Origin of the sequence: Providencia sp. PROV189 (assembly GCF_028480065.1) — a bacterium.
GTDB classification, from domain to species: domain Bacteria; phylum Pseudomonadota; class Gammaproteobacteria; order Enterobacterales; family Enterobacteriaceae; genus Providencia; species Providencia stuartii.
The window spans coordinates 1-115,343 of record NZ_JAMPOG010000009.1; the positions used below are offsets into that span (position 1 = coordinate 1).

At 40.3% G+C, this 115,343-nt stretch carries 105 protein-coding genes, 3 tRNA genes and 4 pseudogenes (1 of these 112 running past the window's edge); 55 read left to right on the forward strand and 57 right to left on the reverse strand.

Annotated features, from left to right (window positions below; all coding sequences use genetic code 11):
* From PR833_RS06880 to PR833_RS06895, 4 genes and pseudogenes are all read right to left on the reverse strand, one after another.
* Positions 1 to 608, reverse strand: a pseudogene (locus tag PR833_RS06880) (hypothetical protein); the annotation flags it as partial.
* A 42-nt stretch (positions 609 to 650) separates the two neighbouring features.
* Complete coding sequence (locus tag PR833_RS06885) at positions 651 to 1,433, reverse strand: hypothetical protein (protein ID WP_080739764.1); 783 nt, start codon at positions 1,431 to 1,433, stop codon at positions 651 to 653.
* Positions 1,414 to 3,138 (reverse strand): lipase family protein, encoded by a 1,725-nt coding sequence (locus PR833_RS06890; protein WP_230089712.1) that lies wholly within the window; start codon positions 3,136 to 3,138, stop codon positions 1,414 to 1,416. Before PR833_RS06890 ends, PR833_RS06885 begins: the two co-directional genes overlap by 20 nt.
* Positions 3,080 to 3,226: pseudogene (locus tag PR833_RS06895) on the reverse strand (DDE-type integrase/transposase/recombinase); the annotation flags it as partial. The pseudogene PR833_RS06895 and the gene PR833_RS06890, both read right to left, overlap by 59 nt.
* Before the next feature lie 158 nt (positions 3,227 to 3,384).
* Here PR833_RS06895 and PR833_RS06900 point away from each other — a divergent pair.
* Positions 3,385 to 4,266 (forward strand): hypothetical protein, encoded by an 882-nt coding sequence (locus tag PR833_RS06900; RefSeq protein ID WP_014658263.1) that lies wholly within the window; start codon positions 3,385 to 3,387, stop codon positions 4,264 to 4,266.
* Positions 4,267 to 4,366: 100 nt separating this feature from the next.
* A complete protein-coding gene (locus PR833_RS06905; protein ID WP_071599664.1) occupies positions 4,367 to 4,660 on the forward strand; it encodes a DUF1240 domain-containing protein in 294 nt (97 codons plus the stop codon).
* Between the two features lie 23 nt (positions 4,661 to 4,683).
* Here the strand turns inward: PR833_RS06905 and PR833_RS06910 are convergent, their stop codons facing one another.
* The 3 genes and pseudogenes from PR833_RS06910 to PR833_RS06920 all read right to left on the reverse strand — a co-directional run bounded on the left by PR833_RS06910 (position 4,684) and on the right by PR833_RS06920 (position 7,123).
* Positions 4,684 to 5,163: an Hcp family type VI secretion system effector gene (locus tag PR833_RS06910; RefSeq protein ID WP_014658261.1), complete on the reverse strand. Its 480-nt coding sequence runs from the start codon at positions 5,161 to 5,163 to the stop codon at positions 4,684 to 4,686.
* Positions 5,164 to 5,480: 317 nt separating this feature from the next.
* Positions 5,481 to 6,148: pseudogene (locus PR833_RS06915) on the reverse strand (IS3 family transposase); the annotation flags it as partial.
* Between the two features lie 88 nt (positions 6,149 to 6,236).
* Positions 6,237 to 7,123: pseudogene (locus PR833_RS06920) on the reverse strand (LysR family transcriptional regulator).
* 125 nt (positions 7,124 to 7,248) lie between these two features.
* On the opposite strand from PR833_RS06920, the gene PR833_RS06925 reads away from it, so the two are divergent.
* Entirely contained in the window at positions 7,249 to 8,898 is a 1,650-nt protein-coding gene (locus PR833_RS06925; protein WP_061064098.1) for an alpha-keto acid decarboxylase family protein, read from the forward strand.
* 68 nt (positions 8,899 to 8,966) lie between these two features.
* Here the strand turns inward: PR833_RS06925 and dbpA are convergent, their stop codons facing one another.
* Positions 8,967 to 10,340 (reverse strand): ATP-dependent RNA helicase DbpA, encoded by a 1,374-nt coding sequence (gene dbpA, locus PR833_RS06930; RefSeq protein ID WP_014658258.1) that lies wholly within the window; start codon positions 10,338 to 10,340, stop codon positions 8,967 to 8,969.
* Between the two features lie 1,247 nt (positions 10,341 to 11,587).
* Here dbpA and PR833_RS06935 point away from each other — a divergent pair.
* From PR833_RS06935 to PR833_RS06950, 4 genes are all read left to right on the forward strand, one after another.
* Entirely contained in the window at positions 11,588 to 12,145 is a 558-nt protein-coding gene (locus PR833_RS06935; RefSeq protein ID WP_004919334.1) for a hypothetical protein, read from the forward strand.
* Between the two features lie 269 nt (positions 12,146 to 12,414).
* Complete coding sequence (locus tag PR833_RS06940; protein WP_060561293.1) at positions 12,415 to 12,831, forward strand: structural protein; 417 nt, start codon at positions 12,415 to 12,417, stop codon at positions 12,829 to 12,831.
* Positions 12,832 to 13,342: 511 nt separating this feature from the next.
* Complete coding sequence (locus PR833_RS06945; protein WP_050979655.1) at positions 13,343 to 13,906, forward strand: lytic polysaccharide monooxygenase; 564 nt, start codon at positions 13,343 to 13,345, stop codon at positions 13,904 to 13,906.
* 384 nt (positions 13,907 to 14,290) lie between these two features.
* The gene (locus PR833_RS06950; protein ID WP_004919327.1) at positions 14,291 to 14,902 is read left to right on the forward strand and encodes a LysE family translocator; all 612 of its coding nucleotides are present in this window, start codon (positions 14,291 to 14,293) and stop codon (positions 14,900 to 14,902) included.
* On the opposite strand, the gene PR833_RS06955 is transcribed toward PR833_RS06950, so the two are convergent.
* Both PR833_RS06955 and PR833_RS06960 read right to left on the reverse strand, forming a co-directional pair.
* The gene (locus tag PR833_RS06955; protein ID WP_272525987.1) at positions 14,899 to 15,465 is read right to left on the reverse strand and encodes a HutD/Ves family protein; all 567 of its coding nucleotides are present in this window, start codon (positions 15,463 to 15,465) and stop codon (positions 14,899 to 14,901) included. The two genes, PR833_RS06950 and PR833_RS06955, sit on opposite strands and share 4 nt — an antisense overlap.
* A gap of 90 nt (positions 15,466 to 15,555) precedes the next feature.
* Positions 15,556 to 16,980: an aminotransferase-like domain-containing protein gene (locus PR833_RS06960; protein ID WP_004919324.1), complete on the reverse strand. Its 1,425-nt coding sequence runs from the start codon at positions 16,978 to 16,980 to the stop codon at positions 15,556 to 15,558.
* 252 nt (positions 16,981 to 17,232) lie between these two features.
* Here PR833_RS06960 and PR833_RS06965 point away from each other — a divergent pair, with 252 nt between their 5' ends.
* The 6 genes from PR833_RS06965 to zinT all read left to right on the forward strand — a co-directional run bounded on the left by PR833_RS06965 (position 17,233) and on the right by zinT (position 21,916).
* A complete protein-coding gene (locus tag PR833_RS06965) occupies positions 17,233 to 18,570 on the forward strand; it encodes a cytochrome ubiquinol oxidase subunit I (protein ID WP_004919322.1) in 1,338 nt (445 codons plus the stop codon).
* Positions 18,560 to 19,570 carry a cytochrome d ubiquinol oxidase subunit II gene (cydB, locus tag PR833_RS06970; RefSeq protein WP_004919319.1) on the forward strand — a complete coding sequence of 337 codons (1,011 nt, stop codon included), beginning with the start codon at positions 18,560 to 18,562 and terminating at the stop codon, positions 19,568 to 19,570. Before PR833_RS06965 ends, cydB begins: the two co-directional genes overlap by 11 nt.
* Positions 19,527 to 19,706 carry a DUF2474 domain-containing protein gene (locus PR833_RS06975; protein ID WP_036940052.1) on the forward strand — a complete coding sequence of 60 codons (180 nt, stop codon included), beginning with the start codon at positions 19,527 to 19,529 and terminating at the stop codon, positions 19,704 to 19,706. The genes cydB and PR833_RS06975 overlap by 44 nt, the downstream gene beginning before the upstream one ends.
* 166 nt (positions 19,707 to 19,872) lie before the next feature.
* The gene (locus PR833_RS06980) at positions 19,873 to 20,712 is read left to right on the forward strand and encodes a siderophore-interacting protein (RefSeq protein WP_121875080.1); all 840 of its coding nucleotides are present in this window, start codon (positions 19,873 to 19,875) and stop codon (positions 20,710 to 20,712) included.
* Positions 20,713 to 20,918: 206 nt separating this feature from the next.
* Positions 20,919 to 21,098, forward strand: coding sequence for a hypothetical protein (locus PR833_RS06985; protein WP_004919309.1), 180 nt, complete (start codon positions 20,919 to 20,921; stop codon positions 21,096 to 21,098).
* Between the two features lie 173 nt (positions 21,099 to 21,271).
* A complete protein-coding gene (zinT, locus tag PR833_RS06990) occupies positions 21,272 to 21,916 on the forward strand; it encodes a metal-binding protein ZinT (protein WP_004919308.1) in 645 nt (214 codons plus the stop codon).
* 62 nt (positions 21,917 to 21,978) lie between these two features.
* On the opposite strand, the gene phoH is transcribed toward zinT, so the two are convergent.
* Positions 21,979 to 22,764: a phosphate starvation-inducible protein PhoH gene (gene phoH / locus PR833_RS06995; RefSeq protein ID WP_036940049.1), complete on the reverse strand. Its 786-nt coding sequence runs from the start codon at positions 22,762 to 22,764 to the stop codon at positions 21,979 to 21,981.
* Positions 22,765 to 23,272: 508 nt separating this feature from the next.
* On the opposite strand from phoH, the gene PR833_RS07000 reads away from it, so the two are divergent.
* Positions 23,273 to 23,818, forward strand: coding sequence for a toxin-antitoxin system YwqK family antitoxin (locus tag PR833_RS07000; protein WP_004919304.1), 546 nt, complete (start codon positions 23,273 to 23,275; stop codon positions 23,816 to 23,818).
* An 87-nt stretch (positions 23,819 to 23,905) separates the two neighbouring features.
* On the opposite strand, the gene PR833_RS07005 is transcribed toward PR833_RS07000, so the two are convergent.
* The 3 genes from PR833_RS07005 to PR833_RS07015 form a co-directional block, all read right to left on the reverse strand.
* A complete protein-coding gene (locus PR833_RS07005) occupies positions 23,906 to 24,964 on the reverse strand; it encodes an endonuclease (protein WP_076914619.1) in 1,059 nt (352 codons plus the stop codon).
* Between the two features lie 298 nt (positions 24,965 to 25,262).
* On the reverse strand, positions 25,263 to 25,727 hold the full coding sequence (locus PR833_RS07010; RefSeq protein WP_272525988.1) for a threonine/serine exporter: 465 nt from the start codon (positions 25,725 to 25,727) through the stop codon (positions 25,263 to 25,265).
* Complete coding sequence (locus PR833_RS07015) at positions 25,724 to 26,533, reverse strand: threonine/serine ThrE exporter family protein (protein ID WP_042116536.1); 810 nt, start codon at positions 26,531 to 26,533, stop codon at positions 25,724 to 25,726. The genes PR833_RS07010 and PR833_RS07015 overlap by 4 nt, the downstream gene beginning before the upstream one ends.
* Before the next feature lie 187 nt (positions 26,534 to 26,720).
* Between PR833_RS07015 and PR833_RS07020 the strand changes: the two genes are divergently transcribed.
* Entirely contained in the window at positions 26,721 to 27,353 is a 633-nt protein-coding gene (locus tag PR833_RS07020; RefSeq protein ID WP_036940046.1) for a TetR/AcrR family transcriptional regulator, read from the forward strand.
* 12 nt (positions 27,354 to 27,365) lie between these two features.
* Here the strand turns inward: PR833_RS07020 and PR833_RS07025 are convergent, their stop codons facing one another.
* Positions 27,366 to 27,770: a hypothetical protein gene (locus tag PR833_RS07025; protein WP_014658252.1), complete on the reverse strand. Its 405-nt coding sequence runs from the start codon at positions 27,768 to 27,770 to the stop codon at positions 27,366 to 27,368.
* Positions 27,771 to 28,010: 240 nt separating this feature from the next.
* Here PR833_RS07025 and PR833_RS07030 point away from each other — a divergent pair, with 240 nt between their 5' ends.
* Complete coding sequence (locus tag PR833_RS07030; protein ID WP_104873426.1) at positions 28,011 to 28,304, forward strand: DUF5339 family protein; 294 nt, start codon at positions 28,011 to 28,013, stop codon at positions 28,302 to 28,304.
* Between the two features lie 161 nt (positions 28,305 to 28,465).
* Here PR833_RS07030 and PR833_RS07035 read toward each other — a convergent pair whose 3' ends face one another.
* The 10 genes from PR833_RS07035 to PR833_RS07080 form a co-directional block, all read right to left on the reverse strand.
* Positions 28,466 to 28,903: a universal stress protein gene (locus PR833_RS07035; RefSeq protein ID WP_004919296.1), complete on the reverse strand. Its 438-nt coding sequence runs from the start codon at positions 28,901 to 28,903 to the stop codon at positions 28,466 to 28,468.
* A gap of 187 nt (positions 28,904 to 29,090) precedes the next feature.
* The gene (locus tag PR833_RS07040) at positions 29,091 to 29,429 is read right to left on the reverse strand and encodes a hypothetical protein (protein ID WP_004919295.1); all 339 of its coding nucleotides are present in this window, start codon (positions 29,427 to 29,429) and stop codon (positions 29,091 to 29,093) included.
* Positions 29,430 to 29,616: 187 nt separating this feature from the next.
* Positions 29,617 to 30,045: a universal stress protein gene (locus tag PR833_RS07045; protein ID WP_004919294.1), complete on the reverse strand. Its 429-nt coding sequence runs from the start codon at positions 30,043 to 30,045 to the stop codon at positions 29,617 to 29,619.
* A gap of 115 nt (positions 30,046 to 30,160) precedes the next feature.
* Positions 30,161 to 30,598 (reverse strand): glyoxalase/bleomycin resistance/dioxygenase family protein, encoded by a 438-nt coding sequence (locus PR833_RS07050; RefSeq protein WP_060561299.1) that lies wholly within the window; start codon positions 30,596 to 30,598, stop codon positions 30,161 to 30,163.
* 60 nt (positions 30,599 to 30,658) lie between these two features.
* Positions 30,659 to 31,573: a Gfo/Idh/MocA family protein gene (locus PR833_RS07055; RefSeq protein WP_053110867.1), complete on the reverse strand. Its 915-nt coding sequence runs from the start codon at positions 31,571 to 31,573 to the stop codon at positions 30,659 to 30,661.
* A gap of 375 nt (positions 31,574 to 31,948) precedes the next feature.
* Positions 31,949 to 32,731, reverse strand: coding sequence for a YaeF family permuted papain-like enzyme (locus PR833_RS07060; protein ID WP_014658248.1), 783 nt, complete (start codon positions 32,729 to 32,731; stop codon positions 31,949 to 31,951).
* 258 nt (positions 32,732 to 32,989) lie between these two features.
* Complete coding sequence (sra, locus tag PR833_RS07065; RefSeq protein ID WP_004919289.1) at positions 32,990 to 33,214, reverse strand: stationary-phase-induced ribosome-associated protein; 225 nt, start codon at positions 33,212 to 33,214, stop codon at positions 32,990 to 32,992.
* A gap of 339 nt (positions 33,215 to 33,553) precedes the next feature.
* Positions 33,554 to 34,573, reverse strand: coding sequence for an ABC transporter permease (locus tag PR833_RS07070; protein ID WP_151207416.1), 1,020 nt, complete (start codon positions 34,571 to 34,573; stop codon positions 33,554 to 33,556).
* A gap of 9 nt (positions 34,574 to 34,582) precedes the next feature.
* Positions 34,583 to 36,139 (reverse strand): sugar ABC transporter ATP-binding protein, encoded by a 1,557-nt coding sequence (locus PR833_RS07075; RefSeq protein WP_272525989.1) that lies wholly within the window; start codon positions 36,137 to 36,139, stop codon positions 34,583 to 34,585.
* A 57-nt stretch (positions 36,140 to 36,196) separates the two neighbouring features.
* Positions 36,197 to 37,120 (reverse strand): substrate-binding domain-containing protein, encoded by a 924-nt coding sequence (locus PR833_RS07080; protein WP_014658246.1) that lies wholly within the window; start codon positions 37,118 to 37,120, stop codon positions 36,197 to 36,199.
* 514 nt (positions 37,121 to 37,634) lie between these two features.
* Between PR833_RS07080 and PR833_RS07085 the strand changes: the two genes are divergently transcribed.
* Both PR833_RS07085 and PR833_RS07090 read left to right on the forward strand, forming a co-directional pair.
* The gene (locus tag PR833_RS07085) at positions 37,635 to 40,937 is read left to right on the forward strand and encodes a M66 family metalloprotease (protein ID WP_272525990.1); all 3,303 of its coding nucleotides are present in this window, start codon (positions 37,635 to 37,637) and stop codon (positions 40,935 to 40,937) included.
* 155 nt (positions 40,938 to 41,092) lie between these two features.
* Entirely contained in the window at positions 41,093 to 41,719 is a 627-nt protein-coding gene (locus PR833_RS07090) for a glutathione S-transferase family protein (protein WP_036943877.1), read from the forward strand.
* 60 nt (positions 41,720 to 41,779) lie between these two features.
* Here PR833_RS07090 and PR833_RS07095 read toward each other — a convergent pair whose 3' ends face one another.
* Positions 41,780 to 42,112, reverse strand: a complete 333-nt coding sequence (locus PR833_RS07095) for an MliC family protein (protein WP_004919278.1) — start codon at positions 42,110 to 42,112, stop codon at positions 41,780 to 41,782.
* A gap of 238 nt (positions 42,113 to 42,350) precedes the next feature.
* Here PR833_RS07095 and PR833_RS07100 point away from each other — a divergent pair, with 238 nt between their 5' ends.
* From PR833_RS07100 to ttcA, 3 genes are all read left to right on the forward strand, one after another.
* On the forward strand, positions 42,351 to 43,046 hold the full coding sequence (locus PR833_RS07100) for an aspartate/glutamate racemase family protein (protein ID WP_014658241.1): 696 nt from the start codon (positions 42,351 to 42,353) through the stop codon (positions 43,044 to 43,046).
* Between the two features lie 443 nt (positions 43,047 to 43,489).
* Complete coding sequence (locus PR833_RS07105) at positions 43,490 to 43,738, forward strand: helix-turn-helix domain-containing protein (RefSeq protein ID WP_004919272.1); 249 nt, start codon at positions 43,490 to 43,492, stop codon at positions 43,736 to 43,738.
* 1,440 nt (positions 43,739 to 45,178) lie between these two features.
* A complete protein-coding gene (gene ttcA / locus PR833_RS07110) occupies positions 45,179 to 46,093 on the forward strand; it encodes a tRNA 2-thiocytidine(32) synthetase TtcA (protein ID WP_014658240.1) in 915 nt (304 codons plus the stop codon).
* Between the two features lie 343 nt (positions 46,094 to 46,436).
* On the opposite strand, the gene zntB is transcribed toward ttcA, so the two are convergent.
* Entirely contained in the window at positions 46,437 to 47,420 is a 984-nt protein-coding gene (gene zntB / locus PR833_RS07115; RefSeq protein WP_004919264.1) for a zinc transporter ZntB, read from the reverse strand.
* 709 nt (positions 47,421 to 48,129) lie between these two features.
* Entirely contained in the window at positions 48,130 to 49,752 is a 1,623-nt protein-coding gene (locus tag PR833_RS07120) for a peptide ABC transporter substrate-binding protein (protein WP_004919261.1), read from the reverse strand.
* A gap of 445 nt (positions 49,753 to 50,197) precedes the next feature.
* On the opposite strand from PR833_RS07120, the gene tpx reads away from it, so the two are divergent.
* Positions 50,198 to 50,701: a thiol peroxidase gene (tpx, locus tag PR833_RS07125; RefSeq protein ID WP_272525991.1), complete on the forward strand. Its 504-nt coding sequence runs from the start codon at positions 50,198 to 50,200 to the stop codon at positions 50,699 to 50,701.
* A 46-nt stretch (positions 50,702 to 50,747) separates the two neighbouring features.
* Here the strand turns inward: tpx and PR833_RS07130 are convergent, their stop codons facing one another.
* The 8 genes from PR833_RS07130 to pspA form a co-directional block, all read right to left on the reverse strand.
* Positions 50,748 to 51,122 (reverse strand): hypothetical protein, encoded by a 375-nt coding sequence (locus PR833_RS07130; protein WP_014658238.1) that lies wholly within the window; start codon positions 51,120 to 51,122, stop codon positions 50,748 to 50,750.
* Between the two features lie 178 nt (positions 51,123 to 51,300).
* Complete coding sequence (gene tyrR, locus PR833_RS07135) at positions 51,301 to 52,860, reverse strand: transcriptional regulator TyrR (RefSeq protein ID WP_004919254.1); 1,560 nt, start codon at positions 52,858 to 52,860, stop codon at positions 51,301 to 51,303.
* A 237-nt stretch (positions 52,861 to 53,097) separates the two neighbouring features.
* Entirely contained in the window at positions 53,098 to 54,153 is a 1,056-nt protein-coding gene (locus tag PR833_RS07140) for a YcjF family protein (protein WP_004919253.1), read from the reverse strand.
* Positions 54,150 to 55,547 (reverse strand): YcjX family protein, encoded by a 1,398-nt coding sequence (locus tag PR833_RS07145; protein WP_272525992.1) that lies wholly within the window; start codon positions 55,545 to 55,547, stop codon positions 54,150 to 54,152. The genes PR833_RS07140 and PR833_RS07145 overlap by 4 nt, the downstream gene beginning before the upstream one ends.
* Positions 55,548 to 55,667: 120 nt before the next feature.
* Positions 55,668 to 55,850 (reverse strand): hypothetical protein, encoded by a 183-nt coding sequence (locus tag PR833_RS07150; RefSeq protein WP_004919249.1) that lies wholly within the window; start codon positions 55,848 to 55,850, stop codon positions 55,668 to 55,670.
* Between the two features lie 89 nt (positions 55,851 to 55,939).
* Positions 55,940 to 56,293, reverse strand: coding sequence for an envelope stress response membrane protein PspC (pspC, locus tag PR833_RS07155; protein WP_014658236.1), 354 nt, complete (start codon positions 56,291 to 56,293; stop codon positions 55,940 to 55,942).
* Positions 56,293 to 56,523, reverse strand: coding sequence for an envelope stress response membrane protein PspB (pspB, locus tag PR833_RS07160; protein ID WP_004919244.1), 231 nt, complete (start codon positions 56,521 to 56,523; stop codon positions 56,293 to 56,295). The genes pspC and pspB overlap by 1 nt, the downstream gene beginning before the upstream one ends.
* Before the next feature lie 80 nt (positions 56,524 to 56,603).
* Positions 56,604 to 57,275 (reverse strand): phage shock protein PspA, encoded by a 672-nt coding sequence (gene pspA, locus PR833_RS07165; protein WP_004919242.1) that lies wholly within the window; start codon positions 57,273 to 57,275, stop codon positions 56,604 to 56,606.
* A 284-nt stretch (positions 57,276 to 57,559) separates the two neighbouring features.
* Between pspA and pspF the strand changes: the two genes are divergently transcribed.
* The 8 genes from pspF (at position 57,560) to fabI (ending at position 66,354) form a co-directional block, all read left to right on the forward strand.
* Entirely contained in the window at positions 57,560 to 58,573 is a 1,014-nt protein-coding gene (gene pspF / locus PR833_RS07170) for a phage shock protein operon transcriptional activator (protein ID WP_004919240.1), read from the forward strand.
* Between the two features lie 550 nt (positions 58,574 to 59,123).
* Positions 59,124 to 59,732 carry a hypothetical protein gene (locus PR833_RS07175; protein ID WP_004919238.1) on the forward strand — a complete coding sequence of 203 codons (609 nt, stop codon included), beginning with the start codon at positions 59,124 to 59,126 and terminating at the stop codon, positions 59,730 to 59,732.
* Positions 59,733 to 60,098: 366 nt separating this feature from the next.
* Positions 60,099 to 61,772, forward strand: coding sequence for an ABC transporter substrate-binding protein SapA (gene sapA, locus PR833_RS07180; RefSeq protein WP_004919235.1), 1,674 nt, complete (start codon positions 60,099 to 60,101; stop codon positions 61,770 to 61,772).
* 2 nt (positions 61,773 to 61,774) lie between these two features.
* On the forward strand, positions 61,775 to 62,740 hold the full coding sequence (gene sapB, locus PR833_RS07185) for a putrescine export ABC transporter permease SapB (protein ID WP_272525993.1): 966 nt from the start codon (positions 61,775 to 61,777) through the stop codon (positions 62,738 to 62,740).
* Positions 62,727 to 63,617, forward strand: a complete 891-nt coding sequence (gene sapC / locus PR833_RS07190) for a putrescine export ABC transporter permease SapC (RefSeq protein WP_004919231.1) — start codon at positions 62,727 to 62,729, stop codon at positions 63,615 to 63,617. Before sapB ends, sapC begins: the two co-directional genes overlap by 14 nt.
* Positions 63,617 to 64,612 (forward strand): putrescine export ABC transporter ATP-binding protein SapD, encoded by a 996-nt coding sequence (gene sapD / locus PR833_RS07195; RefSeq protein ID WP_004919228.1) that lies wholly within the window; start codon positions 63,617 to 63,619, stop codon positions 64,610 to 64,612. The genes sapC and sapD overlap by 1 nt, the downstream gene beginning before the upstream one ends.
* Complete coding sequence (sapF, locus tag PR833_RS07200) at positions 64,612 to 65,415, forward strand: putrescine export ABC transporter ATP-binding protein SapF (RefSeq protein ID WP_272525994.1); 804 nt, start codon at positions 64,612 to 64,614, stop codon at positions 65,413 to 65,415. Before sapD ends, sapF begins: the two co-directional genes overlap by 1 nt.
* A 150-nt stretch (positions 65,416 to 65,565) precedes the next feature.
* The gene (gene fabI, locus PR833_RS07205) at positions 65,566 to 66,354 is read left to right on the forward strand and encodes an enoyl-ACP reductase FabI (RefSeq protein WP_004919224.1); all 789 of its coding nucleotides are present in this window, start codon (positions 65,566 to 65,568) and stop codon (positions 66,352 to 66,354) included.
* A 64-nt stretch (positions 66,355 to 66,418) separates the two neighbouring features.
* Here the strand turns inward: fabI and PR833_RS07210 are convergent, their stop codons facing one another.
* Positions 66,419 to 67,285, reverse strand: a complete 867-nt coding sequence (locus PR833_RS07210) for a DUF817 domain-containing protein (RefSeq protein WP_004919221.1) — start codon at positions 67,283 to 67,285, stop codon at positions 66,419 to 66,421.
* Between the two features lie 249 nt (positions 67,286 to 67,534).
* On the opposite strand from PR833_RS07210, the gene gstA reads away from it, so the two are divergent.
* A complete protein-coding gene (gstA, locus tag PR833_RS07215; protein ID WP_014658232.1) occupies positions 67,535 to 68,140 on the forward strand; it encodes a glutathione transferase GstA in 606 nt (201 codons plus the stop codon).
* Between the two features lie 54 nt (positions 68,141 to 68,194).
* Here gstA and pdxY read toward each other — a convergent pair whose 3' ends face one another.
* The 4 genes from pdxY to anmK all read right to left on the reverse strand — a co-directional run bounded on the left by pdxY (position 68,195) and on the right by anmK (position 72,528).
* Positions 68,195 to 69,058: a pyridoxal kinase PdxY gene (pdxY, locus tag PR833_RS07220; protein WP_014658231.1), complete on the reverse strand. Its 864-nt coding sequence runs from the start codon at positions 69,056 to 69,058 to the stop codon at positions 68,195 to 68,197.
* Positions 69,059 to 69,296: 238 nt separating this feature from the next.
* The gene (tyrS, locus tag PR833_RS07225) at positions 69,297 to 70,571 is read right to left on the reverse strand and encodes a tyrosine--tRNA ligase (protein ID WP_004919214.1); all 1,275 of its coding nucleotides are present in this window, start codon (positions 70,569 to 70,571) and stop codon (positions 69,297 to 69,299) included.
* Positions 70,572 to 70,731: 160 nt separating this feature from the next.
* Complete coding sequence (gene pdxH, locus PR833_RS07230; protein WP_004919212.1) at positions 70,732 to 71,385, reverse strand: pyridoxamine 5'-phosphate oxidase; 654 nt, start codon at positions 71,383 to 71,385, stop codon at positions 70,732 to 70,734.
* A 24-nt stretch (positions 71,386 to 71,409) separates the two neighbouring features.
* Positions 71,410 to 72,528 (reverse strand): anhydro-N-acetylmuramic acid kinase, encoded by a 1,119-nt coding sequence (gene anmK, locus PR833_RS07235; protein ID WP_041705626.1) that lies wholly within the window; start codon positions 72,526 to 72,528, stop codon positions 71,410 to 71,412.
* A gap of 542 nt (positions 72,529 to 73,070) precedes the next feature.
* Here anmK and PR833_RS07240 point away from each other — a divergent pair.
* On the forward strand, positions 73,071 to 73,538 hold the full coding sequence (locus PR833_RS07240) for a glycine zipper 2TM domain-containing protein (protein WP_014658229.1): 468 nt from the start codon (positions 73,071 to 73,073) through the stop codon (positions 73,536 to 73,538).
* 495 nt (positions 73,539 to 74,033) lie between these two features.
* Here PR833_RS07240 and slyA read toward each other — a convergent pair whose 3' ends face one another.
* Both slyA and PR833_RS07250 read right to left on the reverse strand, forming a co-directional pair.
* Positions 74,034 to 74,468: a transcriptional regulator SlyA gene (slyA, locus tag PR833_RS07245; RefSeq protein ID WP_036940025.1), complete on the reverse strand. Its 435-nt coding sequence runs from the start codon at positions 74,466 to 74,468 to the stop codon at positions 74,034 to 74,036.
* A 555-nt stretch (positions 74,469 to 75,023) separates the two neighbouring features.
* Positions 75,024 to 75,263 carry a DUF1289 domain-containing protein gene (locus tag PR833_RS07250; protein WP_004919204.1) on the reverse strand — a complete coding sequence of 80 codons (240 nt, stop codon included), beginning with the start codon at positions 75,261 to 75,263 and terminating at the stop codon, positions 75,024 to 75,026.
* 171 nt (positions 75,264 to 75,434) lie between these two features.
* On the opposite strand from PR833_RS07250, the gene gloA reads away from it, so the two are divergent.
* Both gloA and rnt read left to right on the forward strand, forming a co-directional pair.
* A complete protein-coding gene (gloA, locus tag PR833_RS07255) occupies positions 75,435 to 75,842 on the forward strand; it encodes a lactoylglutathione lyase (protein ID WP_014658227.1) in 408 nt (135 codons plus the stop codon).
* A 118-nt stretch (positions 75,843 to 75,960) separates the two neighbouring features.
* The gene (rnt, locus tag PR833_RS07260; RefSeq protein ID WP_004919199.1) at positions 75,961 to 76,602 is read left to right on the forward strand and encodes a ribonuclease T; all 642 of its coding nucleotides are present in this window, start codon (positions 75,961 to 75,963) and stop codon (positions 76,600 to 76,602) included.
* A gap of 80 nt (positions 76,603 to 76,682) precedes the next feature.
* On the opposite strand, the gene PR833_RS07265 is transcribed toward rnt, so the two are convergent.
* A complete protein-coding gene (locus PR833_RS07265; protein WP_014658226.1) occupies positions 76,683 to 77,030 on the reverse strand; it encodes a Grx4 family monothiol glutaredoxin in 348 nt (115 codons plus the stop codon).
* Between the two features lie 701 nt (positions 77,031 to 77,731).
* On the opposite strand from PR833_RS07265, the gene sodB reads away from it, so the two are divergent.
* Positions 77,732 to 78,310 (forward strand): superoxide dismutase [Fe], encoded by a 579-nt coding sequence (gene sodB, locus PR833_RS07270; protein ID WP_014658225.1) that lies wholly within the window; start codon positions 77,732 to 77,734, stop codon positions 78,308 to 78,310.
* 75 nt (positions 78,311 to 78,385) lie between these two features.
* Here the strand turns inward: sodB and cydH are convergent, their stop codons facing one another.
* Positions 78,386 to 78,469, reverse strand: coding sequence for a cytochrome bd-I oxidase subunit CydH (gene cydH / locus PR833_RS20405; RefSeq protein ID WP_101495216.1), 84 nt, complete (start codon positions 78,467 to 78,469; stop codon positions 78,386 to 78,388).
* Between the two features lie 269 nt (positions 78,470 to 78,738).
* Between cydH and purR the strand changes: the two genes are divergently transcribed.
* The gene (gene purR / locus PR833_RS07275) at positions 78,739 to 79,764 is read left to right on the forward strand and encodes an HTH-type transcriptional repressor PurR (RefSeq protein ID WP_014658224.1); all 1,026 of its coding nucleotides are present in this window, start codon (positions 78,739 to 78,741) and stop codon (positions 79,762 to 79,764) included.
* Here the strand turns inward: purR and punR are convergent, their stop codons facing one another.
* A complete protein-coding gene (gene punR, locus PR833_RS07280) occupies positions 79,765 to 80,670 on the reverse strand; it encodes a DNA-binding transcriptional activator PunR (protein WP_014658223.1) in 906 nt (301 codons plus the stop codon). It lies immediately after the preceding gene.
* A gap of 123 nt (positions 80,671 to 80,793) precedes the next feature.
* Between punR and punC the strand changes: the two genes are divergently transcribed.
* From punC to PR833_RS07300, 4 genes are all read left to right on the forward strand, one after another.
* Entirely contained in the window at positions 80,794 to 82,017 is a 1,224-nt protein-coding gene (gene punC / locus PR833_RS07285; protein WP_004919190.1) for a purine nucleoside transporter PunC, read from the forward strand.
* A 359-nt stretch (positions 82,018 to 82,376) separates the two neighbouring features.
* A complete protein-coding gene (gene cfa, locus PR833_RS07290) occupies positions 82,377 to 83,525 on the forward strand; it encodes a cyclopropane fatty acyl phospholipid synthase (RefSeq protein WP_014658221.1) in 1,149 nt (382 codons plus the stop codon).
* A 152-nt stretch (positions 83,526 to 83,677) separates the two neighbouring features.
* Complete coding sequence (locus PR833_RS07295; RefSeq protein WP_004919186.1) at positions 83,678 to 84,433, forward strand: helix-turn-helix transcriptional regulator; 756 nt, start codon at positions 83,678 to 83,680, stop codon at positions 84,431 to 84,433.
* Between the two features lie 26 nt (positions 84,434 to 84,459).
* Positions 84,460 to 84,735 carry a putative quinol monooxygenase gene (locus PR833_RS07300; protein WP_004919184.1) on the forward strand — a complete coding sequence of 92 codons (276 nt, stop codon included), beginning with the start codon at positions 84,460 to 84,462 and terminating at the stop codon, positions 84,733 to 84,735.
* 168 nt (positions 84,736 to 84,903) lie between these two features.
* Here the strand turns inward: PR833_RS07300 and PR833_RS07305 are convergent, their stop codons facing one another.
* Entirely contained in the window at positions 84,904 to 85,560 is a 657-nt protein-coding gene (locus PR833_RS07305; protein ID WP_004919182.1) for a riboflavin synthase, read from the reverse strand.
* A 284-nt stretch (positions 85,561 to 85,844) separates the two neighbouring features.
* Between PR833_RS07305 and PR833_RS07310 the strand changes: the two genes are divergently transcribed.
* From PR833_RS07310 to PR833_RS07335, 6 genes are all read left to right on the forward strand, one after another.
* Entirely contained in the window at positions 85,845 to 87,218 is a 1,374-nt protein-coding gene (locus PR833_RS07310) for an MATE family efflux transporter (RefSeq protein WP_004919178.1), read from the forward strand.
* Between the two features lie 158 nt (positions 87,219 to 87,376).
* A tRNA-Val gene (locus PR833_RS07315) sits at positions 87,377 to 87,453 on the forward strand.
* Between the two features lie 27 nt (positions 87,454 to 87,480).
* Positions 87,481 to 87,557 (forward strand) — tRNA-Val (locus tag PR833_RS07320).
* 26 nt (positions 87,558 to 87,583) lie between these two features.
* A tRNA-Val gene (locus tag PR833_RS07325) sits at positions 87,584 to 87,660 on the forward strand.
* A gap of 403 nt (positions 87,661 to 88,063) precedes the next feature.
* Positions 88,064 to 89,476 (forward strand): pyruvate kinase PykF, encoded by a 1,413-nt coding sequence (gene pykF, locus PR833_RS07330; RefSeq protein ID WP_014658218.1) that lies wholly within the window; start codon positions 88,064 to 88,066, stop codon positions 89,474 to 89,476.
* A 549-nt stretch (positions 89,477 to 90,025) separates the two neighbouring features.
* The gene (locus PR833_RS07335; protein ID WP_004919171.1) at positions 90,026 to 90,262 is read left to right on the forward strand and encodes a major outer membrane lipoprotein; all 237 of its coding nucleotides are present in this window, start codon (positions 90,026 to 90,028) and stop codon (positions 90,260 to 90,262) included.
* 93 nt (positions 90,263 to 90,355) lie between these two features.
* Here the strand turns inward: PR833_RS07335 and PR833_RS07340 are convergent, their stop codons facing one another.
* The 9 genes from PR833_RS07340 to ydiJ all read right to left on the reverse strand — a co-directional run bounded on the left by PR833_RS07340 (position 90,356) and on the right by ydiJ (position 101,395).
* A complete protein-coding gene (locus tag PR833_RS07340) occupies positions 90,356 to 91,429 on the reverse strand; it encodes a L,D-transpeptidase family protein (RefSeq protein ID WP_014658217.1) in 1,074 nt (357 codons plus the stop codon).
* Positions 91,430 to 91,755: 326 nt separating this feature from the next.
* Positions 91,756 to 92,172, reverse strand: coding sequence for a cysteine desulfuration protein SufE (gene sufE / locus PR833_RS07345; protein ID WP_004919167.1), 417 nt, complete (start codon positions 92,170 to 92,172; stop codon positions 91,756 to 91,758).
* 170 nt (positions 92,173 to 92,342) lie between these two features.
* A complete protein-coding gene (gene sufS, locus PR833_RS07350; protein ID WP_040133066.1) occupies positions 92,343 to 93,581 on the reverse strand; it encodes a cysteine desulfurase SufS in 1,239 nt (412 codons plus the stop codon).
* 7 nt (positions 93,582 to 93,588) lie between these two features.
* Positions 93,589 to 94,893 carry a Fe-S cluster assembly protein SufD gene (gene sufD / locus PR833_RS07355; RefSeq protein ID WP_004919163.1) on the reverse strand — a complete coding sequence of 435 codons (1,305 nt, stop codon included), beginning with the start codon at positions 94,891 to 94,893 and terminating at the stop codon, positions 93,589 to 93,591.
* Complete coding sequence (gene sufC, locus PR833_RS07360; RefSeq protein ID WP_272525995.1) at positions 94,868 to 95,614, reverse strand: Fe-S cluster assembly ATPase SufC; 747 nt, start codon at positions 95,612 to 95,614, stop codon at positions 94,868 to 94,870. Before sufC ends, sufD begins: the two co-directional genes overlap by 26 nt.
* A gap of 45 nt (positions 95,615 to 95,659) precedes the next feature.
* Positions 95,660 to 97,159, reverse strand: coding sequence for a Fe-S cluster assembly protein SufB (gene sufB / locus PR833_RS07365; protein WP_004919158.1), 1,500 nt, complete (start codon positions 97,157 to 97,159; stop codon positions 95,660 to 95,662).
* Between the two features lie 16 nt (positions 97,160 to 97,175).
* The gene (gene sufA / locus PR833_RS07370; RefSeq protein WP_004919156.1) at positions 97,176 to 97,556 is read right to left on the reverse strand and encodes a Fe-S cluster assembly scaffold SufA; all 381 of its coding nucleotides are present in this window, start codon (positions 97,554 to 97,556) and stop codon (positions 97,176 to 97,178) included.
* Positions 97,557 to 97,925: 369 nt separating this feature from the next.
* On the reverse strand, positions 97,926 to 98,342 hold the full coding sequence (menI, locus tag PR833_RS07375) for a 1,4-dihydroxy-2-naphthoyl-CoA hydrolase (protein WP_004919152.1): 417 nt from the start codon (positions 98,340 to 98,342) through the stop codon (positions 97,926 to 97,928).
* A complete protein-coding gene (gene ydiJ / locus PR833_RS07380; protein WP_088499343.1) occupies positions 98,339 to 101,395 on the reverse strand; it encodes a D-2-hydroxyglutarate dehydrogenase YdiJ in 3,057 nt (1,018 codons plus the stop codon). Before ydiJ ends, menI begins: the two co-directional genes overlap by 4 nt.
* A 269-nt stretch (positions 101,396 to 101,664) precedes the next feature.
* On the opposite strand from ydiJ, the gene ydiK reads away from it, so the two are divergent.
* Positions 101,665 to 102,780 carry an AI-2E family transporter YdiK gene (gene ydiK / locus PR833_RS07385; RefSeq protein WP_014658214.1) on the forward strand — a complete coding sequence of 372 codons (1,116 nt, stop codon included), beginning with the start codon at positions 101,665 to 101,667 and terminating at the stop codon, positions 102,778 to 102,780.
* Between the two features lie 746 nt (positions 102,781 to 103,526).
* Here the strand turns inward: ydiK and ppsA are convergent.
* Positions 103,527 to 105,902, reverse strand: a complete 2,376-nt coding sequence (ppsA, locus tag PR833_RS07390) for a phosphoenolpyruvate synthase (protein ID WP_272525996.1) — start codon at positions 105,900 to 105,902, stop codon at positions 103,527 to 103,529.
* Between the two features lie 271 nt (positions 105,903 to 106,173).
* On the opposite strand from ppsA, the gene ppsR reads away from it, so the two are divergent.
* From ppsR to PR833_RS07430, 8 genes are all read left to right on the forward strand, one after another.
* Complete coding sequence (gene ppsR / locus PR833_RS07395; RefSeq protein ID WP_004919142.1) at positions 106,174 to 107,034, forward strand: posphoenolpyruvate synthetase regulatory kinase/phosphorylase PpsR; 861 nt, start codon at positions 106,174 to 106,176, stop codon at positions 107,032 to 107,034.
* 127 nt (positions 107,035 to 107,161) lie between these two features.
* Positions 107,162 to 108,211: a 3-deoxy-7-phosphoheptulonate synthase gene (locus PR833_RS07400; protein WP_014658212.1), complete on the forward strand. Its 1,050-nt coding sequence runs from the start codon at positions 107,162 to 107,164 to the stop codon at positions 108,209 to 108,211.
* Positions 108,212 to 108,428: 217 nt separating this feature from the next.
* Positions 108,429 to 108,614: a hemin uptake protein HemP gene (gene hemP, locus PR833_RS07405; protein ID WP_004919137.1), complete on the forward strand. Its 186-nt coding sequence runs from the start codon at positions 108,429 to 108,431 to the stop codon at positions 108,612 to 108,614.
* Positions 108,615 to 108,702: 88 nt separating this feature from the next.
* Positions 108,703 to 110,856 (forward strand): TonB-dependent receptor domain-containing protein, encoded by a 2,154-nt coding sequence (locus tag PR833_RS07410; RefSeq protein ID WP_141173109.1) that lies wholly within the window; start codon positions 108,703 to 108,705, stop codon positions 110,854 to 110,856.
* 114 nt (positions 110,857 to 110,970) lie between these two features.
* Complete coding sequence (locus tag PR833_RS07415) at positions 110,971 to 112,971, forward strand: TonB-dependent hemoglobin/transferrin/lactoferrin family receptor (RefSeq protein WP_014658210.1); 2,001 nt, start codon at positions 110,971 to 110,973, stop codon at positions 112,969 to 112,971.
* Positions 112,972 to 112,997: 26 nt separating this feature from the next.
* On the forward strand, positions 112,998 to 114,047 hold the full coding sequence (locus PR833_RS07420) for a hemin-degrading factor (protein ID WP_004919129.1): 1,050 nt from the start codon (positions 112,998 to 113,000) through the stop codon (positions 114,045 to 114,047).
* Between the two features lie 17 nt (positions 114,048 to 114,064).
* The gene (locus tag PR833_RS07425) at positions 114,065 to 114,886 is read left to right on the forward strand and encodes a heme/hemin ABC transporter substrate-binding protein (protein WP_004919127.1); all 822 of its coding nucleotides are present in this window, start codon (positions 114,065 to 114,067) and stop codon (positions 114,884 to 114,886) included.
* On the forward strand, positions 114,883 to 115,343 hold the beginning of the coding sequence (locus PR833_RS07430) for a FecCD family ABC transporter permease (RefSeq protein WP_004919125.1). The gene runs 541 nt beyond the window's last position; only the first 461 of its 1,002 coding nucleotides appear in the window; it begins with the start codon at positions 114,883 to 114,885; the stop codon falls past the right edge of the window. The genes PR833_RS07425 and PR833_RS07430 overlap by 4 nt, the downstream gene beginning before the upstream one ends.

The window sequence follows — 115,343 nt, forward strand, 5'->3', positions numbered from 1 at the left end:
ATTATTTTAGGGGGAGTGGACACAACCCTGTTATTAATAAGTCCATTATTCCAGTTAATAACTGAAACAGAAAAAGTATCGTCTGAATTTTCTGACAATTCACGGCGTTTATTTTCTTCATCGGCATCAGAAAAGACTCTGTTTTTAGTCAGAACTATTTCCTCATTTTTGATAATCCGCCCATTGCTATCAGTGTAATAAAATAAGCTGGCATTGGTATAGCTGGAGTTACTGGAGGCACTGAAGTCAGAGACAGCTTTAACATGGTAAGGATTACTGCCAATTAATTCCCCGTCTGAAACAAAGGTTACAGAATCCGACGGTGATATGACTCTTTGAGATTTCCAGCTGAATTCAGTCAGCTCATTACAATCTGAGAATTGATATACTCTTGTTCCATTATCGGTTTTACCGTATTTATTTTCAGGTCTCGTGTGTATGGCTTTTACAGATTTTACGGGACCATAAAAAATATCACTGGTAATTATATAAGCGTTCTGTTTGTTAATATTTCTCTGCTCATTTGAGCACGTTTTTAAAGCAAGTGCATCAGACATAAACAACAAAGAAAGCAAAGAGGTAATAATGGGGAGTGTTTTACATTTCATATAAAAATATTACACCCATATAATGTGTATAAGTTAGTGTTTTTATTTTTGGATCATGGATTCTGATATTTCAAGTAGTTTTTTATACTCAGGTTCAACTTCAGAATTAAGAATAACATCGCCATTTGGATACTTTAAAAAAGAATCTTCGCCTTTCTTTTTTGCCCCAACCCAGTAACTTTTTATGTTAGATCTATAATCAATATTTATATTGATATTTTGAGTGTTTATTACTTTATAGGTCATAGTTTCATATTTAGCTATTAACCAAAATTGTTTGACATACCCCCCTATAAATCGCTCGCTAATCAACGGAAATAATATTAACTGCTCATTTATATCTCCTGATTTTTTTTCATAGCCGCCATCAAAAGTCGCTGGTGCATTGTTATCAAGCACAAAGGTGGCTTCCATACCAAAGTTTTTTGATATTAACGGATCTATTTTTGATGGATCTTTGAGTTTCACTTCAAATTTAATATTACTGAGTTTCCAATCACATTTTCCTCCCCCAGATTTCGGAATATCCGCCTCTACTTGATTCGAGGCATTCGTCGCTAATGGATATTCTTCTCGATGAAACCCAGGGATAGTATACGTCTCCCTATTGGAGTTTCGGCGTTCTTTACGGCAAATTTCAGAGCGATAGGTCGCTGAAATGGGTAAGGCCTCTAATTCGTTAGGCACAGTGGCGGTAAAATGAATATTTTCTCCGTCTAATGGGGGTGAAAACATACTGTTATTAGCTGCACAGCCGTGTAAAAAAAACAGGCCGAACAGCATAGCCAATACCGTTTTATTCGCTTTAAATTTCATGTATTTCATCCTTGTAGCGTTCAAGTGCCTGTTTCAATATATCATTTTTTTCTGTACTTCGTTTGACCTCATTCTTAAGCGCGTTTTCAAGCGCGATAAACGTCGTATTACGCTGCGCGTTTAACGGATAAGCATCTTTGTGATGAATGAGTTCTTCAAATCGCTGTTTTGAAGCGCTTAACTTAGGCGCTTTCGTGGGCTCTAACATACTCAATAACCGATTATTCATAATCACTTGGTATTTACTGGCCATAGAGTGGTCGGTTGCCATGGTCATAATCGTGTCTAACGATGGGTTATTTCCTTTAGGAAATATTTCATCGATAAGAGTCCGGTCTGCTTTGATGGCATGAATATAATTTTTTTGCTCTTGTTCTAACTGACCATTTAATTTATTGGCAATGTCAGGGACTAAGTAAAATTTATAGTTGCCATTCATACGCCAGCGTTCTTTCCCGACAAAATCATTTTCTCTGCCGCCCTTAGACGGAATTTTTCGTTCACCAATTTGTCTGGCTTCAAAGAAACTGACGGTATTGCCGTGATGATAATAAACTTCCCCAATATCAGGGAGTGCTTTTTGCAGTGGAATAGTTGGCAATGTTGCCTGTGTCCAGCCAAACCCAAAAACTGTGCCCAATGGACCATAGACATTAAATAGCCAGTTATCCATATTGGTATCGAATGGCACACTGGTGACGGTATCCGCATCATTGACATGCCTAAAATGGTTGACGGATGCTAAGGCGTTAACGCCACTGCCCGTAAAAACACGCGGGCTACCATAGGTGTATAAGAGCGGATTATTATCCCTTAATTCAGACGAATGCAATAAAGCAAGTGCCCCACCTAAGCTGTGACCACAGATATATAGATTCTTATTTTTATTACCTGCGCTACTTTTCAATTTTTCAATTTTTTGAACAAAATATTTTTCGACACATTGATAAGCTTCTAAAAAACCTTTATGCACTTTGGCATTTTGGGTTGAAAGAATGCTTTTCGGGCAAGGGATAGGACGATACGTTGCATCCGTAAGCGCGTCTCTTACACTGGCAGTACCTCGCCAGGCGGCAATAATTTGCGTGTCGTTTTCCACATAAAACATTTGGGTGTCATGCTCAAATTTTGGCGCATTTTCCACTTGTTGAAGGTCTAAGTAAATTGCAGGGCGATAGCGCTCTTTAAAAGGTACATCCGTCACAATAGCTGGGTAATCGTAACCGTCCGTCATGACAGGCACTTTGGATAAATCAAAACACTGTTGATAGAAAAAAGACGTGGTGGTATCTGGTGTGTTGATAAATTCGCGCATATCTTCGATTTCATCGGGGTCAACCATGGTTTCATCTTTATACACAAGCAATGACATTAACCCTAAATTATAAGCATTGACCATGTCATAGTCTGGGGTGTGGTTGAGAATTAGCGACCATGCTCTAAATGGACAGACTTCTATCACATGACGTTGATTAAAATCTTCGCCCATGAACTTCAATCCGTTGAATTCATCTTCTTTGGGAAAATGATAATGGGGTAATCCAAATCGTGCTTGCTCCCACTTTTCGATATTAGGCGCTTTATCACACAGTTCGCCAATGACGGCATGGCGATAACCATAACCGTTTGATTGAAAATTAGTTTTAACGGTTGAGTTAGCCTCCCCTCGAAGCGTTCTTAGAGGGCTGTTTACGTAACATCGAGACGATTTCAATGCCAGTGAGTCGTGTCTGTGCCTGACGAAAAGATTTAAAGCCGAGCATCGGGCGTATCCGTCGTTTAATATTACGATGATCTTGTTGGTTCTGTCGCTTCGCTCCGTTTTGATTAGTACCACATTGGGGTTTTAGGGGTTTTAGGGGTTTTAGGGGTTTTAGGGGTTTTAGGGGTTTTATTGTCGAATAAACAGCGTCATTAATGCTATACTTCTCCCCATAACCTAAATTAAAGGAAGAACCATATGGCGTATAAATACGACCCTATATCAAAAACGCTCATTGATGCGGACGCAAAATTTAGTTTCGAAGAAGCACCTAATTATGATGAACTTTACTATAAAACTAGCTTACTAAAAATTAAATCCATTCTTAATGATGAAAAAGATGATGATAATGTCGCAGCAGTTATCACCATTGAAGAAGCTGATTATCTTTTAAAGAATCTATCGACTCCAACCCCTTTCAAAGATCCGAAAGAAACACTATTTGGCATTGGAGATATAATATCTTCATTTTCAGGAAATATTTATGAAGCCTACAGAATAGACAGAATTGTTAACGAGTTTGGGAATCTCAATATCAGAGCAACTCAATATACAGGACCAAACGGTAATGTTTATATTCGCCTATCAGGCCATGCTGGAATAAGAGCATACTTAAATGGAACTCGTTATTTAGTCAACAACCCTCGTATTTTATACATGGGAGTAGGCACTCAAGGCATGAATAATATTTCTGTAGGCGCAGCTCGCTTTGCGATAGTTTTCTCAGCGGCTTATAGAACTGTTGAATTAATATTCAAGAATGAATATACCTTGGTTGATTTTTTTGTGAATATAACCATGGACATGGCAAAGCTAGCTATCAGCACTCAAATAACGACAGCCATAACTGGAGGTTTAACTACTGCTGCTTTAACGACTGGAACAAGTGTCATACTTGTAGCTTTAGGGGTGTTTGCTGTAGGTGTATCCGTAGGGGTACTATTGTACTGGTTAGATGATGAATTCCAAATTAGTGCAACTATCATTAAAGGCTTAAAAACTCACAGAGCAAGAAAACCAGAAACACCTTACCATCCAGACCAATTTTTTACTCTGTGGGGGAGATTTAGTCGTGGTTAAATTAGAGCCCACAAAGTTAATCTTATCATCTATAGCGCTTTTACTTTTAGCAATCTTCGGGATCTATCTATCAACAACATATTATATTGATTACTTTCAAATGAAGCCTAGAATTCTATTCTCATTTCAAACAGGGTTCCTGTGTTTTTCAGCTCCTTTGATACTATATTTTTCATATTATAGTTTTATATTGGGATATAAAAAAGAACTACAAAAAATGAATAATAGGATAGCTGGATTTTTCGCTGTTATCTTTATAATAGGCATGGTGTTTAGCTTTTTCTTTTCGACCTATGTCAGTATTGATTTAACCTCAAAAGGCTACTACACATGCTACAAATCATCTATTTTCTCACCAAATGAATACGTTATATCAAAAGATATGTGTAAGTAGTACATATCTTTTGATGCTAAAAACTACTTAACCATCTCACTATTAATACTGTAGCTTGATGTATTTGCCATTAAATGACTTCTAGATATAGATTCATATTTCATCTGAATCCGCTGAAAAGGCATTGATTCATTATCTTTTATTGAATCAGGAAATATGTCAGAGATTTCAATCAATGAAACCCCTGTTAGCTTGACTTCATAATATTTTTCAAGTTGTCCGCTTTGACTCGTTCGATAAAAAATAAAACTAGCCTCTAGAACTTCATTATTATCAAGCGCAACAGACAGCAAGGGAGAAGATTTATCAATAGGTTTAGTGAACACAATGGGTTTATATGAGGCATTCTGTTCACGAAAAGAACCATAGTGAACCCCAATAACTTGAATTTCATCTTCATGACCAATTTGGTAACGATTACCAATTGAATCCTGAGATGAACATCCCGCCGAAATCAAACCTTGATTTTTACCTTTCAACATTAAATATATCGGATATGCCATAACACTCCCTTTTAATGATAATTGAGATGCATAACAACCACATCAATTTAAGTTAAGAGTATTATCTTATCCCAGTTTTTGGTGTAGCACCAATTTAGTAATGTCACTTTTTAGCAATTTAGAAATGTCACTTTTTGCGGCATAAAGGATAAAACCTTTTGCCACGATAAGTACATTCAAAATGTTGGTAACTATGTCGGATAAAGAATTAAGTCGGATCAATGTTATTCAAGCTATTAGTGAAAAACGATTACGGCAGCGTGACGCTGTATCTCAACTCAATTTGACCGAGCGGCAGGTATGTAAGTACACCCGTTTCAGTTCCACACACTTTTTGAGATTTCGTTATTTTCAGCTAATAACCAGTATTCTTCCGGTGTCAGATCATTCAGGGATTCATGTGGTCGCTCTCGGTTATATTCCCTCAGCCAGCGTTCCGTGATTTCCCGTACTTCATTCAGTGTCCGAAACAGATAAAATCCAGTATTTCAGTCCGGTATGTCCGGTAAAAACGCTCGATAAAGGCATTCTGAGTCGGTTTACCCGGTTTAATAAATTTCAGTATCACACCATGCTCTTCCGCCCAGTGCGCCAGTGTCAATGATATAAGCTCCGGACCATTATCCATCCGCATTTTTACCGGATATCCGCGTGTTGCAACTATTCTGTCCAATACCCGGACAACGCGTTGTGCCGGGATATCCAGAGCAATTTCTATCGCCAGGGCTTCACGATTAAAATCATCCACGGTATTGAACGTCCGGAAACGCCTGCCGCAGATCAGCGCATCATGCATAAAATCAACCGACCAGCTCTGATTCAGTGCCTCCGGCGTTGCCAGTGGTGCTGGATTACGCACAGGCAGATGTTGTTTGCCTTTACGGCGAAAGCTCAGCTTCAACGGACAATAGATCCGGTGAACCCGCATATGATCCCACTCATTGCCCTGCCTGCGCAAAACCTGAAATAGCTTTTTAAACCCGAATAAGTCTTCTTGTTCCTTATCCTTAAGAGAAAGTGGCTATACAATCATTTTTCTTTCTATAAAAAACATTTTTGCCATCAATGCCTCATTATTGGATGTTTAACATTTCTTTTGCCAGCGCATTCCAAGCTTTTGCCCTGCGGCTTTGATGACTATTTTTCAATGTTGCTAAAGCGACTTCATAAGAGAGTACAGGCTCTATTACAGGAATAATTGACAAACCATCTGCACGTGTTTTATTCCACATACTATCTGGTAATAATGTTACACCAACCCCTGCCCTTACCATCGCTGTTACAAGATCTAAATGGCTACTGCGCCCAGCAATAACCGGTTTTTTTCCATAGATCCCACAAGCGCTCATGACTAACTCATTTATGCGAAAGTCCTCAGAGAAGAAAATAAACGGCTCATCAATAAGCTCTGCAAACTTCACCGAGTTACGCATAGCTAGCGGATGCTGTTCACTCACTAACAGCATCAATCGATCTGACGAAAAAACGTGTAAGTCAAACAATTCATTGTCGAAAGGCAGCATCACTGCCGCGGTCTCCACCTCGCCGTTTAACATCGCCTCCATCATCTTATGCGTGCCTAGCTCCAAAATTTTTAATTCACCTGTGGGTAACGTCGACTAAATGCCATGATGATATCCGCAAAATAAGTTGACGCGATGACAGGTGGTAATCCTACATTCAAAATACCGGACAGAGGCCCTTCTTTCTCTTTTAACGCCTTATTCATGCTATTAAATTGTTTGAGTATTTGTTTTGCATGACTCAATAAAATTTCGCCTTCATCCGTCAGTCTCACTCCATCGTTTTCTCTCACTAATAATGTATAACCAAGCTCTTGCTCTAACTTTTGAATGCTACGGCTAATCGCAGGTTGGGTCACAAATAAACGTTCTGCTGCTCGGCTAAACCCATTTAGCTGTACCACTTCAACAAAATAACGCAATGAACGTATATCCATGTCTGCTCCTATGAGTTTTTGTTATAGATGGAATAATTATAAATAATTTCCACTAAAGAAAGATCTACGTTAGAACTAATAAAAAGCAGAATTATCGGCTAACGTGATCATTAGGAGATAATATAATGAATAAAACCGTCATCGAACATGTTTTAGCACGCTTAAATGAGATCGGCATCAATGATATTTTTGGCGTCGCAGGTGATTACGCATTCCCCATAGAAGATGCGGTCTGTGAAAGTAACAATATGCGTTGGATTGGTAATTGTAATGAACTCAATGCCTCATATGCAGCTGATGGATATGCTCGTATTAAAGGTGCCGCTGCACTTTCAACCACATTTGGTGTAGGAGAATTAAGCGCACTCAACGGCATTGCAGGCTCCTATGCAGAACATCTTCCTATCTTTCATTTAGTTGGTATGCCTGCCAGTGGTGTACAAAAAAACCATAAACTCGTTCACCATACGCTCGGCAATGGTGATTTCGATGTTTTTTATCAAATGAGTCAACACCTAAGCTGCGCTCACGCAATTTTAACCCCTGAAAACTGTATTGCCGAAACCGAACGCTTAATTATAACGGCCCTACGTGAACGCCGTCCTGTTTATATTGGTTTACCCGCAGATTATGCGGTCATGCCAGTCGTTACAGATAAAAATACTGATACCCCTGTTATTCATAAAAGTAATAATGAGTCATTATCAGCCGCCGTTACGGCTATTTTAGAAAAGCTAAATTCAAGCCAAAAAGCCTGCATAATTCCTGGTATTTTAAGTGCTCGATTAGGCTATGCTAATGAAGTGCAAGCAATTATTGATAAGACTGGGTTACCTTACGCCACCATGTTTATGGATAAAAGCATTGTCAGTGAATCCAATCCAACTTATATGGGGATCTATAACGGCAAATTAATGAATACACAAGTAGGTGAATTTGTCGAAAGTTGTGATTGCGTGCTGGGAATTGGAGCTGTCCTTACCGATTTTAACTCTGGTAGCTTTACCGCTACTATTCTCCCTGAGCATCGAATTAATATCCTTGCCGACCATGTGAAAGTGGGCTCTGCTATCTATCCTCAAGTCTATATGCAAGATGTACTGGTTAAGCTCAAAGAGCTTGCTCCTTCATTGCATCACCAAGGGATAAAAGCTCAAGGTCTCGGTACGCCAGTTCAGGGGGAAAATGGGCAAATTACTGCAAACTATCTTTATCCGCGACTTGAGCAGATGTTCAAAAAAGACGATATTATTATCGCGGAAACAGGTACAGCATCGATGGGATTAGGTTTTGCTCTGCTTCCACAAAATGCACAATTCCATAACCAAACACTCTGGGGCTCTATTGGTTGGGCAACACCTGCGGCTTTTGGTGCTGCAATAGCTGAACCTAATCGCCGTATTATCTTAATTACTGGTGAAGGTTCTCATCAGTTAACCGCCCAAGAGATTAGCCAATTCGCTCGCTTTGGCTTAAAACCCATTATTTTTGTCCTTAATAATGATGGTTATCTTATTGAACGCTTACTCTGTAAAGATCCTGAAGCCTACTATAATGACTTACCGCAATGGCACTATGCCCAATTACCTGCTGCACTTGGTTGCCAAGATTGGTATTGCCAAAAGGTCACCCGTTGCGATGAGTTAGATGCCGCAATTAATATGGCTGAATCGCAAAATCGTGCGGCATATATTGAGGTTGTGATGGATAGATATGCATCTTCTGAGCTGGCAGAAAAACTCGGTCAATCCATTGAATCTCTGTATTCATTTTAAGTAATGATTACCTACCATTAGCCATGTCATACAAACCACACGGCTAATGGTTGCCTATATTGCTAGTTTTATTTTAACAATCTTACTTTAACGGATTTACCTTTAATTTTTCCTTGCTGCAATTGTTTCCAAGCATGGCGTGCAGCAGACTGTTTGATTGCGACATATGCATGCATTGGATGAATAGTAATTTTACCAATATCATCCCCTGCCAAGCCAATATCTCCTGTTAACGCCCCAAGAATATCGCCAGGTCGCATCTTCGCTTTTTTACCACCATCAATACATAGTGTTACCATTGAAGCTTCAAGTGGTGTGATAGTTAAGCCGGTTGGTACTGACTTCCAGTTAAGCTTTATATTTAACATTTCTTCTAACACATTAGCGCGTTGAGCTTCTTCAGGAGCACAAAGGCTAATCGCTAACCCACTTTCACCTGCACGCGCTGTACGACCAATGCGATGAACATGCACCTCTGGATCCCATGACAATTCATAGTTAATTACCATTTCCAATGATTTGATATCCAACCCACGAGCCGCCACATCGGTTGCAACTAATACACGACTACTGCCATTAGCAAAACGAACAAGCGTTTGATCTCGCTCACGTTGTTCCATATCACCATGCAATACTAAAACACTTTGATGGCACTCATTTAGTGCATCATACACCGCTTGGCAATCTTTTTTTGTGTTACAAAATACCACACAAGATGCGGGTTGCTGTTGGCTTAACAGTTTTTGTAATAAATCTATTTTTTCATGACGAGCGACTTCATAAAACCGTTGTTCAATAGCAGGTAATTCATCAACTGAATTGATTTCAATCGTTATTGCATTACGTTGGATACGCTGGCTCATTGCTGTAATTGTTTCTGGCCACGTAGCTGAAAATAATAGTGTTTGACGGCTAATGGGCGCATAGCTGATCACTTCATCAATATCATCAGCAAATCCCATATCCAGCATGCGATCTGCTTCATCTAATACCAATGTTTGTAATGTATCCAGTTTTACGGTTTCTTTGTTCAAGTGGTCAAGAAGTCGCCCCGGCGTGGCAACAATGATATGAGCCGCGTGGATTAAGGAATCTCGTTGCACACTAAATGGCACACCACCACAAAGTGTTAAGATCTTAATATTTGCCATATAACGTGCTAAGCGGCGCAGTTCGCTCGCGACTTGATCTGCTAATTCTCGAGTCGGGCACAATACCAGTGATTGTGTACTGAACTGTTTCGCATCGATGTGTTGTAACAGACCCAGTCCAAAAGCAGCGGTTTTACCACTTCCCGTTTTTGCCTGAGCACGGACGTCTTTGCCTGCAAGGATCGCTGGTAACGCAGCCTCTTGAATTGGCGTCATTGTTACGTAACCTAGCTCAGTAAGGTTAGCAAGTTGTTCTTCAGGTAGCGTGTTAAGTTCAGCAAATGAGGTCACAATGAAAATTCCGAATAAAATGTAAAAAAGCTAATGGCTGGTCATGATACTATCCCTTCTCTGACGTGTCGTGAGGAATTTACATCAATCACTGCCAGCCAAGTTCGCAACATGGACATAATCTATCCATCAAGAAGAAGGTCGCACTGGTTTCATTCGTAGTTCTATTTTGCGACTAAGCGCCTATCTTAAGTTTTACGGAGAGTAAGCCGAATCGTCGACTATCATTTTTATGTTTGCTGTTAAATGATACGCTATGATTTTAGTCATTGTTAACACTAAAATGACCTAGTATAAATTTCAGGAAATATTCATTGAAGCATATTATGAGTAATATTGTGGCTATCTACCTTTATCGCTATAAATCGAAGTAGTCATTTCGATATTAAAATAATGGTGCTTTATGTTTGAGATTATTAATGGTACATGGCGATATTTTTATATCATACAATTGATTTGATTTGTTCTCTTTGACGTAATCAAAAAGCACCTATTGGTAAGCAAGCTTTCAATTGAAAAACCCACAATAATGACTAAGCATGATAAATACAGCAATTCCCCTAAGGTTTGAGGCTCCCCAAATACTCAATACGGTATCTGAATCTTGTTCAGGAGAAACAAGTCTCTCATTTGCTAGCATTAATAGTGATAAAAATTATTACCCTCTATTTATAACATAATGATAAAACACACCTTCCCATTAATCTTCAATTAAAAGAAGGATCACCAAAATTAATACCAAATAATTATAATTTTTTAAAAAAACTATATAGTGACGTTAGCAAAGTCATTCGCCATGGTTTTGACACCATCTGCCATCATTCCCATATTTAAAAGCATAATATCTCGAAATCGCACGCTACCTCGCTCTATAAACATCAAGCTAAGAAACGATACAGCCATATTTTATCAGATAAAACAACAAGTAGAACACTCAACTAAATTAGTTATTTTTCAAAAAATTACAAGACTATCCGCAAATATCGCTGACAGTGAAAATAAATCCTTCAAGTAAAAATACTTAGCTATAAGTATTTTGATCTAAATACTCAAAAAAAACAATAATTTGAATATTTATCTCAATTAGAAACAATATAACAACACAAAAATCCGTTATCGATCACATTATCAATACAATATATCAAATAGTATTATTGCCATTAGATAGTGTGTGGTTTTATAGCATAAACCACTAATCTATTTAATAGCACCACAACATCACTTTATTTAAAACTAAGGGTATTAAAATGACTACAACATTCTCCGAAATAAACGATATTGCAATTGGAGCAGTAAAGACAAACAATAGTAATGTGAGTTCTTGGCAGGTTTCAAAAAAGAAAGGAATGATGAGAGGTATTTCTGCGACTGTCTCAGGCCAAGGCGCTGTTGTTCGATTACAAGGTGACATGGATTTTAGTATTATTAGCCTTGAATCGTCGGCTAAGTATCAACAGCTGCTTAATGAATATAAATTTGGCGCAGGTCTTACTGCTTTCTTTGCGTGGGTTTCAGCTAACTTTAGTGTCGAAACTCATAGACAAGAAATACACGCAACCTTAGATGAGCTATCAACTACTCAACAAATTAACGGAAAGGTTCATATTGATATGAATGTAACTGGCATATATCCTAATGTGGAAGTTACTGCAATGGCCTATGTTAATATTCTTAAGGTAACCAATAGTGAAGGAAATGAATTTAGCCTTGCTAGCGCAGCAACCCCTAATATTGACACAGGTGCAGCTGATCATGATGGTAATTCACTGCCAACATCAGATAATAATTCGGTAATTTATTTATAGTAATAAAAATCAATTTTACTTATTTGATTTAATCGTAAATATGATTTTATCTATAATTTAATTTATCTCATTTTCTCTTTGTATTACTCAATGAGCAGTATTCTTCTGCTCATTGAGTCTTATGACTTAATTTTAATAATTTGCGCCAACACTTTTTTAATATAATTAAAATCATTACATAAATATAAATCCTATTACTTAGGACTGATAGATTAATTAAAAATGTTCGTATCATTTTTATTTAAACATTAGAATTGGAGAATTTATCCATGATTAAAATCTCTCGAGGCATCAGAAACAATAACCCCGGTAACATTGAATACAATGAAGCCAATCATTGGAAGGGGCAACTACCACACGATAAATCTATTGAAAAACGATTTTGTCGATTTGAATCTTCAGAATATGGTATCAGAGCACTATTCGCGTTACTGCGTACCTATCAACGTAGATACTCATTGCAAACCGTATCTCAATTAATTAGTCGATGGGCACCTAGCAATGAAAATCAAACAAGCGATTATATTAATGATATTGCTAAAGCGCTAAATGTATCCCCCAATACATTTATTAATCTTGAAAACAAATCAATTTTAATAAAACTCGCTAAATCGATTATTAAGCATGAAAATGGAACACAACCTTATGATGATGAAACATTTGAAAGAGCGTGGAACTTGCTATGATGGTATCGGCACTGTTGGTTAACTGATCAATAAGCTGACGAAATAAGACTATATGGCATATTTAAAGCCACTTTCTCATCAGTATGTTTTATGAAAATTTCACCATTCTGTATAATTTAGGAGGCCATAGACAAAAACAATACATATATTGACTGAGCAAACTGTATGTGAGAGTTATTTGCCCTCATAATGCATTTTAATACTTTTATTTATCTTTGATAAATATTAACTACTCTTTTCCTAAAAAGAGGGGATGGTAATAGAGAAAAAACAATAGCCAACATTTTAGTATCTACTAGTGATAATTTATGTTTTTAGTTGGGCTATTTTCAATATTTTTCATTAGCTTTTGATAAACACATAATAAAAAGTATACGCATCTAGATAACCGAATTAGTTTAATAAAATAACAACAGAGAGTTCATTCTTTATAGGTTATACATCATTTAAATATGGTTGTTAATTTTTACATGAGGATACTTCTATGAGAACAACATTTATTGCTATATCAATGCTTTTCCTTTCAATGTCAGCATTAGCTGATAATAACGTACTTCGCCATGGTTATATCGATAATCCACCAAGCCGCGCTTTTCTTTGTTCATCCATGGGTGGCAATTTAAATAAAATGTGTGGTGCCGTTCAATATGAGCCTCAATCGGTTGAAGGCCCTAAAGGTTTCCCAGAAAGGGGGCCAAAGGATGGTCAAATCGCAAGTGGAGGTAATGCCAATTTTTCTCAGTTAAATGAACAGTCGAACAGTCGTTGGCATAAAGTGAATGTATCTAGTGGTAAAAATGTATTTTCTTGGACATTAACTGCATCACACAGAACGACATCATGGCAATTTTTTATCACTAAACAAAATTGGGATCCAAATAAACCATTAACACGTAATGATTTTGATTTAAAACCGTTTTGTGAACAACAAGATAGAGGAAATGTACCCAAAAATAACGTAAGAATAGAGTGTAATATTCCAAAACGTACAGGATACCAAATTATTCTTGGTGTCTGGACGATTGCGGATACAGCCAACGCTTTTTATCAAGTAATCGATGCTAATATGAAATAGTTTGGCTAAAAATAGCTTACCCTAATTGATGAAATAACCTATTAATAAAAAATAAGTACTTTTTATATTTTAACCTATCATACATTTAATAGTTAATGACTTAGTTCATTGAATATTAAGTGTATTTTTTTGCCTTGTGATTTAGCCAGTAATTTAACCCTCTTGCATCTTCCTTAATAAAGTTTGAGCAAGCCAACTTACCCGTATCTATTTGATTGGCATTATTTTCCTATGGTTTAACGATTTTTGATATTCAATGCTAAATTTAAAATCCATTATTACCCATAAAATGACCAAATATTACAATGAAATCATTATAATTTCCCTCAAGCTAACTTGCTAAACTCAACAACAATAATCAAATGATATCTATGAGGCATACAGATGGAGCTACAATCAATTATTCTGTTTAGTGCGACGGTGATCCCGCTTATTTGTACACCGGGTCCTGATATTCTTTTTATCTCTTCGCAAGGGCTATCGGGAGGCGTATCTGCTGTATGGAAAGCTAATATTGGCATTATCTCGGGCTATATTATGCATGCTATCCTAGCCGCTTTAGGTCTCGCTGCGATAGTGGCTGCGTCACCACGCTTATTTAATACTATTAAATGGGTCGGTGTCGCTTATGTCGCATATTTAGCCATAAAAATGATCTTATCTGCCATGAAACCAAGCCAGATAACGCTAAAATCAGCGTCATCTAAAGGTGTCATTCTGAAAGGTTTTCTAACTAGCTTTCTTAACCCCAAAGGACTCTTAGTCTACTTTGCCATTTTACCTAATTTTATTCACTCTTCGGACAGTGTTGCTATTCAGTCTATTATTTTATCAACGTCCTTTATTGCCTCATGTATCGTGATTTATGGCATGATTGGTATGGTATTTGCCACCGTACATAAAAAAGGAAATTACAGCGATAAGCGTCGCCGTCTAACGGAAGGCGTTGCTGGAGGCATGTTGTCACTCGCGGCGATTGGCTTAGCCAATAGCTAACAGACTGTAATATCAACCCAAATTAATTTGCTACCTGCCACACGAGGCGTAATATGCCCTTCCCCAATGTCAGGTAGCCACCAGCCCCCTTGATTAACGGCCATAATTTTACAGTTCGCCCCAGAGACATCCCATTCTCCAGCTAAGACATACACTATCCCTGCCTGCCCTATTGGCAAACGTTGTTCTTGTGCAATCACATGGCTTTTAACTCGCCAACGCTCAGGGTTAACCGATACGTTAAGTAAACGGACTGGGGAGCCTCTTAATTCAAGTTCAATCAATTGTTCCCCCTCGGAATGAAAAGCGTCACCAATTTTTGCCATGGAATGCTTAGTCTTTTGTTGATCTCGAATAGACAGTTGACCATTATCCAAAGAAATACAAAATTGTTCACTTTCAGCGTGCTGTTTTAAAACACTCGATTGATTGATTTGTGTAATGCTTACTCGAAGCGAAAAGTCAGATGCGACAGGCCAACAAAAAACTTCAGCGCTGTTCCCACACTTATCTTGCCATTCTTCAATGGGTAACTCTGCCGCATCAAAACATTTAATTTTCATACATTCCCCCGAGCAATCAATTATCCGTTATGATAATTAAGAGTGGCAAACTTAGTGACTTAGGGCAATGTTTCGACACTTAAAATGTGACTAACCACGTTTCTCGGTAATCAATGAATAACATAAACGCCCTAATGTTTTCATCGCCTGTTCTAACTGTTCATTCCAAGTAAATGAAGTATTAAGTCTAAACGCATGGTTAAACTGATCACTGGTTGAAAACATACTGCCAGGCGCAATGCTTATCCCTTCCTTAAGGGCTAATTGGTAGAGACGTACCGCATTAAAAGGTGGTTCGAATTCTAACCATAAAAAATAGCCCCCTTTTGGCGTATTCACTTTAACGGAAGGCGGCATATATTGTGCGATTGCGCCTAACATTTGGTGTTGCCGCTGCTCCATTGTCTGACGTAGTTTCCGCAAGTGGTTGTCATATCCCCCCTGAGTAAGGTACTCCGCGATCGCCAGCTGTGTTGGAACGCTGGCAGAAACAGTACTCATCATCTGTAAATGCTGAATTTTTGTCGCGTGTTGTCCTGCTGCCACCCAACCGACCCGATACCCCGGTGCTAAACATTTCGAAAATGACGAACAATGGAAAAAGTTACCCTTAGTATCTAAAGCTTTGGCAGGGATCGGCTGTTGATTACCAAAGTACAATTCGCCATACACATCATCTTCAATCAAAACAATTTGATTTTTATTCAAGATCTCCACCAGCCGTTTTTTATTTGCTGGCGGCATCGTGCCCCCAAGTGGGTTCTGGTAATGCGTCATTAACCAACAGGCTTTTATGGGGTATTTTGCGGCAATATCTTCCAATGCGTCCAAATCAATCCCAAATAACGGATCTGTTTTAATGGCGATCGCTTTTAATTTTAGGCGTTCAATAGCCTGTAATGAACCATAAAAGGCAGGTGATTCGATAACCACCCAATCTCCCGGTTGGGTTACCGATTGTAGGCTTAATACTAGTGATTCCATCGCACCAGCCGTGATCACAATTTCATCGGGGGCAACATGGATCCCTTGGCTGGCATAGCGCTGAGCGATATTACGGCGTAATTGCTCGTTACCCGGCGGTAAATTCGCTGTCGTATTAAACCTCGCTAAACGCCGAGCCACTGACGCGAGAGTTTTCCCTAATTTCGGTTCATCAAGCAGTGCCGGTTCAGGGAATGCTGAGCCAAATGGAATAATGTCAGGATCTTTACAAGCTTGCAAAACACCAAAAATAGAGGCGTTGATCTCAACATTTTCATTAAGATGCAGGCCTTTTCCTCCCTTTGCTGCCGCAAAATTCGTATTTCGACGAGCAACATAGTACCCTGATTGTGGCCTTGCAGCGATCCAACCTTGGCTTTCGAGCAATTGGTAAGCCTGTACAACTGTCATTAAACTCAAACCTGATTGTTTTACACTTTCCCTAAGTGACGGTAATCTATCGCCAACTTGCCAGATATTATCTTCAATCTGTTGGCGTATTTGTGCAGCCAGTTGTTCGTATCGCGTCATATCCGCCTCAACTGTTATAGTTAATAACTCAAAAATTGTTACTATTATAGTTTATCGTCTCATGTTCTACTTATCCATACATTCACCTGACTTTTTTTTAACTATAAGCACAAAACTTTTTCGTTAGGTTTGTGGTTTTTTTCACAAGCCTGTCGTTTCAATGATTATTTTTGCTACGGAACAGCACCAACATTGCTAACGGAAAAAACGAAACTGTGATGTGCGCATTATCAATTCCAATCAGGGGTCAATATGTTTGGACTAACTGCGCTGGAACTGGCTCGTATACAATTTGCGTTTACAGTCTCGTTCCATATTATTTTCCCAGCGATCACCATCGGGCTGGCGAGTTTCCTCGCGGTACTCGAAGGCTTGTGGCTGAAAACTCGGGATAGTGATTATATAAAATTGTTCCATTTTTGGTCGAAAGTCTTTGCGGTCAATTTCGGTATGGGGGTTGTTTCTGGCTTGGTGATGGCTTACCAGTTCGGAACTAACTGGAGCTTTTTTTCCGACTTTGCCGGTGGTATCACAGGGCCATTGCTAACTTATGAAGTCCTCACTGCTTTTTTCCTAGAGGCGGGCTTCCTTGGTGTCATGCTATTCGGTATGAACCGTGTTGGTGAAAAATTGCACTTCTTTGCAACCTGCATGGTTGCTCTCGGTACTATCATCTCAACGTTTTGGATCCTTGCATCAAACAGCTTTATGCAAACACCGCAAGGGTTTGAAATTATCGATAACCGCATCGTTCCCGTTGATTGGTTAGCCGTTATTTTCAATCCTTCATTCCCTTATCGGTTATTGCATATGACCACAGCGGCATTCCTTGCAGCCGCATTTTTCATTGGTGCTTCAGCAGCTTGGCACTTGCTTAAAGGCAATAAATCTTCTGCCATGAAGAAAATGTTTTCCATGTCATTATGGCTGATTTTAATTTTAGCGCCTCTGCAAGCCCTTATTGGCGATGCTCATGGGTTAAATACCCTAAAACATCAACCCGTCAAAGTCGCGGCTATGGAAGGTCATTGGGAGAATAAACCAGGTGAAGCCACCCCATTGATCCTTTTCGGTATTCCTAATATGGAAAAAGAGAAAACCGAATACGCACTCGAAATTCCCTATCTTGCGAGCATCATTTTGACCCATAGTCTTGATAAGCAAGTTCCTGCGTTGAAAGATTATCCACCCGAAGATAGACCAAATGTCTTCATGGTGTTCTGGTCATTCCGTGTCATGGTAGGGCTAGGTTTGTTAATGATTGCGGCTGGTGTTTGGGGGTTATGGCTGCGTTATCGCAAAAACCTTTATGAATCGAAAGTTTTCTTGCGTTTTATGTTCGTCATGGCGCCATCAGGGCTAATCGCTATCTTAGCTGGTTGGTTTACCACTGAAATAGGTCGTCAGCCTTGGGTCGTCTATGGGCTACAAAGAACTGCGGACGCTGTCAGTGCGCATGGTGAAATGCATATGAGTATTAGTCTACTGGCTTTCTTTGCTGTTTACGGCAGTGTGTTCGGTATCGGCTATATGTACATGATGAAATTAATTCGTAAAGGGATTCAGGAGGATACAGCTCATGGGCATTGATTTACCACTCATTTGGTTTGTCATCATTGTCTTTAGTATTTTGATGTATATCGTGATGGATGGCTTCGATTTAGGAATCGGTATCTTGTACCCAGCCCTTAAAGATAGCCAAGATCGCGACTTGATGATGAACAGTGTCGCCCCGGTTTGGGATGGCAACGAAACTTGGCTAGTATTAGGCGGTGCGGGGCTATTTGGCGCTTTCCCGCTCGCTTATGCCATTGTGCTTGATGCCTTATCGATTCCTCTAACTTTTATGTTATTAGCCTTGATTTTCCGAGGCGTGGCATTTGAGTTCCGCTTTAGAGCGGATGAGTCGCATCGTAAACATTGGGATCACGCCTTTATTTGGGGTTCGATTTTCGCCACTTTTGTTCAAGGCGTCGTTGTGGGTGCCTTTATTCAAGGCTTCCATGTTGAAAACCGTGTGTATATGGGCGGCTATTTCGATTGGTTCTCACCGTTCCCACTATTTTGTGGTTTTGGTTTAGTGGTTGCTTATGCACTACTGGCCTGCGGTTGGCTGATCATGAAAACTGAAGGTCATTTGCGCCAAACCATGTACCGTTTATTGCGACCATTAACACTCGTGATGTTGGCTGTGATTGTTATCATCAGTGCATGGACACCTGTTCTCAATGAGGCGATTTATAGCCGTTGGTTTAGCTTACCAAATCTCTTTTTCTTCCTGCCAGTTCCATTATTAGTCGTGTGGTGTGTTTGGGTCATGCTAAAAAGCGCCAAACGACAAAAATGGGATAGCATTCCTTTCTTAGCTGCGTTGCTATTAATTTTCCTTGGTTTTACGGGGTTAGGGATCAGTATTTGGCCAAATCTCATTCCACCCGCCATCAGTTTCCGTGATGCGGCTGGGCCAATGGAAAGTTTAGGTTTTATGCTTGTTGGCGCTCTATTTATTATCCCTATTATTTTGGTTTATACCTATTGGAGTTACTATGTCTTCAGAGGAAAAATTACCCCAGACCAAGGTTACCACTGATCAGGCTATTTCATCACCTTGGTGGAAAAAGATAGGTTGGATGGCGATTATTTGGTTAGGAAGTGTACTGGCGCTATTTGCATTCTCTTCCGTATTTAGGTTGTTAATGACTGCCGCGGGGATGAAAGTCAAGTAATCCCCCTCACACAAATGCCACACTCGTTTCTGACGAATGTGGCATTTTTTTGGATATAAAAATGTTTGGTTTCCGGTTATTTATATTCAATAAAACCATGATATGATAATGATAACAATTACCAAATAATAATTTTATCATTATCATAACTAAAAGGAGACCGCCTGTGGCTAGTGACAAACCCGTCGAAAAGAATATTTACCGCCCGGCGCCACCGCAGCTTGTTCAGGTCAAATCCATTACAGATATCAGCCCTTCTATTCGCAGCATTACCTTTACGGGAGAAAGACTGGGTGACTATCCAACGCAATGTGAAGGTGGTCATATCAAAATTTTTCTCGCCCCTGATTTAAAAAGCGAGCCTGCATTACCAATACTCAGTGAACAAGGGCGCCGCTGGCCAGAAGATAAGCCACGCCCCTTTGTGCGTACATATACCGTTCGAGCAATCCGCCCAGAGGTTAAAGAAATAGACGTTGAATTTGCCATGCATGATGGCGCTTCAGGACCAGCATATTTATTCGCTCGCGATGCGGAACAAGGTCACTGGATGGGGATAACCAATCCAGGAGGGCCTGATCCATTATTACCTCATACGCAACACTATTTCATGGCAGGAGACTCAAGCTCATTACCAGCGATTGCAGCATTACTCGAAAAAATGCCTGAAAATGCGACAGGTAAAGTCGTTTTACGTTTAGATCACCAAGGCGATATTCGCGAATTAACTAAACCTGCTGGTATCGAGGTAATATGGATTTGTGGTGATATTAGTAAAAATAATGAGCTAATTAATACGTTCAAATCTTGGGATATCCCGACCGAAGATACATCATTTTGGATTGCCGGGGAAGACCAAATTATTCGCGATTTACGCCGTTTTATTCGCCGCGAAAAAGGGGTTAGTCGTGAAAGTATTTATGCGATACCTTATTGGCGTTATGGTTACGATGAAGAAGGTTATCATCAAGAAAGACATCATGTGATGGATAATCCTGATGATTAATATTTAATCTCTACTGATGAAAAGTGATGGCATTCACCATCACTTTATTATTGTGTAAAGATTCCACATAAACAATCCATTGAATAAAAACTTCAAAGTATGCTATCTGGCTATTTATCCATAAATTAAATATATTGATTAGCCAGCTGGTTTTTAAAAATTGATATTTTGAATTATGTTAGTCCTTTTCATTTTAGGAGGTTTATATGCGTTTAGGGTTATTAGTTATTATTGCTGTCCTCGTGTCTGGATGCGCCACTTCCCCCAATTCTGCTCACAAGGATAGTCAACCGAAAAATGATCCATATGAAGATAGCGTATTAAATACAATCAAGAAAAACCAAGAGATTTATAAAGAGCAGCAGATTAGAAAACCCAACTATTAAAGCCCTCTCTTCGAGTACTTTTCCCTAAAAACAGCCATTAACGTGGCCTGTTTTTAGTTTCCAATAGCTCAATCTTACCCACCCCCCCCTATTCAACCCAAAAATATTTTTGCATTCATCAAGTGTTATGTTATAACATAACTTTAATTTATTATGGACTATAGGAACCTTCAATGAATAAGCAACCCCTTATTGCCGCTGCATTAAGTCTCAGTGCACTTTTTGTTAGCTTTAATACACAAGCTCATAGTCATGCTCACCCGCAATCCGAAAAAGCGATACAAGCAAGTAAAGGTATTTTTAATGATGTTGATGTAAAAGATAGAAAGCTCAGTGATTGGGATGGCATCTGGGAGTCAATTTACCCATTATTAATAACTGGCAAACTCGATCCCGTATTGGAGCATAAAGCAAAAAACAATAAAGACAAAACCGTCGATGAGTATCGCGCTTATTATAAAAAAGGTTATCAAACGGACGTTGAGAATATCAGTATTGAGAATAACATTATTGAATTTACCCAGAATGGTCAAATCAGCCGTTGTGAATACCACTATTCCGGTTTTAAAATCCTCCATTATACTTCCGGTAAAAAAGGGGTTCGTTATTTATTCGAATGCCAAGACAAACACTCAAAAGCACCGAAATATATCCAATTTAGTGACCATATTATTGAACCGCAGGCCTCAGGGCATTTTCACCTCTATATGGGGAATGAATCCCACGAAAAACTATTACAACAAATGGATAATTGGCCAACTTATTACCCCTATTCGCTTAATGATGAACAAATTGTCCATGAAATGCTGCATCATTAATCATCATTAGATTTGCAAATAGCCCCAGTTTTATTGGCTAACAACTGGGGCTATCACATCACTTAATGGCTATAAGCTAATAATGCTCGATGACAAAGCGTTGAACGCACACAATCATCTACCGTGAAATTAACCATTGAGACCATTTCATCACTGCTAAAACGTTGTAAGGCATCTGCCAAACCAGATATAACGCCATCAGGTAAATCACATTGCGTCACATCACCATTCACTATAACAGTGACATTTTCCCCTAACCGCGTTAAAAACATTTTCATCTGACTAACAGTAACGTTTTGAGCTTCATCCAGAATGACAATCGCATTTTCAAATGTGCGACCACGCATGTAAGCAAAAGGTGAAATTTCAACTTTGGCAATTTCAGGCCGTAAACAGTATTGCAAAAAGGAGTTACCAAGCCTTTTCACTAACACGTCATAAACGGGTCGGAAATATGGCGCAAATTTTTCAGCCATATCACCCGGAAGAAAACCGAGATCTTCTTCTGCCTGCAAAACAGGCCTTGTCACGATGATTTTGTTGATATCTTTATTGATTAACGCATCTGCTGCCAGTGCAGTACTAATATAGGTTTTGCCACAACCCGCCTCACCGTTCGCAAAAATTAATTGCTTGTGTTTAATCGAATTAATATAGAGCTTTTGCGCATCATTGCGTGGAGTAATCGGCGATGTATCACGCCGCTCTTTCGCCATACCAATAGGTTCAATCCCCGTAAAATCAGCAAAAGAGGCCACACTTGCCATTTCGTAACGACCTGAGCGCTCTTTACGTAATGACCGTTTCATTTCACGACGCGTCTTTGTTGCAGCTTTCTGTCTACTCATAGTATTAACCCTTCCAGGTATCGTTAAAGTCAATTCAAATGACGGACTATTCAGAACAGAGAGGAGCTCCCTTCAAGCTCATGTTGGTTGAACATGCAATAAAAAAACCGGTTACTAATCTCACCATGACAATTTCATGATGGAGTAGTAACCGGCCTTGTAAAAGCATTAACAAAGACTTAGTTCCCATTAGTTCCTCCCTGCTGGATCACACCCGTAAACTAATGAATTTATATGACACTATTATGACGAACCGTAAAAATATTACACACCCGACTTTTTATCATGTTGCATTTATTCCTTATAAACAGACTATACCCCCGTCTATATTTTGTTTGCAACAATAAATTAACATTTATTCTCTGCAATTATTCCGTATTTATCATAGCTTAAGAAGATTCTGACTGATATTTAACTAAATATGACTATATTTTATTGATAGGTATAGGAAAAATATTATTTTCCAGTGCCTAACTGAAATTTTCATATTTACCTCAATAGGGACATCATGATAAAAAAACACTTATTAAAACCAACTTTACTTTTCTCCTTTGCTCTACTTATCTCTGGTTGTCAACTACTCACACCAACATCTTCAAAATCTGATCTAGATGCACTTCGTGAACTCAAAGGTATTGAATTTCCTTCAACTAAAACGCCAGAAGGCACACCTGAAGGCGCTTATGAATTTCATTACGATAATGGCCAATTGGAAACCAGAAGTTGGGTTAAAAAGGGGTGTTTAGATCGTTACATTGAGTCATTCTATGAGAATGGTAACGTTAAAATGTATACGCCAGTTAAAAACTGTAAAGTGAATGGATTAGTACGGATTTACCATGAAAATGGTCGTAAGGATATCGAAATGACCGCTACTGACGGAAAACTTACAGGTCCATTTAAAGTTTATCACGACACCCCAAGCAACAACGTTTATGCTTCCGGTGTTTTCAAAGATGGTGAACCGCAAGGTTTTATCTCTGAATTTGATGAAAATGGGCAGTTCGTTCAAAAATCCGCCGTTATTAATGGCAAAATTGTCAGCGAAAAATAATATAAAAAAACCAAAAGTGATGAGCAGCACCCCAAACGTTGTAGTACAACTTTGGGGTGTTTTTTTACTTTACCTTAAAAACACCTTTTAAGGCTTACAGTTACCTGCCAATTCATAGCCTGCGGCTTGTGCGGCTAACTCATCGCTGAACATCACTGCATTTTTATCGGATGTTGTTTTAAAACCAGAGCAATGTGCTAAATGGTATTTATGTGAGTTACGATTACCTTTTACTTGAGTACTGGTTTCAGATGCTTGAGGTTTTGGTGTCTCTTTTGTAGGTGCAGGCGATAAATTATCAACTTGCTTAATCCCTTGAGCACTATTTTTATGCCCAAGCTCCCATTTCATTTCCCCCGTGACAAAGGGGTTATGGTGCCCCATGATTGCAGCAATGCGTTCGTCACGTTGTTTTTCCCACTGACTCGGCGGATATTGTCTATCCCATGCCATCAATAGTTGTTGCTGTTGACGTGACATCGACAAGTTATAACGGTCATGCATGTAAAAATAGACACGAGCCACTTGCCCCTTCACTTCATCTCTAGGTTCAAAAACGCGTTGCTTAAAATCAACTCGGCTACGACATTGACCATAAGGATATTGCGCATTAGAGGGAAGTTGAGCATAGCTAAAATTACTACGGTCACCATTTACTTCACCAATTGATGGTGCAAGGTTATGCATATCGGCTTCCATCTTACGAAAGATAGGATCTGTTGAAACACAGTTTTTACGTCCACCGTTCTGCCAACATTGTCTCTGATGACCAAATACCCATGCCGGAACAATATGTTCCCACTCAATACGCGTTGCCCTATTTTGCTGTTTACGGACTTGGTAACCACACGAGTTTAAATCGACTACCCCACCACTTTTACCGGCCCACTCCCATTTACAACCACAGTAAAGTGTTCCCTCACCTTGATTGTTTTGATCCAGATATACTTTAGTTTTACTTAATAATTTCGCTTCATCAAACTGTCCTGGCGCAGCGATAAGCGGGAAAGTAAATATTAATAAAAAGAATGACAATACCCATTTTGGGTACAATGAAGCGAATATTTTATTCAAAATAACACCACTGATGTTTTGATAATAAACAATTAACTTAAATGCGTTAGTGCATCCTGTAATATACTGCATATTTTCTTATGCCAGTACCACACAACCGAATATAAGCTTTTTTGCAGCTAATGAATATTAGAAACAACCGACTTACCACGATAAAATTGCACAACTACTCCATATTAGAGCAATTCAGTTATGTTAATAATTCTAATTAATAACAGGAATTGTTTATTAATCAATCTAACAACTTATAGTAAAAGCTATTGAAAGAGATATCAGATTAATTTTGAATAAAGGCTAGGTTGCCATAGTAAATAAAGTCAATCAAACGCCTTCTTGAATATCACATTTACCGAAGGCGTTTCTTGTTTTTTTATACACTTGGGCGTTTACGATATAACCACAAACCAGGAAGGGATAGACCAATTGATAAGGCCCCAACAATAAATGATGCTCGTAAAAAGTTGGTCACAAGGGTTTCAAATAACTCAGGGGTATAACCTAAATGAGAAATTTTGACGACGGAGATCATTGCGGTATAAGCACTGATCCCCGGAAACATCGGTATTACTGCTGCAACCGTAAAAACTTTAGGATGTGCTAACCATGTTCGAGACCATTGAATACCAATCGCGCCAATAAGAATAGCGGCAATAAAACTTGCCCATTCAATATTTAAGCCAAGTGTCATCATAGTCATACGTGAGCCATGACCAATAACCCCTAACAAAGCACAATATTTCAATGCTTTGATCGGCACATTAAATACCATCGCAAAGCCAACAGCAGGGATAGCCGCTAGTAACATATCCTCTAAAAGTGCCAGTAAAAAACTCATGCCCACTCCCTTAGTCCCCAAATTGCCATTGCAATCACAACACCAATACATGTCGCCAGCGTCAGTAAGCTCGCCATCATCCACCGCGCTAACCCTGTATTAACATGGCCTTTAAACATATCGGCCACCGCATTAATTAATGGAAAACCCGGCACGAGTAGCAATACACTTGCTGCCATCGAAATACTTGCTGTCGGAGCAAAAAATGGCAATTTTAATAATAATCCGGAAACAGACGTTGCCACAAAAGCAGTAATACAAAAGTTAATCAAAGGATTCATTTGCCGAGAAGTCAGCACCTGACGAATATACATTGCACAACCACTCGCAATCAATGTCACTAAGGAGCCATCCCATCCTCCCCCATTTAATTTACTAAAGCAGGCACAAGATAGAGCAACCATCAGCACCATTATCCAGCGTGGATAACGTAATGGTTTTATTGAGGACAATTTCTTCTCAAGTTGTTTGCGATCCAAAAGGTGATGCTCAACTAAAATGACAGCATGCTGTACCTCTGTCACCACATGCATATTAATACCACGGTCAATAATACGACGCGTTGACGTTAAGCAGTGACCTTCAATTATGGTTGTCAGTACTAATGAATTCGAGGAAATAGCACTATCAACTTGATCTGCCCCGAGTGCAATCCCTAAGCGGCAGGTAAGCTGCTCCACCAGCATACTCTCCGCACCATGTTGTAATAATAAGAGGCCACACTGTATACATAATCGAGTGATCTCCCTTTGTGTTTCGGTAATCGCATGAATACCTTGCAACTCATCGATAGCCTCCCCTTTCATTTTTCCTCCAATCCACTGCGATGATTTAGATAACGATTTAAACGTGATAACCTTTAGCAACATCATAAAGTGAAATAATAGCCTGAATTATGATCTCTTTCAGGTTAAAGCATGATTAGTCATCACGAACTTTGCCTTTTCATGATAAGAATAGTTAGATAAATCATAATGCTAGGATGAGTATTGCATGAGTAGCCCATTTTTCGCTAAAACCCCTAAGGGGCAGCGTCGTAATAAAGCATTAATTAGTGCGGCTTCTGAAATTTTTATTCAATATGGATTTGAAGGAACAACACTTGATATGATCATTGAGCGTGCAGGAGGCTCTCGTTCCACGCTGTATAAAAACTTCGGTGATAAAGAAGGATTATTCGCTGCGGTCGTTGCATCAATGATTGACGATATTTTCGCCGATGATGAAAGTCATAATCCCCCTTCTCTCCATAGCATTGAATCTGTATTGTCTTTTTACGGCGCACGGTTTTTACTGAATGTGATTAAACCACAGTCTATTGGTTTATATCGTTTGATCCTTGGTGAATATAACCGCTTTCCTGAAATTAGCCATGCTTTCTTTGAACAAGGGCCAGTACGTAGTTATCGGCTATTAACTGAGAAACTCCTTGAATTACCTGAAGTGAAAGTTAACGAACAAACGCTATTAAGTATTTCATCTCGATTTTTAGAAATGTTAAAAGCAGATGTTTTTATTAAAACCTTCTGTGTCACTGATTTTAAACCTAGCGATGAATTTATCACGCAACAAATTGCGCTCTCAGTGGACATCATCGCCAGTTATATTCGTAAAATTAGCCAATAGCGGTCATCGTCATTAAGAAATCAATGCCGTAGCATATTTTTTCGCTGCGGCGATGTTATGTTCAATAAACACTTCAGGCCCATAAAATGCAGAAAGTAACGGCGCCATTTGTTCCATATCTTCTTTATCACTCCCATCTGGTTGTAACGTCACCACCATTGCACGGCAGTGTTCAACCATCGGCTCTTTAGCATGTTTTAACCAACGGCGAACATATTTCATGGCATTCATATGTTCCTCAGACGGTTTTTCTTTGCTCTGTTTGACCGGCGGATAAACTAATACAAATTGCGCCCTTCTTGCCAATAACATATCCATTTCTTCTAACCATAAACGCGTTTCATCTAAGGTTTTTGGAAATGAATGGATTACACAAACTGGCCACTCAGCCGTATCAATAATCGTCTTATTTTGCATACCTAGCTCCCCCACAAAAAAGTGTACTTAACTGTACACTTTCAATTGCAACAGAGTCAAGAATGATTCTCATTTATCTTTTTGCAAATTATGCTATTCACGCGGTGCTGTTATTACAGATAATTCCTAATATGCAGCAAAATTACCTACAGTAGAAAATATTGATTAAGAGAGGTGATGTCTTTTTGAATATGGAATGCTATTCTCGTTTTATTGTTACATCAAAAAAGCGAATAAATTATGAAAAAAAGATTTTCAGTTGCTTTCGGGGTTGCTGCACTATTAGCTGCATTTGGTGCGAATGCAGGAAAAAATTGCGATACTTATTTCCAAGAAATGAATGTGCTGGTTAAACAAGCTGAAGAGCAGTACAAAAATGACCCTAATGTTAAAGAAAGGATCACTGAGATGAAACATCAATTGGATGAAGCGAAAAAAGCACTCGCTGATTATCCAGAAGATGCTCAAGAACAAGCATGTGAACAAGGCATTCAAGCTATTAAAGCAGCTAAAGAGGCAGTGGAAGGTAAATAATTTTTATCTCTATTATATTGATTTAATAGGGATGAATAAGCACCATCTGCTTTTTCGATGCGAATTTTAGCCTTGCTTTGGGCTAAGATGGTAATAGATTTGCGTTAAAGATTAGAGCGTTAATAAGGCCAGTATAATACTGGCCTTATTGTATTGGCGGGTTATCTGACTACCAGTACAGATATTTTCGCATAAGAAACAATGCCTGATGCGTTTGACCCTAGTAAGTGCGTTGTGATACTCGGGTTACGTGAACCAATCACAATCAGATCCGCACCTATTTCTTCTGCCTCAGCTAACACTTTATCTCTCGGTGAACCAAAAGCGACTTTGTAAGAAATATCTTCTTGTGGGTAATCGATCTTAGCAATAATCTCTTTTAACTGCTCTTCTGAACGTTCAACGGCTTTTTTAGCAAATGAAGATAAAAGATCATAATGATAGCTATAGCTCATTGAGAACCTTGAAACATCAGGAACTGAGTGGAAAAGATGTATTTTTGCCCCCGACATTTTTGCTAAATAAATTGCGTGTTTTAATGCTTTATCCGTCAGAATATCTTCAGAAATGTCTACGGGAACCAAAATTTTATTGTACATGCGATACCCCTATTAATTAGTCATCATTCTATTATCCACCTGTGATCCCTTAGTGCGATGTGATAACTAGGATACACTTTGTGAATGTTTATCTTTTTTGTTCACCAAAAGTATAGTCTTAATAAAAACAAACTGCCGTGAGCTACCAGACGATTTGTTAAAGCAAGTTCACAATTTTATCAATATGCTAACTATCTTCTAAGTGCCATTTATGTAAGATGCGGTGCAAAAAAGGTGTGACAATTAAGCCAATACTAATAATGAATACGCTCTGTAAAAACAGCCCATATATTGCGATAAAAAAACGCCCACCTTGCGTGATTGGTGCAGGCTCTATTGCTTGCCCACTTAGCATGGATAATGCATTAAGCATTGACTCCATCAAAGAATGACCTTCAATAAAATAAAAGCCAATAATACCGGGTAACAGCCCAAGGAAAAAAACCAATAGCGACAAAAAATAAAAACGTAATACCCTGAATAAGAAATGTTCAATGCGGATAACTTCTTGCGAAAACTTTTCCATAAATAAGCTCACCATTCCCAATAAAAATAGGGCCTATTCGGCTGAACTGTTACACTCAATACCTGATACCCAACAAGATAAAAGAAAAAGGTTTAATCACTCATCGCTTTATGACGATCATGTAAAATAAAAAATAATGGGTTCAATAAAACCTATGCTAAATATCAGCATAGGTTTATTTAAAAAATTAACGAACTACCAATACAGAGGTTTCTGCGTAACGAACAATGCCCGCTGCGGTAGAGCCTAGGAGGTGTGTAGAAATATTCGGACGGCGTGAACCGATAACAATAATATCGGCGTTAATGTCTTTTGCAGTATTAATCACTTCATCACGAGGTGAGCCAAACGTTATGGTATAATTGACATCAGATAGTGGTAAATCAATCGTATCCATCAACATTTTCATGTCTTCTTCTGCTTTAACGGTTGCACGGTCTTTTATTTCCATATAACCAAGTGCATACGCATTAATAATAGCAGAAGAGATTGGTAGCACATGGATCAAATGAATTTTCGCACCAGACTGTTTAGCTAAATTAACTGCATGGCGAACAGCTTTACTTGTCAGTTCATCCTCAGTTAAATCTATAGGAACCAGAATCGTTTTATACATAACCCCTCCTGATAGAAAAAAGAATTTAAGTTAACAACAAAATTATAATCAAATACGCAAGAATGTCTCTTAAACAACAAGATAAATGAGATCTCTCGCTACAAATTATTAACTATTATTCTCTTAACCATGGTGTAACGGTTAAACCAACCAACATTCCTTCGGGGCTAAGTAAGCGTGTAACCATTTGTCCCCAAGGTTCCATTCGCTCATTAACTAAAATGGAATAACCTTCATTAATAAAACATTGAGTGGCTTTTGATAAATTAGCGACTTCAAATTCTATCCAGCTTTGAGGAACAAGGTGCGTTTCCGGCCAATGATCGACACCAAAACAAGATTGTGCAGCTTGAGATAATGGCCATAACGCAAAATGTTTAACGCCACTAAGCTGTTCTTCTTCGCTGGTGAAATAATCCTGATTACCTTCCATTGCCTTTAAAGGTAAACCTAAAGTTTTAACATAGAAAGCATAACTTACATTAGGCTCACGTGTTATCGGACCAAAACCTGCAACAAATAAAATTTCTGAAGCTTGATGCGAACTTAACATATTAATCCTATATAAGACTGGTATGGAATGGTTTATGAGCTGAGAAACAATGAACAGTATTTACGCAATGCTTAACATTTTCTCTACCATTTGTTGAGCATAAATCGCCTGCTCACCACTGACGTCAGGCTCGCTACCATGGCTCACCGCATCAATAAAATGGCGAATAGCCCCATCGAATCCACGTTGAACCAATATCGACTCCCAACTAGAAGGTTGTTTTTGTTTTATCCCCTCGTGACTTTCACTCATCCAATGATTCATGTTTGTCACTTGGTAGACCCCACCATCACAAATTGCTGCAACTTGCTCGCGTTGACTACCCGCTCGGCGATGCATTGATGTCGTCACTAAACATTCATTCACTTTCAGATGATGCTCTGCATAGCATAACGCTTGCTCCTCAGTTGCAATAATATTGCCTCCCAATAATTTTGCTTCACTACCCACGAGCCAGATAGCGGTATCTACAACGTGTAAATAATCATCTAGCATAGTAAAACGGACATTTTGAGGGCCTAGACTGTCACTACGATGTTTTTCCATACGTAATGAAGCAACTTGACTGAGGTGTTGTTTGAGTTCTTGATAAAAAGGTGAAAAGCGCCGATTAAACCCAACCATAAGCGAACGTTTCTGTTTATGTGCAAAGTCCACTAATTGCTCTGATTGGGAAAGTGTCTCAGCAAGCGGTTTATCAACATACACATGTACGCCGTATGATAACAAACTGTAAATAACTGAAAAATGGCTGGCGGTACTACTGTGTACAAAAACCGCATCACACTGCTGGGCCAGCTGTTTTATATCTGAATACAGTGGAATACGATAGTTATCACAGACGATTTTTGCTTTCCTTTGATTTGGTGAAAATGCCCCTATCAGTTGCCAATTATCTGTTTTACTCAGTATCGGTAAATAGGCTTTTTGCGCAATAGAGCCTAACCCTACGATACCAATGCGTAATGTTCTCATCAAAGATTGACCTTTGTGCTGACGGTGTAGGAAGGATACTGACAAGTATAACGAACAACTTATTTCGAGTACTAACTTGTTTTATAAAAATTTATTCAAATTATCCTTAAAAGAGCCAAAAATAACGCATTGAATTTTAATTATTTTTTATAAAAACGAATTTATAGGGGGTAAAATTCGCATAATAAGACATAAAAAAGGGTTGATTTATCAAATGAGAATGGTTATCTTTTACCTAACGAATACTTGAGTAAATTACTCAAGCTTTCGTAAACGACATTGCTCACATTGCTTCCAGTTTTAGCAGGCCAACTTCTCTGAGTTGGCCTTTTTTTTCATTAACACGTCGCCACAAACCCACTTTATTGACGATATTTATCTCAGGTGAAGCGCACTCGATAAACTCCAAGATTTCAAGTGCCCTACATAGCTTAAACGATGGGTCGGAACAAAGGTCGGCACATCCCCTGTTCGCATATGAAGGATATCCGCTGGCGTTATCCACGCTGAATTCCCTTCAAATAACGGAAGTCCTGCATATTTATAGGCATCAAGGACAAACTGCGAACAAAAGAAGCCGTTAGCTTGGTCTACATCGCTACCTAACTGTACCGTCGCTAACGTTCTCAAACAAAAATTACGGATCGTTTGACCAATAAAAGGTAATTCACAAACGCGCTTTGTCACCATCCAAGGCGCTATCATCACTATCCCTTTAAAGTTATATTTGCCCCCTTCATTTTGCATAGAAAATTCACGTAATTTATGGGCGTGAATAGAGGTTAACCCCTCTTGCCGCAACACCACCATATTATTTGAGTCCGAGATAGCTTGATCGAGCGTAATGATCCTCACGCCACTGCCGACAGATTCCGCTACTTCACCAGCCCCCAAATATATTGAGGCATGGCTCACCCCGCTAATACTAAAAAGACGGATACCCCATGAATTAATTCCCGTTGCGGAAGACAATAAAATATCGCCAGGTAACATATCAGCAGCGGAGAGCGCCTCTACAGATTCTTTAATCGGTATCGTATTGGCTTGTTGAATGCTAAATTTTAATCGGTTACTTTCTTCATCCGTTCTAAAGCCTGTCGAACATCCTGCCACTGAAATAACACAAAAACAAAAAATTAAATATTTAAAATAAGCCAACGGGAATACCTACCCTATTTCTATTTATACGCCAATTCAATGTAACCAAGTTCCATGACTTTTTCATCGGAAACGTCTCAATATTTTGTTTATTTGTAATTTTAGATAGTGACAATAATCACATATTGACCATTCTAATATGAAGATGAGGTAGCGGTCGTACTGGTTACAAGAAAAAGAGTAAGAAATGAGGTAGGAATATCATTTGGTGTTTTTAACCCTCTAGCAATGCCAGAGGGTCAACATTCACTCAATTAATTAGCTAATAACATATTCAGGATAGAATACCGTTGTTGAGTGGTAGGTTTTTTTCTCTGTCGCTTTATTATTTAATGCCGCAACTACAGGTTGATTTTGTAATTCAGCGGGCAGCTGTTCCGTCACATTTTCTTTTGCTACGACAGAAACTCGAATATTTTTCTTAGAACGACTTAACTTATAAGGCATTCCTAATAAGCGACGTGCTGCATTATTACTTACCATTATATCGACTCCTTAACTACAACATTTAAATTCAGCAATAAGCTGAATATCAAAAACATAGCCAGTGTTGACTGCATGGGTTATTTTAAATTTTACTCAAAATTCAAAAATAACCCTAATAGTATAGCATCGATAAAATATAAGTGAATGAAATTAAACTAATTAGTTTCACAAGGGAACTATCTGAGGTGGAATTTTTATAAGATATCAATATTATTAGCACTAAAAGTTAAAAAGTATCAACCTGTATTTTCTTAGCGTTAAATCCTTATTTTCTTATGATAAACGCCTTCTTATTAAAATAAAAAGGCGTTTATCTTTTATAAATAGTGAAAATATTTAACTGGCACCACGTCTATTTTTGGCGTAAGTATCAAAAGCAACAGCTAAAATAATGATCAGTCCAGTAATAATTTGCTGATAATACGCTGAAACATTCATTAAAACTAAACCATTAATTAATATTCCCATAATGATTGAGCCAATAATGGTTCCTCCGATACGACCATATCCCCCCATTAATGATGTACCACCAATCACAACAGAGGCGATCACGCGCAGTTCAAATGTCATCCCCGCTACCGCTTCAGCACTCCCTAAACGTGCACTCAGCACAAACCCAGCCAGCCCAGCTAAACAGCCAATCACCACATACACACTGACAAGAACACGTTTAACGTTCACCCCTGCTAACCGAGCTGCTTCTTGATTACTGCCAACTGCGTAAACAAAACGCCCCCAGCGGCTTTTATGCAGCGCTAAATAGCCTATCAATGCCACAATCGCAAAGATCCAAATAGGCACCGAGATCCCCAGTAGCTCCCCACGCCCCCACCAACGATAGCCAGCATCAAAACCTGAGATTGGTGCACCATCATTAATCACTAATGTCAGCCCACGCCAAATTGTCATGCCACCTAATGTGACGATAAATGGTGGAATATTCAGCCGCGTGATCCCAAGACCATGTAAAAACCCGATCCCTGTGCCTACCGCTAAGCAGATAGCTAATCCAACTAACCAGCTCATCCCTCCCCAAGCATTAAGATCTAAGCCGACTAAATTATCACCTTTAATCACAAACGCCGCTGTCATCGCGCAAACCGCCAGTATTGAGCCAACAGACAAATCAATACCAGCGGTTAAAATCACCAACGTCATCCCCACGGCCATAATTCCATAGATAGACACTTCGGTTAAAATATTAGTGATATTGCGTTCAGTCAGAAAATTACTGTTTTGGGTTTGAAAAAATAGCACCAACAGCACCATAAAAATCAAGACACCAAAGCGCTCAAAAAAAGCGATGAAATCTATTTTTTTACGGCCGACCGCCGTAGAAGATTGTTGTTGTAACATGTAAACCTCTCATACGACCATTTCTGCTGGTGAGTTTTGATGGCAAATAGCCATCATCATCATTAACTTCTCTTCTGTTGCATCATCACCTTTAATCTCCCCCGTTAAACGGCCCTCGCTCAACGTGATGATCCGGTCTGAAATCGCCATGACTTCAGGTAAATCAGAAGAAATAACAATAACCGCAACGCCTTTTTTCGCCATCTCAAAAATAACCTGATGAACTTCCGATTTGGTTCCAACATCAATACCCCGGGTTGGCTCATCAACAATTAATACTTTTGGCGACATGGCCATACACCGTGCAAGAATGACTTTTTGTTGGTTACCACCAGACAATTTACGCACTTCTTGTTCACTGCTGGCCATTTTGATTTGTAGTGCTTGTTTGTAGCTTTCTATCAAGGCGTTTTCTTTATTGCTATCCACCATCCACCCCATTTTAAGTAGATGTGATAACGCTGAAAGTGATAGGTTGTAACGAATGGATAATCCCAGCGCGGCGCCTTCTTTTTTACGATCTTCTGGAACGAGTGCAATCCCCTTATCCAGTGCATTCATTGGGGTCGTTGGCTGATAAGGCTCACCATCAAGGATAAACTCACCCGTGGTATATTTATCTGCGCCGAATAAACAGCGTGCCACCTCAGTCCTTCCTGCCCCCATAAGGCCCGCAATACCCAGTATTTCGCCTTCATGAACATCAAAACTAATATCGTGAAGCGCGATACCATGAGGATCTAAAGGTGGCTTAGCTTTCGATAAATGTTTCACCGATAGGCGAATCGGTTTGTCTCGATGATATGTTTCGCTGGCCGGCCTACGTTCAAAAATCACATTCCGCCCAACCATCATACGTATGGTCTCTTGTACTGAGGTCTCAGCCACATTCCCCGATCCGGTGTATCTGCCGTCTTGAAATACCGTGAACTTGTCACATATCTGAAAAACTTCATGTAAGCGATGTGTCACGTAAATGACGCTCACCCCACGGTTTTTCAATTCCCTAACAACACGATGCAGACTTTCTACTTCGGTATCGCTTAGAGCCGCTGAAGGCTCATCCATCACAATTAATTTAGCATTGAGCGTCAGTGCACGTGCAATTTCAATCATTTGCTGCTGGGCAACACTTAACCGTGCCACTTGGGTCGTTGGCAAAATTGCCAATTGAAGATAATCAAGGATCGCTTTGGCTTCCTGATTAAGGACTTTTTCATTAACCATCCAACGCATTTTTAGCGCTTCACGCCCTAAAAACATGTTTTCCGCTACCGTCATATTCGGTAGCAAATTAAATTCTTGATAGATAGTAATAATCCCTTTTTGTTGGCGAACAATCGGGGTATCTGTTATGGAAAGCAATTCACCGTTAAACCAAATATCACCACTGGTTTGCGGTTGAGCGCCTGCAAGTGCCTTTAAGAAAGTGGATTTACCCGCACCATTTTCCCCCAATAACGCATGCACTTCCCCTGGCATCACTGTCATTTGGGCTTGACTTAGCGCCCAGATCCCTGAAAAGCTTTTGGCAAGATTTGTAATTTTAAGTAGTGGCTCTGACATAAAAACTCCTTTTCAGGAAAACAGGGCTCACCGAGCCCTGAATAGCACTGTAAATGACTATTTCAATTCACCAATACGTTCCGCTTGATCAAGGTTATCTTTGCTAATAATTGTGGGAGGGTAATCCGCGCCTGTGATCGCTTTTTTGTCACGAATATTATCGACCAATTGCCCCATCGCCATTTTTACTGCGTAGCCTGCGCGCTGATCTGCCGTTACAGCCATCCAACCTTCCTTAATACGACTAAGTGCTTCAGGACTTGCATCAAAACCTGTCACTAAAATGTCGCCCGGTTTATAACCTTGCGCGCTCAGCGCCTCAATCGCACCAAGGGCCATATCATCGTTAGCAGATAAGATCACATCCGGTTTTTTCGCGAGTGAAGGCAATAAACTTTCGGTGATGCGCATCCCTTCCGCTCGCATCCAGTTACCATTTTGGTCAGCGACTAAGCGGTATTTACTCCCCCCTTCTTTTAAGCTATCGCGGATCCCTTTCGTACGTTCAATATTTGATGAGGAGCCAGGTTGTCCTGTAATTAAGATCAGATCGGCGCCATTTGGAAACTGCTTTTTGACATATTCCGCAATGGCGTAACCGCCTTTGTAATTATTAGCCCCAAAATGCGGCACCGGTTGTTGTGCATTAATGGTTCTATCAAGAGTCACCACCGGTAAGCCAGCGCTTTGAATTTCAACCACCGCATCGGCAATGGCATTGACATCATTAGGTGACACAATAAAGCCCTGTGCACCTCGTGTGATCGCATTTTCAATATCAGCAACCTGCTTAGGTGAGCTACCTTGCCCATCTAAGACTTGAATATTGACTCCTAACTCTTTAGCGGTTTTCACCGCCGATTTCTGCATATGCACTTCAAACGGGCTGGCCAATGTTGGCGGACTAAAGACAATTTGTTCATTTTCAGCCATCACACTCGGTGTTAAACCCAATACAGCAACCAGCGCGGTTAATTTCATGATATTTTTCATTTTGCCCTTCCCACTGATTATGAATACATGTTGTGTTTTGATGTCACCAATATTTAACATGGCGATAACATAGATATACATTAATGAAACATATATTCCAATTTTTATTATATGAAAATTTTGTTTTTGTTGTGTTGATAACGAAATTAAGTGGAAAGTCAGAAAATTGTGTTACAAAGATCACAGATTTCTCTCATTCTATCCCCTGATTAAGGGGACTTCGGCGCCTTTTTTACCCCTTGAGATCTTGGTGATTTCTTTCGTAAAGAAATGAAATATTCATTCTATTTTATTAACCGATGGGATTATCTCTAAGCGAATTGCTATTAATGAATAAATCAAGAAATTCAAGTGTTCAGAATGAACAACTGACTGATTATTTGGCTAAATTAAGATTAACTATAAAATAATTTGCTTATCATTTTTATTTTTTTCTTTATTATCTAATACTGCTAATAAAATGAAGATATTAGCAATAAACTAATCAATTAAAAGGATTTATATGCTAGCTTTGACAATTTGCATTTGCCAAAATCGTCATGAAGTGATGATACCGACAACACAATTAAATAAAGAAAATGATACTCATTCATCTCATTTATTAGGTCTTAATGACCTTAATAATAACCCAAATACACTGTTTGATTTTTGGCAATCGTTGATAGATAACCTTGTTATCTCACGGTTATTTGATACACAGATTAATAATCATGCGCTGATTAAAAAAATGACCGATGAACAAGGGGTGTATAATAAGTTATTGTCTGAATACAAAGAAAAACTAGGGAAAGTTTTTTACTATAATACAAATAATTATCCAAGTGATATCCAAGGGGATCTTAAGGGGAATGTATTTTATGCTCAACATAGCATTATCCCAGCCATTAATCGAATTGATGATGATATACAACCTCATCTCGTTTCAGGCCGTAAAACATTGGTGATATTTAAGCCTCATGAAAAAATCAAAGAAAATGAGCAATTAAATATTAAGGTCTATAATGAGGATAATGAAAAGATATATTCAACCTACCTACTTCCCCCATCAAAACTGCCTAAAATTGCAGGCACTGAGCAACGGTTTACCCGCTTAACACCTGACGATTTTACTATTCCTAAATCGTTTGATTTTACTATCAATGCATCAAAAAAGATTAAAGAATTGACTGAGAGCACAAACTACCTCAATCAACTTATGACCGAAAATGACATTATTAGAGTCGATATTGACGCTGAAAATTTATCTATTAACTTAGATAGTTTAAAAAAACGCCCGAATAAAAAACTCATATTGAATTTAGCGGATAATATCGATGCAAATATTAAATATAGAAATAATTCAATACCTCTCTCTGCACAGCAATCTTTTGTTATGATAAGCGATGAAACAGGTCGTTGGTTTACTCGTGACGAATCTAGATTGTCTTTTCACTATCAACAAGCCTTAAATATTGATAAATACAAAACCCCCGAAACCTTTGATGTGGAATTTACGACAAATGATGATATTAATCATATCTCTAAGAACCCCAAATTATTCCAAGATATTATTAAAAAAAATGACACTATTAAAATAGCAACCAGAGATTACCATTGGGCGAAAGATTTTATTATCCCCAATAGTAAACAATATTCCAATAAAAAAATACTTTTCACTTCTCAAGCTTATTTTAATAGTGATGTTACCTATGGCGATAATGAAGTTAGAATTACTACGGGTGAAACTAAGCTTTTTATTAGTGATGATGAAGGTGTATGGTCAATTTACTCTCCGGATACCCAAAGTACGGTTAACTATGCCTTGCCTCAATCATTTGATATCAAGATAAATAAAAACAAGGAATTGCAAAAAATATCAAAAGATATTTGCTATTTTAACGAAGTTATCAATAACAATGATAACATCCATATCGCAACGCGTAATGCTAATTGGGCCCGTCATTTTACATTAGAAACTCATCCCAATTTTAAAAATAAAAAAATTTATTTTTCATCAGAGGCTGACTATGACAGTCATGTTTTCTATGGTGACCAAAAAATAACGATAAAAAAAGGTGATAGCCAATTATTTGTTTGTGATGAATTTGGTTTTTGGCGTACATATGAAGGTGAGCCTTTAATTAATGATGACAGTGATGAAATCAGGTATATCGAAAATGGCTGGTCTGTTGCTATTCCTGCTGAATACATTAAGCCCAAAATAAGGTTGGAATTCGATTATCATGGAAAACAAGGTACGCTATCTGATATTTATGTCGGAGCCCCAACAGAACTTCTGCTCCATACTATCGATATCGGCATGTTGACTCCCTATAGAGGAGAATTAGCATTTCAAAAAAATGCTGAATTACAACGCCAATATTTCCAACAAATCCCTATTAATCGTTTAATCGTCTCTCACTACGCTCCAATCCACTTAAAAGAGATTGTTCTTCCTTCAGGAAAACATTTAACTCATCGTTCAGATGATGATGGAGGTGGGCATAATGGGGATATGCGAGAGCAAATTTCTAAAGATCTTATTTCAGATGGCATTAATTTAGCCAATTACGGCGTTCATTCATCGGCGACAAAAGAAAATAACTACTTACCTACCGCACAAATTACGATACATAATTCCCGTGGTATATATAAAAATGGTTTACAAGAGCACGGTTGGTCAGGAGGAGCGGGAAAAGCCACATTATACAACACCGTAGATAATGAATTTAGTCATGAACTGGGTCATAATTATAAGATTGGTCATTACTTTAAGGGATTTAAAGGCGGTGTTCATGCAACCCCCGATAAACCTAATTCGACATGGGGATGGGATGCCGACAACAACTTTTTTATTCCTAACTTTGAAAAAAAGAAAACAAATAAGTACACGGTTTTAGATGCGCGTGATCCTAATGCAGAAAAAGCAGAACCCTATATGCAACATGCAATGCTAAAAGATGCTATGTCTGGTGGTGAGCTATACGATAAAGCGTACAATGCGTACACATTACATACCCCAACAACGGCTCAAGCTATTCAACATTTTTTCGAGAACTCTGCAATATTTAGCAAAACATCGTCAACAGGTTATCAAAAGTGGGATCCCAATACACAAACAATGCAAGAGTACCTACCCCCTCATGCAAAAAATATTTCTTTTGTGGATGTACCAATAGTAGATAATCAAGATGTTACGGAAACAACTTTATCAGCGCTACTTAATAAAAATGACCATATAAAAATAGAGAGTTATAATTCTCACTACCCACCCAATATTTATCTACCTCAAGCGGATCACAGCAATAAAAATAAAGTGATTGAGATAGATTGCACTTCTCAATGGAGTATTAAACTACATGTTAATGGTAATAAGCAGATAATCAGCCATAATACAAAAGTGTATTATATTTCAAATGGAGATTCATGGGAGCCGTCCTCTGAATTAACCTTCATTCAAAAACCCGTAAAACAAGGCGTTCCGGTTGTCACTTTAGTCGGTTTTTATGACCCACAAAATCAATTAAAAAGCTATATCTACCCTGCGTTAGAAGGCTCTTATGGGATGGTATACAACAACGATACTATCGATACGACTAAACCATATCTTGCAGTGACGCTACGTAATGGTGAGGTAAAACAATATCAACTTGATCAACACCGATTTATTAGCCAGTTAATGAATAAGTTCCACATTAATATTGAACGTTGCTTAGAGCCAGTAAAAGCAGAGTTATATGTTAAAGGGCAACGAGTCTCATCACAGCATATTGAACTAACTGATCAACCTCTTCCTACCACCATCAATGGTATTATTCAAAGTTAACTCTTGTGTACGCCTACTACAATACGTATAGGCGTCGTTTCATCGTCGCCATTAGCAATAATGGCGCTTTTAACTGATATCACCACATTTAAATTGCGCTTCCTATAGAGCTATGTTATTCCCATTATTTCTTATTGATGCTTTTCGAGGCCGTTATGCTAAAGATCCTAGGTCGTACCACATCAATCAATGTTCGCAAAGTCCTGTGGGCTGCACAAGAAGCTCAACTTCCCTTCATTCATGAGCCACAATGGGGAGATGAGTTAAGCCTAAAATCTGCTGATTATCTTAAGCTTAATCCTAATGGGCTCGTCCCCGTATTAATCCACGAAAATGGTATTTTGTGGGAAAGTAATACAATTTGCCGCTATATTGCCACCAAGGCACAACGCTTTGATCTGCTGCCTGAAAGCCCAGAAGAAAAAGCAGACGTTGAAAAATGGATGGATTGGCAAGCAACTGAACTAAACAGCGCATGGCGTGCTGCTTTTATGGCACTTGTTCGGAAAAGTGATAGTTTTATCCAGTACCCTGAATTGATAGCTAAAAGTACTGATGAGTGGAACAGTAAAATGCTGCTGCTTGAAGCAGAGCTTGAAAAAAATGGTAATTTTATTAATGGAAAACAATTTACGGTAGCCGATATTACTCTAGCACTCTCTATACATCGCTGGTTGCTTACACCGATTATTAGGCCAAACACCCCTGCTATTTCACAATATTATCAGCAAGTATTAACGCGTCCTGCCGCTAAATTATATTTAGACCCCAATATCCCTTAATTTCAATAACCGATAATTAGTAAAGTAGAGTGTGCTAAATAAATTAGCACACTCCATTAATTATTTGACTAATTTACAAGTACGGCCTTTATCATCAGTAATGCGATTGTTAACAACATCATCTTCAGAAATTGTGGCTAAATTAAACTCATTCTTCCCATGAGACCACAACTGCATGTTTTCGCCAACATAACGAGCGCCATTTGCTGCTGGAGCGCTTTTTAACACGATAAGTTCATCGCTATAAAGCATCACAGCGGTATTTTCATCAGGGAATGAAACTCTAATTTTCTGATCTTCACACTTATAAGTGTCCGTTTTTGCCGCAAAAGCAGATGACGCTGTTAATGCAGAAACAAGTGCTATAGCCGAAACTGAAATAACTTTACGCATTTTTTCTCCTTAAATCGCTTTGAGAGGTTCTTACCTCTCGGCGATATCATGACAAATCTCATTTTTTGATACATAAGATTCATCCGTAATTATTCTTTTTTCGTCATTTCATTTTATTTTTTTAATTTATCTAAGAGTTTCTACTTGTTATTTTAATAGCTTAAATAATCTATTGCCCTAAAAAAATAGTTGTTATAGAAGTATTCTTAGTTATAAAAAATATAATGGAGAAACGGATATGAAAACAATTGGTTTAATCGGGGGAATGAGTTGGGAATCAACTTTGCTTTACTACCGGCAGATTAATGAAGGCATCAAGCAACAGCTTGGCGGTCTTCATTCAGCAAAAATCGCTTTATATAGTGTCGATTTCGCTGAAATAGAACATATGCAATCGGCAGGGCAATGGGAGCTTGCGGGTCAATACCTTGCGCAGGCAGGAAAAAACGTAGAGCAAGCAGGTGCTGACTTTGTTGTACTTTGTACTAATACAATGCACAAAGTTGCCGAGCAAATTGAGAATAACATTAATATTCCTTTACTGCATATTGCTGATGCGACTGGCGAACGCATTATCAATTCAGGCATTAGAAAAATCGGTTTATTAGGTACGGCTTTTACGATGGAGCAACCTTTTTATAAAGATCGTCTTCATGAAAAATACAATTTATCTGTGCTCACACCTAACGACCAAGATAGAAAAATTGTTCATGACATCATTTATCAAGAGCTGTGCCTAGGAAAAATCACTAACGGATCTAAAAAGCAATATCAACGAATTATGGCATCACTGGTTGAAAATGGCGCGGAAGGGATCATTTTGGGTTGCACAGAGATCACGCTATTGGTAGATCAAAATGATACATCGGTACCTATTTTTGATACAACGGCTTTACATGCTCAAAAAGCTGTTGATTTTGCTTTAAGCGAATAATAAATATTTATTTCCTTGAAAATAGCACCTTACTATTATTAGCTCAAAATAGAGTAAGGTGATTTTATGATGTTAAATACTTTATTGATAATAGACCTTCTATTTTTGAAACAGATAAAGTGGGATAGATTTATCGTTTTTACTTTTAATTGTATTTACCTCATTTTTCGTCATTTCTTACCATGCACTAAGTGAATTTACTTAACTTTTCTTATGTTAAGAAAAATTATTTATCCAGTGATATTAGTTTTAATATCTATAACTGTACAAATCTGACATTTTTTAGATTCATTTATCGCCAAATTCACTATTAGATAAATATAAAATTTCCATATGATTATTTTGACTTTATGAAATACACTTTTTTAGCAGAATAATACTATTGAATTAATCATATTATTTCTGATAATAGCCTTACATTTTACGCTATGGATAATTGACTCATGAAGCAACCAAACTTTAGAGGAATCGCTTTAGGCAACTATATTAGAAAACTACGTACATCCCGAGGTATCTCTACAGAAGCCATGGCTGCTGCATTAAAAATATCAGAACGAAACTATATTCAATATGAAGAAGGAAGCGTCTCTATTTATGTGGAACACCTAATGATTGTTTCTAGTATACTGGATGTGGATATTAAACATTTGCTTGAAGTTTTTGAAAAACCAGGAAAACCAACTTGGATATAGATATTGACTGTCCTTCCTTCCCCCCTGAATATACAGCAGGGCTAAACGCCCTACTGTTTCCAATGTTATTTAATTTTTTGTTATTCTTAGTATTATTCTAATGATCATTTTATGATAAAGACTAGCTAGTAAATTTAATAATTAATAGTTTTAGATGAATAATAAAATTTAACAATATGAGTTAAATAAGTTAACAAGCATGCGCTTTACAAAAAAAACAGTAATAATCGCTCAATATTAATGTGTTATTGCTACTTTTATTAGCAACTATACCATCGTATTTTTTAATATCTAATTGATAAAGCAATGCATTATCAAAATATCAACGAGATATACTGTGAATTTCTAGCTGTTTTTTAATGCGTTAATAATTTTTCACTGCCCTAAAATTTATTCTAATCCAATCGCAACATCAAAGCTAAACCACTTTATGATGGCAGCCAATATTTTTGATTTCTTACCGACACACGATGTCAAAAACCCTATGCTTGACTGATTAAACGCCATAGCAGCATCAGCCAATGAAAAATCTACTTTTTATTCACTAATCACCATTGAATACACTTTTGATGACATTTAATCTTTATTTATTTAATATATAACTTAAGTTAATTTTTTATCTGGGGTATTGGGTGAGTAAATTACATAAATACTGCACAAGTCGGTATTCATTAGCCATTGTATTTTTCCTGATTTGGATGTTGATCCTTCCTAGTATGACGTTTGCCTCGATACTTGTGTTTAAATATCGAGTGCTAGATGTAAATCATGCCTATTCACTTATGTTAGTCGTTTTATTTGTCAGGATTTTTTTATCCATTATTGTGATTCTATTTTTATCTTGCATGACATGGATAAAACCATCGATATGGCGGGTTATCGCTTTATCTGTTGTGTTAATGCAATTTGTTTTATGGCTAGATTCATACATACCTTGGCTAACTAATCTCCGGCACTAATGCCGCCATTATCGCATGCCAACCGATATAATTTATTGATATATAAGTACCTCTATCACTATGGAAACCACGCTTTTTAGAGGTTGTAATGCGCGTTGCTACGATACCTAAAGATTCTAGGATTTAACAGATTTGAGTTTGATCTTTTGACTATAACTTATGATTTTTCATTATGTTATGAACACCACAATAATTGAATTATCTTCCATTACTAAAGCTCCTCATTTATTAAAATGGATCAATTTTGACTTACCTGTATCGAAAGACCTCGTCCATCTGCTATTATGGCTGGCTTAGCAATTTCCTTACCGAGGATTGCCTTAAGTTTTTTGTTAGTGAGTTTATTGCCCGCATCCATAAAGCGCCTTATTTCTTATACAAAAGATACAGCAAGATGATAGGCCATGAGGACAATTAAAAACAAAAAACTTAAAAATCATTGAATTAAACAATAATCAGCAACGATACAGAACAGTAGAAAATGAACGCACAGAAAGAACAATATAACTTTAACAAGCTACAAAAAAAATTGCGCCGCGATGTAGGGCAAGCCATTGCCGACTTCAACATGATTGAAGATGGCGATCGGATTATGGTCTGCCTATCTGGTGGTAAAGACAGTTATACCCTACTTTCTATTTTGCAAAGCTTGCAAAAAAGTGCACCGATCTCTTTCTCGTTGGTTGCTGTCAACTTAGATCAAAAACAACCCGGTTTCCCCGAGCATATTCTCCCCGAATACCTTGAAAACCTCGGAGTCGAGTACAAGATTGTTGAAGAGAATACCTATGGGATTGTAAAAGAGAAAATCCCAGAAGGGAAAACAACATGCTCACTATGCTCCCGTTTACGTAGAGGCATTTTATATCGTACCGCAACAGAATTAGGCGCAACTAAAATCGCACTAGGCCACCATCGCGACGATATCTTACAAACTCTTTTTCTAAATATGTTTTACGGTGGAAAACTAAAAGGTATGCCACCTAAATTAATGAGCGATGACGGTAAACATATTGTGATCCGCCCTTTAGCTTATTGCCGAGAAAAAGATATTGAGCGTTACGCCCAAGCAAAAGAATTTCCAATTATTCCGTGTAATCTTTGTGGCTCACAACCTAATTTACAGCGTCAAGTAATTAAAGATCTGCTACGTGATTGGGATAAACGCTACCCAGGTCGTATTGAAACGATGTTCAGAGCCACTCAAAATGTCGTTCCCTCTCACTTATGTGATACTGAGTTGTTTGATTTTAAAAATGTCGCTCATGGCGATACCGTCATCAATGGTGGCGATTTAGCATTTGATCGAGAAGAAATCCCCACACAACACCAAGTTGATGATGACGATAGGCCTGAATTTACTGCGGAACGCCTGAATGTTATTGAGGTGAAATAACGCCATTGCCACCATCACTTTGTATGAAGGTGGCAAGATACTTATTTGTATCATGTTGCGCACCTGAATGTCGCTCCCCCAACAAATATCCGTTTTGCATTCTCTACAATGTGAATGGATTGAAGGTAAATTTAGAATAAAAAAAAGCCGATGCAATATACATCGGCATTACAGTGGTCAATTATTCTGTACAAGAACTCAATATGAGAAAAACTACAATTATGGAGCACAACGTTCATCGCTCAACGTTGCATTCACCTGCGGAATTAATAGTGCACCAAATCAACGTACCTTTTATTGATTTATCTCAAACAAGGGTGGGTTAACACAGATAACTTTCTTTTTAAAGCCAACGGCTTTTTCTCAACCACCAAAAAACAGTACCAATTAATACCGCCAATAAGAGACAAAATACGCTGAATGCAAACCTAAATTCACTGCCAGGAATACCTGCTAAATTGACCCCAAATAACCCTGTTAAAAAAGTTGTTGGTAAAAAAATCATCGCAAGTAGTGACATCGTATAAATACGACGGTTCATCATTTCGGTCATCATATTGGTGATTTCATCAGACATAATTGCTGTACGCGAAACAAAACCATCCAAATCCTCAATACAACGCCCTAAACGATCGGAAATTTCCTGCAACCGCCGCCTATCGGTATCATCAATCCATAATAGCTTTTCTGTCGCCAAACGCGCCAACATATCCCGCTGTGGTGCCATATAGCGACGTATCACAATAATTTGTTTGCGTAATAACGCAAGTTCACCGCGCTCAGGGATTTCACCATTCAAAATGGTATCTTCCATCCCAATTAAACGTTCATGTAAAGTATCGGTAAAGTCGCTGATTTCATCAGTAATCGCATCCGCAACTTCCACCAGCCAATCTCCGGTACTTTGCGCGCCAACCCCTTCTTGTAAGTCAATAATAACTGAATCGAGCGAATTTACTTTTCTATGGCGACTTGAAATAATCAATCGACTGTTAATAAAGACACGGAAAGCGACTAGCTGTTCAGGGCGCTGGCCTGCATTAGTGTTCAACGTTTGCAATGTTAATAAAATGCCATCGCCAACTCTCAAAATTCGCCAACGACCTGCATGGCCACAAAGCGCGGCTTTAACTTGTTCGCTAAACAGCTCTGAGTTTTGGATCCATTGCTCACTTTCTCGATTTTTATAATCATAATGTAGCCAAAAAGGAGATTGTTGAGTGGCACTCGCGTTAACATCAAGGGGAATAAATCCACCCTCTCCATTTAATTGGAATGCATGTACAGGGTTTGAACTCTGAAATAATGAGCCATAAATCAACGCCATGCCGTTATCTCCTTCCTTTTAAGCCAGTTATCGTTATAGCATAGAGGGAATATGCCGGAAATATCAAGGTGAAAAATAGCGTTGGCCCAATTCACGGTTTTATCGTATCGATAATATAAGAAATATCTTAGATTAGATTGAATATATAGGTAACATAAAATATAGGTTGAATAACGCCTATTTTTGCTTATTAGCTTATCTCAAATAAGCCCTACCAAAGCTTGAAATATCAGTATGGTACTGTTAAATCTCATTTAGAATATTTATTATTCTCCATATTTTCACCATGCCTGCTTATTATCTATTCATCATGGTAGTCATAACAAAATTCGCAAGCCCCCACTATCCAGCCTAACGCCTATATTAATATGACACATCAAAGCGAGTATATTCTCTTCGCTTATTCGACGTAATATATAAAATTTTGTTTAATTAACAGACAGCTATCAGATAATACGTAAGAATAATGCGTTAAAATGAAAGTATAGTCAGTAGAAGCGAACGATTTGTTTTGCAACCGCCATTTTTGCTAAATACCAACATTACTTTGCCACAAAAGAACAATAAATTAACATCGGACTACATTAGTATTCACTTTGTAGTGTTTATTCCTTTTTTGGTCCTCCTTCTGTCTCTCCAGCGGAAGGAGCTTTTTCTTTTTTACACCAAAAAAACAGCCCATATAAAAATATATAGGCTGCGTATGGCGTTAGTGTTCAATAATATAAAAACTATGGCTGTATGCCACATCTTCAGGGTTTTCTATTGGATACCCTTTTAACCATGGCTTAATCAAACGCCCATTCGTATACTGATATATTGGGGCAATCGGTGCTTCTTGAGCGATTATTTCTTCCGCTTGATTATAATAACGGTTACGCAACTCTTCGTTTGTCTCAATACTCGCCGAAGCCATCACCTCATCATATCTTTTGCTATTAAATTTGGGGATATTGCCACTGTGTTGAGCGGTTAATAACGATAAGAAGGTAGAGGGTTCATTAAAATCCCCTATCCAAGATGCCCTAATGACGTCAAAGTTCCCCGTATTGCGGCTATCAATATAGGTTTTCCATTCTTGGTTGACTAGCTTAACTTCAGCCCCCAATTTTTTCTTCCACATTGAAGCCACAGCAATGGCAATTTTTTGGTGATTTTCCGAACTATTATACAGAAGAACCAATCTTAACGGGTTATTAGGCCCATAGCCTGCTGAATGCAATAGCGCTTTTGCCTTTTCATCTAACTCTTTTTGGGAAGCATTATCATACATCCCTTTTTGCGGTTTGAATCCGGCTGTCACGTCTGGCGTAAAACGATTTGCTGGCTTTTCCCCTGTACCTAATACTTTTTTAGCAATCAAATTACGATCAATCGTCATTGATAAGGCTTTACGCACACGAGCATCGTTAGTTGGCGCTCTTTGTGTATTAAATGCATAGTAATAAGTGCCTAATTGGTCAGGTGTGAAAACCTCATTAGGAATATCTGCCAGTAATTTTTGATAACGTTGTTTAGGGAAAGATTCTGTAATATCCAAATCCCCCGCTAAATAGCGATTTGTTGCATTTGACTCTTGGTTGATAGGAACAAAAGTCACTTTTGTGATCACAGTATTTGCATGATCCCAGTAGAATGGATTTGGTGTTAACACAATTTTTTCATTAACCATTCTATCCGATAATATAAATGCACCATTACCCACTAAATTACCAACTTTAATCCAATCCGCCCCATATTTTTCGACCGTCTTAGCATGAACAGGGAATAAGCTAAAGTTAGCCGTTAAGGATGGGAAATAAGGAATTGGCTTATCAAGCGTAATTTTAAGGGTTCGTTTGTCAATGGCTTCTACCCCCAGTTGGTCGGCAGGTAATTTCCCATCAATAATTTGTTGTGCATTATTAATACCAGCAAGGGCACCAAACCACGCAAACGGTGAGGTATTTTCAGGCATAACTAACCGACGCCAGCTATATACAAAATCGTCGGCTGTCACAGGGTCACCATTTGACCAACGCGCATCAGGACGTAGCTTAAACATCCACGTTTTATTATCCGTCGTGCTCCAACTTTGCGCAACGCCGGGGATAGGTTTCCCATGACTATCTTGATTAACCAACCCTTCGAATAAATCACGCATAACCTGAGCTTCAGTCAGCCCAACAGACTTTATTGGATCTAAGGATGCCGGTTCATCTTTTAGATGACGGGTCACCTCTTGCTTTTCTGCCAGTACTGTACCAGCAGGAATAACAGCCGAAACAGCAGGAGCAGCGGTAAACATCGCTGTAAAAATAATAGCTAAAGATGAAAGTGAGCGTTTATGCATTTTGGGATTCTGTCGTATTAGCAAATAAGGTTAACTGACAACTTCGTGCTACGAGACCGAAAAATCAGCTAAGCAAATATAAAAGATATTCTACATATTATGACTAATAAAATATCTTAGCTAGAGGTTGATGGCTTCACAAAACGACCAAGAACCCTTTAGGCATCATATTCTTTCATTGTTTAAAAATCTATATACTCTGCTCTAATCTGTTTCCGATGACAGACTCTTTTCTCACCACTTTAACCCTTTCTAGGTATTGTGCTTTCCCCATGGAAAATCACTTGATTTAAAATAATGAGATAAGCACTTAATTAGCAATCAAAGCAAATTGGTTGTGTTATGTTGCTATTGAATTCATCTAGTGCTAGCTTGGTCGCTAGCAAGCTCATCAATAATAATATTCGTAGTTTCACAAACTTGCTCATATATGGGAGAAAATAATATGTCACAGTCCGTCAAGTTAAAAGGTAATGAAGTCTCCGTTGATGGTGTATTTTTACAACCTGGCCATCAAGCAAAAGCATTTACCTTAGTGACTAAAGACCTTTCTGAAGCAACATTGGAAAGTTACAAAGGTAAACGTAAAGTTCTGAACATTTTCCCAAGTGTTGATACTGGCGTTTGCGCTGCATCTGTACGCAAATTTAACCAACTCGCCAATGACCTCAACAATACTGTTGTCCTGTGTATTTCTGCTGACTTGCCTTTTGCACAAGCACGTTTTTGTGGCGCAGAAGGTTTAGACAACGTTGTCACTCTTTCTACTTTCCGTCACCCTGAGTTTGCCAAAAACTATGGCGTTGCGATGACGAGTGGCCCACTAAAAGGGTTAACAGCACGTTCTGTTGTCGTATTAGACGAGAATGATAAAGTGATTTATAGCCAGTTAGTTCCAGAGATCACTGAAGAACCTGATTATGACAAAGCACTTGCTGCATTGAAGTAATCCTCAATAGCAGCCAGCCTAAAAACTGGCTGCTTATTCCCATCAACTATTCCACATAGAGCCAATTCAGTGGCTTGCCCTGTTTAGCATTCACTAAACTCGCAAACAGTTTATTTTCGCTCATCATATTGACTAACGAGTGAGAACAACAACTGAGGATTTTCATTGCCTGCTCTTTATTTGCGGGGCATGAGGATGTGAGGATATCAATAATAAGATCACGGGGTTTATTGCCATTTTTAACAAGGGCTTCCCATGTGAAACGATGGCGTTTTTCTAAATAGCGGGCTGCCGCTCTATTCATCAAATATAACTCAGCAGCCGAGGCCGCTGACTCAAACATATCATTTTTATAATGACGTTGATTGAGATACTCACGTAGTTTTGTATTCACAATAAAGTTAAGAGCGAATTGATCCATAGCAACTCCTTGCAGGCACACGGGCGGCCTTGCGATATCGGTTATCATCAATCAAAATACAGCTTTAACGTTTTTCAAATGAATATCCAGTTATTCTCAGTATAGTTTGCTTTTTGTGCTAAAAGATACCCGCAGTGATGAAATCATCGCCAACGATCACATTTCTCATCAAAAAAAGTTATTCTTGCTCTTTTTTCTGGCTCAATCCATATTCGCGTAACTTATTCGCAATCGCGGTATGGGAAACGTCAAGGCGTTTTGCCAACTTCCGTGTACTTGGATAATCACGATATAAACGTGCGAGTACCGATGCCTCATAACGTTTTGTTATTTCATCTAACGAACCATTTAAAGAGTCAACAGCCACCGTTGGTAAATTATCTATTTCTGGCAAATCAATATCATGTGAATTGAGGACATCCCCTTCTAATTGAGTTAAGCCTTGATAAATGGCATTTCGTAACTGCCTTACATTACCAGGCCAATAATAGCGGCTTAGATAATCAACTAAGGAAGGTGCTAATCGAGGTTTAGGGATATTTAGCTCTTTAGAAAAATTCGCGACAAAAACTTCGGTTAGCGGCAGGATATCTTCTTGTCTTTCACGTAAAGGAGGAATAGTTAAGCTCAAAACATTTAAGCGATAATATAAATCTTCCCTAAATTTTTTCTGTGCAACGAGCTCTGGCAGGTTCTTTTGTGTGGCACAAATGACCCGCACATCCACTTTCACTTCTCGCTCTTCACCGACGCGCCTAAATGTTCCATCATTCAGAAAACGCAATAGTTTTATCTGCATTTGCGGTGACATTTCCGCAATTTCATCCAATAATACCGTGCCACCGTTTGCCTGTTCAAAGAACCCTTTTTTCCCATCTAAGGCATTCGGATATGCCCCTGCTGCATAACCAAACAATTCACTTTCGACCACATCATCAGGCATTGAAGCACAATTCAGCCCTAAAAATGGCGCACTACCGCGTGCACTATGCAAATGACACGCTTTGGCTAGCATATCTTTACCTGTTCCCGTTTCCCCAACTAACAATAAAGGCTCATCTAACATTGCGATACGTTTAGCACGTTCGACAACATGTGACATGGCGGGGCTACTGGCAACGATAAGGTCAAAACCATCCACATCTGCACCCACAATTTGCTTGCGCTGTTTTTCTAATATCGCTATTGATTTTAGTAATAAAACAGCACCAGTACAGTGTGACTTGCCATTTTCATCCGCTAAGATGATTGGCGTGACTTGCATTAAATAGTCATTTCCTTTTACGGTTACTCTTTCCGTATAAGCTTCAGGCTCTTCTCGCTCAAACCAACGTTGTAAACCATGGTTACTAACCAGTTGCGAGAAAGTCTTTTGTTTTATCTTGGTTTCATCCACGCCAAAAATTTGTAATGACATTGGGTTAACCAATTCAATGTTTAGTTTATTATCGATGGATAAAACTGGTTCAGGGAATGAGTTTAATAGCGCCCACACCGCCTTATGCTCCCGCTCAGACGGCATGAAAAAGATACGACGTACATCAATTACGCCATTAATACGACGAATTTCTGCCATTAACGTGCTGAACACCTGAAAATCAACAGGCGTAAAATTGAGGTATATCCGTCTCTGCGCCGATATTTCAATGCCTTTAAGATCAATATTCTGTAGGACCAATAAATCAAGCAATTCACGAGTTAGACCGATACGGTCTTGGCAAGTCACTTCGAGGCGCATGGATAAAAACCTTTAGCAGAAACAATATAGATCTAATATTTTAGCTTGATTTACGGTAAGAATACAGCACATGTGTCACATATTGTTGACACTAATAATTTACAACGTGGGAAAATGGCAAAAATTGCTATTACGACAACAAGTAATAATCAGGGATGGTAGTAAAGATAACCACTTTCTGTTTTTAGGCTGGCAAGTGTACTTTACTGTCAATCACACCTGCCAGCGATGAGACTTTTATTTAGCGTCTTTTTTGCTCGGAACCGCATTTTTTATTTGGCTCAGCAGTTGCCCTCGGAAATCAGCTAAACGCGGTTTATCATCAATCCACGGCAATGGGCGACACAACTCCATCGCTTTAATCCCTAATCTGGCGGTTAATAGCCCTGCACCAATGCCTTGTGCGGCACGAGTAGATAAACGAGCCGTAATATCTTGCGATAACCAGTCCATACCCACTTCACGGATCAGCTCTGACGCTCCGGCAAAAGCAATGTTAATTAATACCATTCGAAAGAGTCGAATGCGGCTGTAATACCCTAATTCAATGCCATAAATTGCAGCAATTCTATTAATTAAGCGAATATTTCTCCATGCAATAAATGCCATATCAACAATGGCAAGTGGGCTAACCGCAATCATCAGAGCAGACTCGGCCGACGAGCGGCTGATCTCTTTACGTGCTTGTTCATCAAGAATCGGCTGAACTAATTTGCTATACAACTCAACCACTTCACGGTCATTGTGTGTTTCCTGTATCGTAGCCTGCCAACGTTGCACTGCGGGATGCTGCTCCGAAAGTGCCGACTGTTTTGCCAGTTTTTCACAAAAGACTTTCCCTTGCCCCATGCCATGGCTGTGTAGCAATTCCCTTGCAATATCACGCTCTTGAGCCCGCTCTTTTAAGCGATATAGACGCCGCCATTCTGTGGCAATTGATCCGACACCTGCAACGACAATTAGTCCTCCTGCGGCTGCTGTACCCAATGCAGTCCAATCTTGCGTGACCCATGACGTGTGGATCCAGATACCTAACTGAGCCATCACACTCACAGCAAAAATCCCAACTGCCGTTCCGACTAGCCTACGCCAGAAACTCCTTTTAGGCTTAAGCGCTTCGTTAATTAAACTTTCAACCTCACCTTCTTGCTCATCTTGCTCGGCCTCAATTTCTACGGGCGTAAATTTATGTTGCTCTTGCGGATCAAAGTGGCGTGCTTTTCTGAGTTTTTCAGCCTCTGCTGCTATATCTTCTTCGGAAAAATCAACTCGTTGTTTGATTGGTTCATTCATTTCAATTTATCTCCCAACAAGAACTCCAGTGCACTGTCCATCCGAATATGAGGTAACGGCTGATCTAACGGTGTTTGCCGAGGACGGAAGTTTTCAAACTCAAACCGCTGCTTTTGCCAAAAGACTTCACTCGGAAGCCTTTTTGGAACCTCCCCTGGATAGAATGTCATCAATTGACCATCGCTCAAACGTTCCCCTTTTAATGCTGGCAGCTTTTCACCTTGATAATCAACAATACCACTCTCTGTGGCTTGGATAGACGCAAGACCAATACAATCAATGCTAATTCCTTCGAATGCTGCGTTTTGCCAAGCCTCTTGGACCAACTGCTGTAATAACGACACTAGGTTGGCATGTTGATCTGGCGTGACATGGTCAGACTTACTTGCAGCAAATAGCAACTTATCTATGCAGGGGGAAAACATACGTCTTAGTAGCGTTCGTTTACCATAATGGAAGCTACGCATTAGCTGTGTCAGAGCCATGCGCATATCGTTAAATGCGTCCGGACCACTGTTTAAAGGTTGTAAACAGTCCACCAGAACAATTTGCCGATCAAACCGTTGAAAATGGTCTTTATAAAAGCCTTTTACAACATTCTCACAGTAATATTGATAGCGACGCTGTAGCATACCAATGTTGGTATGCTTATCGGCTTGCGCCAGTTTTTTCTCACCATATTTTTCGATATTCGGCCATGGAAAAAACTGTAATGCTGGCGCTCCAGCAAGCTCCCCTGGAAGTACAAAACGTCCGGGTTGAATAAAATGTTGGCCTTGCGCTTTACACTCTTCTAAATACGTGGTGTAGGCCGTGGAAATTGCCGCGAGTAAATTTTCATCGGCGGGTGCGAGTGGGTCACATGACTCACATAATGTTAACCATGCTTGCGCAAGCTTACCTCGCTCCCCTTTTTGTAAGGTCTTCATTTGAGAAGACCATTCTAAGTAGCTTTGATCAAGCATAGGAAGGTCGAGTAACCATTCCCCTGGATAATCGATAATTTCCAGATATAAAGAAGAGTTATCAACAAAATGACGAAAAAATGAGTCTTCTGAGCGATAATGTAATTTCAAGCGTATTTCACTGACACCGCGTGTCGGCGTTGGCCATTGAGGGGGATGACCATATAATTGTGCGATCCCTTCATCATACGTAAAGCGCTGGATCGAAAAGTCACGCTGCGGTATCCGTTTTACACCCAGTAAACGGTTATCTCGTGCGGCTGAAAATAGCGGTAAACGCGCACCACTATTTACATTTAATAGCTGATTTACAAGAGAAGTAATAAATGCTGTCTTTCCACTACGACTCAGCCCAGTTACGGCGAGCCTAACATGGCGATCGACACTACGATTCACCAAATCCGTCAATTCATTTTGCAGCCGTTTCATATTTCTCCCACTCGCTCAAATATTATTGATGCCTAATTTAGCATAAATTCAGCATCACTAATTTGTTGAGTGCAATTTGTTTTTATACGGTTCAGTCAATAACCACTGTATTTTATACGATTATTTTACTATCCGTTTTGTTAAATAACCGATGACCCACTTACTGCCTACTATTTTGAGTATTTTGCCAAGAATACCTCCTGGCCCATAAGTTATGGCAAGTGTTGCAACTATCTTCAACCCTTTACTGAGTGCTTGTTTTTTGGCTTGTTGTTTGAGTTTACGTTTAATATTCGTTTGCATAGTGCCACCGCATGAATTTAAGCGTTGGATAGACATTTTAGGGAATAAAACAAAAGTCTTATTCCCCGAAATGTGAGGGCGCACATTAATTATAAATGACGAAACTTACTATTAACGGTATAGGTATCTGAGGTGACATAGCGCTCTATTTGGCGTAAGCGTAGTTCACCTGATTTTAACTGTGCATCAATCTCATTAAATAGTTTTGAAACTTCAACACTAACATCTTGACCTTGATAACCACTTGGAGCTTTAGGTAGCACAAAACACATGACGATATATAAGACCAGTGTTAATCCAAAGCTCATAAAGAGTGCCAATATGGCAATCACCCTGACTAAGGCAACCGGTAAATCAAAAAATTGTGCGATACCGGCACACACTCCGCCAAAAACACGACGGTCAGTTAATCGATATAATTGGCGATTGCGAAAATCGGTCATTATTTTTGCCTCCAATTAGGATGTTCCGCATCCAGAATATCTTCCAACGTTTTAATGCGCTGTTGCATACGTTGTGTCTGCTCTGCAAGCTGAGTTAAACGTTGGATTTCATTTTCTGTTAGCTGGCTCCCCTGCCTGTTATTCTGTTTGTTGTAGTGTAACCACAACCAAAACGGCAGAATAAAAATGAGAAAAACAATCAGTACGAGAGACAGAAAAACATAGCCCATCACATTTCCTTATATCAAATGGTGGTATCCGCCTTCCCTAGCGCAGCCATTCGCTACGCTAAGGTTTAGGGATTACAAAATTACTGTTCTTTATTAGTGTTGATTTTAGCCTTTAATGCCGCTAATTGTTCACTAATTTCATCATCTGCTTTCAATTCAGCAAATTGTTGTTCCAATGATTTTTGTTTACCAATACCGTAGCTCTGAGCTTCACCTTCCATATGGTCAATACGGCGTTCGAACTGCTCAAAACGTGCCATTGCTTCGTCTAACTTACCACTATCGAGTTGACGACGAACATTACGGCTAGATTGTGCCGCTTCTAAACGCACCATCATGGATTGCTGTTTAGCGCGCGTTTCTTGCAATTTATTTTCAAGCTCAGTGATTTCACCTTTCAAGCGCGTTAGCGTCTCTTCAACAATAATAAGCTCATGTTTTAAGGTATCAACCATTGAGTTGACTTTTTGCTTTTCAATCAATGCGGCACGCGCAAGATCTTCTTTATCTTTCACAAGAGCCAATTCCGCTTTTTCTTGCCAATCAGCGACTTGCTTTTCGCCCATTTCGATACGACGCTCTAAACCTTTTTTCTCTGCTAAAGTACGAGCCGATGTCGAACGGATTTCAACTAGCATGTCTTCCATTTCCTGAATCATCAGGCGGATCATTTTTTGCGGATCCTCTGCTTTGTCCAGCAAAGATGCGATATTTGCATTAATGATATCGGCAAAACGTGAAAAAATACCCATTATTTATTTCCTCTTGATGGATTTTATCATTCAGTAGAGCCTCAACCCGATTTTGGCTTCCAACCAATACGTGATGCTCCGTTTAACTGTTTTCATCCGCCACATAACGTTGTGACAAGGACATTCCTTCTATTACGATTAATTTATTGCAATCAGCGTGCCAACTTTCATAAAAATACATAACAATTTGAATTATAAACAATAAATTATTTTTGTATTCATTAGCGTCAATCTAGACTATATTTTAAATAGGCCAACAAAACCAACTATTGGTAAAAATAACCATGAAAAACACTAATGATACAATTATTGGTAACTCATCTAACTTTTTAGATGTACTTGAACGGACGTCTGAACTGGCTCAACTAAATAAACCCATATTAGTCATTGGTGAGCGCGGTACAGGTAAAGAGCTAATTGCCGATCGCCTACACTACCTTTCTCCTCGTTGGCAAGAACCCTTTATCTCCCTAAATTGCAGTGGACTCAATGAGAATTTGCTAGATTCTGAATTATTTGGCCACGAAGCAGGCTCATTTACGGGCGCTCAAAAACGCCATCAAGGTCGTTTCGAACGGGCAGATAAAGGCACGCTGTTCCTCGATGAACTTGCTACTGCGCCTATGTCCGTACAAGAAAAGCTTCTTCGTGTTATTGAATATGGCGAACTTGAACGTGTTGGTGGCAGTCAATCTCTGAAAGTCAACGTGCGTTTAGTGTGTGCGACAAATGCAAATTTACCTGAATTGGCAAAAGAGGGCCGCTTTCGGGCAGATCTACTTGATAGGTTAGCCTTTGAAGTGATCCGTATTCCACCTTTACGTGAGCGTGTGTCCGATATCATGCTCTTAGCCGAACATTTTGCCATCGCAATGTGTGGTGAACTCAAACGCCCATATTTCAGCGGCTTTAGTCCAAAAGCACAGCAAGCGTTAGAGCAATATCCGTGGCCGGGTAATATTCGTGAATTAAAAAATGTGGTTGAGCGTTCCGTTTATCGGCATAAAGATAATGATGCGCCTGTTGAAACAATTATTTTTGACCCTTTTGGTGAGAAACTCGCCGCCCTCTCAAACCCTGAAAAGATACCAGAGCAAAAAATATCATTACCCTCTTTGCCATGTGATTTACGCCTTTGGCAGCAGCAAAGTGAAAAACAATTACTTGAGCAAGCTTTACAACAGAGCCAATTTAATCAGCGTAAAGCCGCTCAGCGGTTATCTCTAAGTTATGATCAGCTACGTGGGTTAATTAAAAAACATCAAATTAATCTTGATAATTTATCAACTAATAATTAAATCGATATGATACTAAAATAAATTAAAAGCTCTGTTATTTATCTCTTATGGTGTTAAATATCCGTTTCAGTCAACGTCAAAACAAAGCTGACTGAACATGGCATGATTGTCTTTAACAGTACTTAAATGCTATTTCTCGGCAATAGTAGCCACATTTGCAATTAATGAGTGATTAATCCATAAACTATCTTTTCTCCCTATTAATAGTATTATTCGTAGGGGGAGTAAGAACGTATATTTTTATTTGTTGTGTACAACATAATTGAGTAGATAAATAATGACCGAACTAAAATAGCCGATGTGATTTTTTAAATATTGTTAATCTTCATATATCACTCTACTATTACATTAAAGGATAAATGGCTAACATCTCGATTAGTAAATATACGTACATCTAATAAGTGTGAAATAAACTCCAAGTAGAGCTATCAAGTTAACTGAGTTTAATTTAATTAACATTACGAAAGCTAATCACTTAATTTTTATTTTATACGTTACTTGTCATTGACCGTTTTGTCACTGTTTATGGCTATATTTTTGAGGGTATAAAATGGCTATCATAAAAAAAATGATTTTATTCTCTTTATTGATAAGTTGCACTTACTCTGCACATGCAATCGGTATTATAAAAGCACTTTCTGCATGCGATAGTCGTTTTTTTGAAGAGATAAAACATAACCAAGAATTCGCAATGATCCCCCAAAATATCACTATCGCTGAATTATTTAGTCAATCAGGCATCAATATTCCTTTGCAATACACCACTAAAGATGGTTTAGAACTTACCCACTTTATCGCCATTGCTATTGATCTTGAGCGTTATAAAGAAATTTCTAATAACCGGATTGGGGGAAGGTTTTATTACTGGGGGTTTGAAACATCCATGCCAGAACAAGATGTCATTCAACATTTATCTCAGCACATCCCCCTGATTGAAGGGGCTGGCTATTTTGTCGCCAATTCAAAAATGCGAAATGCGATTTCTGAACCTTGGCAAAAAAACCTCACGCCAGTTAGCGGCCTGATCCCTGTTGGTGATTCCGCTGAAAAACTGTTTTTTATCGAAGCCAACAAGGAAAATAACACGGTTAAAATTATGTGTACTTTACAAGGCAATGTTGAAGAAAAGGATTTACAAGCCGTTGGGTTAATACACTAGCCGACCCTTATCCGTTTTGATATGTATAATCTATCTATTTTGAGATAAAAAAAAGCCAGCACCCATGCTGGCTATAAAAAAACACTGGAAGCAATGTGAGCAATGTCATGCCTGACCACAAGCTTTTTGCTTAGGAGGCAAAGCGAATGATAATAGTTATCAGTACCATTTGTAAAGCGGTTTAATGAGATTTTTTCTCATTTAAGTATAATTAGATGAATTTTAATAATATTATTTTCCTTTTTCAGACTGTTTTCTATTCATGACGGCCCTGCTTGTCCTAAAAATAAACACTATTTTTGCTTATATCCTGTCAGCCCCTTTTTACGCTACAATAGGATATTTAAGGTTAACGATATCAGTGCTATGCGCTTAATAATTCTTTGGCTTCTATTTACTTTTTCACTGGTCGCTCAGGCTAACGATGTGTCATATCAGGATACTGCGGCGAATGATGTTCCCAAAAACATCCGTCAAAACGGTTTTATCTATTGTGTTAATGGCATTGTTACCACTTTCAATCCCCAGTTAGTCAGTAGTGGCCTAATTGTCGACCCCTTGGCAGCGCAAATTTATGATCGCCTGCTAGATGTTGACCCTTTTACCTATCGGTTAATTCCGGAAGTGGCGTCACGCTGGGAGGTACTGGATAATGGCGCAACTTATCGATTAACACTGCGTAAAGATGTCAAATTTCAACAAACACCGTGGTTTACTCCAACACGTAATATGAATGCCGATGATGTTGTTTTTAGCTTCGCTCGCATGTTTGAAGTTAATCATCCTTATCACTACATTAATGGCGGTCACTACCCCTATTTTGATAGTTTGCAATTTGCCAATAGCGTACAAAGTATTCGTAAATTAAATGATTATACGGTTGAATTCCGTCTGAATGCCCCTGATGCTTCTTTTCTATGGCACTTAGCGACCCACTATGCGCCTATTTTATCGGCTGAATATGCCGATCACCTCGCTCAAATTAATCGCCAAGAGATGATTGATTGGCGCCCTGTCGGCACCGGACCATTTCGCCTTGATGACTATCAAGCAGGCCAATTTGTCCGTCTGTTTCGTAATGATAACTACTGGAAGGGTGAACCTCGCATGAAAGAAGTGGTTATTGATATGGGCGCTGGCGGTACGGGGAGAATCTCAAAATTGCTCACTGGCGAATGCGATGTGTTGGCTTACCCTGCCGCCAGCCAATTGTCAGTGTTACGTGATGACCCACGTCTACGCCTATCAATGCGTTCAGGCATGAATATCGCATATTTGGCTTTCAATACCAGCAAGCCCCCTTTGGACCAACTCAAAGTGCGCCAAGCCATCGCTTATGCCATTAATAATGATCGCTTGATGCAATCTATCTACTACGGCACAGCAGAAACTGCCGCTTCGATTTTGCCACGAGCTTCTTGGGCCTATGATAATCAAGCCAAAGTGACTGATTATAACCCCGAGTTAGCCAAAAAAATGTTACAAGAGCTAGGACTGGAAAACTTGCAACTTGACCTTTGGGTACCTGTTTCATCACAATCGTATAACCCTAGCCCATTAAAAATGGCTGAGCTTATCCAAGCTGATTTGGCGCAAGTAGGCATTATCATGAATATTCGCTCTGTCGAAGGCCGTTTTCAAGAGAACCAATTAATGGATCGCTCCCATGATATGACTTTAGCGGGTTGGGCGACCGACAGTAACGACCCAGACAGTTTCTTCCGTCCTTTGCTGAGTTGTGCCGCGATAGCTTCTCAAACCAACCTAAGTCATTGGTGCAGCCCTGCTTTTGACGAAATACTGCATAAAGCACTGTTAACGGAGCAACTTGCCGCCCGTATTGATTACTATCATCAAGCCCAACAGCTACTGAGCGATGATTTGCCTGTTTTACCTCTCGCTTACTCTTTACGTTTGCAAGCCTATCGCTTTGATATGAAGGGCCTCGTGATCAGTGCATTTGGTAATACTTCATTTGCAGGCGTGTACAGAGATATGAATGAAAATAGCCAAAAAACAGGTCATAAACAGGAACAGTAACCATGATCATCTATTCGCTGCGTCGTTTACTTTTGCTGTTAGTCACCGTTTTTTTTCTCTCTTTGGTGAGCTTTAGCCTCAGCTATTTCACGCCTAATGCGCCTTTAAGCGGCGCATCGCTTATTGATGCTTATCTATTTTATTTCGATGGTCTACTCCACTTTGATTTTGACGTTTCCAGTATTAATGGCGAACCCATTACAGAGCAATTAAAAGACACGTTCCCTGCAACAATGGAATTGTGTATTTTAGCCTTTATGTTTGCCCTGATCGTCGGTATTCCTTTAGGGATGATTGCCGCCTTTTGGCGAAATAAACCCGCAGATATTGCAATCAGCACCTTTGCATTACTTGGCTTTTCTGTACCCGTCTTTGTGTTAGCGTTAGTCTTGACACTGTTTTTCTCACTACGATTAGGCTGGCTGCCAGTGTCTGGGCGTATTGATCTTCTCTATAATCTAAAATCTGTTACAGGTTTTGCATTAATTGATGCTTGGCTTTCCGACTCACCTTATCGCCAACAAATGATCATAAACGTACTCGAACATATGATTTTACCTGTATTAACACTGGCTCTGGCTCCGACTACCGAGGTCATTCGTTTAGTTCGAAATAGTACTGAAGAGATAGCCAGTGAAAATTACATTAAAGCGGCTGCAACGCGTGGGTTATCACGACTTACCATTATCCGTCGTCATATTTTCCACAATGCGATCCCGCCAATTATCCCTAAATTAGGCCTACAATTCTCTACCATGTTAACACTGACCATGGTGACCGAATTGGTATTTAACTGGCCAGGACTGGGGCGTTGGTTAGTCACCGCCATCCGCCAACAAGACTACTCTGCTATTTCTGCTGGCGTCATGTTGATTGGGGCCTTAGTGATTACCGTTAACGTACTGTCTGATATTTTAGGGGCAATGATGGATCCGTTAAAACATAAGGATTGGTATGTCCTCAGATAATTTTTATCGTGAACAGAAGATGCCTTCCCCTACGCGGGTTGTCTGGAATATTTTTTCATCTGATATTCTCTCGATGATCGGTTTCTATGGCGTGCTATTTTTATTGGCGCTCTCTTTTATTGGCCCTTATATCGCGCCCTATACCATCGATCAGCAATTCTTAGGTTACCAATTATTACCGCCTTCTTGGTCTCACTATGGTAATGTCGCCTTTTTCCTAGGTACTGACGACCTCGGCAGGGATATCCTAAGCCGCCTCATTTTGGGCACAAAATCGACGTTCGGCGCAGCATTATTAATCACTTTTATTGCCACCCTAATAGGCCTGATATTAGGCTGTCTAGCAGGGATGACACGGGGCTTAAAGTCAGCGGTTTTCAACCATATACTTGATACATTGTTATCCATCCCGTCTTTGTTACTTGCCATTATCGTGGTTGCATTCATGGGCGCGAGTTTACAAAATGCTATGCTCGCAATCTGCTTAGCCCTGATCCCTCGCATGGTGAGAACAATTTATGTTGCTGTTCACGATGAGCTAGATAAAGAGTATATTGTTGCTGCTAGGCTTGACGGCGCATCAAATATTTTTATTTTGTGGTATACCGTATTACCTAACATTACCCCTATCTTGGTAACAGAGCTGACGAGAGCACTTTCTATCGCTATTTTGGATATTGCCGCGCTGGGCTTTCTTGATCTGGGTGCACAGTTGCCCTCTTCTGAGTGGGGAGCCATGTTAGGGGATAGTTTAGAGCTTATCTATGTCGCCCCTTGGTCAGTCATTTTGCCCGGTGCAGCGATTATGATAAGTGTCTTATTCGTCAATTTACTCGGTGATGGCTTACACCGAGCAATCAATGCGGGGGTTGAATAATGCCATTGTTAGACATCCGCAATTTGACCATTGAATTTATGACAGCCAACGGCCCAGTCAAAGCCGTTGACCGTATTTCGATGACCCTTACTGAGGGGGAAGTCCGTGGCTTAGTTGGTGAGTCTGGCTCAGGCAAAAGTCTCATTGCCAAAGCCATTTGTGGCGTCACCAAAGATAATATCCGCGTTACCGCCGACCGCTTTCGTTTCCAAGATATTGACTTACTTAAACTTAGCCCTCGTAAGCGTCGTCGGTTGATCGGTCATAATATTTCGATGATTTTCCAAGAGCCGCAATCTTGTCTCGACCCCGCCGAAAATATTGGCAAGCAATTGATACAGGCTATCCCAGGCTGGACTTATAAAGGTCGTTGGTGGCAACGTTTTAATTGGCGTAAGCGCCGAGCCATCGAATTATTACACCGCGTGGGGATCAAAGATCATAAAGACATTATGCGTAGCTACCCTTATGAACTTACTGATGGTGAATGCCAAAAAGTCATGATAGCCATTGCAATTGCGAATCAGCCACGTTTATTGATAGCCGATGAGCCAACCAATGCGATGGAGTCCACTACCCAAGCGCAAATTTTCCGACTGCTCGATAAGCTTAATCAAAACAATAATATGACTATCTTGTTGATCAGCCATGATATGGAAATGATGTCAAAACTCGTGGATAGAATTAACGTGCTTTATTGTGGTCAAACTGTTGAAAGCGCAACACCAGAGGATATTTTGCAACGTCCTCGCCACCCCTATACACAAGCACTGATTCGTTCAATACCTGATTTTGAAAGCCCGATTCCCCATAAAGGCCGATTAAATACCCTTCCGGGCGCCATCCCATCGCTGGAACATCTTCCAATTGGCTGTCGCCTTGGCCCCCGCTGCCCTTATGCACAACGGACATGTATCGTGGCTCCACCTCTACGTAATATCAAAAACCATCTGTTTGCCTGTCATTATCCGCTAAATACGGAGGAACCATCCTGATGGAAACGTTACTTGAGGTTCGCAATCTCACCAAAACTTTTCGTTTTCGCGAGGGGCTATTCCACCGTTATGAATTAGAAGCGGTGAAACCATTGAGCTTTAACTTACAGGCAGGCCAGACATTAGCCATTATTGGTGCCAACGGTTCGGGGAAATCAACCCTTGCTCGTATGTTATCCGGCGTCACGGAGCCGACCGCAGGCGAGATTATGATCCGCGGTCACCGCCTCAGTTATGGTGACTACAGTTACCGTAGCCAGCGTATCCGTATGATATTCCAAGATCCCAGCACCTCGCTAAACCCTCGCCAACGTATTGGTCAAACCCTTGAATTACCACTAAAGCTGAACACGGAACTGACCGGTATTGAGCGAGAGCGCCGTATTATTCAAACGCTTCGCCAAGTGGGTCTATTGGCCGATCATGCAGAATATTACCCTCATATGCTTGCGTCAGGCCAAAAGCAGCGTGTCGCATTGGCAAGAGCGCTAATTTTACAGCCTGAAATTATTATTGCGGATGAAGCATTGGCCTCCTTAGATATGTCAATGCGTTCACAAATTATCAATCTGATGTTGGAGTTGCAGGCAAAGCAGGATATTGCTTACATTTATGTCACGCAGCATTTAGGAATGATGAAGCATATTAGCGATAAAATGTTAGTCATGGATAAAGGGGTTGTCGTCGAGCGCGGAAATACTGCTGAAGTGCTAGCGTCACCACTTCATGATGTCACCCGTCGATTGATTGAGAGCCATTTCGGCGAACCTTTATCCATTGAAGCATGGCGACAGGATATTTGACTGCTCCGAGGAGAACAGCAAAATACCCTTCTTTATGCAATACATGGTAAGATATCGACGATTCGTCAATAAAAAATGCGAAAACTACCCAAGACACGGTGTCTTCTGTTATATTCGCGTTTTCAATAGAAAATAAACAAGGATAATACTATGGGTTTTTTAACCGGCAAACGCATTCTAATCACTGGCGTTGCCAGTAAATTATCAATTGCATACGGTATTGCTAAAGCAATGCATGAACAAGGCGCTGAACTGGCGTTCACTTATCAAAACGAAAAATTAAAACCTCGTGTCGAAGAGTTTGCTGCATCTTTAAACTCTAACATCGTTCTTGAGTGTGATGTTGCTGTTGATGCAAGTATTGACGCTATGTTTGCTGAATTAGGAAAATCCTGGCCTAAATTTGATGGCTTTGTCCACTCAATCGGCTTTGCACCAGCAGATCAGCTTGACGGCGATTATGTTGACGCGGTAACACGTGATGGTTTCCGTATCGCTCACGATATCAGTGCATACAGTTTTGTTGCGATGGCAAAAGCATGCCGTAACATGCTAAACCCAGATGCTTCTTTACTGACGCTTACCTATTTAGGTGCTGAGCGCGCTATTCCTAACTATAACGTAATGGGTCTTGCTAAAGCCTCTTTAGAAGCTAACGTTCGTTATATGGCAAATGCAATGGGTCCTCAAGGTATCCGTGTCAACGCGGTTTCAGCAGGCCCAATCCGTACACTCGCGGCATCAGGTATCAAAGACTTCCGTAAAATGCTGGCACACTGCGAAGCTGTAACGCCAATTCGTCGTACAGTCACTATCGAAGACGTGGGTAATACAGCGGCATTCCTAAGCTCAAATCTTGCAGCAGGTATTACTGGTGAAGTCGTACATGTTGATGGTGGTTTCAGCATTGCCGCAATGAATGAACTGGAACTTAAATAAGTTTTAGTTGATTGATGACAAACGCCATCTCCGGATGGCGTTTTGCTTTTAAAAACAACCGCATTTAACGAGCGATTGTGACATTCGCCTTAATATGTTTAAGATGAACGACAATCGTAAAAGTCACAATGACTAATAAAGACCAAGCTCCCCACTTCCCTGCATGCACAACCGACCACGCACCAATTTGGTTCGGGTATTGCCAAACCCCAAAAAAGGTTCCGAAATTTTCCGCTAACCAAATAAAAAAGCCGATCAGCATAAACGCAAGTAATAATGGCATTCGCCGCTCTTTATCTAAGGGAGTATAAAAAACGGTACTACGTGCATATAGGCCAAAAATAAAAGCCGTTAAATACCAACGGTAATCATCAATATAATGATGGCTAAAAAAATTAATGTATATCGCTAAAGCCACCAATGTTGCCATCCAATAAGGTGGGTAATGCTCAATACGCACTTTAAAAAAACGCCACGACTGAATAATATAACTACCAACAGCCGCATACATAAATCCTGTAAATAGAGGAACTCCCCACAGTTTACTATAGGCTTCATCGGGGTATTGCCACGAGGCTATTGTCGCTGAAGTTTTAAACAACTCCATGATAAACCCCACTAAATGAAAAACACAAATCGCTTTTAGCTCATCCCAAGTCTCTAACTTTGACCAAACAAGAAAAGCCTGAAATAGTACTGCAAACACCAGTAAAATATCATAGCGAGGTAAACCAAATAGCCCTTTAACAGGAACAAGAAACAATGCTAAAAAAAAGAAGCCCGCAAATAAGCATGAGCGCGCATTGATTAAGCCAAAAAACCAAAATTCTAAAACAAAACGCTTAAATCCAGTACTCTGATTAGGCGTATGCGCCATTAATACGTTATCAAGTTTATTTAATATTTTTAATTTGTTACACATACTTTCCATGTTACAAGCCTAACGTTATAAAGTGGCGACTCTGTAATAGCTGATTTTGAACGCGGATCCTAACAAGTTCCACACAATAAAAGATAAGGCATTAGTCTTAATTATTTACTAAAGTTACATCTAATCATCTGCCTACTCTAAAACGAATAAATACTGACATCTTAAAGCAAATGCTTTCTCATGCGTCATGATATACTATGGATGATATTAGTCTGCTGATTGCCAATATAACTATTTAGGAGTTTTATGATGAAATTGTATTATGCTCCCGGTGCTTGTTCCCTTTCCCCTCACATTATCTTGCGCGAAACAGGGCTGGATTTCAGCATTGTGCGTGTCAATTTAAAAGAGAAGAAAACCGAAAATGGCGAAGATTTCTTAGCTATCAACCCGAAAGGGCAAGTTCCTACTTTAATCTTAGATGATGGCGAACAGCTAACTGAAGGAGCCGTGATCGTCCAGTATCTCGCTGATCAAAAACAAGATAGAAATCTAATCGCGCCAGCAGGTACGATGAAACGCTACCATCAATTGGAGGCTCTGAATTTTATTTCTACTGAGCTACATAAGAATTTTGCGCCTTTATTCACGCCGGGCACTCCTGATGAGTATAAAGAGATGGCTAAAGCGACACTCATCAAAAAATTCCAATATGTTGATGATGTACTGGCTAAAAAAGCCTTCTTTGCCGATGACAGCTTTACTGTTGCTGATGCTTATTTATTTACCGTGAGTAACTGGGCAAAAATCGTCGGTGTTGATATTACTCATCTGAAACATTTAACAGAGTATCGAGACAAAGTCGCTAAGCGCCCTAAAGTCCAAGAAGCATTAGCTGCTGAAGGTTTGATCTGATTTTACTGTAGCGCTCCATAATGGAGCGCTACCTGTTCTATTTGTTTGCACACTTTAATCAAGTGCGGTTGCACAGAATTTATGTTCTGGTGTAACCATCTTATCCTGCGCCGCAACTAATTGAAGCTCATACTCACCCATTACTTTGGTTTGTAACATCACCTCATAAACAGCGGCAGCAACGTGCTCTAAAGCTTTAGGCAAACTTTCACCTTTTAATAAATTCACCAGCATCAAACCACTCGTCAAATCCCCCACTCCTACCGGCTGCTTTTCACCAAAATCAACCAAAGGTCGGCTCACATGCCAGCTATGCTCTGCGGTGACTAAAATCATTTCAAAACGATCGGCTCTGTAGCCCGCTCGACTTAGATGTTTGACTAGAACAATTTTAGGCCCTTTGCAACATAATTGACGTGCTGCTTCCACAGCTTGCTCTACCGTTGCAATGGTTTTTCCTGACAGTGTTTCTAACTCAAGTAGGTTAGGTGCGATGATGTCACTAGCTTGTAAGGCTTGTTGACATAAAAACTCAGCGACTCCTGGAGCAACGATACATCCTTTCTCTGGATGCCCCATTACCGGATCACAAAAATAGAGCGCCTGTGGATTTGCTGCTTTGACTTGTTTGACAATCGCAAGAATATCATTGCCTTGCTCAGCAGAGCCGATATAACCGCTTAAGACGGCATCACAAATGTCTAATTTATGAATTTTAGCTAAGCCGCTAACAATCTCTGTTAAATGTTGAGCGGGAAAAACTGTGCCCGTCCATTGCGGGTACTGCGTATGATTGGAAAATTGTACGGTGTTGAGTGGCCATACATCGACGCCCATACGGCACATAGGAAAGACAGCCGCACTGTTTCCTGCATGACCGAAAACAACATGGGATTGAATTGAGAGAACACTTTTCATGGAAGACCCAAGGAATTGTTAAATCGAATGAAGCGAAATCAGTGATTCACCATTGCGTATATAGATTCAAAATAATTCCAAATAGATGTGACCAACCAATGAGGCAATACTAACGTTCATAGAAACAGGTATGTTCACAGTAACTCAATATATTTAGTCAATCATGCCATCTGAAAAATATGATGAATACAAATAGCCCGAGAACTTCTCGGGCTAGTAGGACAAAGGTTCGTCAGCGTTATTTCCAGTTGATTAAGCAGTCGTTTTTCTTACCACGACGGATCAGTGTGAAACGCCCAAACAGGCGATCAGAATCACTGAACACATACATTGGATCGGTCTGTTTTTGACCGTTAACTGCCACCGCATTTGAACTAATTGCTGTTCTTGCCTGACCGCGTGAAGGCGTTAACTCTGAATCAACAAGCGCTTGCTGTAAGTCAGCACCATTTTCAAGTGTAATGCATGGCATACCATCTTGAGCCAGTTGTTCAAAATCTGCTTCGGTCAAATCAGACACTGCACCAGAGAAAAGGCTTTCAGTAATACGACGCGCCGCGGCTAAACCTTCTTCACCATGTACCAGTCGAGTTACATTTTCAGCTAAAACATATTGTGCACGTGGCGCTTTACCGCTGTTTTTATCTTCTTCTTCAAGTGCATCAATTTCGCTTAATTCCATGAAGGTAAAGAATTTTAAGAAGCGATAGACGTCAGCATCAGCCGTATTGATCCAGAATTGGTAGAATTTGTATGGACTGGTTTTCTTAGGATCAAGCCAGACTGCACCACCTTCAGTTTTACCGAATTTAGTACCATCTGATTTGGTGATTAACGGTACAGTCATACCGAATACTTGGTTTTGATTTAAACGGCGAGTCAAATCAATACCCGAAGTAATGTTACCCCACTGGTCAGAACCACCAATTTGTAACTCAACACCATGCTCTTTATTGAGGTTTGCGAAGTCATAACCTTGCAGCAGGTTATAAGCAAACTCAGTGAAAGAGATCCCCACATCATCACGATTTAGGCGTTGTTTTACCGCTTCTTTGTTGATCATTTGGTTAACAGAAAAGTGTTTACCAATATCACGTAAGAAAGTCAGCACATCCATTTTACCAAACCAATCGTAGTTGTTGGCTAATTTAGCGCTGTTATCGCCACAATCAAAACTTAGGAAAGGCGATACTTGATTACGGATTTTTTCTACCCATTCTTGGACGGTCTCTGCGGTATTTAATTTACGCTCAGAGGCTTTAAAACTCGGATCGCCAATCAGACCCGTCGCGCCACCGACCAACGCCACAGGCTTGTGCCCGGCTAGTTGGAATCGTTTTAAACACAGCAAGGGAACCAGATGTCCCAAGTGCAAGCTGTCGGCGGTAGGGTCGAAGCCGCAATAGAGAGAGATAGGGCCTTGCGCCAGTCTCTCTGCTAACGCATCCTCATCCGTTACCTGGGCAACGAGGCCCCGCTCTTGCAATTGTTTAATCAGGTTATTGCTAGACATCAATGACTCCATCAGTTGAATTTTGTCTATCTATTTTTAGTAAAATGACCTCGAGCTGGGGAGTGATTACCCAATCTCGTAGGTGTCGCTTGTCAGTTTTCGTAAACGAACCTATAGCATAAAGCGCCTAGCTGTGAAGTGCCAGCTAAAAAACATTTAATTACGGCGCTAATCTATCAATTTTCCAGCCATCCCCGTCTCGCTGATAAATAAAACGGTCATGTAACCGGTTGGCTCCCCCTTGCCAGAACTCAACACTATTGAATACCACACGGAAACCACCCCAAAAACTCGGTAGTGGCACTTCGCCATTTTGGAACTTTTGTTTTAGTTCTAAAAATTTACCTTCCAAAATGCTACGCGCTGAAATTCTGGATGATTGCTGAGATGCCCAAGCCGCAATCTGGCTATCTTTTGGACGACTATGGAAATACTTGACGACCTCAATAGGGTTTAAACGCTCTGCCACCCCTAAAAAACTCACTTGGCGCTCAAGTGGATACCATGGGAAATGTAAGCTGACTTTATTGTTTTTTCCTAAATGCTGCGCTTTTCGGCTCCCCATGTTGGTATAAAAGACCAACCCTTTTTCATCGAAGTGCTTTAACAAAACAATACGTTGATACGGCTGACCTGTTTCATCAACAGTCGCAACACACATTGCAGTAGGGTCACTTAAATTCGCTTCACAGGCCTGTTTTAACCACTTCTCAAACAGATCTAGTGGGTCAGCCGTTAAGTCAGATCGCCTTAAACCACCTTTCGTGTATTCACGGCGTAATGCTGCTAACTCTAAATTTTGTGCGTCATTCATCGTTTACTTATTTCCTTAACGCAATTATTTTTCATCGATATTCGCGGGATAAATCGCACCTAACACCGTTTCACGTTCAGCGCCTGTCACGGATGCAAGATTCCCCGGCAAATTAGCCATAGTTCGAGCAGCCAGCCATGCGAAAGCTAATGCTTCCATATCATCACCGCTTAAACCATATTTATCACTTGGCCCCACCTCTGTCCCCGGAAGCAAAGCCGCTAGGCGCTGCATCAAAAAGCTATTTTTTGCACCACCCCCACAAACAATTAAACGTTCACAGCCGCCACACAGTAAAATCTGCTCGGCAATTGACGCGGCGGTTAATTCACATAAAGTCGCTTGCACATCTTGAGGCAAAATATCAGGAAAGTCAGATAAGTGCTTATCTAACCATTGCATATTAAAATATTCACGCCCTGTGCTTTTTGGTGCCGACCGCCGGAAGTACGGATCACGTAACATCGCCTTGAGCAAAGGTTGATGTACCGTACCTGTACTCGCCCAATGACCATTTTCATCGTATGCACACTGTTTATGACGCCATATCCATGTGTCCATCAACATATTACCAGGCCCGGTATCGTAACCTTTGACATAAGCCCCCGGCAGTAAAGCGGTAATGTTCGATATGCCACCAATATTTAATATAATTCTTTTTTCTATTGCATGGCCTAATACTGCCAAGTGGAATGCAGGTACTAATGGAGCCCCCTGTCCACCATAGGCCATATCGCGACGCCTAAAATCCCCCACCGTCGTAATGCCTGTTAATGCGGCAACTCTATTGTTATCGCCCAGTTGTGTGGTAAAAGGTTGCGGGCCATCGGGTTCATGCCAGACGGTTTGCCCATGACAACCAATTGCAATGATATCTTTTGCGGGAATGCCGGCTTTCGCCAATAATTGATTCACAGCATCGGCATAAAGTGACCCTAATTCACGGTCAATTTTTCCTATTTCAGATAATGTGGTTTCTTGGCCTTGGCAAATATTAAGAATTCTTTTTTTTAGCTCCACAGGAAACGCAACACTAATGCTTAATTGCTCAGCAACAAATTTATCGCTAATCGCTGCAAGAACAACATCAACCCCATCTAAGCTGGTTCCTGACATAATCCCTATATAACGACCTGACTTTATCATTATTGTTCCTTTAGGTTGCATAACGCTTTGTGAATTTAAGCTTCAAAAGATTGTGCTTTGATGAGGGAGTTTGTCAACCACACATTGTAATTTCTCGGGCTGACTCGCAGAAAAAAAGTCAGTACACGGATCCTAGCGATTTTACGTTTAAAATATCGACAATAAGGTTATTTGGGCGCTCGAATATCTACCTAGCCAATTATAAGTTATAGTATAATTAACAAGCTAAGGTATTTATCAATGCAAACAAGGGTCGTCATTGGGTAATTAGAACAATTTTTGTGCAATTAACACACAATGATATTTGTATCGTCAATTTATTTAATGGAAACATTTAACAAAGTGTGCCTTACTTTATGAAATATTTCCTACTTTGAGATATTTTACCTAGTGTTTACACTTTGTTTAAAACAAAATCAGTAGTCTGATACCCGTTTTAGCCCTACATCATAATGGTCGTCTTCATATTGTGATTATGGTTAAAACAACAATCCAATGCTATGTTAGTGCCACAGACAGCAAGTCTCATAGGAGTAATTATGCTTAAGAAAGTTTTCGTCGGTGTTGTAGCAGTCACTGTATTATCTGGCTGTGTCAATACCAGTACACTTTCTGGTGATACTATTTCAGCTAAAGACGCGAAACAAGTACAGACTGTGACTTACGGCACTGTGCTTAATGCTCGCCCTGTTACTATCCAAGCAGGTGATGATGGAAACGTTATCGGTGCAATTGGTGGTGCGGTACTAGGCGGCCTATTGGGTAACACCATTGGTGGCGGCTCTGGTAAAACGCTTGCAACCGCTGCGGGGGCTATTGCGGGTGGTTTAGCAGGCCAAGAAGCCCAAGGTGCGCTGAATAGAAGCCAAGGTGTACAGTTAGAGATCCGTCTTGATAGCGGCAAAAACATTGTCGTCGTTCAAAAACAAGATCCAAGTGTTTTCCGTTCTGGCCAACGTGTCATGATTGCAAATAGTGGCGGCACGGTCACTGTTTCTCCACGTTAATCTTAGTATATGTTCACCGGCAAAATTCTGACCGGTGAACATATCTTCTTAATTTTAAGGTTACCTAAACCATTGTTGTGTAGTCATCATACATCTACAGTTTCACTTCCTTATTGGACTTTGGATTTGACATCTTATGCAGTACCAACAAACCGTTGAACATCTGTAAATAACTGACAAATATTAATGTTTGCTTAAATTCCAATGATTATTTTTACGCTGTTTGATTTGTTCCTCAAAACACAATTAATCTAAAAAGTATCACTTGCTACTCAAGTTAACAGCAGTAAACTTTAAACACCCTTCTATCTTATAAATCAGTTAAAATAAAAATGATTTATCATCAAACAATAAATAAAGCCAATAATTTAGTTCCATACTAATTTATTAGGCGAAAAAATCAGAAGAAAAGTTCTATCAATAAAATAGATAATTAATCTTGTCATAATGATTTAAAGTTTAATAATGTACTTAGCTCATTAATAATTTCACTAATTATAAATCTCCTTGTAATCGTAAAATATTTTTCTCTAATTTCAGTAACAATAATGATAACTGACCCAGTTCATCCTGTGTAATATTTCCTAAAATCTCTTTGCGTGTATTATCAATTACCTCATCAACTGTTTTGATAAATGGCTCAGACTCAGGTGTCAGTTTTATTCTTTTTGCACGACGGTCATTCGCACAAGTGTGACGAGAAATCAGTTTTTTTTCCTCTAACTGATCTAACGTTCTCACTAATGAAGGTTGCTCAATACCAATCGCTTTTGCAAGTTGAATTTGCGACTGCTCCGGCGGTAGCTGGCTAATATTATGTAACGTAATCCAATGCGTTTGCGTTAGCTTAAGTGGTTTCAAACGATGATCAATCAGTGATCTCCACATGCGTACAACACGTGATAAATCAGCTCCTATTTGTGACTCCAATGTTCCCTCCTTATATAACACTATTCTGCCCAACAAATATACAACCCATAAATTATTCTTTAAATTATATATTCACTCCTTCTTGCTATGACAACTAATTATTAGAAAAAACCATGATAAATACCTATTTATAGTCATAGTCAATCATTTGATTTGTGATTTTAATCACCCATTAAATCCACTCATTTTATATATTAAACATCGTTTTATTTACTCACATAGACTATCAATGATCTTGTTAATAAGAATAGCCTTACTCCTCTTTCGAATCTATCTATTTTAACCCTTATAGTAATTACAATTAACAATAAAAAAGACAATTGCCGATTACTCCTTTAAAAACAATTAAATATAGTTAATCTTAAAATCATGCCATTTTCGGTAGCTTTGTCCTTATTTGATTATTATTTTGAATAACTAAAATTTAATTGAAGGATATATGAAGTAATTAACTATGTTTTATTAATTTCATTTCAATTTAATTACGCTTCAACGAATAGTCGTTAAAAAACTTTAATTAAAAAGATTGATGGGGGATGAGTGCGTTGATAACAATTAAAAAAGCTCTTGTTGAGGTGAAGGTGAGTCATCTTGCTGAGTTTTGACGGCTATTGAACGAATATAGCGCTGACGACATAAACGTAAGATATTACGCTTTTGGCTATCGGTAAATTTTAACCATCCGAAACGTTCTTCCCTAGAGCGAAAGCAACCACGGCAATAACCTTGCTCATTGGCTTGGCAAATCCCACGACAAGGGCTTTGAATTTCAAAAAACTCGAGTTGCTCTGCCATACTGATATCACCTAACTAAAAACACCAATTAATGATATACTCCACTAATACGATTATATCTATTATTTGTACAATAAATAAACCTATTTCATTGTGTTAAAGATAATAGGTACGTTATATTAGTCGTTAAAACGATTCAGTTTCATTTAGTTAATTCAAGGGAGTTCTCTTATGCGCTTACTACATACCATGTTACGTGTGACGGATATGCAGCGTTCAATTGATTTTTACACGAAGGTTCTCGGTATGCGTCTACTGCGTACCAGTGAAAACCCTGAGTATAAATATTCATTGGCATTCGTGGGTTACAGTGACGAAAGTGAAGGTGCCGTAATTGAGCTCACCTATAACTGGGGGGTTGATAGTTACGAATTAGGCACAGCTTATGGTCATATTGCCCTCGGTGTCGATAACGTCGCTCAGACCTGTGAAGATATCCGCCGTGCAGGTGGAAATGTGACACGTGAAGCAGGCCCAGTCAAAGGTGGTAGTACAATTATTGCTTTTGTAGAAGACCCTGATGGGTACAAAATCGAGCTAATTGAGAACAAAAGTGCTAGCAAAGGCCTCGGTAATTAATTCATTTCGATTCTTAAGTCACTAGGCAGTTCATATGCTGCCTAGTGTGAGTTTATCTGCAAAACTTTTCGGTTTTTGGCATAATAACCAACAACCGGAAACCTAAAATGAAAGCCTAATGTCTGATAAAAATAATCCTAACGCACTGGTTAGCCGCTTCAGGGGCTATTACCCTGTTGTCATTGATGTAGAAACTGGTGGGTTTAATGCCAAAACGGATGGTCTACTTGAAATTGCCGCCATCACGCTCAAAATGGATAAAGATGGCTGGTTATCGCCTGATGAAACACTTCATTTTCATGTTGAACCCTTTGAAGGGGCTAATTTAGAACCCGCTGCGTTAGCTTTTACGGGGATTGACCCAACTAACCCTTTACGTGGTGCTGTTAGTGAGTATGAAGCACTGCATGCCATTTTTAAAATGGTACGAAAAGGGATGAAAGCGACCGATTGTAATCGAGCTATCATTGTGGCTCACAACGCCACATTCGACCACAGCTTTGTCATGAATGCCGCTGAACGTGCGGGTTTAAAACGTAACCCTTTCCACCCTTTTGCGACTTTTGATACCGCTGCATTAAGTGGCCTTGTTTTTGGGCAAACGATTTTAGCTAAGGCCTGTGTCGCAGCAGGGATCCCTTTCGACGGTAAGCAGGCTCACGGCGCTTTGTATGATACAAACCGCACTGCTCTTCTTTTTTGTGAGTTAGTTAATAAGTGGAAAAAGCTCGGTGGATGGCCACCAGCGGAGCAAGAGTAAAAAATAGCCGTATCCGAAATAGAAAGACCGTATTAGTCTAAACGCTTAATACGGTCTTTTTAGATACATTAATGACGAGATTACTCAGCTTTCGTCTCATCAGCAGGACGGTACTTGTCTGCTGTTTCTTTAATCAGTGACTGTAATTCACCACGCTGATACATTTCCATGATGATATCACAACCACCTACTAATTCACCGTCAACCCATAATTGGGGAAATGTTGGCCAATTTGCGTATTTTGGTAGCTCTGCACGGATATCTGGATTTTGCAGGATATCGACATAAGCGAAACGTTCACCACAAGCAGATAACGCTTGAACTGCCTGAGCAGAAAAACCGCAGCTAGGAAGCTTAGGAGAGCCTTTCATATACAGCAGGATTGGGTTTTCTTTAATCTGGCGTTCGATTCTTTCAATTGTCGTCATTTTTACTTCCTTAACATTAATATAATTAGTATATTTCTTGTTTTTCAATCAGATAAAAAATACAGAACAAAAAACATACTACATAATACTACATTTCACTCTTAATACATCAATGAGTTAAGCTGCGATTACGAATGAAAAAGAGGGGTGTTAAGCCCCTCCTTTGGTTTGCTTGTATTGTGACTTATTTATGATTCAAGTCAAATAAATCTACTACCCAGCACGCTCCCTGCTCTGTATCACTCTTTTCCTACCATACTCTCCCGCAATGATAAAAAACCAACGAATAACAGTCTCACTGAACTATCAGCCTATCTCACAAATTTATTTGGTATTAGGGAACAATCAGGAGAGCCACGGCGGTTATGAGCTAACTACACGTTAGTCATCCACCCGCTATTGAAAAGCCATACGTTCATCTCCCCGTTTACAGTTACGGTGAAACTCTGCTGATAAAATAATATCCCTATGATTTTACGGTGTATTTATCAGTAAGATTTGTTAAGATAACCCTATAATGACTAAGCCTACAATCAGGCAGCCATATCGTGCTATTATTAATATATTAAATAATAGTTCATGCCGCATAAATGTTCAGTTTATGCACATTAACAGCATGATCATGGCTATAAAAATATTCGCTCAACTTTATGAGCACTACACCCATATGTGTTGTTTTACACCTAAACAAGGAGTACGCAATGTCTTTTGAACTACCCGCTCTACCTTATGCTAAGAATGCTCTAGAACCTTATATCTCGGAAGAAACACTCGAGTACCATTATGGTAAACACCATAATACCTATGTTGTTAACCTGAATAACTTAGTCAAAGGTACTGCTTTCGAAGGTAAATCACTCGAAGAGATCATTAAAACCTCAGATGCTGGTATTTTTAACAATGCGGCACAAGTTTGGAATCACACTTTCTACTGGAACTGCTTAGCGCCAAACGCTGGCGGGGAACCAACAGGTAAAGTCGCAGAAGCGATTAACAAAGCATTTGGTTCTTTCGCTGAATTTAAACAGCAGTTCACTGATGCAGCAACCAAAAACTTTGGTGCTGGTTGGACTTGGTTAGTTAAAAAAACTGATGGCAGCTTAGCGATTGTAAATACCTCTAACGCTGGCACCCCTATCTCTGGTGATGACAAACCTCTTCTTACTGTCGATATTTGGGAGCACGCCTACTATATTGACTACCGCAATGCACGTCCTAAGTATTTAGAAAATTTCTGGGCGCTGGTTAATTGGAAATTTGTTGAAGAAAATCTAGCTTAATTGATTTTTATCACTAACAATAAGGGCGAGTATTCACTCGCCCTTATTCATTCTACCTTTATTTAAAAGGCAAAATTAGAAAATATGTACTGCAAAAGCAATGATCACAGCCAAAGAACCTAACGCTGCTAATAATCCAAATTTAAAATCTGTATCCATGAGTTCCTCTCATCAAACGAACAGTTAACCAGCAACATAACCATAACTTTAACATGGTTAAATAAGTATGACATGACGATTTATAAAAACCAGTGTCTATATCACAGGTTATAACATCAATTATTTCTTTTGTTTTTGCGCTAGATCAGACAAAATCGATAACAAATCGCTAAATTATTGCCAGTTAAGGTACTATGCCTCAATATGCTGGTAATTTTTAATAAGAATTCATGACAAGACCGCTTATTGGTCAGGAGTTTTTTTTCCCCATGGCAACGATTAAAGATGTGGCGAAGCGCGCTGGCGTCTCCACCACAACCGTATCCCATGTAATTAACAAAACACGCTTTGTAGCCGATGATACTAAGGCTGCTGTTTGGGCTGCAATAAAAGAACTCAATTATTCGCCGAGTGCCGTTGCTCGTAGTTTGAAAGTTAATCATACAAAATCCATCGGCTTGCTCGCGACATCGAGTGAGGCACCTTATTTTGCTGAAGTCATTGAGTCTGTTGAAAACAGTTGTTATGAGAAAGGCTATACTCTAATTTTATGTAATTCGCATAATAACTTAGGTAAACAACAAGCTTATTTACAGATGCTGGCACAAAAACGTGTCGATGGCCTACTCGTCATGTGTTCTGAATATCCTGATAAACTAATCAATATGTTAGAAGATTACCGTAACATCCCAATGGTCGTTATGGATTGGGGAACATCACGCGGTGACTTTACTGACAGTATCATTGATAATTCATTCCATGGCGGCTATCTCGCGGGTCGTTACTTAATTGACCGAGGCCATCGCGATATTGCGGTGATCCCCGGCTCTTTGGAAAGAAATACAGGGATTGGGCGGCTCACTGGCTTTAAAAAGGCCATGGAAGAGGCGAAGGTCACTTTACGTGACGAATGGATTGTTCAAGGCGACTTTGAACCTGAGTCAGGCTATAAAGCCATGATGCAAATTTTGAGTAATAAGCAAAAACCCACTGCCGTATTCTGTGGTGGTGACATCATGGCGATGGGCGCCATTTGTGCCGCTGACGAAATGGGGCTACGGGTTCCTCAAGATATTTCCATTATAGGTTATGATAATGTGCGCAATGCACGTTATTTCACTCCTGCGTTAACCACAATACATCAACCTAAAGAACGCTTAGGCCAAATGGCATTCGCTATGTTGCTAGATCGCATAGTGAATAAACGTGAAGATGCACAAACAATCGAAGTGCATCCACGTTTAGTTGAACGGCGCTCAGTGGCTGATGGTCCGTTCATCGATTACCGCCGCTAATTAAGGAGCTAGCCATTCGGCGTTGAGTGTTTCACTGTCTCCTAAGTATTCAAGTAACCAACTCAACGCCGGTGAGGTATTTTTTTCAACCCAAGTTAAACAACATGGGCTTGGCGGAAACGGCTGTGTTAATTGTAATGGCACAAGCTTTCCAGCTTCACAAAATGGCGCTCCGCGGTGTTCAGGTACCATCCCAACACATAACCCATTCACTAAACACGCCATTCCATTTTCCCAAAATGGCACGACTAAACGCCGCTGGTTATCTAGTGCCCATGTATCGCGTTTGGGTAGGTTCCTTGATGTATCTTCAAGGCACAGACTTGGGTATTCACGCATTTGGTCATCCGTTAATCCTCCCTTTAACTGCGCTAATGGGTGGTTAGGACTGGCAACACATAACCATGACATAAACCCCATATCGCGAAAACTATAGCGTTCGCCGATCGGTGAGGCGCGTGTTGCACCAATAGCCACATCGACACGCCCATCCGCAAGCGCATCCCAAACACCGTTAAAAACTTCAGGATGGATATACAACTCAATGTCTGGGAAGTGGCGATAGAAATCGAGGATCAATTGCTCCGTTCGTTGAGGTTTCACTATGCAGTCAACCGCAATACTAAACTGCCCTCGCCAGCCATTTGCGGCTTGCTGACACTGGTGGCGTGTCTGTGTCATTTTTTTGATAACAGATCGACTTTGCTTGATAAATATTTCCCCAGCCTCTGTTAAAACAACATCGCGGTGACGGCGCTCAAATATCGGTACTGCAAGCCATTCCTCGACTTGCTTGACCGTATAGCTAATCGCAGAAGGCACTCGGTGAAGCTCCTCTGCTGCACCACTAAAACTCCCAGTTCTTGCAACTGCATCAATCACTTCTAAGGAATGAGCTGACCACATAACGATACCTTTCAAAAATTTTGATAGCACATTCCAAATATTACCGTTTCACAATGTAAAAATACAACCTATACAATAGGGTATCTATTAACAATTTTGTAAATTTTAGATAAGTAATCTGCCATGACAAATACAGCGACAAAAAACTCCCCAGGCTTTATGTTCTACCTTGCTGGGTTGAGTATGCTAGGGTTCTTAGCTATTGATATGTATCTTCCCGCATTTGGGTCAATGCAAACTGCATTAAATACTTCTGAAGGCGCAATTAGTGCTTCTCTAAGTATCTTCTTAGGGGGATTTGCCCTTGCTCAACTGCTATGGGGGCCTTTATCGGATAAGCTAGGTCGTAAACCGATCCTCATTGCCGGTTTGTCACTCTTTATTTTAAGTTGTTTAGGGATGTTATGGGTCACCAGTGCAACACAACTGCTTATCTTACGTTTTTTACAGGCAATTGGCGTCTGTAGTGCAGCCGTTCTTTGGCAAGCTCTAGTTATCGACCGTTATGACTCCTCTAGTACGCAAAAAGTGTTTGCGACCATTATGCCCCTAGTTGCTCTTTCTCCTGCTTTGGCGCCTTTATTGGGTGCATGGGTGCTTGAGCATTATGATTGGGAAATTATCTTTGTTGTTTTAATGGCCGTTGGGGTTTTATTATTACTTCCGACATTTTTATTAAAAAATGTTGCCCCAAAAGAGATCATTAGTAGTACATCAGGAAAAGAGTCCGTTTCATTTTTAAAATTACTCAGCTCACGTATATACAGTGGTAACGTTTTGGTTTACGCATCCTGTAGTGCCGGTTTCTTTGCTTGGTTAACGGGGTCACCTTTTATTTTAAGAAATATGGGTTTTGACCCAGCAGATATTGGTCTGAGTTATATTCCTCAAACTCTTGCCTTTATTATTGGTGGTTATGGATGTCGTTTTTTATTAATCAAAGTCCGTGCTGAAATCTTATTTCCATTATTATTGATCGGCTATGCTGTGAGTATGTCAATTCTGTTTGTAATGGCAATTTATACCACACCAAGCCTAACCATGATCTTAATCCCCTTTTGTTTTATGGCAGCAATGAACGGTGCTTCTTACCCAATTGCAGTTTCAAAAGCGCTGAATGCCTACCCTCAGGCAAGTGGTAAAGCTGCCGCATTGCAAAATACCTTACAACTGGGATTGTGTTTTGTCGCCAGTATATTAGTTTCCGCATTACCTTTTGATCCGCTACTATCCACAACAGGTGTCATGGCAATAACAATATTACCAATGATTATTGGTTATTTTGTTCAAAATACAAAAGATTGCACTGAATCATCACGGAAAAATGCAGAATATCAGCCTCAATAACTAATTTTGCTATCAGCCACTACTCTGTAGTGGCTGATTTGGAATAAAAAACCTAATTAAGTCGTCTTTTTAAAATCATCCACTCTTTATTTGACATTCCAATTCTGTATATTTACTTTCAAATTCTACTTTTCTGGCTAAAGTGACATTTTTCGCCATTGTTAAATAAAACTATCGCTTCTATACTCGGATAATACTTAGTCCGAAGTGATTTTTGAGTTAATAAATATTGATGGTTTAAACTCAGGGCGCGACGGTATAAATGCGCTCCTGTCTTTGTGAAGCTATTCTTCGCAACCCTACACTTTCAGCAAACTGAAATTCTATCTCAAAAACCTTCATCTCAAGTTGGAGAGCATATGAGCACTTGTGTAGATGAAACTAAAGCGAAAGTTTCGAATTGGCAAAGGATCGCAGAGTCTTTATTAAACCAAGCAGGCATAGAAATAAACGGCTCTCGCCCTTTCGATATTCAAATACATAATACCGATTTTTATAAAAGGGTTTTACAAAAAGGGTCTCTCGGTCTTGGCGAGAGTTATATGGACGGCTGGTGGGACTGTGAGCGCTTAGATATATTTTTCTATAAAGTATTGCAAGCGAAACTCGACACTAAGCTGCCGAATAACCTTACCGATATCATGAAAGTCGCTATGGCGCGCCTAAGAAACCTGCAAACCCAAAAACGGTCTTGGATTGTAGGAGAAGAGCACTATGATTTGGGTAATGATCTTTTTACCCTAATGCTTGACCCTTATATGCAATATTCTTGCGGTTATTGGCATGATGCGACATCACTTGAACAGGCACAAATTAATAAATTGGATCTAATTTGTCGCAAACTGCAAATAGAGCCGGGTATGCGCCTTTTAGATATTGGTTGTGGCTGGGGAGGCTTAAGCGCCTATGCCGCTCGCCATTATGGCGCCTCTGTTACAGGGGTCACTATCTCTAAAGAGCAACAAAAACTCGCACAAGAGCGCTGTAAAGGCTTAGACGTTAATATCATTTTGCAAGATTACCGTGAGTTAAATGATAAATTTGATCGCATCGTCTCTGTCGGCATGTTTGAACACGTTGGCCCTAAAAACTACGCAACCTATTTCGATGTGGCACGTAGGAATATTAAAGACGATGGCTTATTTTTGTTACACACAATTGGCTCTAACAAAAATAAAGTCAATGTGGACTCGTGGATTGGTAAATATATTTTCCCAAATGGCGTATTACCCTCTATTCAAAATATTGGGAACTCAAGTGAAGGTAAATTTATCATGGAAGATTGGCACAATTTTGGGGCTGATTACGATAAAACGTTAATGGCTTGGTATGAACGCTTCTTAAATAGTTGGTCAGAACTAAGTAATAATTATACTCCTCGCTTTAAACGTATGTTTACCTATTACTTAAACTCTTGTGCTGGCGCTTTCCGAGCAAGAGATATTCAGTTGTGGCAAATCCTCTGGAGTCCGAACGGCGTTAGCGGAGGCATTAGAGTTCCTCGGTAACACAATTACGGAATATTCCTTCTTATAAAGGCTCTATTATTGAGATGAATCTCTTTATAGAGCCTTTAATAATGCATAAATATTATTTTAATTAGTCTTTCGACTAAAAAACGTTATTATAAGTGATTCGAACAACTCGCTATGTAGGAATTATGCTCAAACAGTATTATCCGCCAACGGAATTGAATGGTTTTATCAGTTCGATTCTAATTATCAAGAAATTTACAACACCGATTAAAATTTTTCCTGGTACTGGCGCAGAAATTTGGGTTTCTACCAAAGCGTTACGTCTGTCTACTGATCACCATCAACAAGTCAACAAATATCAGCTTGTTATTCCGCGTATCGACACTTTTACCGCAGAGCCTAATCATGGGAAGCTCATGGTATTGCGTGTACGCCATGATGCCGTGCGTTTTTTATTACCTAAACGCATCTTAACTTATACCGATATACCGACCGCGTTAGCCGATATATGGCAGGATCCTTGGTATAAAGAGTTATCGAAATCATCCTTTAAAGGACTACTTGATTGTTTTAATGCGACGAAAGTCTCAAAACAGCATCAATTAGTGGATGATATATTGGCGATCCTCTACCGAAATCCAACCAAAAAGATTAATGATATTGCTGATGAAATGGGATACAGCGCACGTTTTATACAAAAAGAATTTTTAAAAGAATATGGCATTACCCCTAAAAGATATCAGATAAATTGCCGTCTAGAACAACTACTTAAGGCAATGCTTGCCGAGCAAGATACCTATCGCTGGCTAGAAACAGGCTATTATGATCAGTCCCATTTCTATCGTGATTTTAAGCGTTATTTCACGATGACGCCGTCTGCTTTTTTGAAGTCTCATTATTCGTTTTTTTACAATACAAAAGCCAAGTTCCCTTTAAGATAGTTCTCGATACACATAAGGAGAACGGAATGAGTATTGTTGTATATGCACAAATCACAACAGAAAATAAGAATGGATTTTTAACCAAAGACATAATCAAAAATTTAGCTAAGCTAAGTCGTCGTGAGCAAGGATGCATTAAATATGACCTTATCACTAAAGAGGATGGTTACATCGTTTTTGAAGAATGGGAAAGTACCGATGCGCTTGAAATGCATAAAAAGTCAGCGCATTTTAAACGGCTCGTTGAAGCAATTGAACGTGATAATGCTAGCATTTCTATTAATTTTAGCGAAAAAGCATAGTGGCGCAAATTAATACTTGGTACTAAAAAACCCAACAAAAGTGCAAATACAAGGGATTTCCCCTTAAGCCCTTAAGATAGTAAAACTTATCAGACTTTTAATGCTATAACACCAGCTAACTCCTCGGTGCTATAGCATTTTCAGTTTCCCTCATACAAAGGGTTACATTTAGTTATCGCTTGCCTGTGTAATCGCTTCTTGAGCTTTTTTTTCCTGCTCTTTCTGCAATAAAACTCGTTCGACTGTATCAACTATCGCTTGAGTTTGTGGGTCTATTTCAATGTTCACTTTATCCCCCAGCCGTTTCAAACCTAATGTGGTTCTTGCTAAGGTTTCAGGGATCAGATGTACACAAAAACGGTTATTGATTACGTCACCGACAGTGAGACTGATCCCATCAATCGCAACAAACCCCTTGTGTAAAATATATTTCATCAATGCTTTGTCATAGATAGACAACCAAATTTGATGATTATCTTCTGATGTGAAGATTTTACTGATCTCTGCGGTCGTCACAATGTGGCCTGATACCACATGGCCGCCTATCTCATCACCATACTTTGCAGCTCTTTCAATGTTAACAACATCACCAACCTTCAATTCACCTAGGTTGGTTAGCCTGAGTGTTTCCTTGATTAAATCAAAGCTAACATATTCGCCATCTATTTTTGTTACTGTTAGGCAACAACCATTATGCGCTACGGAAGCGCCGGTCTCTAAGCCGACAAGCAGTTCTGGTGTAAATTTCATCACATGGGTACGAAAGTTAGCTCTCTCTGTAACCTCAACAATTGGGGCAGTCCCCTGAACGATACCTGTAAACATAATGATTCTCAGTGCTATGAATTGATAGTCTCAGTTTACCTAAACATTCTTAGAGATCTATCTAATTTGAGTGGTTTGGCTCAACCTATGTGTGAATTTGTGTAACATTATCATGCCGCTCCATACACAACTTTCTTTCATATTAAGAACAACAGATCATTGGCTTAAGTTATCAAAAGAGTTAAAATATAAAGTTGCTATTAACTATTTGATTTATCAAAAATCATTAGCATTTCTTTCTCTATATTCTATTAATCAGTATTTATTACTCTAAAGGTGTATGCGTGCAGAAATATTTTACAGAAGCGCGTAGCTTGCTCGCTCTCGGCATTCCGATCATTCTTGCTCAATTTTCACAAACGGCGATGGGTTTTGTGGATACCGTGATGGCAGGTAGTGTCAGTGAAACCGAGATGTCAGCAGTTGCAGTTGGATTTTCTATCTGGCTGCCAGCTATTCTTTTTGGTCAGGGGTTATTAATGGCACTGACACCTATCGTCGCACAGATGAATGGTTCTGGTCGCCGTCAGTTAATTGGTAATCAAATTCAGCAAGGGCTATGGCTAGCGTTCTTCCTTTCACTGGGTGTGATCTTTTTACTTTATAATAGTAAGTTAATTATTGGTAACATGCCGCATATTAATGAAGAGCTAGCAGATAAGTCTGTCCGTTTCTTACATGCGATTATGTGGGGTGCGCCCGGCTATCTATTTTATCAGGTCTTTCGTAGCCAATGTGAAGGTCTATCCAAAACCAAACCAGGCATGGTGATTGGTTTTCTCGGCTTGATGGTCAACATTCCCATTAACTATATCTTTATTTATGGGCATTTTGGTGCGCCTGCATTAGGTGGTGTGGGTTGTGGTGTCGCAACTGCATCAGTCTACTGGGTAATGTGCATTATGATGCGTTGGTACGTAAAAAGAGCGGGCTCACAACGCGATATTAAGGCGACACAACCCTTTGCTTCCCCTAACCCACTTATTATGAAACGTATTTTTGTTTTAGGTGCACCTATTGGGTTAGCGTTATTTTTTGAAGTGACACTATTTGCCATCGTCGCATTGCTGGTTGCGCCGCTGGGTGTCGTGGCGGTTGCAGGACACCAAGTTGCATTAAACTTCAGCTCGGTCATGTTTATGTTCCCATTGTCATTGGGTATCGCTGCCACTATCCGTGTGGGTTATAACCTTGGACAACAATCGACTGAAGCAGCGAAAGTCTCTTCTTATACCAGTTTGGCAGTTGGCTTATTAGTCGCATGCTGTACCGCGATCCTGACGGCAACCTTACGTGAACCTATTGCGTTAATGTATAACAAAAGCCCTGAAGTAGTTGTTCTCGCTTCAAGCCTCATGCTATTTGCAGCGATTTACCAGCTTTCAGATTCGGTGCAGGTCATCGGTGCAGGTATTTTACGCGGCTATAAAGATACGCGTTCTATCTTCTTTATTACCTTTACCGCTTACTGGATTTTAGGGTTACCTGTGGGTTATGTACTCGCATTAACTGACTTTATCTTCCCTGCGATGGGGCCTAAAGGCTTTTGGATCGGATTTATTGTGGGTCTAAGTGCGGCTGCCGTGGGTATGGCCACCCGTATTTGGTGGATCCATAGGCAACCTGATAGCGTTGTTTTACTTCGTTCAACGCGCTAATTGATGGAATAACAAGCAAATTATTCGATTGGGGAATGTATTTTTGCTTTAGTCGCTGTAAATACGAGCAAACTATCACGAAAATACATTTTCCCCTTGCCAGAACGGCGGTAGGACGTTAATATTCGTTCCCGTTGTCACCCTGACAGTTTTGAAACGCGTCCGTAGCTCAGTTGGTTAGAGCACCACCTTGACATGGTGGGGGTCGGTAGTTCGAGTCTACTCGGACGCACCATTTCAAAAACGTCAATGAAATTGCAATGCGTCCGTAGCTCAGTTGGTTAGAGCACCACCTTGACATGGTGGGGGTCGGTAGTTCGAGTCTACTCGGACGCACCATTTCACAACGTCAATGATATTACAACGCGTCCGTAGCTCAGTTGGTTAGAGCACCACCTTGACATGGTGGGGGTCGGTAGTTCGAGTCTACTCGGACGCACCATTCAACGATGTTATTCACTGTTTCTCCCTTGTTTTCTTATCTGCTCCACCGTTTTTGTGACCACCTTCTCGTGTTGCGCAACAGCACCGATAAAATCTTCAATTATTTTGATCTGAAATATCTCTTCACTCAATTTTGCAAAATTTGATTTGTCTCACAGTTTTTTGTTGTCTATAATAATCGCACAAGCTGAAAGGTTTCATCAAAAATAAATCAGTAAGTTAGCTTTAGTGCATTAGGTTACAATCATAATAATTAGCATAAAAAATGTGATCTAATCCACAACATAATTGCATTGAACACCAGACTGTCGCCTATTCTTAATACAATGCGTTGCGCAACAAAACGTATTCATGAATCGACGACAATACCGATTTCCTTTATAACCTTTAGATAGACTGCCATGAAAAAAACGAAAATTGTTTGTACCATCGGTCCAAAAACCGAATCAGAAGAAAAATTGAACCAACTTCTTGATGCAGGCATGAATGTCATGCGTCTCAACTTCTCTCACGGCGACTATGAAGAGCATGGTCAACGTATCAAAAATCTACGTGCAGTCTGTGCGAGAACTGGCAAACAAGCCGCTATCCTGCTTGATACTAAAGGGCCTGAAATCCGCACCATGAAACTTGAGGGCGGTAACGATGTTTCTCTCGTTGCTGGTCAAACTTTTACATTCACTACAGATACCTCAGTTATCGGTAATAAAGACAGAGTTGCTGTAACTTATGCCGGTTTGACCGCAGATCTTAACGCGGGTGATACCGTTTTAGTCGACGACGGTTTAATTGGCATGAAAGTGAAAGATGTCACCGCGACAGAAGTGATCTGTGAAGTCTTGAATAATGGTGATTTAGGTGAGAAAAAAGGCGTTAACCTACCCGGCGTCTCTATTGGTTTACCTGCTCTCGCTGAAAAAGATAAAGAAGACCTGATTTTTGGTTGTGAGCAAGGCGTCGATTTTGTCGCCGCGTCGTTTATCCGTAAACGTTCTGATGTGGAAGAAATCCGTGCTCACCTGAAAAAACACGGTGGCGAAAATATTCAGATCATCTCAAAAATTGAAAACCAAGAAGGTTTGAATAACTTTGATGATATCCTAGAAGCGTCTGATGGTATCATGGTTGCCCGTGGTGACTTGGGTGTTGAGATCCCTGTAGAAGAAGTTATTTTCGCCCAAAAAATGATGATTGAGAAATGTATTGCTGCACGTAAAGTCGTGATCACCGCAACGCAAATGTTAGATTCAATGATCAAAAACCCACGCCCTACTCGCGCTGAGGCAGGCGACGTGGCAAACGCCATCCTTGATGGTACGGATGCTGTGATGCTTTCAGGTGAAAGTGCTAAAGGCAAATACCCTGTTGAAGCCGTTACTATCATGGCAACGATTTGTGAGCGCACAGATCGCATCATGCCAACCCGTATTGATAACCAAAAACCAGGCCAACGCCTACGTGTCACCGAAGCGGTTTGCCGTGGCGCCGTTGAGATGTCTGAGAAGTTAGACGTTCCACTGATTGTCGTTGCTACTTTCGGCGGTAAATCAGCCAAATCAGTCCGTAAATACTTCCCTACCGCGCCTATTTTAGCGCTAACCACTAACGAAGAAACCGCTCGTCAGTTGTTATTGGTAAAAGGTGTAGTACCAATGATGGTTGGTGGTTTCACATCAACAGATGATTTTTACCGCGAAGGTAAACGTGCAGCTTTAAATAGCGGCTTGGCGAAAGAAGGTGATGCTATTGTGATGGTATCTGGTGCATTAGTTCCAAGCGGAACAACCAATACATCTTCCGTACACGTGCTGTAATTAGCAATAGCTTAAAATCCATAACGTCTTAAGACATCATTTAGGGCGTAATTAAAACGGGGAGAACTTTGTTTTTCCCGTTTTTGTTTTTTTAAGTCATGTTTCAATAAATGAATGTTTGTCATTCTGCCTGAGCACAATAAATGGTTGCCATTTTCGCTCATCCAACACTTATACTATTAGTCGAATAAGGTAGGATGTTTTGTTTTAACATAAAATGCTTCCGGTAGAGAATATTTTGATTTATGGCGTTATTGCAATCTATTATTCATTTGCTATATTAGACTAATATCTCAAAGAGAGTTTGATTTGATTGAATAATAGCCTTGAGAGTTGAGAATACATTTTTTCTTATTTTTCCTACTGTCTGGCTAAAAGTATTTCTAGCAAAACTGGAAATTAAGTACTAGCATAAGAAAAAGTAAGTACCATTCCTGAACGCATTGCGTTGTTCATATGGAATAAGTAGATGTAGAAACAATCTGATATCTATTTTACTGGTCGCTTACTTTGGTATTTTCAAGATAAATCTATCTAGAGGGTAAAATAATGATTCGTACTAAAATTGTTCTGGGCTCTATCGTTCTAGCTTCAGCATTACTGGCGGGTTGTTCTAACAGCACTGAAGTGCAAAAACTCTCTTCAGACGTGCAAACTCTGAATGGTAAAGTTGATCAACTGAGCAACGATGTCCAGACTATTCGCGCTGAAGTTCAAGCTGCACAACAAGAAGCAGCTCGTGCTAACCAACGTCTTGATAACCAAGTTCGTTCTTACAAAAAGTAAGTTTGAATTAGCAACGGTATAACAGTCTACTGTTTTATACCGCATAATCTTATATGTAGAGGGCCTAGATATTAGGCCCTTATTTTTTACCTGTTATTCGTTTTCAGATCCCTGATAGACAGGTTGAGGCTGTGAAATAGTAAATTCATCAATCGGATTCAACGCTGGATATTTACCCTGTTCATTGATGACTTCATCCGTTTGACTGCCACTCACGCTGTACTCCGGTTCATATTGCCTTTCAACCCCCTGCTCCTTGTTAACCCTCACAGGCAACCCTGAACGCCTTGCCAGCTCTTTTTCCACTAATGCTTTATCAATCTCTTCATTTTCAAGGAAACGTTTAAAATCATCAGAGAGCGGTATCGGCATTGTTTGTGGATCATCTGAGGCTTTCTTGGAAAGAGGTTGGTGTACTTCGATGTAATAGCTACCATCGGCTTCTTTTGAATATTTAACCGGTTGATTGATCACTTGCACTCGCGTTCCTTTAGGAACCGTTTTAAACAGAGCTTCAATATCATCTGGGCGTAGACGAATACAGCCTGAGCTAACACGCATACCAATACCAAAATCAGCATTCGTGCCGTGAATTAAATATTCACCTCTGCCATATGCTAAACGTAACGCGTAAAGCCCCATTGGGTTGTCTGGCCCTGCGGGTACCACCGCAGGCAAAGTGATCCCTTCTTTGGCATAATTTTTACGAATATTCGCCGTTGGCGTCCATGTGGGATCTTTAATGGATTGGCTCACAGATGTCACCATTTCCGGTGTATCACGCCCTAATTGACCAATTCCGATAGGATAGACCACCACTTCTTTACTACCTTCAGGATAGTAATACAGTCTTAATTCGGCGAGGTTAATAATAATCCCCGTCCGAGGTGTTGCTGGCAATAACATTTGCGTCGGAATAATCAACTCTTTGCCAGCTTCGGGTAAATAAGGATCCGTACCGGGGTTCGCTTCTAGCATCGCCAGTAAACCAATTTGATATTCGCTGGCAATCATTTCTAATGAACGACCATCATTGGGTACAACATAGTGTGTATTTTCCCCGATAAGGCGCGTATTGCTATCTGGTAATGGATAATCCTTCGCTTGTACTGGCGATAGCAATACACTTGCCACAAACAAACTTGCCACAGTTAACGCTTTCTTCATACCGACTCCAGGGAATACCAAACTATGCTCTAATAACTTGAGGGGTAGCTAGGCAGCAAAAAAGCAGCCACGAGAAATTCAAATGGAGCTTAGCCACAACTCGACGATTCGAAGCGGATAGACATCGCTTCTCATTCAAGATGTACATAATAGCAACTATATTGCTTATCTTTAATACCCGTTGAATATTTTGTAAGTAGTAATCGTTATATCATTGATGAAACAATGAGTTAAGCTAAATCGAAGAGTTAATCATGAATACAAGGGATGGCTGCTCAGAACAGTTCAAAAAAACAAGCAGGGAAATAGTATTCCCCGCGAGATAATTATTGTAGCTGTGTTGCTCGGGAAAGGATTGTCCGGATCATCGCATTAAGGCCCTGAGTACGCGACGGCGTCAAATGCTGCTCCAAAGCAAGTTGAGCGAAAAATGATTTGACATCTACTGACAAGATCTGCTCAGCCGTTTTCCCCTGAAAAAGAATAATGACTATTGCAACTAACCCTTTCACGATCGCCGCGTCACTATCACCAGCAAAACAAATGCTACCATCTGGCTGTTTTTGCATATCTATCCAGACTTGGCTTTGACAACCTGCAATCAAGTTACTATCGCTACGTTGTTGCTCTGTTAATGGCGTTAAGCGCCCACCAAGCTCTATCATGTATAGATAACGCTCTTCCCAGTCTTGGCAACGTGCAAAATTCCGTAGCAATTTATGTTCATCGGGTAAAGCTGGCATACTTCTTTCCTTAATTAATCACAAATGTCTCTAAGGTTAGTCAACCTGATTCGTTTTCTCTGCTGATTAGCAAATCGCTCAGTTAATAGGAGCAGGGTTAATAAATGAAAAAGCCAATAACATATTGGCTTTTTCAGTCAATGATAACAAAAACAATCAGGCTTTAACGCCTAGCCTAACAATTTTTTAATGCGCTGTAATGCATTGAATAAGGAATCTATCTCTTCTTTGGTCGTATAGATACCTACCGAAGCGCGACACATTGCAGGAACATTATAGCGGTCCATCAATGGTAATGCACAATGGTGCCCAGTACGGATAGCAATACCATATTGATCTAAAAAAGAGCCAACATCGTAAGCATGATGTGCGCCGAGGTTAAATGCAATCACCCCTTCACGTTGATCGTTACCGTATAGGGTTAATGAGGGAATTTCTTTTAATTTTTTAGAAGCATAGGACATCACTTCCTTTTCATAAGCAAAGGCTTCTGCTCTCCCTAACGCATTGAGATAATCAAAGGCCGCCCCTAAGCCAATAATGGCGCTAACATTGGGGGTTCCTGCTTCAAAACGCCATGGCGCATCCGCATAAGTGATCCCGTTTTTAAGACTGACATGGCGGATCATTGCTCCACCCCCTTCCCACGGAGGCATCTTATCTAAAAGTGATTTTTTGCCATACAGAATACCAATCCCTGTCGGCCCATACAGTTTATGCCCTGAGAAAGTATAAAAATCACAGTCTAACTCTTGCACATCAACAACACTGTGCATCGCACCTTGAGCGCCATCGACTAGCACATACAACTCAGCCCCACAATTAGCCGCTAAAGCCCTCGCTTGCTGAATAATCTCTTTAACGGGGTTAACGGTGCCTAGCACATTAGAGATGTGAGTAAAGCTCAATAACCGTGTTTTGGCATCAATGAGTTCACCAAGTTGCGTTAACAGTAACCGCCCATCGTCACTAACAGGAATGACCCGAATTTCAAAGCCTATAGATTCGGCTAATATGTACCAAGGTACGATGTTGGCGTGGTGTTCCATCTCAGTAATGACAATATTATCGCCTTTACCGATAAATGTTCGCCCGAAGGTATTGGCAACAAGGTTGATTGCTTCGGTTGTGCCTTTAACAAAAACCATTTCTTCTGCTGAAGAGGCATGAATAAAATCGGCCGCTTTTTGGCGTACCTCTTCCATCATGCTTGTCGCTTGCGCGCTGAGGGTATGTATCCCTCGATGTACCGCAGCATATTGATGCAACGTAAACTCGCTCTCTTTTTCAATCACTTGCAGAGGCTTCTGTGCACTTGCTGCACTATCAAGATAGACCAAAGGATGATTATTCACACTTTGGGATAAGGCAGGAAAATCCTGCCTAACTGCTGTTACGTTGTATGTCATACGCGTATTAGACCTCTGCTAAGCGTTGGCGAATATTCGCCATGACGGCTTGTTTGAGTTCTTCATTTTCAATCGACTCAGTCAACTCCGCTGCAAAAGCAATGATAATCATATGTTTTGCGGCTTTGCCATCAATCCCTCTGGAGCGCAGGTAAAATAACTGCTCATCATCAATACGGCCTACCGTTGCACCATGCCCACACTTCACATCATCAGCATAAATTTCTAGCTGAGGCTTAGTGTCAACTTCGGCTTTATCACCCAATAATAACGTGTGATTGCTCATTTGACCGTCTGTTTTTAAGGCATTTGGCGCCACTTTGATCATGCCATTGAACACGGCTTTACTTCCGTCCATGGCAATGACTTTATGTAATTGCCGGCTTTCACACTGACCTACATTGTGTTCAAGGTAAGTCCGAGTATCGACAATTTCACTGTCTTTTGGCAATAACAAGCTATTGAGTGAAAAATGCCCATTTTCACCCATCAGTTGTGCGCTCGTATGATGGCGCGTTAGTGCTCCACCCAGCAAAAAGCTGCTGCTTAATACTTGGCTATCGCGACCAACCACGATGTCATTATGAGCAAAATGCTGAGCCACATTGTTTTCGTTATTCAGTTTGAAGTGCTGATATTGCGCATTATCCCCCACTTCAACTGTTAAACGGCCCCCAGTAAAATGGGCTTTATCGTTAAAACTGACAAAATGCTCGATCACTTGCGCTTTGCTGTTTGCATCTAACGTGATGTGATAGCGATATTGGCTAGTATTCACCGTATCGCCATCACTACCGCTGGATATATTCAGTAGATAAAGGGGCTTTTGTGCAATTTGATTTGCACCTAGGTGAATAACAATTGGCTGTTGAGCAAGACTTTCCGTTAAATGCAAAAAGATCTCACTATTAACCGCATCGGGCAGCATATCTTGGCTATCTAATAGCGCAACTTGAAATGGCCCCATATCGATAGAGCTAAGTGTTGAGCTATAGCGGCCATCAACAAGTACGATTCGATAGGCATCAATCGGAAGCGCTAAAGCTTCACACGCTTTTTCGTCAAGATCTTGTTCTGCAAAACGATAATGTGTATTCAATACCGAATGCAACGGCGTATAGTGCCAATCTTCATGACGAAAAACCGGTAAACCGACTTGTTTAGCTTTTTCCCAATGTGCCGCCGCATGATGCGATTTCGCCCCAGAGCGTTGCTCAAAAAGTGTTGCAAAACGCGCCATCGCTTGCTCATTTAATGCAGCTACCTGAGCACGTTTTCCTGCTCTTTCACTGTTGGTCAATAAGCCAGCCATAACCTTGCTCCTCCAGTTTTTTCGCCAAGCTGAAATCACCTGATTTGATGATTTTCCCCTGATACAGCACATGCACAAAATCAGGTTTGACGTAATCCAGAATGCGCTGGTAATGCGTCACAATGATAAATGAACGGTCTGGAGAGCGCAGTGAATTGACACCATTGGCAACGGTTTTCAGTGCATCAATATCTAACCCTGAGTCAGTTTCATCTAAGATGCAGAGTTCTGGCTCAAGAGCAGCCATTTGCAGAATATCATTACGTTTTTTTTCACCGCCGGAGAAGCCCACGTTAACAGAGCGTGTCAATAAATCTTGAGGCATCTCCAGTAAGTTAATTTTATCTTCAATAAAATCTTGGAAATCAAAACGATCTAAAGGTTCTTGCTGACGATATTCACGAACCGCATTGACGGCCGTTTGGAAGAAGAATTGGTTACTCACCCCTGGAATTTCTACTGGGTATTGGAAGGCTAAGAAGATACCCTCACCAGCTCGCTCTTCTGGGTCCAACTCTAGCAAATCTTTACCTTTGAAAATGACTTCGCCACTGTCGATGTCATACTCTTCACGACCAGCGAGTGTTGCAGATAACGTACTTTTACCTGAACCATTCGGACCCATAATGGCGTGAACCTCACCCGGTTTCACTTCCAATGATAAGCCCTTTAATATTTCATTGCCTTCTACACTTACATGTAAATTTTTAACACTTAACATATCAACATGCCTTTAGCGCTTTTGCGCATATAAACCTGATTGTGATCAGCCCACACTGTGCTCTAGGCTGATTGCCAGCAATTTCTGTGCTTCTACCGCAAACTCTAACGGAAGTTCCGAGAAAACGTCTTTACAGAAACCATTTACGATCATTGAAATCGCATCATCTTCACTAATTCCACGCTGTAAGCAGTAAAAAAGCTGATCTTCACCAATGCGAGAAGTGGTCGCCTCATGTTCTAGCTGAGCGGTGTTATTTTTGACTTCAACGTAAGGGAATGTGTGTGCTCCACACTGAGTACCAATAAGCATCGAGTCACATTGAGTGAAATTGCGTGCATTATGTGCGCTTGGTAAGATTTTCACTAAGCCGCGATAGCTATTTTGGCTTTTACCCGCTGAGATACCTTTAGAGATGATCGTCGAACGCGTATTTTTACCAATATGGATCATTTTAGTGCCGGTATCGGCTTGCTGGTTACCGTTTGTCAGTGCCACAGAGAAAAACTCACCAACCGAGTTATCCCCTTTTAAGATAACACTTGGGTATTTCCAGGTGATCGCAGAACCCGTTTCAGATTGAGTCCATGACATTTTCGAATTCTCACCTTCGCACAGCGCACGCTTAGTCACAAAGTTAAGAATACCACCTGCTTCACTGTCGCCACCGGAGAACCAGTTTTGAACCGTTGAGTATTTCACTTCTGCATCTTTATGGATGATGACTTCGACGACCGCAGCGTGTAACTGATAGCTATCACGGACAGGTGCTGAACAGCCCTCAATGTAGCTGACATAGCTTCCTTCGTCGGCGATCAAGATCGTCCGTTCAAATTGCCCTGTTTTTGCAGCATTAATACGGAAGTAAGTGGAAAGCTCCATCGGACAACGTACCCCTTTCGGGATATACACAAAAGTGCCATCCGATGCCACCGCCGCATTGAGCGCAGCAAAGAAGTTATCGTGACTAGAAACGACAGTACCAAGGTATTTTTGCACCAACTCAGGGTACTCTTGGATAGCTTCACTGAATGAACAGAAAATAATGCCGTGTTTAGCAAGATCATCACGATATGTTGTAGAAACAGATACTGAGTCAAAAATAGCATCGACCGCAACGGCCTTCCCTTCACGAACAGGAACACCGAGTTGGTTGAAGGCCTCTTCAACTTCAGCCGTTAGATAATTATTGGTTTCTGTAACACCAGTTCCTTGCTTCGCACCGGATTGTGACCCGCAACTGTCATCACAAGAACCACAAGATGGCGCTGAGTAATAGCTGTAGTCTTGATAATCTAAATTTGGATAATGGGCTTTTAACCAGTGTGGCTCTTCCATTCCTTTCCAGTGATGATAGGCATCAAGGCGGAATTTTAGCATCCACTCTGGCTCATTACGTTTTGCAGAAATCGCTCGGACAACATCTTCGTTGATCCCTTTAGCCATTTCATCTGTGGCGACATTCGTAAAAAAGCCTTCTTTATAACGCTGGTCATTTAGCCAGCTTTGAACTTCATCGCCAATTTCTACATTGCTCTGAGACATAATCTGACTTCACATATTAAACACCGAAGCTTTCACCACACCCACAGGCATGTTGCGCTTTCGGATTATTGAATTTAAATATCCGATTAAGCCCTTCTTGGACATAATCGACAACTGTACCATCGATAAATGGCATGGCTTCTTTAGGTACATACAGACGTGCACCATCATGTTCAAAGAGTAAATGATCCTCTGTTGGGTTCTCGATCATCTCGAAAACATAGCCAAAGCCAGCGCATCCAGACTGTTTAACACCCAGCGAAAGCCCTTTAGTTTCAGGATTTTGCTCCATCAATTTTTTGATTTGTTTCGCCGCGCTATCAGTTAGGCTGACACCTTGCCAATTCGTTTCGTCTATAGAAAAAGTTTCTACGCTGTCATTCACATTTGCAGTCATATTGACCCCACAATTCTTATGGCTTTTCAGCCAGTTATCAGGAGATTAACTCCGTTTATCCTATGGTAACGATAACCTTTGTCACTTCAACCATTTGTTTTGAAAGGTTATACCTATTCTAGCTCATTTTTTACGCATTTTGCGCTTATTTATACGCCATCGTGTGTAAAAATGTACACTAACTCATTAAAATATAACGATTAAAAAAAGTTACATTTTTTTTAATATTATGTACTCATCAATACACTTAAATGGCACAAATTAATAAAGATACATTTATTATACAACTTAATCGGCAAGACAAAAATTGAAATTCTGATGAAATTGTTGAAGGAACCTCAACCCTATTCGAGTTGAGGTTAATGGGTATCAATCGGAGAGTACCGCGGTCGTTAAACGAGAAGTACAACACAGTTGCCCTTTCTCATTGAAAATATCAATATTCCATACCTGCTGGCGGCGCCCTAGGTGAACAGGCTTACAAACGCCTTTCACTACACCTTGGGTTGCCGAACGAATGTGATTAGCATTAATTTCAAGGCCAACAACACGTTGTTCCCCTTCACTGCATAGGTAACCTGCTATTGAGCCTAATGATTCCGCCAGCACAACAGAAGCGCCCCCATGTAATAAACCAAATGGCTGTTTTGTTCGTTGGTCGACTGGCATAGTGCCTTCAAGGTAATCATCACCATACCCCGTGATCTCAATACCTAGATGGCCTAACATACAGCCTTTGGCCATTTCTGCCATGTGGTCAAGCGTAAATTTACGTCTCCAAATCATTCAACTATCTCCAATAACGCCTGTATAGGGTGTTTTATTTGTGTATTTTCCATACGTTTTACTTGGCTGCGACATGAATACCCTGTGCTTAAACAACGCTCTTTGGGTAATTTCTCTATCGCGGGTTTCCACGATAAATTATAGATACCTTTCGAGTTTTTGATATTCGCCACTTCATGACCATAAGTCCCAGCCATACCACAACACCCTACACTGATGTTTTTAAGCTCTTGACCATAACGTTTAAACAAATTTGCCCACTGAGTCGCACTATTTGGCAATGCGGTTGTTTCCGTGCAATGACCAAAGAAATACCATGGGGCAGACGACACCTGACGATGCTCGGTAGGCTCAGGCAATGTCACTAGCCACTCATGAGCAAGTTGTACGGTAAAACGGCACTGCTGCGCCCCTAAAATCTCACGGTATTCATCGCGATAACACAACACTAATGCAGGATCGACGCCAACCATAGGTAACTCTAATTTGGCGACCCGATTTAGAAAATCAGCGGTTTTCTGCGCTGTTTTGGCAAAGCGAGCAAGGAACCCTTTGACATGTTGCGCCTTACCATTCGGTGAAAATGGTAATAAAACAGGTTTAAAGCCCAATTTTTCGATTAATTTGACAAAATCCGCCACGACTTTTGCATCGTAATAACTGGTGAATGGGTCCTGTACTACCAACACATGGTTTTCACGTTGTGCAGGAGACATAGACTCTAACTGCTCCAGCGTCACTGTCATCGCCGCATGCCCTGATAGCTCTTGCTTTAAGGTAGGTTGAGAAAACAGCGGGAGATCGACCATTCCAATCGTCTGCTCACTTAATTTCTGTACCCATGGCTGACGTAAGAAAAAGTTAAATACACCCGGTGCTTTCGACATCAAGGGGGCGCTATTTTCCACTCCCGCCACAATATGATCCCGCACAGGCCTTAAATATCGGCTGTGATATAGCGCTAAAAATTTGGCTCTAAATGAAGGCACATCGATTTTGATCGGGCATTGTGTTGAGCAAGCTTTACAAGCTAAGCACCCAGACATCGCGGCTTTAACTTCATGAGAAAAGTCATAATCCCCTTTTTTCGCCTGCCATGTATTGCGTGTTTTCTCAATCAAGCCGCGTAGTGATGGACGGTTTTCTTGTATTCCTTTTTCTAAGCTTTCTGGCGTGACGCCTTGGTTAGAAAGAAGCCGTAGCCATTCACGAACGAGGGTCGCACGCCCTTTTGGCGAATGGATCCGCTGTCCACTTATTTTCATTGATGGACACATAGGGCTTTTCACATCAAAGTTAAAACATAGCCCATTACCGTTACACTCCATCGCCCCACGGAACGTTTGGCGTACCTGTACAGGTATTTGGCGATCATAGGTGCCTCGCTTAACTGCATCCACCTGTTTCATTGGCGCATCAATACCGGCTGGCGGACAGATTTTACCTGGATTCAGACGGTTATCAGGGTCAAAAGCGGCTTTGATATTCCGTAACTCGTTATACAACACTTCACCGAAAAACGCCGGGCTATATTGAGCGCGGAACCCTTTACCGTGCTCCCCCCATAATAACCCGCCATATTTGGCAGTCAGCGCGACAATGTCATCTGAAATTTGCTTCATCAACACTTCTTGTTGCGGGTCACACATATCTAAAGCAGGACGTACGTGTAAAACCCCCGCATCCACATGCCCAAACATCCCGTAATTCAGATTGTGGCTATCCAGCAGTGCTCTAAACTCTACTATGTAATCCGCTAGGTGTTCAGGTGGTACGCAGGTATCTTCAACAAATGGGATCGGTTTAGCAGCCCCTTTACTATTTCCTAATAAACCAACCGCTTTTTTACGCATATTGTAAATACGGTTGATGTCATCCAAATCATGACAGACTTGATAGCCAATCACACCCGCTTGATGACTTGCCATTAACTCATCTAAACGCTGGCACAGGCTCGTGGTTAAGTGATTGATTTCGTCCTCATCATCCCCACTAAATTCAACAATATTAAGGCCCAGCATCTCTTTGTTTGGTACATCGGTGATTAATGCTTTCACGGAATGCCAAACGATATCTTCCCGTGCTAAATTCAGTACTTTTGAATCGACGGTTTCGACAGACAGAGCTTTTGCCTGCACCATAAACGGCGCATTACGTAGTGCAGATTCAAAAGAGTCATATTTAACGTTCACCAAACGGCGTACTTTTGGTAAAGGGGTGATATCCAACGTGGCTTCGGTAATAAAAGCCAGTGAACCTTCCGACCCCGTTAAAATACGCGTCAGGTCGAATTCACTAAGGTCATCATTAAACACATGACGTAAATCATAGCCCGTTAAAAAACGGTTCAATTTTGGAAACTTTTCTTCAATCAAAGGGCGCTGCTCTAAACAGCGTTCAAGTACGGTTTTGTAGATACGCCCTGTGACAGAATCCTCTGACGCAATCGTTTGGGCGAGTGCGATAGGCATAGCGCGTGTTTCAAGGCATTCCCCTCCCAGCAAAACCGCTTTAACACCCAGCACGTGATCTGAGGTTTTACCGTACACCAAAGAGCCTTGCCCCGATGCATCGGTATTGATCATCCCCCCTAATGTGGCTCGGTTACTGGTGGACAACTCAGGTGAGAAAAAATAGCCATAGGGTTTGAGAAATTGGTTTAGTTGATCTTTCACCACACCCGCTTCTACTTTAACCCAGCCCTGTTCAGGGTTAATTTCTAGAATGCGGTTCATATAACGTGACATATCAACCACAATCCCTTCGGTCAATGATTGACCATTCGTTCCTGTGCCACCACCTCGTGGGGTGAAGGTTAATTCTCTGAATTTTTCTAACCCGGCAACACGGGTTATAATTTGGACATCCGCACTCGAACGAGGAAATACCACCGCCTGAGGTAATAATTGATAAATGCTATTATCGGTCGCCATCGATAAGCGTTCCGCATAGCTAGTGCCATTATCGCCTGTAAAGCCATGTGCCTGTAGTTGGTGCAGAAATTCAATAACTAGTTTACTTAAATGAGGTGCTTCAGTTATACGCGGGATCATTATTAACGATGACTCTTGTTGTTTAGTGTTCGCATTACTCGTTATGTACTATCTTTATTTTAAGTAGCACAATAGTGCCTGATTGGTTTACGGAGCTTCCCCCTGCAAAACCCGTTTTCCTTAAAGAAGGTACAACCGCTGATGACATTGTCAGTGATGGAACCATATCACAATATTGTTTTTTTTGATCGTGAAAAAGAAATTACGTTATTTTCACCTGAAAAAATGGCTCACTTGCAGTGTTTTTATTTGTTAAGGATTAGGCATTAATGGAAAAATCGCAAAAACGTCTCGACTTACCCAAACTTATTTTTGGCTTCGCATTTATCATTTTAATGATAGCGGCCTGTTTTTGGGTACTGAACCCGTTTATTCTTGGTTTTGTATGGGCTGGTATGATGGTGATAGCAACATGGCCACTACTCCTACGCATTGAAGCAAGGTTGTGGAACAAGCGTTGGTTGGCGGCTTTAGTCATGGTCTCCTTAATACTTTTACTATTCGTTATACCGCTGGGTATTCTTATTGGCAGTATTATTCAAAATAGCACTCCGCTAATTGAACTCGCTAAGTCACCTAACAGTTTGCGCTTGCCTGATCTAGAATGGCTTAACAGCGTCCCTTTCGTTGGTGAAAAAATTTATTACGCTTGGCATAGTTTGGTTGCCAGTGGCGGTAATGCACTGTTAGCCAAAGTCCAACCCTATTTAGGACAAGCTGCTGGTTGGTTCCTCGCACAAGCCATCAATGCCGGCCGTTTTATGTTCCATCTCGCCTTAATGTTGCTATTTAGCGGTTTACTCTACCTTAAAGGCGAATCTGTGATGTTAGGTATCCGTCATTTTGCCGTTCGATTAGCAGGGATACGTGGCGATGCAGCGGTAGTCTTAGCCGCACAGTCAATCCGCGCCGTTGCATTAGGTGTCGTCGTCACCGCCCTTATTCAAGCTATTGTTGGCGGTGTAGGGCTTGCCTTATCGGGTATCAGCTATGCGGCTATCTTAACCGTTCTCCTCTTTATCTGCTGTGTTGCTCAGCTTGGCCCGCTACTGATTATGGTACCATCCGTCATTTGGCTATTCTGGACAGGGGATACAACATGGGCAATCATCCTCGCTGTTTGGGCTGCTGTTGTCGCAACTATGGATGGCGTTTTACGTCCATGGCTGATCAAAATGGGGGCTGACTTGCCGATGGTGCTCATACTTGTTGGGGTTATCGGTGGTATCCTCTCCTTTGGTATGATTGGTTTGTTTATAGGTCCGGTCGTACTTGCGGTGTCATACAGTCTATTAAAAGCCTGGATGAATGAGGTCGCCATACCAAATGAAAACCTTGAAGAAACAGAAAAGTTTCTCGAAGAAGAGTTTATGAGTAAAAAATAAATTTACTTTAAACTAACCAACAGTATGCTCTCTATTAAGCATACTGTTGGATTATCGATTATGTTCATTAATATTTAGAAACAATATTTAACAGACTAATGTTAGTATTCAAGCTCATTTGTGATATTATCTTTTTCGTTGAAACGAATTCTCTTTATGATACAGCGACTAATAAATATATTAAGAGTGTTCTTAGTGATTATAATTTTTAATTAATTTATTATCTTCACATCGAATTACGTTTTGATTAATACGAATCTCAATATCATGCTTATTTAATTTAATGCGTGATTATCCCAATAGAATTGCTGTGTGTAGTCTTTGCCTGTCAGCCCATGATAGGCTTTTTTTTTATTTTTTTCTCAACATGAATTTTATTCATCATCCTAGGCCTCGCCGGCTGGCCTGCAACTAAGGCAATGACTTCATCTTTTATTACTCCCATTTTGAGTAAGTAATATCACCTTATAATTCTTTATATAGTTATTTATATAGCATCACTTATTGATTTAACTCAAAATGATTAACACTAATGGATCGGTTTATTAACTTTCTAATATTACTTAATCCGTGTAAACACCTATTAATTCTCATCCAGTATTTAAATTTACTTATATTAGATATTAATTAATAACTGATAGCTTCTATTGAAGTTGACAATCGGTATATTCAATTTGATTTATAAAAAAAGCCGACAATTATAATTGTCGGCTTGAGACTCTCGTCTTAAATAATAGATTAATTCATTATGAATCAGCTAATTTTAACCAAGTTTGTACAACGGTATCTGGGTTAAGAGAAAGACTATCTATTCCCTCTTCAACTAACCATTGCGCAAAATCTTGATGATCCGATGGGCCTTGACCACAAATACCGACATATTTGTTTTGACGTTTAGCCGCTTGAATCGCCATCGATAACATGGCTTTTACGGCATCATTGCGTTCATCAAATAGCTCAGAAACGACTCCAGAATCCCTATCTAAACCTAAGGTCAATTGGGTCATATCGTTAGAACCAATAGAGAAGCCATCAAAATGTTCAAGGAATTGGTCTGCCAGTAATGCGTTTGATGGGATCTCACACATCATAATGACTTTCAAGCCGTTTTCACCACGTTTGAGGTCATGCTTCGCTAATTCAGCCACTACGGCTTTCGCCTGAGCGACAGTCCGCACAAATGGGATCATCACTTCAACGTTTGTTAGCCCCATCTCATTACGTACCCGCTTAACGGCTTCACACTCAAGAGCGAAACAATCTCGGAAGCTATCTGAGACATAGCGCCCTGCTCCACGGAAACCTAACATTGGGTTCTCTTCTTCCGGCTCATAAATATCCCCACCGACAAGGTTGGCATACTCATTAGATTTAAAGTCAGAAAGACGCACGATAACCCGTTTTGGCCAGAATGCTGCCGCTAACGTCGAAATCCCTTCAGTCAACTTACCAACATAGAATTCAATGGGATCATCATAACCTGCCATCATGGTGCGAATTTCATTTTGTAGCTCAGGAGTTTGTGAATCGAACTCCAGTAAAGCTCTTGGGTGAACACCAATCATTCGGTTAATAATGAATTCTAACCTCGCTAAGCCAACCCCTTCGTTTGGTAAACAGGCAAAATCAAATGCACGATCTGGGTTACCCACGTTCATCATGATCTTGACATCAAGCGCTGGCATTTCGTCAACGGCGGAACTATGAATTTCAAATCCTAGCTCACCTTCATAGACAAACCCTGTATCCCCTTCAGCACAGGAAACAGTCACCTGACTATTTTCCAGCAGGCGCTCTGTCGCATCACCGCAACCGACCACAGCGGGGATACCCAATTCGCGGGCAATAATCGCCGCATGGCAGGTACGACCGCCACGATTGGTCACAATCGCAGCCGCTTTTTTCATGATAGGCTCCCAATCTGGGTCTGTCATATCAGTAACGAGTACGTCGCCAGCTTGGATCCTATCCATCTCATTTAAGTTATGGATCACTTTAACATGGCCTGAACCGATACGATGCCCGATAGCACGCCCTTCAACCAACACATTCCCTTGTTGTTTTAATTGGTAACGTTCCATCACTTGTTGATTCGAGCGAACGGTTTCTGGGCGAGCCTGAACAATGTACAGACGCCCATTATGACCATCTTTAGCCCATTCGATATCCATTGGGCGACCATAATGTTTTTCAATCTGTAATGCTTGGCGCGCCAGCTCTTCAACTTCGTGATCAGTCAAAGAGAAACGATTGCGTAGTGCTTCTGGCACATCTTCAATCTGTACTTGCTTACCGTGCTCTTGACTGTTCGCATAAACCATTTGTAATTTTTTCGAGCCAAGAGTACGACGCACAATAGCTGGACGATTATTCAGCAAGGTGGGTTTATGCACATAAAACTCATCTGGGTTTACTGCCCCTTGCACAACCATCTCGCCTAAGCCATAAGCTGAGGTGATGAAGACGACTTGGTCGAACCCTGATTCAGTATCAATGGTGAACATCACGCCAGAAGATGCTAAATCTGAGCGCACCATTCTTTGAACACCCGCGGAGAGTGCCACTCCACGGTGGTCATAGCCTTGGTGGACACGATATGAAATCGCGCGGTCATTAAATAAGGAAGCGAATACGTGTTTAATAGCAACCAATACAGCATCGATGCCTTGAACGTTCAAGAAAGTCTCTTGCTGCCCTGCGAATGAAGCATCAGGCATGTCCTCTGCTGTTGCAGATGAACGTACAGCAAACGAGGCATCTTTTTCACCTTCAGACAGTGTTTGGTATGCCGCACGAATATCACTTTCTAACTGTGGTGTAAAAGGGGTGTCGATAACCCATTGACGGATCTTTTCCCCCGCCGCAGCGAGTTGATTAACATCATCAATATCCGTTTCATCTAACAGCTGATAAATGCGCTGATTCACGCCGCTCTGCTCAAGAAAATCATTAAACGCCTGTGCGGTTGTCGCAAATCCGTTAGGTACGGATACACCAAGATCGGACAGGTTGGTAATCATTTCACCGAGCGAGGCATTTTTGCCGCCAACACGGTCAACATCATTCATCCCTAATTGGTTATACCAAAGTACATTACACGGAGTGAGGCCATTTGTGGACATTGAAAGCGATCCTTTATCTTTATCTAGCAATTTAGTGACAAGGTACAAATCGTAAAAAATCTCATTGGCGATAATTCGCCTCACGAAATAGACTAGCACAGACAATATCTGAATATAGACTGGTGAATCGTTCCAACTAGCAAGAAAAAATTTTTGTTCTAAAAATTGTTCAAATATTGGCTATACTTTCCCCTATAAACTATTTTTTAAACTTTAATCAAATATAATATCTCTCTAAAACCAACGAAAAATACAACAAAAGACACTATATATGAGCGAAATAACCGCAACTAATCATAAAACAAACCTCACAGAACGAACTGTTTTTTTTATTTCAGATGGAACCGCAATAACCGCAGAAACGCTAGGACATGCTGTTTTGTCGCAATTTCCCTTAGTTTTCAATTCCTATACGCTACCTTTTGTCACCACAGAAGCACGTGCGCAGGAAATAAAACAGAAAATTGATACGATTTATCAAGAGACTCAAAACCGTCCACTGGTGTTCTATTCCATCATTTCCCCCTCCGTAAAAAAAATTATTACCGACAGCGCCGGTTTTTGTCAGGATATTGTGCAAACCTTGGTTGCCCCTATTCAGCAAGAAGTGGGGTTAGAGCCTGAGCCTAAACTCAACCGTACCCATGGCTTATCGCTACAGAATATCAATCAATATGATGCTCGCATTGCTGCTATCGAATATACATTAGCCCATGATGACGGTATTTCCTTGCGCAACCTAGACCAAGCACAAGTGATTTTGTTAGGCGTCTCCCGTTGTGGTAAAACCCCTACCAGCCTCTATTTAGCCATGCAATTTGGTATTCAAGCCGCTAACTATCCATTTACGGCAGACGATATGGATAACTTGCAGTTACCCGCTGCACTACGCCCTTATACGCATAAATTATTTGGTTTGACGATAAGCCCGGAAAGACTAGCCGCTATTCGTGAAGAGCGACGTGAAAACAGCCGCTATGCATCATTACGTCAATGCCGCATTGAAATTGCTGAGGTCGAGGCACTATTTAGACAAAACAAGATCAACTATCTCAATACAACCAATTACTCAGTAGAGGAAATTTCTGCCAAAGTCATTGACACGATGGGGCTAAAACGGCGTATCTTTTAGTCGAAATGTATTTTTTAAAAAATCTTTCATTCAATCTCACGTTGTAGGTTGAATTCGAGCCATTTTCGTTTATTGTGATCCTAATCACTGATACGGCTCTGCCTATTAAAGCTTTTGAGAAGAAAGAATGCAAAAAACTGATGAACTACGTACTCAGCGTGTGGATAGCTTAATTACCCCACAGACACTCGCTGACGAATTTCCTATTTCTGAGAAAGTGGCTGAAAACGTGACAGCGTCACGTAAACGGATAGAGAAAATTTTATCGGGGGAAGATCCCCGTTTATTGGTTATTGTTGGCCCATGCTCTATTCATGATATTGATGCGGCTCTGGAATATGCTAATCGGCTGAATGTCTTACGTGAACGCTATCAAGACCGTCTTGAAATCGTTATGCGTACCTACTTTGAAAAACCCCGTACCGTTGTAGGTTGGAAAGGCCTGATCTCCGATCCTAATTTAGATAACTCTTGCCAAGTCAATACGGGGATACGGCTCGCCCGCAAATTACTTATTGATGTCAATCAGCTTGGGCTACCTACCGCAACAGAATTTCTCGATATGGTCACAGGGCAATATATTGCTGATTTGATCAGTTGGGGAGCGATTGGCGCAAGAACAACAGAAAGCCAAATCCATCGAGAAATGGCATCGGCACTCTCTTGCCCTGTTGGTTTTAAAAATGGTACTGATGGCAATATCCGTATTGCTATCGATGCCATCCGCGCAGCCAGCGCCCAACATATGTTTTTATCGCCCGATAAAAGTGGCCAAATGACCATCTACCAAACCAGTGGTAACCCACATGGTCATATTATTATGCGTGGTGGAAAGCAGCCTAACTACTCTGCCGGAGATATTGCAGCGGCTTGTGATAAGCTACGTGAATTTGAATTAGCTGAACATTTAGTCGTTGATTTTAGCCATGGTAACTGCCAAAAAATCCACCGTCGCCAACTTGAAGTCGCCCGCGATATTGCCGAGCAAATCAAAGGCGGTTCGACCGCAATTAGTGGTGTAATGGCTGAAAGCTTCTTACTTGAAGGCACTCAAAAAATTATTGCAGGTCAACCTCTAACTTACGGGCAATCCATCACAGACCCTTGTTTAGGCTGGGATGATACCGAGCAACTCATTGATATCTTGGTCCAAGCAGTAGAAAGCCGCTTTAAATAAGCTGACATTTTATTCCCCCACCGACTCTTTCACTCTCTTTGATAGGAAAGAGTCGAGTTCCTTTCCGCATAAATATTCACCAAATATTGACCTAAACCGATAAGCAACTCATGCATTGTAGTGATTTTGTCATCTAAATGTAAAAACCCCTTGATGTTACTTAGCAACTTAAAGATAATGATTCTCACTCTTAGTTTTATTATCAATTGGGCCAAATATGACTGATAACATCACTAAACCACCTATTGAAAATATCGCCAACTCAACCCTTCCGCCCGTAAAAGTTGACGTTATAGATAGTCATCAATTATTAGGCTCTGAAGGTAAATTAGCGATCCAACATCGCGGCGAGATATACCAGTTAAGACAGACTCGTGCTGGTAAACTGATTTTAACCAAATAGTTTTTATTCAAAATTTATTCACAGCAAGCCACCCAGATCTTGTATCAAGGCAGCCAGCGATATTCACCACATAAGGAAAGGATTTCCTATGGAGTTTAAACTGATGTCTGTTACACCCACCATATCGTTAAATGGATCAAAAATAACCGTTTCCGCACTTGCGACAACACTCGCTATTTCAGGATTTAGCGCGGTTGCAACAGCAAAAAAGACGATAGGTGATACTGTTCATGTTACGACCCACCCTTTTCATCACGAAAATATTGCGGTGGCCGAGCAAGTCGATGTCATTGATGCTCAATCCCCTGAATATCAATCAGCAAGCTCTGCCTTAGATTTATTAAAAGGCCAACCCGGTATTTTTGTCTCTGGTACTGGTGGAACCTACGGTCAAGAGGTTCATCTACGTGGCTATGATTCTCGTGGTGTAAAAATCACGGTGGATAACGTCACTCAAGATTTTAATTCTGGGTTATACAATGCGACATTTATTGACCCGTCACTGGTAAAAAAAGTCTTTGTCCATAAAGGTGCTTCATCCGTTGCTCATGGAAGTGGCGCGCTAGCGGGTGTCGTAGCGATGAAAACCGTGAATGCAAAGGATTTATTAAAGCAAGGGCAGGCATTAGGAGGCCGCGTTTTCAGTGGGGTCAACCGCAATGACCACAGCTACCTTGCCGGGGCATCGGTATATGGACATACTGGCCCTCTGGATATGCTATTAAGTTATAGCCAACGTAAAAAATATTCACTCGCATCTGCGGATTTTCCAACTCAAGATAATCATGAAAAAGTGCATAATTGGTTATTAAAAACCACTTGGTATGCACACCCTAATTATCATTTAGCCTTACAGCTACGTGATTATCGTAATGATGGGTTAGGTCTCAAACAACCTACAGTAAACAACTCCGCTGATACGCGTTTTAAAAACACGCCCCACGAGCGCGATAGCCACCAGCGGGATGTTTCAATTAGTCAATATATTACCTCAAACCGTTTCCCTAACTGGCAAGCAAATTGGGATCTGTACTATACCGACCTCTCTTTGAGTCAGTTAGATAGAGAAAAAGCTAAGGCTGATAATCAATATCAACGCGAAAAGCGTACGCAATATACCTATGGTACAAAATTGACTAATCACTTTATTGTTCCTATTGAGGGCTGGGTGAATAACCAAATAGAAAGTGGTATCGAGTATTATCAACAACAGCAAAAACCCAATAAACACGCGATCAGCTACCCCCCTGCTCGACTAGCTAATATTTCGGGCTGGGTTAACAATGATATGACGTTACACCACCTGCCTATTACACTCTCAGCAGGAACCCGTTTCACAAGCTATGAAGCTTCACGTCAAGGGTTTGCAAAGAATAGAGACACGAATTGGTCATCACGTTTTGCGGTCAGTATCACGCCGGCACATTGGTTAAACCTATACTCCTCTTACTCCGAAGGTTATCGGACGCCTCGTATGGCAGAGCTGTATAACAATTCTAATCACTTTTCGGTGATGGGCGGCTGGCTAACTTCCGATTTTAGACCTACGCCTGACTTACAACCTGAGACAAATAAAACAGTAGAAGTTGGTTTAAAAGCAAGTTTTGATGATCTGTTATCAAATGGCGATGAACTGCAATTTGGGTCAACGTATTTTGATACCAAAGCGAAAAACCATATTGCCGTTGAAGGTCGTTACACCAAAAAATACCATTTCATGAAAGGGCAATATCAATGGTTCCCTAATGAAATTTATTTTAGCAATGTTCCTTCCGCCACCATTCGAGGTATTGATAGCTTTATTCGCTACAAAACCCACTGGTTTGATTTAAATATCAGTCATAACAAAACAACAGGTAAAGAGGACGGCACAGGCTATTCTCTCTCTTCCATTCGCCCTGAAACGCTACTCATTCGCTTCAATGCCCCCATTGCAACTACTGGCCTTAGTCTTGGCTGGGTAGGTGAATTTGCGGCTAAAACACAGTTCCAAGGCAATGCTAAGTACCAATTAAAACAACATAAATCTCAGCATGGACTCGATCGTTACCATAAAGAAGTCATCCAGTATGCAGGCTATAGCCTTCATGACTTTTATGTGAACTATCAAGCTGACCAATTTATAAAAGGGTTGAATACGACATTAACGATGAAAAACGCCTTTGATCGTCAATATGTCTCTTCGATGGGGGTTCCCCAAGAAGGCCGTAATTTCTATTTCAATGTGAGTTATCAATGGTAACCATTTAATAATTATAAAATAAATAATACTCGCCGGTTTGTTTCCCTGCATACAGATTTAGGCAAAATCGAAACTTAGGGAGCAAACCGGTAACACTTTATGGAGTATAACAATATGTCTCATGTTTTACGTTTATCCGTTCTGACAAGCGCAATACTTTCCGTTATGGCAAGCGCTCATGCAGAAACAACACCATCAAATCGCAATGATGTGATGACCGTCTATGCAACAGGTACTGAAAGAGATAGCTTCGATGCCCCAATGATGGTCACTGTGATCAAAAATGACTCACCTGAAACAAAAACGGCAAGTACGGTCAACGATATCTTGCGTAAAATTCCGGGGATCGGTGTTACTGGTACTAGTCGCACTAATGGTCAAGATATCTACATGCGTGGTTTTGACCGTCGCGGTATTTTAACCCTCGTCGATAATGTACGCCAAGGTACTGATACTGGTCACGTTAACGGCACATTTATTGATCCTGCACTGATAAAACAAGTCGAAATTGTTCGTGGCCCTTCAGCTCTACTGTATGGTAGCGGCGCGATGGGAGGTGTGATCGCTTGGGAAACCGTAGATGCTAAAGATCTATTACGCGAGGGTCAAAACAGTGGCTTTCGTGTCTTTAGCCAAGCTGCTACAGGGGATCATAGCTTTGGTTTTGGCGGTACATCTTTTGGGCGTACTGAGCAATTTGATGGTTTGTTTAGTTTTGTTACCAAACAAGTCGGAGATGTTCGCTTAAGCAATGGCGATGATATGGAAAACAAAGAAACCATCTCAAACCTACTCGCCAAAGGGACATGGCAGTTTGATGATAAGCAAAAGCTATCAGGGCAACTGCGCTATTACAATAACAATGCTTATGAACCCAAAGACCCACAACAAATCGATATTACTAAGGATAATCTAAAGGTTAACCGCACTACACGTCAACGTGATGCCCAAGCGACTTACCAGTTAAACCCAGAATCAAACGATTGGTTAAATCTTAAAGCAACCACTTACTATTCTGACGTTAATATTACCGCTAAAGGTAAAAATACTCACTATGAAGGCCGTACCCAAAAAACTTATGGTCTGAAAGTTGATAATAAAACACACTTGTATGATTTACCTATCGCAGCCCATAACTTTACTTATGGCGGCGAAACATACAAACAAAATCAAACACCTTACGCTTCAACAACGCAATTCCCTGATGCTGATATCACCTTTGCTTCAGGTTTCTTGCAAGATGAAATCGCCTTAAAAGATTTACCTGTATCGTTTATTGTTGGCACTCGCTATGACCATTATAAAGCAACCGCTAAAGATAATGAGGACGTGAAAGAAGGCAAATGGTCTTCTAAAGGCGCCGTTAGCATTACACCAACAGACTGGTCAATGCTATTTGCCTCTTATTCAGAAGCTTTCCGAGCACCTTCTATGATGGAAATGTATAACGATGAAATTCATTTCCAAATGGGCCCAATAGTAAATAAATGGCGACCAAATCCGAATCTCAAACCAGAGTCTACACGTACTGCTGAATATGGGGTTGGGCTACGGTTTGATGATCTATTCACTGAACGTGACAATCTACAATTTAAAGCAAGTTATTTTGACACTAAAGCAAAAGACTATATCAATACCTATGTGAACGTTGACTTTAGAAATCCTCAGAATAACTACACAACCTCCATCAATACAAAACGAGCTAAAATTTGGGGTTGGGATGCTTCAATGGACTATAAAAACGACTATTTGGGTTGGAATTTAGCTTATAACCACACCGAAGGTAAAGATGAATCAAATGGTAAATCAATTACCTCCATTAAACCTGACTCGCTAACCAGCAACCTTAACGTACCAATTTCAGACAGTGGTTTTTCTGTGGGTTGGTTAGGTGAATTTACTCGTCATACCGATTTCAACGATGCATCCAAAGCACCGCGCCAAGCAGGCTACGCTGTTCATGATTTTTACGTTAGCTACCAAGGTGAAGGCCAATTAAAAGGCCTAGGAACCAGTGTCGTTTTAGGCAATGCCTTCGATAAAGAATACTACTCGTCACAAGGCGTCCCTCAGGATGGGCGTAATGCCAAGCTGCTCGTCAGCTTCCAATGGTAATTTATAGTTAATTAAGGAGATACACTGTGAGTTCAACACTTTTCGAGCGTTACCAACAAGCAAAAGCAGAAAACAAAGCAAAATACGCTCGTGATCTGGCTGCCTACCTTAATGTTTCAGAAGGTGAACTATTGCATTGTCGTGTAGGTCATGACAAAGCACAAAGACTGAATGTTGATGCCCCAACACTGCTGAAAGCGCTAGCATCTGTCGGTAAAGTTAAGGCCATCACCCGCAATGAGTATGTTGTTCATGAGCAAGTTGGTCGCTATGACAATGCAAAATTTAGCGACCATGCAGGGTTAATTTTAAATCCACGCGCCTTAGACTTACGCATGTTCTTCTCTCATTGGGATGCCATTTTCACGCTGACTGAAGATTCAAAAAATGGTGAACGCCATAGTATTCAATTTTTCGATAAACAAGGCGATGCGCTGCATAAAGTCTATACTACAGATGAGACTGATATGGCGGCATGGAACTCTCTCATTGCACAATATGCAACGTCAGACAATCCACCTCTTGCTATTGAAGCCGCTGTGCCATTCTCTGAGCAGCCAATCAGTGATGAATTGAAACAGCAGCTAGAACAAGAGTGGCGCAACATGACCGATGTCCACCAGTTCTTTATTTTATTGAAAAAAAATAATCTTAGTCGCCAACAAGTCTTCCGTGCCGTTAGTGATGATTTAGCATGGCAAGTTCCTGTTGATTCATTCAATCAATTAGTCAATACCGCGTTTAATGACCAAAATGAAATCATGATTTTTGTCGGTAATCGTGGCTGCGTGCAGATTTTTACTGGTCAATTAAAACGCCTTATGCCATATCAAGCAGAAGGTTCGGACATTAAATGGCTCAACATTTTTAATCCAGACTTTACGTTGCATATGATTGAAAACGGCGTTTCAGAGTGTTGGGTAACGCGTAAACCCACTCAAGATGGTTTCGTCACAAGCCTTGAAGTCTTCGATAAAGACGGTAATCAAATCGTACAAATGTACGGGCAACGTACTGAAGGTACTCCAGAGCAAGAACAATGGCGTAATCAGGTTATGGCGCTACCGCACATTTAATCGTTAGGTAAATAAAAATGAAACAATGGCTTCTAATTGCAGTGACATTAATCATGAGCTTTTCCGCTCAATCAGCCGAACGGATCATCACGTTAGGTGGTGATGTTACGGAGATTGTTTTTGAACTTGATGCAGGCGCTCAAGTGGTTGCTCGAGATAGCACCAGCCTTCATCCTGCTCAAGCTGTTAAGCTACCCGATGTCGGTTATATGCGAATGCTCAACGCTGAAGGTGTGCTTTCTATGCGCCCAACGCTTGTGCTTGCCAGTGAACTAGCAAAACCCTCAATGGCACTTTCCCAGATAGAAAAAAGTGGTGTAAAAGTCATCAAGGTGACTGGTAAGCCTGCATTAGAAGCCATTCCAGAAAAAATTACAACGGTGGCTAATGCTGTCGGTAAAACAGAACAAGGTAAACGGTTAGTTGAGCAATTTAATCAACAGATTGCCAAAGTAAATACCTCACCCATAGATAAAAAAATTCTGTTTATCATGAGTCATGGTGGCGTAATGCCGCTTGCTGCGGGGCAGCAAACCGCTGCGGATAGTCTTATCAAAGCGGCGGGAGCTAAAAACGCCATGAACGGGTTTAATAGTTACCGCCCATTATCACAAGAAGGTGTGATTGCAAGTCAACCTGATTTGATTATCGTCACCCATGAAGGCATCAAATCATTAGGTGGTGAAGATAAAGTCTGGAAATTGCCAGGCCTGGCAATGACACCTGCCGCAAAAAATAAGGCACTAATCGTTGTTGATGATATGGGAATGCTTGGATTTAGCCTTGGTACCCCTAAAGTCATGCAACAGATACGCGAGGCATTAGAGAAGTTTCAATGAGTCGAATTAAATACCCTCTGTTCGCTATCATTGCGTTATTGTTCGTTTTGATGGCGATTGCCTTACTTGCCTCCAACGCTGGCGCAATGAATGTATCGTTTAAAACTCTGTGGCAGACGCCTGCCACAGACCCTCTTTGGCAGATCTGGCTCAATATCCGGCTACCACGTATTTTGCTAGCGATTTTAGTCGGTCTTGCTCTTGCTGTTTCAGGTGCCATCATGCAGGGGTTATTTCGTAACCCGCTTGCTGATCCCAGCTTATTAGGGATCAGCAGTGGCGCGGCCTTATGTGTCGCTGCATTTATTGTATTCTCTTTTTCATTACCTACCGCCCTACTTAACTATGGGCATATTGGCGCCGCTTTCGTCGGCAGCCTTATTGTTTCAATTATTATTTTTAGCTTAAATCGCTACTCAAATGGGAATTTAGCACGCTTACTTCTCGCTGGGATTGC

Coding starts and splice junctions, on each gene's coding strand:
- PR833_RS06885 (WP_080739764.1), bottom strand. CDS start 1,433: ATGAAATACATGAAATTTAAAGCGAATAAAACGGTATTGGCTATGCTG.
- PR833_RS06900 (WP_014658263.1), top strand. CDS start 3,385: ATGGCGTATAAATACGACCCTATATCAAAAACGCTCATTGATGCGGAC.
- PR833_RS06905 (WP_071599664.1), top strand. CDS start 4,367: ATGAAGCCTAGAATTCTATTCTCATTTCAAACAGGGTTCCTGTGTTTT.
- PR833_RS06910 (WP_014658261.1), bottom strand. CDS start 5,163: ATGGCATATCCGATATATTTAATGTTGAAAGGTAAAAATCAAGGTTTG.
- PR833_RS06925 (WP_061064098.1), top strand. CDS start 7,249: ATGAATAAAACCGTCATCGAACATGTTTTAGCACGCTTAAATGAGATC.
- PR833_RS06935 (WP_004919334.1), top strand. CDS start 11,588: ATGACTACAACATTCTCCGAAATAAACGATATTGCAATTGGAGCAGTA.
- PR833_RS06940 (WP_060561293.1), top strand. CDS start 12,415: ATGATTAAAATCTCTCGAGGCATCAGAAACAATAACCCCGGTAACATT.
- PR833_RS06945 (WP_050979655.1), top strand. CDS start 13,343: ATGCTTTTCCTTTCAATGTCAGCATTAGCTGATAATAACGTACTTCGC.
- PR833_RS06950 (WP_004919327.1), top strand. CDS start 14,291: ATGGAGCTACAATCAATTATTCTGTTTAGTGCGACGGTGATCCCGCTT.
- PR833_RS06955 (WP_272525987.1), bottom strand. CDS start 15,465: ATGAAAATTAAATGTTTTGATGCGGCAGAGTTACCCATTGAAGAATGG.
- PR833_RS06960 (WP_004919324.1), bottom strand. CDS start 16,980: ATGACGCGATACGAACAACTGGCTGCACAAATACGCCAACAGATTGAA.
- PR833_RS06965 (WP_004919322.1), top strand. CDS start 17,233: ATGTTTGGACTAACTGCGCTGGAACTGGCTCGTATACAATTTGCGTTT.
- cydB (WP_004919319.1), top strand. CDS start 18,560: ATGGGCATTGATTTACCACTCATTTGGTTTGTCATCATTGTCTTTAGT.
- PR833_RS06975 (WP_036940052.1), top strand. CDS start 19,527: ATGTCTTCAGAGGAAAAATTACCCCAGACCAAGGTTACCACTGATCAG.
- PR833_RS06985 (WP_004919309.1), top strand. CDS start 20,919: ATGCGTTTAGGGTTATTAGTTATTATTGCTGTCCTCGTGTCTGGATGC.
- zinT (WP_004919308.1), top strand. CDS start 21,272: ATGAATAAGCAACCCCTTATTGCCGCTGCATTAAGTCTCAGTGCACTT.
- phoH (WP_036940049.1), bottom strand. CDS start 22,764: ATGAGTAGACAGAAAGCTGCAACAAAGACGCGTCGTGAAATGAAACGG.
- PR833_RS07000 (WP_004919304.1), top strand. CDS start 23,273: ATGATAAAAAAACACTTATTAAAACCAACTTTACTTTTCTCCTTTGCT.
- PR833_RS07005 (WP_076914619.1), bottom strand. CDS start 24,964: ATGCAGTATATTACAGGATGCACTAACGCATTTAAGTTAATTGTTTAT.
- PR833_RS07010 (WP_272525988.1), bottom strand. CDS start 25,727: ATGAGTTTTTTACTGGCACTTTTAGAGGATATGTTACTAGCGGCTATC.
- PR833_RS07015 (WP_042116536.1), bottom strand. CDS start 26,533: ATGAAAGGGGAGGCTATCGATGAGTTGCAAGGTATTCATGCGATTACC.
- PR833_RS07020 (WP_036940046.1), top strand. CDS start 26,721: ATGAGTAGCCCATTTTTCGCTAAAACCCCTAAGGGGCAGCGTCGTAAT.
- PR833_RS07025 (WP_014658252.1), bottom strand. CDS start 27,770: ATGCAAAATAAGACGATTATTGATACGGCTGAGTGGCCAGTTTGTGTA.
- PR833_RS07030 (WP_104873426.1), top strand. CDS start 28,011: ATGAAAAAAAGATTTTCAGTTGCTTTCGGGGTTGCTGCACTATTAGCT.
- PR833_RS07035 (WP_004919296.1), bottom strand. CDS start 28,903: ATGTACAATAAAATTTTGGTTCCCGTAGACATTTCTGAAGATATTCTG.
- PR833_RS07040 (WP_004919295.1), bottom strand. CDS start 29,429: ATGGAAAAGTTTTCGCAAGAAGTTATCCGCATTGAACATTTCTTATTC.
- PR833_RS07045 (WP_004919294.1), bottom strand. CDS start 30,045: ATGTATAAAACGATTCTGGTTCCTATAGATTTAACTGAGGATGAACTG.
- PR833_RS07050 (WP_060561299.1), bottom strand. CDS start 30,598: ATGTTAAGTTCGCATCAAGCTTCAGAAATTTTATTTGTTGCAGGTTTT.
- PR833_RS07055 (WP_053110867.1), bottom strand. CDS start 31,573: ATGAGAACATTACGCATTGGTATCGTAGGGTTAGGCTCTATTGCGCAA.
- sra (WP_004919289.1), bottom strand. CDS start 33,214: ATGGTAAGTAATAATGCAGCACGTCGCTTATTAGGAATGCCTTATAAG.
- PR833_RS07070 (WP_151207416.1), bottom strand. CDS start 34,573: ATGTTACAACAACAATCTTCTACGGCGGTCGGCCGTAAAAAAATAGAT.
- PR833_RS07075 (WP_272525989.1), bottom strand. CDS start 36,139: ATGTCAGAGCCACTACTTAAAATTACAAATCTTGCCAAAAGCTTTTCA.
- PR833_RS07080 (WP_014658246.1), bottom strand. CDS start 37,120: ATGAAATTAACCGCGCTGGTTGCTGTATTGGGTTTAACACCGAGTGTG.
- PR833_RS07085 (WP_272525990.1), top strand. CDS start 37,635: ATGCTAGCTTTGACAATTTGCATTTGCCAAAATCGTCATGAAGTGATG.
- PR833_RS07090 (WP_036943877.1), top strand. CDS start 41,093: ATGCTAAAGATCCTAGGTCGTACCACATCAATCAATGTTCGCAAAGTC.
- PR833_RS07095 (WP_004919278.1), bottom strand. CDS start 42,112: ATGCGTAAAGTTATTTCAGTTTCGGCTATAGCACTTGTTTCTGCATTA.
- PR833_RS07100 (WP_014658241.1), top strand. CDS start 42,351: ATGAAAACAATTGGTTTAATCGGGGGAATGAGTTGGGAATCAACTTTG.
- PR833_RS07105 (WP_004919272.1), top strand. CDS start 43,490: ATGAAGCAACCAAACTTTAGAGGAATCGCTTTAGGCAACTATATTAGA.
- ttcA (WP_014658240.1), top strand. CDS start 45,179: ATGAACGCACAGAAAGAACAATATAACTTTAACAAGCTACAAAAAAAA.
- zntB (WP_004919264.1), bottom strand. CDS start 47,420: ATGGCGTTGATTTATGGCTCATTATTTCAGAGTTCAAACCCTGTACAT.
- PR833_RS07120 (WP_004919261.1), bottom strand. CDS start 49,752: ATGCATAAACGCTCACTTTCATCTTTAGCTATTATTTTTACAGCGATG.
- tpx (WP_272525991.1), top strand. CDS start 50,198: ATGTCACAGTCCGTCAAGTTAAAAGGTAATGAAGTCTCCGTTGATGGT.
- PR833_RS07130 (WP_014658238.1), bottom strand. CDS start 51,122: ATGGATCAATTCGCTCTTAACTTTATTGTGAATACAAAACTACGTGAG.
- tyrR (WP_004919254.1), bottom strand. CDS start 52,860: ATGCGCCTCGAAGTGACTTGCCAAGACCGTATCGGTCTAACTCGTGAA.
- PR833_RS07140 (WP_004919253.1), bottom strand. CDS start 54,153: ATGAATGAACCAATCAAACAACGAGTTGATTTTTCCGAAGAAGATATA.
- PR833_RS07145 (WP_272525992.1), bottom strand. CDS start 55,547: ATGAAACGGCTGCAAAATGAATTGACGGATTTGGTGAATCGTAGTGTC.
- PR833_RS07150 (WP_004919249.1), bottom strand. CDS start 55,850: ATGCAAACGAATATTAAACGTAAACTCAAACAACAAGCCAAAAAACAA.
- pspC (WP_014658236.1), bottom strand. CDS start 56,293: ATGACCGATTTTCGCAATCGCCAATTATATCGATTAACTGACCGTCGT.
- pspB (WP_004919244.1), bottom strand. CDS start 56,523: ATGGGCTATGTTTTTCTGTCTCTCGTACTGATTGTTTTTCTCATTTTT.
- pspA (WP_004919242.1), bottom strand. CDS start 57,275: ATGGGTATTTTTTCACGTTTTGCCGATATCATTAATGCAAATATCGCA.
- pspF (WP_004919240.1), top strand. CDS start 57,560: ATGAAAAACACTAATGATACAATTATTGGTAACTCATCTAACTTTTTA.
- PR833_RS07175 (WP_004919238.1), top strand. CDS start 59,124: ATGGCTATCATAAAAAAAATGATTTTATTCTCTTTATTGATAAGTTGC.
- sapA (WP_004919235.1), top strand. CDS start 60,099: ATGCGCTTAATAATTCTTTGGCTTCTATTTACTTTTTCACTGGTCGCT.
- sapB (WP_272525993.1), top strand. CDS start 61,775: ATGATCATCTATTCGCTGCGTCGTTTACTTTTGCTGTTAGTCACCGTT.
- sapC (WP_004919231.1), top strand. CDS start 62,727: ATGTCCTCAGATAATTTTTATCGTGAACAGAAGATGCCTTCCCCTACG.
- sapD (WP_004919228.1), top strand. CDS start 63,617: ATGCCATTGTTAGACATCCGCAATTTGACCATTGAATTTATGACAGCC.
- sapF (WP_272525994.1), top strand. CDS start 64,612: ATGGAAACGTTACTTGAGGTTCGCAATCTCACCAAAACTTTTCGTTTT.
- fabI (WP_004919224.1), top strand. CDS start 65,566: ATGGGTTTTTTAACCGGCAAACGCATTCTAATCACTGGCGTTGCCAGT.
- PR833_RS07210 (WP_004919221.1), bottom strand. CDS start 67,285: ATGGAAAGTATGTGTAACAAATTAAAAATATTAAATAAACTTGATAAC.
- gstA (WP_014658232.1), top strand. CDS start 67,535: ATGAAATTGTATTATGCTCCCGGTGCTTGTTCCCTTTCCCCTCACATT.
- pdxY (WP_014658231.1), bottom strand. CDS start 69,058: ATGAAAAGTGTTCTCTCAATTCAATCCCATGTTGTTTTCGGTCATGCA.
- tyrS (WP_004919214.1), bottom strand. CDS start 70,571: ATGTCTAGCAATAACCTGATTAAACAATTGCAAGAGCGGGGCCTCGTT.
- pdxH (WP_004919212.1), bottom strand. CDS start 71,385: ATGAATGACGCACAAAATTTAGAGTTAGCAGCATTACGCCGTGAATAC.
- PR833_RS07240 (WP_014658229.1), top strand. CDS start 73,071: ATGCTTAAGAAAGTTTTCGTCGGTGTTGTAGCAGTCACTGTATTATCT.
- PR833_RS07250 (WP_004919204.1), bottom strand. CDS start 75,263: ATGGCAGAGCAACTCGAGTTTTTTGAAATTCAAAGCCCTTGTCGTGGG.
- gloA (WP_014658227.1), top strand. CDS start 75,435: ATGCGCTTACTACATACCATGTTACGTGTGACGGATATGCAGCGTTCA.
- rnt (WP_004919199.1), top strand. CDS start 75,961: ATGTCTGATAAAAATAATCCTAACGCACTGGTTAGCCGCTTCAGGGGC.
- PR833_RS07265 (WP_014658226.1), bottom strand. CDS start 77,030: ATGACGACAATTGAAAGAATCGAACGCCAGATTAAAGAAAACCCAATC.
- sodB (WP_014658225.1), top strand. CDS start 77,732: ATGTCTTTTGAACTACCCGCTCTACCTTATGCTAAGAATGCTCTAGAA.
- cydH (WP_101495216.1), bottom strand. CDS start 78,469: ATGGATACAGATTTTAAATTTGGATTATTAGCAGCGTTAGGTTCTTTG.
- purR (WP_014658224.1), top strand. CDS start 78,739: ATGGCAACGATTAAAGATGTGGCGAAGCGCGCTGGCGTCTCCACCACA.
- punR (WP_014658223.1), bottom strand. CDS start 80,670: ATGTGGTCAGCTCATTCCTTAGAAGTGATTGATGCAGTTGCAAGAACT.
- punC (WP_004919190.1), top strand. CDS start 80,794: ATGACAAATACAGCGACAAAAAACTCCCCAGGCTTTATGTTCTACCTT.
- cfa (WP_014658221.1), top strand. CDS start 82,377: ATGAGCACTTGTGTAGATGAAACTAAAGCGAAAGTTTCGAATTGGCAA.
- PR833_RS07295 (WP_004919186.1), top strand. CDS start 83,678: ATGCTCAAACAGTATTATCCGCCAACGGAATTGAATGGTTTTATCAGT.
- PR833_RS07300 (WP_004919184.1), top strand. CDS start 84,460: ATGAGTATTGTTGTATATGCACAAATCACAACAGAAAATAAGAATGGA.
- PR833_RS07305 (WP_004919182.1), bottom strand. CDS start 85,560: ATGTTTACAGGTATCGTTCAGGGGACTGCCCCAATTGTTGAGGTTACA.
- pykF (WP_014658218.1), top strand. CDS start 88,064: ATGAAAAAAACGAAAATTGTTTGTACCATCGGTCCAAAAACCGAATCA.
- PR833_RS07335 (WP_004919171.1), top strand. CDS start 90,026: ATGATTCGTACTAAAATTGTTCTGGGCTCTATCGTTCTAGCTTCAGCA.
- PR833_RS07340 (WP_014658217.1), bottom strand. CDS start 91,429: ATGAAGAAAGCGTTAACTGTGGCAAGTTTGTTTGTGGCAAGTGTATTG.
- sufE (WP_004919167.1), bottom strand. CDS start 92,172: ATGCCAGCTTTACCCGATGAACATAAATTGCTACGGAATTTTGCACGT.
- sufS (WP_040133066.1), bottom strand. CDS start 93,581: ATGACATACAACGTAACAGCAGTTAGGCAGGATTTTCCTGCCTTATCC.
- sufD (WP_004919163.1), bottom strand. CDS start 94,893: ATGGCTGGCTTATTGACCAACAGTGAAAGAGCAGGAAAACGTGCTCAG.
- sufC (WP_272525995.1), bottom strand. CDS start 95,614: ATGTTAAGTGTTAAAAATTTACATGTAAGTGTAGAAGGCAATGAAATA.
- sufB (WP_004919158.1), bottom strand. CDS start 97,159: ATGTCTCAGAGCAATGTAGAAATTGGCGATGAAGTTCAAAGCTGGCTA.
- sufA (WP_004919156.1), bottom strand. CDS start 97,556: ATGACTGCAAATGTGAATGACAGCGTAGAAACTTTTTCTATAGACGAA.
- menI (WP_004919152.1), bottom strand. CDS start 98,342: ATGATTTGGAGACGTAAATTTACGCTTGACCACATGGCAGAAATGGCC.
- ydiJ (WP_088499343.1), bottom strand. CDS start 101,395: ATGATCCCGCGTATAACTGAAGCACCTCATTTAAGTAAACTAGTTATT.
- ydiK (WP_014658214.1), top strand. CDS start 101,665: ATGGAAAAATCGCAAAAACGTCTCGACTTACCCAAACTTATTTTTGGC.
- ppsA (WP_272525996.1), bottom strand. CDS start 105,902: ATGTCCACAAATGGCCTCACTCCGTGTAATGTACTTTGGTATAACCAA.
- ppsR (WP_004919142.1), top strand. CDS start 106,174: ATGAGCGAAATAACCGCAACTAATCATAAAACAAACCTCACAGAACGA.
- PR833_RS07400 (WP_014658212.1), top strand. CDS start 107,162: ATGCAAAAAACTGATGAACTACGTACTCAGCGTGTGGATAGCTTAATT.
- hemP (WP_004919137.1), top strand. CDS start 108,429: ATGACTGATAACATCACTAAACCACCTATTGAAAATATCGCCAACTCA.
- PR833_RS07410 (WP_141173109.1), top strand. CDS start 108,703: ATGGAGTTTAAACTGATGTCTGTTACACCCACCATATCGTTAAATGGA.
- PR833_RS07415 (WP_014658210.1), top strand. CDS start 110,971: ATGTCTCATGTTTTACGTTTATCCGTTCTGACAAGCGCAATACTTTCC.
- PR833_RS07425 (WP_004919127.1), top strand. CDS start 114,065: ATGAAACAATGGCTTCTAATTGCAGTGACATTAATCATGAGCTTTTCC.